We start from the raw sequence: 115,343 nt of genomic DNA on the forward strand, positions 1-115,343 counted from the left end.
GTTGAACTGGTCTGGTCGGAGAACTTTCCCTCGCGCGAGGACGCGTTCGGGGTGGAGCGGCAGATCAAGGGCTGGTCGCGAGCGAAAAAACAGGCGCTGATTGCTGGAGATTGGGAACTGATCTCGCGGCTTTCGAGGGGGTTGCGCAATTCTGCTGATGATGGCGCGGGGCCTTCGACAAGCTCAGGCTGAGCGGAGGTGGGGTGACTTTGGGACTGCGGAAGACAAAACTTGCTGGTCAGCAAACGCCCCCCTTGCGGACGTCAGATCAGCAAGGACTTAGCGAGCGTCGTTTATAGTGCCGCAGAGTGCTGTCTTGGTAGGCTGCCACCAGTAAAGTAGGTCCGCTGTCGGTCAGTAGAACTCGATAGAATTGCGTGTCTCCTGACTTGATCTCAAACTCGCCTTTTTCGACTGAGGCGACCATAGGTATCTCAAAAACCATACCGACTTTGTGCTGTGTGTATCGAAGTGGGAGGACTGCGGGGCTTTCCCCGATCCGAACACCGTTCGACTGGACACTCAGGGAAGGTGCGTCAGGAGCAACATAGCAGCCCATGACAGGAGAAGGGTCGACTGCCTCCGGTTCGTTGAAGTCGGTGCATCCGGCTACCATCATTAGAAGCGGCAGAGCGGTGACGAGCTTAATCATACGCTGCACAGGGTAGCAGTTGGCGCACAACGGTCAACGGCAGTTTCCCGCCCAGTAGCAGCCAATACCACCAGCTGCACTGGGAGCCTAAGCCGGACGCTTACAGCCCTTCGCAAGCGCCCAACCGGCCTCAGCCCTCGCGAGCAGCGGGATTCCCGCTTTCGCGGGAATGACGATGAGTGGTGTGGCGGTGTGCTGACCAGCCTCAGCGGCGGGCGGCGATTTGGGTGCCGGCGGGCTTGGTGGTCACGGCGCGGGCGATGATGCATTCGCCGCCGGCCGAGCGGACCTGGGCGCACATCGCGCGGGCGCTCTTTTCGTCGGCAAAGCCGTTCGCGGTCAGGCGGTGCAGCGTGCGCGCGCCAACGGTGGTGGGCACGGCGACCTTGGAGAAAGCCGCGAGATCCTTGTGCTTGGCGCTGTAACCGGCCCAGGCGCGGTTGGCATTGGCCGCGCTCGAGAACACGCCGAGTTGCACCGCGAACGCGCCATTGCTGACCGGCGAGAAGCTCGCCTTCTGGAAGGTGGCGGGCGCAGGTGCGGCCTTGGCGGGCGCGGCCTTGGGAGCCGGAGCCCTGGGCGCGGCGGCAGCGGTGCGCACCGGCTCCTGCTCGACGATCATCTGCCGCTTGGCCGTCTGGTCGGCACGCAGCTTGCGCACCGCCTTGCGGCGATAGCTGGCGGGCAGCGGCTGGACGATCTCGCGCGCGGTCATCAGCGGAGCCACGATCGCGCCCGAAGCGGCCGGAGCCACGGCAGGCGCAGCTTCGGCATGGACCGGCGCGGGTGCAGATGCAGGTGCATCCTGAAGTTCGGAAGCCGGAACGGGCACGGATTCGACACCGGCCAGTTCCATCGGCGTATCTTCGACCGGCGGCAGTTCGATCGGTCCGGCAGCCGAGGCCAGAGCCTGCTGCCCGATCTGCGTCGCGGTTTCGCCCATCGAGGGCGTGGCCGACAGCGCCAGCATCACCGGCTGGCCGGGATCACCCGCGACGGGCGTCACGCCCAGCACCGAAGCAACGCGCTGCACATGGGCCTCGGGATGCGCGATGCGCGCCCATTCGGCAATGCGGCCTTCCGCGACCTTGGGGTCGAGATCCTGCCCCGCCATGATCTGCGCCTCGCGCCAGCGACCATCGAGCGCATAGGCAAAAGCGAGATTCTGCCGTACCTTGGCGGTGTTATCTCCAGACCGTATCAGCTGTGCGAGCACATCGACACCCGCCTTGCTGTCACCGGCGAGCGCGACGGCCAGACCGTAATCGCTGGCGGGAATGGTTTCGCGATATTGTTCGAGCAGCGCCTGCGCCGCATTGGGGCGTCCTTCGGCGACGTGCATCAACGCCAGGCTGATGATCGTTCGCGCGCTGGCATCGCCCAGCGCCAGCGCATCGTCGAGCGACTGGCGAGCAGAGGCAAAGCGGCCATTGGCGAGATAGGCCTGAGCCAGCGTCTTGCGCAGTTCGGCATTGCGCGGGTCGAGCGCGACCGCGGCTTCGGCCTTTTCCAGCGCCTTGTCGGCATTGCCCGAGGCAAGCGCCTTGCTGGCCGAGGACGAAAGGCTCTGCGGACGGCCGCCATCGCCATGCGCCGAGCAGCTGACCAGCACGCTGCCGACCAGGATGGTCGACGCCGCCAGCTTGAGCGCCAGCGCCCGGTTGATCTTGGTTCCGCTTGCCATAGCCTAAGTTCCCTCTTCGTCGGCCCCGACTTGCCTGCCTGCGCGTCAACGCGCAGCCGGTCGCGTCACACGACCTGCCAGTTCCTCTATTTCGGTCATTTTGGTTAACAATTCGTCAAGTGCGGCCGTTACAAGCTGCTGCGCGGACTGTCCGCTGACCGCGCTGGCCAGCCGCAACCGCAGGTGCCGCTCGCTGTCGAGCCGCAGCGTGAAGGCCGCGCGGCGCGCCGAGGACTGGACCGCAGCGGCGACCACTTCCTCCATCACCGCCTGCTTGCGCTTGCGCTGACGGACGGCGAGAACGGGGGCGGCTACAGGTTCGGCGACCGGTTCGGACACTGGGACTGGCTCGGGCGCGACCGGTTCGTGCGCGACCGGCTCGGGCTCCGTGACCGCTTCCGGCGCGGGTTCCGCGACTACAGCCGGTTCGGCAAGCCGCTCGGCGATCTCTGCCTGCTGCCGCACCACATCGGGCACGACAGGGACCGGTGGCAGCGCGCTTTCGGCCGCCGGCTGGGACGGCGCCGTGTCGGGGATCGCGCCTGCCAGCAGATTGCCATATTGCGGCGCGCGTTCCTCATGCGCCGGATCGACATCATAGCCCATGTCGTTCCAGCCCAGGTCTTCCTGCAGGCCATAGGGACTGGCAGGCATCGCTGCGCCGCCCATCGTGCCCAGGCCATCCATGCCCTGGCGCCGCATCGCGGGCCGGGCCGCCCCCTTGCGCGCAAGCAGACCGGAAGAAAGCGACGCCATTGGTTTGGGTTCCGCCATAAAGCTCATCCTTGCCCCCGCCGCTGCATCACGAACCCGCCACGCGGCGGCCGAAGCCACCCATCGGGCGGATGGCCCCCGGCGCGATGGGCGCGTTGGGCACGGCAAAGACGGTGCGGCGGAAGTTCTTTTCCAGCCGGTCGGAAATATAGGTCCACAAGGCGCGCACCTCTCCGGCAGACTTGCCATTGGGGTCGACCTCCATCACCGTGCGGCCATCGATCATCGAGGCGGCAAAGTCGGTGCGGTGGTGCAGCGTCGTCGGCGCGACTGTCCCATGCTGGGACAGGGCCACGGCCGCTTCTGAGGTGATCCGCGCCTTGGGCGTGGCGGCATTGACCACGAAGATCAGCGGCTTGCCCGCGCGCTCGCACAGGTCGACCGTCGCGCCGACCGCGCGCAGATCGTGCGGGCTGGGCCTGGTGGGCACCACGATCAGTTCGGCGACCGAGATCACCGACTGGATCGCCATGGTGATGGCGGGCGGCGTATCGATCACCGCGAGCTTGAAGCCCTGCTGGCGCAGGATCGCAAGATCGGCAGGCAGCCGCGCGACGGTGGTCTGGGCAAAGGCGGGATATTCGGGCTCGCGCTCGTTCCACCAGTCGGCGAGCGAGCCTTGCGGATCGATATCGATCAGCACCACCGGGCCATCGCCCGCCAGCTGCGCCTGGACGGCGAGATGACCCGAAAGGGTCGTCTTGCCCGATCCACCTTTTTGAGATGCCAAAGCGAGTACGCGCACTCCAAACCCCCTGTCCGGTCCATTCGGTTAAGGAGAAAATGCTGGTTGGCGGCTAATTTTGAGTTAACGCGGCAGGGACCATGGCTGTCCCAATGCCGGAGAATCGGGCTTTGCAGGCCCGATCAAGGCCCCTTGATGCAGGCGGCAACGCTTTGCTAACCTGTCGTTAGCTATAGCGATTTACGCACGCAAAGGTCGGCACGTCCGGCCTGCCGCGTCGATGCCGATGGTCAGGATCGGCACACGGTTTTACCATTTGCGTTGGAGCAAGACCCGCATGGCACGTTCGACAAAATTTTCTCGCCATTTTCATATGTTGGGCGCTGCAGCGCTGGCATTGGGCATGGCCAGCCCGGCTCTGGCCGATGTCAAGGCCGGGGTCGATGCCTGGGAGCGCGGCGATTTTGCCAAGGCCGTGGCCGAATGGCGCGATCCCGCTGCCAAGGGCGATGCCGATGCGCAGTTCAACCTTGGCCAGGCCTACAAGCTGGGTCGCGGCGTTCCGATGGATCTGAAACAGGCCGAAGCCTGGTACAAGAAGGCCGCCGATCGCGGCCATGTCCAGGCGGCGGACAATTACGGCCTGGTGCTGTTCCAGGACAATCGCCGCGACGAGGCGATCCCCTATATCCGTGCCTCCGCCGCCCGCGGCGAACCGCGCGCGCAATATGTGCTGGGTACCGCGATGTTCAACGGCGACATTGCCGAGAAGGACTGGGTGCGGGCCTATGCGCTGATGACCCGCGCCTCGGCCCAGGGCCTGCCCCAGGCCTCGCGCAGCCTGGCGACGATGGACAAGTATATCCCGCTCGCCGAACGGACCCAGGGGACGCAGCTCGCTGCCCAGCTCGAGCGCGAAGCCGTGGCCGAGCGTCAGAAGCTGGCCGGTGCCGCTGCCGGGATGACCCTGGCCGATACCGCGACGGGGGCGACCGCCACGCCGGGGCCTGCCGCTCCGGTCAAGCCGGTGGTCACCGCTGCTGCCAGGCCCGCGCCTGCGATTTCCCGTCCCGCCTCGGGCTCTGCCATCCAGACCACCGATCTGCCGCCGTCGAGCGCCAATGGAACGGTGATCCCCACCCTGCCCTCCGGTCCCAACAGCGTTGCAGCGAGCGCGGGCGTCGATTTCGCCACCATGGGTTCGCCCTCGGCCTCGGTCCCGGCGCCCAAGCCGGCGCCCGCCGCGCCCAAGCCCGTGACGCCGGCTCCGAAGCCTTCGACCCCGGTCGCTCCGCCTTTGGCAGCTGCTGCCAGCACCGCCCCCGCCACCGCCGTCACAGGCGACTGGCGCGTGCAGCTGGGTGCGTTCAGCGAGGAAGCGCGCGCACGCAGCCTGTGGAGCGAAATGGAGAAAAGAAACGCTGCGCTGTCAGGCCTGCAGCCCTATCTGGTCAAGGCTGGGGCGATCACCAAGCTGCAGGCAGGGCCGTTCGCGACCCAGGCCGACGCAAAAAAGGCGTGCGACAGCGTGACGCGCAGCGGCCAGGCCTGCTTCCCGGTCAGGAAATAAGGGCCGATCAGGAAATAAGGGCCGATCAGGAAATAAGGGCCGATCGGGAAACAAGGGCCCATCGGGAAATATAGGGGCATGTGGACGGGCGAGCCGCGGCTCGCCCGCTAGTCGCTGGCCATGGTCACTGGCGGTCGGCCGTCGCCCTGCGTGATCACCACGATCAGGTCGCCGGCGCGCAGGCTGGCACTTTCGTCGTCCCAGAAGCCATAGGGCTTGCCATCGCGATAGATGCGCACCCCGACACCATCCTTGATGTCCTTCAGCGGCACGCCGATTTCCTCGGTCCGCACCGGCCGCTCGATCAGCACCACCCGCCCGCTCGACGAGGCGAGATCGGCCAGATAGCTGCTGATATGCGGCCCGCTGCACGATCCGGCGAGCAGCAGCCCGGCAAAGCTGACCGGGTTGATGACGGTATTGGCTCCCGCCTGACGCGCGAGCAGTTCGTTGTCGCTGGCACGGATGACGACGCTGATCGGGACATCGGGCGCAAGGTGGCGGATGGTCAGCACGATCAGGATCGAGGTATCGTCGCGCCCCGCAGAAACGATTGCCGAGCACGCCCGGTCGATATGCACGTCCTTCAACGTCTCGTCACGCGTCGCATCGGCGTTCAGCACGTTGCAGCCCATGGCCTCGGCGCGGGCGAGCGATTCTTCCGACTGGTCGATCACCACGATGCACGAGGGATCGGTCCCGCGCGCCACGAGCTCGCGCACGGCCTCCGATCCGCTGGTGCCGAAGCCCAGCACGACGATATGCCCTGTCAGGCGCTGCTGGATCCTGCTCATCTGCCATTTTTCCCATGTGCGCTTGATGACGAAACTATAGGCGGTGCCGACAAAGATGAAGATCACCGCGACCCGGACCGGCGTGACCAGCACCGATTCGATCAGCCGTGACCGGTCGGACACCGGCGCGATATCGCCGAAACCGGTGGTGGTGACAGAGATCATCGTGAAATAGACGACATCCAGAAAGCTGATATGATTGTCGACATTGTCCTTGAGCCCGGCCCGGTCGAGCCAGTGGACCAGGATGACGAAGCCGATCAGGACAAAGGCAAGGCCCAGCCGCAAGGTGACATCGGCCCAGACCGGCAGCCGCGCCGCACGCTTGAGCAGCGCCCGCGGCTTGATTTCGGAATCCGCCATTCGGCCCGCCTCAGCCACGCGGCAGATATTGCAGCGGATCGACCGGCTTGCGGTCCTTGCGCAGTTCGAAATGCAGCTTGGGGGTCTCGGCAAAGCCGCTCTGGCCCGCCGCGCCCAGCACTTGCCCGGCCTTGACCGCCTGACCCCGCGTCACGTCGATCCGCTCGGCATGGCCATAGGCGCTGACCCAGCCGCCACCATGGCTGACCAGGATCAGCCCGCCATAAATGGCAACTTCGCTGCCGGCATAACTAACGACGCCATCAGCCGCCGCGCGGAACGGCTGGCCGCGCGTCGCGCCGATATCGATGCCGTTGCTGATCTGTCCCTTGCCGACCGGCCCGAACCGGGTGAGCAGCGATCCGCTCATGGGCCAGACGAACTTGCCGGAAAAGCCCTTGGGCACATCGACGGGAACGCTCGCCGCCACCGGCGCGCGCGCTGGCCTGGCGGCGGGGACGGAAGAGCCTTCGGCAATGGCCGGCTGGCTGCCCGTGACGACATCGTCGATATTGACCACCAGCGCGCCTATGCGGCTGGTCGGCGTGCCGGGCCTTGCGGCGGGCGCGGACGGCGCGGCGGTCGATGCTGCGGCAATCTGTGCCCCGACAGGCAGCTTCAGCTTCTGCCCGATGCGCAGGATATAGGGTTCCTCAAGGCCATTGAGCGTCACGATGTCGCTCCACGCGACGCGATAGGCATGCGCGATGGCAATGCCGGTCTCGCCCTGTGCCACGGTGTGATAGCGGCCGCCGGGAATGGTCAGCCGCTGGCCCGGTTGCAGCACATAAGGCGCAGCAAGCCCGTTGGCAGCGGCAATCGCCTCCGATCCTGCGCCGGTCCGGTTGCCGATGCCGCGCAGTGTATCGCCGGGCTGCACGATATAGGTCGTGCCGATCACGTCCGAAGCATTGGCGGCGACCGTGCGGCTCTCCCAGACGGGTGCATCGCTACCCGCCACGGGCGCGGCCACCGGTGCCGTCGCGGGCTGCCCCGCCTCGGTAATTTCCGGCTCCAGCCCCTGTGGCGTCACGCCCCCGGGAATGCAGCCTGCAACGCACAGGGTTGCCGCAATGGCCAGCCCCGCATCGATCCGTTTGTGTCCCCACACCATGGCACGACCTCTAGCATGGATTGCGGCTTTTGCCACACTCGGGCGCAGGATTTACAAGCCGGCCGTGCGTCAGTCTGCCGCGAAGGTGGCCGTCAGCGCGGCGATCGACTGATGATGCGTCAGGTCGAGGTGCAACGGCGTCACCGCGATATGGCCATCAGCGACCGCCTCCAGATCGGTGCTGTGCGCCGGGCTTTGCTCTGCCGCCCCAAGGCCGAACCAGTGATAGTCGAAGCCGCGCGGGTCGGTGTTGGTGACGATCTTGAGGCGCCCGTAATCGCGAAAGCCCTGGTTCACCACCTTGACGCCGCGGACCTGATCGGCGGCGATGGCCGGAAAGTTCACGTTGACCAGCGTCCGCGGCGGCATGGGCTGGCGGATGATCTTGCGGATGACCTGCTCGCCCCAGCGTGCTGCAGCATCGAACGAAACGTCGAGCCCCGCGCCCTCCTTGGCATAAACCTGGCTCAGCGCGATCGACGGTATGCCCGCCAGCGCGCCCTCCATCGCCGCCGATACCGTGCCGGAGTAGGTTACGTCCTCGCCCAGATTCGCCCCGCGATTGACGCCCGACAGGATCAGGTCGGGCGGCGTGTCCTTCATCAGCTTGGCCACCGCCATCATCACCGCATCGGTCGGCGTTCCTGTCACCGAATAATGCTGCGGCCCGTGCTGCTGCATCCGCAGCGGGCGGGTGATGGTGAGCGAATGGCCTGCGCCCGACTGCTCTTCGGATGGCGCGACGATCCAAACATCGTCGGACAGCGCACGGGCGATGTCCAGCAGAACAGCCAGGCCCGGCGCATGAACGCCATCGTCGTTGGTGAGCAGGATGCGCATGAGTATCTCCCGGAAGCTGAAAGTGACGAACCCCTAGCCCCTGGCCGGGCGCAGGGCCACCGCCCGATTCACACCGTTGCAACATATGCAAAAAATCGTGACCGGCGTTTCCGTTGCGACTCGACGTGTCCGCAGCAACGCGATAATGTTGATGGTGCAGCGCAAAAAAGAGGCATTCCCGGCCGGGCAACCAGCCGGGTTTCACGTCTAAAAAGCCGGGAAATTGCCGAAGAACAAGCGCCCAATCGCAGAGGGAGAATACCCAAGATGGATTCGCTGGTTTCAACCGAATGGCTCGCCAATGAAATGGGCGCCTCGGATCTCCGCATCGTCGATGCGACCAAGTTTCTGCCCGATCATGGCCGCAACGCGCTCGCCGAATATGAAGCCGGTCACATCCCCGGCGCGGTATTCATGGACCTCGAAGAGCTGGTCGACAGCAACGCTTCGGTCGAAAACACCCTTCCGCCAGCGGAAAAGTTCGCCAGCCGCATGCAGTCGCTCGGCCTGGGCGATGGCAGCCGCATCGTGCTTTACGATGACAGCCCGCTCAAGTCCTCCGCGCGCGCCTGGTTCATGCTGACCATGTTCGGTGCGCATGCCGTCGCCATTCTCGATGGCGGCATCGCCAAGTGGAAGGCCGAAGGCCGCCCGCTCAAGACCGGCAAGGAAACGCTGCGTCACCGCCATTTCACCGTGTGGGAAGACCGCAAGAACGTCCGCACCAAGGCAGACATGCTCGCGAACCTGCACAGCAAGGCCGAACAGGTGGTGGATGCGCGTCCCAATGCACGCTTCACCGGCGCAGAGGCCGATCCGCGCCCCGGCATCGCCTCGGGCCATATTCCCGGCTCGGTCAACCTGCCGCACAGCGCGCTGTTCAATGCCGACGGCACCTGGAAGACCGGCGACGACCTCACGGCCGCGTTCGAAGGCGCAGGGATCGACATTGCACAGCCGATGGTCACGACCTGCGGGTCGGGCATGACCGCCAGCGTCGTCGCCTTTGGCGCGCACCTGCTCGGCAAGACCGACGTGTCGCTTTATGACGGCAGCTGGGCCGAATGGGGCGCCGATGCCGACGCGCCCAAGGTAATGGGCTGATTATTCCCCCTCTCCCCTTCAGGGGAGAGGGCAACGAGACTTGGTGAGCGGCACGCGAACCTAGTCGCAGTGGGAGAGGGGCAGGCGTCGGCATCCAGCCGCAGCCCCTCTCCAACTTTGCCTAGCATGCTGCGCATGCAAGGCTGCGTATCCTCTCCCCTGAAGGGGCGAGGACAGGACAACAAGATGCCCAAGCCCCCTTCCTCGCCCCAATCGCCTGCCACCCGCCTCGTCACCGGTGGCCGCCGCGCAGAGTGGACCGGGACGGCAGAGCAGCCGGGCGCGGTGGTCAATCCGCCGGTCTGGCGCGCCAGCACGCACCTGTACCCGGATACAGCCGCTCTCAAGTCCGGCCCGCAAACCAATGAGGACGGACGCTTTTTCTACGGCCGCAGGGGCGCGCCGACGCAATGGGCGCTGGCCGAGGCGCTGACGGCGCTCGAGCCGGGCGCGCATGGCACGATGCTCTACCCCTCGGGCGTTGCGGCGATCACCGGCGCGCTGCTCAGCGTGCTGTCGCCGGGCGATGTGCTGCTGATGACCGACAGCGCCTATGATCCCTCGCGCAGCTTTGCCGACGGGTTGCTCAAGCGCTTCGGTATCGAGACATGTTATTATGATCCCTTGATAGGCGACGGAATTTCTTCGCTTATCTGCGATCGCACGCGCGCCATCCTGATGGAGAGCCCCGGCAGTCTGACCTTCGAGGTGCAGGATGTTTCCGCGATCTGCGCTGCCGCGCGCGCCGTCAGTCCGGACATCGCACTGCTGATCGACAATACCTGGGCGACCGGGCTGTTCCTGCCGGCGATCGAGCTGGGTGCGGACATGAGCATCATGGCCTGCACCAAGTACATAGTCGGCCATTCGGACGTGATGCTGGGTTCGGTCACTGCGACCGACCGCTGGTATCCACGCCTGCGCCAGACCGCCCAAGGCCTCGGCCATGTCGTCTCGCCCGACGATGCCTGGCTGGCGCTGCGCGGCCTGCGCACGCTCGATGTCCGGCTGCGCCAGCACCAGGCCTCGGCGCTCAGGATCGCGCGCTGGCTGAGCGAACAGCCCCAGGTCGCCCGCGTGCTGCATCCGGCCCTGCCCTCCTGCCCCGGCCACGACATCTGGCAGCGCGACTTCAAGGGGTCGAGCGGGCTGTTCTCGTTCGTGCTGAGGGGCGGTACCGATGCGGCGCGCGCAGCACTGATCGATACGCTGGAGCTGTTCGGCATCGGCTATAGCTGGGGCGGGTTCGAGAGCCTGGCCATCCCGGTCGATCCCGCGCGCTGCCGCAGCGCGACGCCCTGGCCGCCCGCCGGTGACGACAATGCGCTTGCCGTCCGCCTGCATATAGGTCTCGAAGACCCCGACGATCTGATCGCCGACCTTGCCAAGGGGCTGGACGCGTTTACCATGGCGGCATGACCGGAGGAATTTCCGCACTGTTCATGCGCTGGGGCTGGATCGAGCGCCCGGATGACCTGCAATATGTCGAAGGCATTGTCGCCGCGCTGATCGCCACCGGTGCGCTGATGGTCGGCTGGGGGCTGAGCCGCCTTATCTATCTGCGCCTCGCCGCGATCTGGGAAAAGCGCGCGGGCTATGAAAGTCCGCTCGCCCGCCGCCGTATCCGCGACATGGTGCGCCGCTTCACCACCGCGATGCTGATCGGCATGGCGCTGAACCTCTACCCCTGGAGCCTGATCGCCTCGGTGGTGTTCGGGCTGACGCTGGCCATCTCGCTGGCGCTGTTCGTCAACGATCTGGTGCGCGGCGTGCGCATGCCCGACTGGCTGGGCACGTTCCTCGGCCTCGCCACGCTCATCTCGATCCTGGCGAGCATGTTCGGCGGGCTCGATCCGATCACCACCGCGATGGACCGGGTGGGCTTCGATCTCGGCCAGAAGCGCTTCTCGCTGCTCTGGGTCGTCACCATCGCGATCACCATCCTGGTGCTCTATACCGCCGCGCGCGTTGTCAACCGCATTGCCGGGCATATCATCGGCAGCAGCGACGGGCTGGACCCCACGCAGAAGCTGCTGGGGCAGAAGATCGCGGGCGTGGTGGTCATCGTGCTCGCCTTCTTCATCGGCATCGACACGCTGGGCATCGATCTTACCGCCCTGAGCTTCTTCTCGGGCGCTTTCGGCCTTGCCATCGGCTTCGGCTTGCAGAAGACGATCGGCAATCTGTTTGCCGGCATCATTCTGCTGCTCGACCGGTCGATCAAGCCCGGCGATGTCATCGCGGTGGGCGACAGTTTCGGCTGGGTGAACAAGATCGGCGTGCGCGCCGTCTCGGTCATCACCCGCGACGGCAAGGAGCATCTGATCCCGAACGAGGACCTCATGACCACGGCGGTCGAGAACTGGTCCTATTCCGACCGCAACGTGCGCATGCGCATCCCGATCGGGGTAAGTTACAACAGCGACATGCAACTCGTCGAAAAACTGCTCCACCAGGCGGTCGATGACGCGCCACGCGTGCTCAGCCAACCGGCGCCACGGGTGTGGATGACCGAGTTTGCCGACAACAGCGTCAACTGGGAAATCCGCGCGTGGATCGCCGACCCCGAAGGCGGCATGGGCAATATCCGCGGCGATGTGCTGATGCGGGTGTGGAACCTGTTCAAGGAACACGGGATCGAGATCCCCTTCCCGCAGCGCGACCTGTACATCAAGGAAATGCCGGGGATGGGCAGGGCCGCGCCTGAAGAAGCGGCACCTCTGGACTCCCCCCGCTCAGCCTGAGCGTCTCGAAGGCCCCTCGCGAGGGAAAGGAATAGCCGCACTATCAAATCCTCCCACAGCTTGCTGGGGGAGGGGGACCACCCGCGCAGCGGGTGGTGGAGGGGCAGCGGGTGCGTGCGCTGGATCTCGGTAGGTGCCATCCCGCTTCCCCTCCACCACCGACCTGCGGTCGGCGGTCCCCCTCCCCGAGACAAGCTCGGGGAGGATTTTGGTTGCTGGGCCTTCGACAAGCTCAGGCTGAGCGGAGGTGGGGCGCTATCCGGAAGCTCAGGGCTGCTCGGTCACCGTCGGCGTGGAGGCCACGGCTTCGGCGGAAAGCACCGGCTTGGCCGCCGCCTTGTCGATGGCGGCGAGCAGACGGCCCGCCTCGGTGCAGCCGCTGTTGCAGATCGCCTCGATACGCACCAGGTTGCGCCGCGCCTTCTCGACCGCACCGCGCTGGATCATCGCCTCACCCTGGCCTGCCAGCGCCGCGACATCATTGGGATCGATCCGCAGCGCCTCACGATAATAGCGGATCGCCTTGCCCGGCAGATTCTGCGCACTCGCTACCTGCGCCAGCGCGATATAGGCGGCACGGTTGCCCGGATCGACCGCGAGTGCAGCCTCGTAAAGCCCGTTGGCCTCATCCAGCTTGCCTGCAGCCTGCACCCTGGCGCCTTCGTCGACCAGCAATTGCGAGGCCGGGTTCACGGAATAGCGTACCGGCTGACCGATTCCGGTGCTCGAAACAGTGGCAAGAACAAGTGACAAGGCAATGGCGGCAGGCGCAAAACGCATGAAAATCTCCCAGGCTGGCCGCAAGGCTATCATGATCGGCAGGCTCTTGTGAAGAAGAAGCCATCGGTGCTGTCATGCTGCGGCGTGAGCAGACGACCGGCAATCCCCTTATCGGATGCGTCGCAAAGCCTTCCATCGGCTCCGATCGGGCGGCCAATCTGCATATCAAGGGGAACGATAGTCCAGCCCTTGCCAGCGCACAAGCCGCGCGCGGCCTGGCGTGGCCCCTCGTCAGGCAGCAGCGAGCAGACCGCATAGACCAGGGCGCCGCCGGGGCGCACCAGCCGCATGGCGATCTCGATCAGCCGCGCCTGTTCTGCCGCAACGCGTGCCAGCCTTTCAGGCGTCAGGCGCCAGCGCGTTTCGGGATTGCGCCGCCAAGTGCCCGAACCGCTGCACGGCGCATCGACGAGCACCAGATCGGCCTGAACCTCGAACGGGGCGAGCCGCTCCCATTCGCGCCTGGGATCGAGCAGCAACGGCTCGATCCGGTCCGGCCCGGCGCGCCGTCTGCGCGGCTCCATCGCCTGCAACCGGTCGCGGCTGGTGTCGGAGGCGATGATGCGCGCTGCGGGCAGCATCGCGGAAAGTGCCAGCGTCTTGCCGCCCGCACCGGCACACAGATCGATCACCAGCCCAGGAGTCTCCTCACCCAGGCACGCCTGGACGATCGCCTGGCTGCCCCAGTCCTGCACGTCGATCGCGCCCGCCTGCCAGGGCGCGCTGGCCTCGACCGGGGTGTTGCCGGGCAGACGCGCCGCGCGCGGCAGCGCCTCGCTGAACGCGATGTCGGGCCAGATCGCGCGCAACGCATCCGGATCGGTGCGCGAAGGATCGTATCGCAGATCGAGCGGCGCGCGGTCGAGCAGCGCGGCCTTCTCGCCATCGTCGAACAGCGGTGGCAGCAACGCCTCGATCCAGCCGGGGATCAGGCCCCCTGTGGCCACCGGCTCGTCATCGCGCAGCGGTGCAGGCCCGTAGCTCGACCCGTCGAACAGCGCGGCCAATTCCGCATCCTCGCGCGCCAGCCCCGCCAGCGCTGCGCGTCCGTTCTGCGGCAGCTCGCCGAAACGCCGCACCGCGCGCCAGGCGAGATCACGCACCGCGCGCCGGTCGCCCGATCCCATATAGCGCCGCTCGCGAAAGAAATTGCGCGCCAGCGTGTCCGCGCTTGCCCCCTGCCCGCGCGCGGCGTTCAGGATTGCATCGACCAGATCGATCGCCGCCTGGACGCGCGCTGCGGGCGTCACTGCGCGCGCTCGCCGGCGGCGGCAGCATCCGTCTGCGCAAACAGCCGATCATATTCCTCGCTGCCCGGCATGGCGAAGCACTGATGGCCGGTCGGTGCGCCGCGCGGGCCCTGACGTTGCGCCAGGGCGGCCCGTTCGCAATCCTGCGCGCTGGCAAAGAGCTGCCGCACCCGCTCGATCTCCACCCTGCCCGGCTGATCGGGCACGGGCCAGACCAGCACCAGCAAATAGGGGATCAGCTCGATCATCGCCCGTCAGCGCGTCGGATAATTCGGGGCCTCGCGGGTGATCGACACATCGTGGACATGGCTTTCGCGCAGGCCCGCATTGGTGATGCGCACGAATTCGGCATTGCGGCGCAGCGCCTCGATGGTCGGCGATCCGGTATAGCCCATCGCTGCCTTGATGCCGCCGACCAGCTGATGGACGACATCGCGCGCCGGGCCCTTGTAGGGCACCTGGCCCTCGATGCCCTCGGGGACGAGCTTCAACTGATCCTTGATGTCCTGCTGGAAATAGCGGTCGGCGCTGCCGCGCGCCATCGCGCCGACGCTGCCCATGCCGCGATAGCTCTTGTACGCGCGGCCCTGATACAGGAAGGTCTCGCCCGGCGCTTCCTCCGTGCCTGCCAGCATCGATCCGATCATGATGGTGGAGGCGCCGGCGGCGAGCGCCTTGGCAGCATCGCCCGAGGTGCGGAGGCCACCATCGGCAACGATCGGAATGCCCGACTTGTCCGCCTCTTCCGCCGATTCCATGATCGCGGTGAGCTGCGGCACGCCGACGCCCGCGACGACGCGGGTGGTGCAGATCGACCCCGGGCCGATGCCGACCTTGACGCCGTCCGCACCCGCATCGATCAGCGCGCGCGTCGCCCCTGCGGTCGCGACATTGCCCGCGATCACCTGGACATGGTTGCTGTACTTCTTGATCGCCTCGACCGCGACCGCGACCATCTTGCTGTGCCCGTGCGCGGTATCGACCACGATCAGGTCGCATTCGGCATCGATCAGCGCCTTGCTGCGCTCGAGGCCCGCCTCGCCCACGGTGGAGGCCGCAGCGACGCGCAGACGGCCCGCCGCATCCTTGGTCGCATCGGGGTTCATCACCGCCTTTTCGATGTCCTTGACGGTGATCAGGCCGATGCAGCGATAGTCCTTGTCGACCACCAGCAGCTTCTCGATCCGGCGCTGGTGCAACAGACGGCGCGCCTCGTCCTGGCCGACATCGGCGGGCACGGTGGCGAGATTTTCAGACGTCATCAGCTCGCGTACCGGTTGGGCCGGGTTCTCGGCAAAGCGCACATCGCGGTTGGTGAGTATGCCCGCGAGCTTGCCCGAGGGCTCGACCACCGGAATGCCCGAGATCGAATGCAGCCGCATCAGCGCCTGGGCTTCGGCGAGCGGGGCATCGGGGGTGATGGTGATCGGATTGACCACCATGCCGCTTTCGAAGCGCTTGACCTGGCGCACCGCCGCGATCTGCTCCTCGATGCTCAGGTTGCGGTGCAGCACACCGATGCCGCCCAGCTGCGCCATGACGATCGCCATGCTCGCTTCGGTCACCGTATCCATCGCCGACGACAGCACGGGAATGTTGAGGCGGATGCTGTTTGTCAGCCGCGTGGTCGTATCCGCCTGGCTGGGCACGATTTCCGACGCTGCCGGGCGCAGCAGAACGTCATCGAAGGTCAGGCCAAGGGGGATATCCATGCGGGTGCCACTTTCTTTAGCGAATCTGGTTTCGGTGGCGGCCCATGTAACCAAGCCGCGCGTCAATCGCCAGTGGGTGCGGGCGTATATTTCGCGGTATCGGCAAAATAGCGCGCGAGCTCCACGTGCAGATTGGCATCGTCGGTGGCCCCACCCAGCGGCACCTTGTCGGTCAGCTCGTCATCGGGCTGGTGATAGACGGTGGTCAGGAACGCCTGGAGCAGCGCCATGTCGCTGAACGAGCCGCCCGCCATGATCGACTTGACGCCCTTGGCCCCCAGCGCCCAGCCATCCTGGCGGCGGATGAAGGCATTGGCTTCCTTGTCGGTGTCGACCTTGCGTCCCATGCCCGTGGCGATCTTGTCGACAATCTCGTCGAGCCCGTTCTCGCCGCGCCCGACCAGCGCCACCGGTGCCCCAGCAGGCGCGATGGCGACGGTATCGACATTGAGCGCGACGACAATGTCCTTCAGCGGCACCACCGGATTGTCGGCGAAATAGTACGCGCCCAGCAGCCCCCGCTCCTCGGCGGTCGTGCCCATGAAATAGACGTCGCGGTCCATCTGCGCGCCGCGGGCCAGCCGCTCGGCGACGGTCAGCAGCACCGCCATGCCGCTCGCATTATCGACCGCGCCGTTGCAGATCCGGTCCTCAGCTTCCTCGCTGCGGCAGATGCCGAAATGATCCCAATGGCCCAGCAGCAGCACCGCGCCCGATCCGGGCTTGGCTCCGGGGATCTTGCCGATGACATTGTGGCTCTCGAACGCGCGCACCTGCGTGCTGGTGGCGAGATCGAGCATCACCGGGAGGGTGACCGGCGCGAAATCAAGGTTGGCGGCCCTCAACTGCGCATCAAGCACCGAGAGCCGGGCTGTGCGCAACAGCGTGTCTGCCACATCTCCGCGCACCAGGCCCCCAATAGGGGCACCTATATCGTCGCTGGCCAGCCGCATCGATCCAGTCGCAATCTGGGAACGCATCCCTCCCCATGGTGCGCCGGGTGGTGGCACTACGAGGACCGCAACAGCGCCTGCCCCGGCCAGCAACTTTTGACGCTCGCGCGACGTGGGCAGCTTGACCCCGCCCTCAATGACCGGTTCATCCGCAAGCATCAGCACGATCCGGCCCTTCACATCGGCATACACTTTGCCTTGCAAATTGACGCCAAAGCCGACGAACAGCGGCTCGCCGGTAACCCTGTCGGTCGGGTTGCGCCCGGAAAGTGCCACGCCATCCTCGGCGAGCTTCAGCGGCTTGCCGCGCACGCTCGCGCTGACCGCCTGCGCATAGGGCTTGCGCTCGACCAGCGGCACCGGCTGGAACCAGGGATGCGCGGCATCATTGGTGCCCGAGACCAGGCCATAGCTGGCCCAGGTCTTCGCCAGATAATCGAGCGTCTTGGTCTCACCCGCCGAGCCGGGACCGCGGCCTTCGAATGCGTCGCTGGCCAGCGTTGCGATATGCGCGCGAACCTCGCTCTCGCTGATCGGTGCGGGCTTGTCCTGAGCCTGGGCAGCGATGGGAAGGATCGAGGCCGCAAGGGCAAGGGCGGTAAGGGCGGGGTGCCGGAAGGTCTTTGTCATCCGCGGGTCATGGCGCAAAGCGCGCGGCTCGTGCAATAAGCCGACCCATCGCCGCTGCATAATCCGGATAGCTGTTGCAAAAATGCCCCGCACCCGCCTGTCGATCTGCCAGCGCAAGCAGCGCTTCGTCAGCGAGGACGAAGCGGTGCGCGCGGCGCTGGCGGCGACGATCGATCTCAGGCCGTATCGATGCGATCGGTGCGGCCAGTATCACCTGACCAGCCGCCTAAAGGGCAGGCGTCGCCTGCCTCTGGCCTAGAGATTCGGAGGCAGGCGCCGCCTGCCCCTAACGTGAGCGCGGGGGCCAGCATGTCGCCAGCCCCCTGCCCCGATCACTCGCCGACGATCTTCAACCCGGTGAAGTGCGCGAGGAACGCGTAGATGTCCGACGATTCCTCGATGATCTTGTCGGTCGGCTTGCCCGATCCATGGCCTGCGCGCGTCTCGATGCGGATCAGGTGCGGCTTGTCGCCGGCTTCGGTTGCCTGCAGCTTCGCGGTGTACTTGAAGCTATGCCCCGGCACCACGCGGTCGTCTGTATCCGCCGTCGAGACGATCACCGCCGGATAATCGGCCTTGCGGATCGTGTGATAGGGCGAATATTTGATGAGCGTCCGGAAGTCGGCTTCCTTGCTCGGATAGCCATAATCGTCGACCCAGTAGCGTCCGGCGGTGAACCGGTCGAAGCGCAGCATGTCCATCACGCCGACCGCGGCATTGGCCGCCGCGAACAGATCGGGCCGCTGGTTGACCACCGCGCCGACCAGCAGACCACCGTTCGATCCGCCCTGGATGGCGAGCTGATCCTTGCCGGTCACGCCTTCGCGGATCAGGAACTCGCCCGCCGCGATGAAATCGTCGAACACGTTCTGCTTGTTGGCGAGCCGTCCGGCATCGTGCCACGCCTTGCCATATTCGCCACCGCCGCGAATGTTCGCCTGCACGAACACGCCGCCCTGTTCGAGCCAGGCGAGCCGCGTCGGGGAAAAGCCCGGGGTGAGCGAGATATTGAAGCCGCCATAGCCATAGAGCAGCGTCGGCGCGGGTCCGGTGACGCTCTTCTTGCGGACGATGAACATCGGCACCCTGGTGCCGTCCTTGCTGGCATAGAAACGCTGCTCGACGACATAATCTTCGGGGTTGAACGCAAGCTTCGGCTCGGCCCAGGGCGTCACTGCGCCATTGGTCAGATCATAGCGATAGATGGTCGTCGGACGGTTGAAGCTCGAATAGGAGAAGAAGGTCTCCTTCGACTCCAGATCGCCCTGGAAGCCGCCGACCGAACCGATGCCCGGCAGCGGCAGATCGCCCGCCGGTTTGCCCGAAAGGTCGAACAGCTTCACGACATCATGGGCGTCCTTGAGATAATTGACCAGCAGCTTGCCGCCGATCACCGATGCGCCGTCGATCACCGCGTCGCTCTCTGGCACCACGGTCTGGATGCTGCTTTCGTCGCCCGTGACCGGCATCGCCACCAGCTTGAGCCTCGGCGCGTCCTTGTTGGTGACGAAATAGATCTTGTCGCCCGCCATGCCCGCCATCTGCCAGTCGTTCTTCAGCTCGGGCACGATCACGCGGCGCTTGGCCGGGTTGGCGACATCGATCATCGTCAGCCGATAGCGCTCATCGGTGCCCGAGGACGAGGTGACGAGCAGGAAGCTGCCATCGTCGGACACTTCGGCGACATGGTTGAGCTGCGGCTCGTCCGGCGTCGCATGGATCAGCGGATCGGCGCTCTGCGGCGTGCCGAGCGCGTGATAGCGGATTTCCTGATTGGTGTTGAGCGACTGGAACTCGCCCGCCTTGTCGGGCTCGGGGAAGCGCGAATAATAGAAGCCCTTGCCCGCCTTGTCCCATTCAAGGCCTGAGAATTTCACCCATTTGATCTCGTCATCGAGCACCTTGCCGGTCGCAACATCGAGCACCTTGACCGTGCGCCAGTCGCTGCCGCCGTCCTGGATCGAATAGATGAGCTTGGTGCCATCGTCGCTCGGCACCCAGGCGTCGAGCGCGGTCGCGCCATCCTTGGCCCAGGCATTGGGATCGATCAGCACGCGTTCGGCGGCGTCCTTGCTGTCCTTGACATACAGCACCGACTGGTTCTGCAGCCCCGAATTGCGCGTGAAGAAATAGCGGCCGCCCTTTTCGCGCGGCACGCCGGTACGCGCGAAATCATAGAGCGCACGCATCCGCTTGGCGAGTTCAGCGCGGCCCGGCAGCGTTTCGAGATACGCATCGGTGACCTTGTTCTGCGCCTCGACCCAGGCGGCGACCTTGGGATCGACGCGGACATCGTTCTCCAGCCAGCGATAGGGGTCTTCCACCTTGACGCCGAACTGTTCCTCGACCGTGTCGACCTTTTCGGTCACCGGATAGGCGATCGGCGCATCCTTGGCAGAGGCGGGTACGGCAAGGGTCATGGCAACGGTTCCCAGCAAGGCAGCAAAAATGGCGCGATGGCGCATGGGGCGATCCTCTTAGATTGTTGATTGGACAAACGAAAACAGGCCGCGAACTTAGCATTCGCGGCCTGTCTGGCAATCCGGGATGCGGATATTCGCACCTATTTGTCTCGTCACCCCCGCGAAGGCGGGGGCCCCGCTTTTCTCCATGAGTTGGGAGCGGAAGCGGGATTCCCGCTTTCGCGGGAATGACGGCGGAGTGTAAATCTCCGCCTGGCGCTATTATGCGCCTTCGTATTCTTCCTCGGTCAGCACCGGGCCCGAATCCTGGCCCTTGGCGCTGGTGTCGCGGTCGACCAGCTCGATGATCGCCATCGGCGCGGCGTCAGAGGCGCGGAAACCGGCCTTGAGCACGCGGGTATAGCCACCGGCGCGGTCGGCATAGCGCGGCGCCAGCGTGTCGAACAGCTTGACCAGCTGCGCATCGTCCATCAGGCGAGCCATCGCCAGACGACGGTTGGAAAGACCGCCGCGCTTGGCCAGCGTGATCAGCTTTTCGACATAGGGACGCAGTTCGCGTGCCTTGGGCAAGGTGGTCTTGATCTGCTCGTGCTTGATCAGCGAGGCTGCCATGTTGCGCAGCATCGCGATACGGTGCGAGCTGGTCCGCTGCAGCTTGCGCTTGCCTACTCCGTGACGCATTTTTCTGTACTCCGTTCGTAAGGGGGCCGTTTGAGGTACCCCGGTCCTGGCAGTGATAACGGCCACCGCCTTGAGCCGTCTAAATCCTCCCCGAGCTTGTCTCGGGGAGGGGGATCGCTGACCGCAGGTCAGGGGTGGAGGGGAAGCGGGATGACGCTACCAACAGGCTGCATCTCGAACTCGCTGCCCCTCCACCATCCTGCGGATGGTCCCCCTCCCCCAGCAAGCTGGGGGAGGATTGATCTTTTTAACCCAGCAGTTCCTGTTCCAGCTTCTTGGCCATTTCCTCGATATTCTCGGGCGGCCAGCCGGGGATGTCCATGCCGAGGCGCAGACCCATGCTGGAGAGCACTTCCTTGATTTCGTTCAGCGACTTGCGACCGAAATTCGGGGTGCGCAGCATCTCGGCTTCGGTCTTCTGGACCAGATCGCCGATATAGATGATGTTGTCGTTCTTGAGGCAGTTGGCCGAACGCACCGACAGTTCCAGCTCGTCCACCTTCTTGAGGAGGTAGCGGTTGATCTGGTTGGCATCGCCTTCTTCAGGAGCAGCCTGGCTGACCGAACCGGTGGTCGCGGTGGCGATGCTGTCTTCGAAGTGCACGAACAGCGCCAGCTGGTCCTGCAGGATGCGCGCGGCATAGGCGACGGCATCTTCCGGCGTCACGGTGCCATCGGTCTCGATGGTCAGCGACAGGCGGTCATAGTCCAGTTCCTGGCCGACGCGGGTGTTTTCCACCTTGTACGACACCTGACGGATCGGCGAGAACAGCGAGTCGACCGGGATCAGGCCGATCGGCGCATCGACCGGACGGTTGGCGACGGCGGGGACATAGCCCTTGCCGGTGTCGCAGGTCAGTTCGATGTTCAGCGTCGCGCCGTCATCGAGATGGCAGATCACGAGATCCTTGTTCATCACTTCGATATCGCCCGAAACGGCGATGTCGCCAGCCTTTACCTGGGCCGGGCCGGTGGCAGACAGCTGGAGGCGCTTGGGGCCTTCGCCTTCCATCTTCAGCGCGATCTGCTTCACGTTGAGGACGATGTCGGTCACGTCCTCGCGCACGCCGGCGAGCGACGAGAATTCATGCAGCGCGTTCTCGATCTTGATCGAGGTGATCGCGGCGCCCTGAAGCGACGAGAGAAGAACGCGGCGCAGCGCGTTGCCCAGCGTCAGGCCGAAGCCGCGCTCGAGAGGTTCTGCAACAAAGGTTGCCTTGCGCTTGGGATCGCCGCCGCTCTTGACTTCAAGACCGTTCGGCTTCTTCAGTTCCTGCCAGTTCTTGATGTTGACAGTCATGGACTTCCCCTGAGTGTTGGGCGGGGGCGACGCTCATATGTCGCGCTTGGGAGCCCCGGCCTGAAATTGTTTGGGTGGCGCGTCCGCCACCCCGAACGACAGCCTGGGTGTCAGACGCGACGCCGCTTGGACGGACGAACCCCGTTGTGCGGGATCGGCGTCACATCGCGGATCGAGGTGATGGTGAAGCCCACCGCCTGCAGCGCACGAAGCGCCGATTCACGGCCCGAACCGGGGCCCTTGACTTCGACTTCGAGCGTGCGGACGCCGTGCTCGGCTGCCTTGCGGCCCGCGTCTTCCGCACAGACCTGTGCAGCATACGGGGTCGACTTGCGGCTGCCCTTGAAGCCCATCATGCCGGCCGAGGACCAGCTGATGGCATTGCCCTGGGCGTCGGTGATGGTGATCATGGTGTTGTTGAAGCTGGCGTTGACATGAGCAATGCCGGCCGAAATGTTCTTGCGCTCGCGCTTTTTGAGCCTCTGCGGTTCGCGTGCCATATATAATATCCTGGAATAAGGGGATTGCGGGGTAAGAAAACAAGGGCGGGACGCAAGTGCGCCCCGGCGGCCTTATTTCTTCTTGCCGGCGATCGGCTTGGCCTTACCCTTGCGGGTGCGCGCATTGGTGTGCGTGCGCTGGCCACGAACCGGCAGGCCCTTGCGATGACGCAGGCCGCGATAGCAGGCGAGGTCCATCAGACGCTTGATGTTCATCGCGGTCTGGCGACGCAGGTCGCCTTCCACGGTGTGATCGGCGTCGATCGTTTCGCGGATCTGCAGCACCTCGGCGTCGCTCAGGTCCTGAACGCGGCGGGTGTGGTCGATGCCCAGCTTGTCGGCGATTTCCAGTGCCTTGGCGGGGCCAATTCCATGGATATAGGTCAGCGCAATGATAACGCGCTTGTTGGTGGGGATGTTCACCCCGGCGATACGTGCCACTACTTAAGTCTCCTGCTCCACAGGGCGCGGCACCTGCCGCCAGCCCCATCTCAACGCTTCAAAACCACAAAGCGCAAAAATCGCAGACCTCGCATTTGGAACGATGCAAAGCCTGTTTTTAAGCCGCTCAATGAAAATGAATGCCGCGCATAGGCGGAGTCGCCCATGCTGTCAAGCGCGGGTCAGGACAAAAGCAGGGACAAGCGCGACAAAGTGTTTGCGCCCGCTGTCACACCCGCGTCATACTCGCTGGCGAGCCTGTGTGCAAGCCGGACGCAGGGTGCGGGCGACCAGGGGGCCGTGATGACCGACGAGACGAAAGCCGCCGATACGGCCGCCGAACCCTTCACCCTGGCGGGGGTGACCATCGCACCCGGCAGCTCTGCCACCATCGCCATTCCGGTCAGCAATACCGCGACCGGCCTGCCCGCCAGCCTGTATGTCCGCGTGCTGCACGGCATCAGGCCCGGCCCGCGCATCTTCGTTTCCGCCGCAATCCATGGCGACGAGATCATCGGCACCGCGGTGATCCAGCGGCTGCTTGGCAAGCTGGGCGCAGAGACGATGGCGGGCACGGTGCTGTTCCTGCCCGTGGTCAACATCTTCGGTTTCCAGGCGCACAGCCGCTATCTGCCCGACCGGCGCGATCTCAACCGCTCCTTCCCCGGCAGCGCCAGGGGCTCGCTCGCCGCACAGCTCGCCAGCAAGTTCCTGAAAGAGGTGATCTGCCATTGCTCGCTCGGCATCGACATCCACTCCGCCGCCGTCCACCGCTACAACCTGCCGCAGATCCGCATCGCCCCCGATAACGAGCGCCTGCGCGATCTCGCCATGCTGTTCGGCGCACATGCGGTGATCGAGAGCCCGCTTCGTCCCGGTTCTTTACGCGACATCGCGCGCGGCGAAGGCGTCGACATGCTGCTGATGGAGGCGGGCGAGGCGCTGCGCTTCGACGAGCTGTCGGTGCGCTGCGGCGTCAACGGCGTGCTCAACGTGATGGCGCATCTGGGCATGATCCAGCCGCACCCGGAGGCGACACAAGTCACCCTCCCCGCCCGCTGCCGCCGCGCCATCTGGGTCCGCGCCCCGCGCGGCGGCCTGTGCCTGCTGCAGCGCACATCAGGCGACGCGGTGAAGAAGGGCGAGGTCATCGGCCGCGTCACCGGCATATTCGGCGACGACGCCGAAGAATTCCGCGCCCCCATCGACGGCATCATCATCGGCCACGCGGTGCTGCCCGTGGTCAACCAGGGCGACGCGCTGGTGCATATCGCGGAGGTGATGCGGTTCGGCGATGTCGAGCAGCGGGTGGATCAGATTACCGAGGCGCTGCTCAACGACCGGCTGCTGGATGAGGATGAGTTGATTTGAGGGGATCCGAGGTTCAGGCGACGCGGATCTGTTCGACGAAATGGCTGCTTTCGACAGCGAGTTGCTGGGCGCCATCAAAGACGCGCTTGGCGATCACCAGCATCGCTCCTGCCCGTTCCGCCGCACTCTGAGCAATGCCATTGATCGCATCGGCATCCACTCCGGCCGCCCGGCTCGCGTCGTGGGTTTGGGCGGCATTAAAGGCGATCAATTGCGTCGCCGACCTTTGCAGCGTCACTGCCCCCTGGATTTCGGCCGAGTTCGCGGCGATCCGCGCAATTGCGGTTTCGACCTGAGCATGGCCGCCCGACACTTCATCAACTGCATGCCCGATGTCGTCAACATAGGCGCGGATGCGATTGGCTGCGGTGGCCGTCTGGTGCGACAGCAGCTTGATTTCACCGGCGACCACGGCAAAGCCGCGTCCAGCATCACCTGCCCGCGCCGCTTCTATCGTCGCGTTAAGCGCAAGCAGATTCACCTGACGCGAAATCTCCCCGATCAGGTCGATGACTGATTCGATAGATTCGGCCGATACGCGCAGATCGGCCGTACGTGCGCTGCCAGCCGATACGAGAGCAACGGCTTCCTGTGCGGCATTGCGTGCTTCCTCCGTTCGGGCCGCGATCGAATCGAGCGCGCCCGCCAGTTCGCGGCCTCTGCCTGCAATCTCCTCCATATGCGCGCTTGTCTGCACGGCAGCCGTGGCAACCGCAGCAGCACGGGTGCCGACTTGCGTCGATCGCTCCGCCACCTCGGCAGCATCGCTTTCCAGCATCTTCGACAGCTTGTCCATCATCCGGCCCAAACTGGCGACTTCTCCTTCGAAGCGTTGAGCTGCATTCTCGATCTGATCGGCGCGTCCGACCCTGAGGCGCGCCCGGTAAGCCTCCCATTCGCCAGCGAGTAGCGCCAATCGGCGATTGGTCAGCACTGCGAACAACTGATTATCCCGGAGGATCATCATGCCTTCGGTGCCTCGTCCTATACGATACTGCTCCAACGTCTCGCCAATCGACTGTGCGATATCGGCAGTCGGGCAATTGCGGATATGCGAGGTCAAGTCACCGCCATATGCCGGATTGCGCAGCAGTGCATGACCATAAGGGTTCAGCAGCAGGCGACGCATGTCGCGTTCGAAAATGGCACCGCACGGGCGCCCCAAGGCGTCGAGCACCGGCAACAGGCGCAGGTCCTGATTGGCCTGGAATCGGTCGATCACGCTGATCAGCGTGTCGGTCCGCAAGACATGAGGCGCATTGCGATCGGAGGCGGAAAGCCAGTCGATGATCCTGTCCGATCGCACATCCGCCTCGGGCGCTGCAGTGGGGCTCGGGAGGGCGGGACGCGGCTGGGTCATACCGCTTCAATTTACCGGAATTGTAGTAAACAACCTTTTAATAAAATATTACAGTTTCAAGACATCTACCAGATCACACAGACCTTCATATCGGACATTGCGTGGCCGAGTAAAATGAAATCTGGAAAGCAAAGAGAAAAGATAAATATTATACCGCTACCTAGTGACAAAATCTTGACGTCAATACGATCTTTAAGAAAATACCTTGAATATAATTTCGAAGCAGAGGCATCCTTTATTATCTTGATAGGCTATGGCGCCGTCCTCTTCATTGACTTTTACACTGAATTTCGCCTCATGCCGAAGATCGAAACGCATCTGGTGCATTGCCGAACCAGGGTCCGGCAACTGCAACTAATCTTCCCGCTCAGATCAGGGTCTTTCAACGAGGTTTTCGGCTTTCGGCCTTTCCAGGTGGCCGTGCATGGCCGGGTTGGAAGTGCCAGGATCGCATCGCTCGCGAGCGAGAAATGCTGCGCCTCCACGCATGGGCAAAGGCTTTCCGGATGCATGCGTGCCGCATTGGCTAATTTGATTGATAGCTCTCTCCTATTAGGTTATAATCTAGCCCGCCGCCGCACCAAATCTGCCCGGTGCGGAGCTACGGCACAGGCCTTCGCAGTCGTCGAGGGTGGCGGGTCGGGTATCAGGTGGCTTTCGCGAGGCGATCTGGATGAGGCCGAACCGAAGCGGCAGACGGTCAGCGTGCGGGGCTTGACGCTTCCTCCCCCGCCAATGCCGCCGAAAGCACAAGATGGAAGCATCGGCCCGTGGCGGAGCGGCCTGAAATCTCCGCTAATCCTCGCCGCCGTCCGCAAGGACGCCCGGCCCGCCGCCTTGCTCTCGCTTTCGAGCTGCGCCGGCTTTTGTCCGCAAATCCAACAGGGTGTAACGGCTGGCGGCGGCGCGGGCCCTTCGACAGGCTCAGGCTGAGCGGGCTTGGGTGCCTGGGGCTGGACCGGTGCGTGGGGCAGCGGCTCAGGCTGAGCGGATGTGGTGCTAGGGGCTGGACCGGTGCGTGGGGCAGCGGCTCGGGCTGAGCGGGCTTGGTGAGCCTTGCCGAGCAATCGGTATCGTGCGCGGGACCAAGAAAATCCTCCCCGAGCTTGTCCCGGGAAGGGGAACCGCTGGCCGAAGGTCAGCGGTGGAGGCGAAGCGGGGTCTTGGGACAGTGCGACGTCGTGCCATCTCGCTGACCCTCCACCACCCGCTATGCGGGCGGTCCCCCTCCCCCAGCGAGCAGGGGGAGGATTTTGGAATGCCGCACCGACGCCTGTGTTGCCGCATTGTTATGGGCGAGCGGTAACGAGGCCCGAATTACCGCTCGATCACGTCCATCGGATCGTCATCGCCCTCGTCGGCCAGCTCGCCGAGTTCGCTTTCCTCGTCGTCATCGTTGCGCTCGCCGGCAAAGGCGTCGGTGTCGATCCGGCCGGAGCTGACCATCTGCTCCATGCGGTCGACCAGATCGGGCTCGTCGAGCGGCATCACGCTGACGCCGCTCGCCACCTTCTCGCTGTTCTCGCTGGGATCGTCGGCACGGTGGAGCGCGTCCTCGGCGACGTCGTTCGCCTTGGGGTCGCCGCGCTGCGATTCGTTGATCGTGCCGAAGCCGTTGTCGTCGGGAATGTTGGCCATGAGATGCTCCTTGGGCATGGGTCTGCACAACACTACCCGCGCGGGAACGGAGCGTTCCGGTGCGCACCCTCGTTCAAATCCTCCCCGAGCTCGTCTCGGGGAGGGGGACCGCTGACCGCAGGTCAGAGGTGGAGGGGAAACGGGAGGGCGCTATCGCTCAGCCGGAGCACGCACCCGCTGCCCCTCCACCACCCGCTACGCGGGCGGTCCCCCTCCCCCAGCAAGCTGTGGGAGGATTTCTAAGCGCTCATCCGATCAGCGGCACATGCGGGGCGCAGTCCCTTCGGATCAGGCCGGCGAGGCGCGGGTCTTCGAGCAGTTCGATCTCGCGCCCCGTGGCCGTGAACCCCTGCGCGATATAGAAGCCGAGCGCCCTGGGATCGTCGAGCGTGCAGGTATGCACCCAGACGCGCTCCACCCCGGCGCGCCACGCCAGCGACAGCGCCTGGCCCATCAGCCAGCTGCCGAAGCCCTGCCCGGTCAGCTGCGGGATCAGCCCGAAAAACGCGATTTCGCAATTGGCGGCCTCGCGAAAATCGAGCTCGAGCATTCCGACCTCGATACCGTTCGGATCGAGCACCGCGAAGATCTCGACGGCCGGATCGGTCACGATCGCAGCCAGCGCATCATCGGCCATGGCGAGCCGCGAGAACCACAGCCAGGGCTCTCCGACGCGGCGATAGAGTGTGCGGTATTTGCCGGTATCGGGCGATTTCCAGCGCTTCAGGCGCAGCGGCACGGGCCTGACGGCGCGCGGCCCCGGCCGGGCGCGCATCTCCAGATGCGTGACGATCGTGGCAATCTCGCCGGGGGCGACCGGCAAAAAGCGCGAGCTCATGGCCGGTTCAGCGGAAGACGCAGTTCACGCCCGACCAGAGGTTGGTCACCCTGGCCTTGCCGCCGGTGCCATCCAATATGCCCGAAAGCCCGGCGGCGTTGAACTCGGTGCCGAGCGTCGTCTGCTCGATCTTCGCATCATAGGCATCGAGCAGCTCGGCCCGGGTGGAACCGATGCCGACGCCGCTGATCGTGGTGAGCCTGAGCGCCGTCTTGCCGTCCTTCGCTTGTGGAAGCGGCGCCCCGGTTTCATCGAGCGCCCAGCCGGCGAACAGCCCGTCGAGCGCATATAATGTCAGCCCGTCGTTCCAGCGCAGATAGGCGAGCGGCCCTGCCCCGCATTCCTCGGCCCGGCCGGCCTCGGCGCGACCTTTCAGCTTTTCGGCCACCAGCTTCAACTGATCGAGCGGCACGCCGAAGCTGAGCGGCCGGGTTGCGCCGCTATCGGGATCGATCAGCCGCAGCCCCTCGCCGTCGAGGCTGAGCACCGGGGGATGCTGCGAGGCACCCGGCTGGGCCGCAACGCCGCCTTGTGCACCCGACAGGTCGATCGCGGGATGGCCCGGCGGCAGGTCCAGGCCGGCGTGCGGATCGCCCTCGGCCCTTGCCTGTTTCTCCGCCGGCTGCTGGCATGCGGCAAGCAGGACGAGCGCCACCAGAACGGGCGCGGAGCGGAGCGGTGCAAGGGCTGTCATGGCCCCCAAGATGATGGCATCAGCGCCGCAGCGCAAGGCAGCTCTTGCGGCTTTTTGGAGCGGCCGGGTCAGCTGCCCGAGAGCATCAGCGCAGGCTTGTCGTCGCTGCTCGCGATCTGCGGGGCGATGATCTTGCTCTTGTGGCGGAACTGGCCGTCGACATGGCCGCCCTGCTCGATGGTGATGGTCTCGTAGCTGACATCGCCAGTCACCTGCGCGCTTGCAGTGATGACCAGATCGCGGGCATCGACCGAACCGTTGACCGTGCCGGCCAGCCGTGCGCTTTCGGCAACGATCGCGCCATGGATGCTGCTCGCTTCGCCCTGGACCAGCGAGGCGCAGGAAATGTCGCCATCCACCCGGCCGTCGACGTGCAGGTCGACCTTGGCCGAGATATTGCCGGTGATCACCACGTCTGCGCCGATGACCGAGAAGGTGGAATTGCCGACCATGCTGGATCCTGACCTGTTGGAGCGGGGGTTAGCGGCCGGCGTCGTCGGTGCGCTGTTCGGCGACGGCTTGGATCTTGAGAACATCTCGGTTGGCCTCCAGGAACTGGCGGGGGTTCATCGCACGGTCGTTATGGCGCACCTCGAAATGCAGGTGCGTGCCGGTCGAACGCCCGGTGCTGCCCATGCCGCCCAGCCGTCCGCCCTTGTCGACCTTCTGGCCGACCCGCACGCCGATCGAAGAAAGATGGGCATAGCGGGTGACGAGGCCGTTGCCGTGCGCCACTTCGACGCAATTGCCATAGCCCGATTTCACGCCGGCATAAACCACCTTGCCCTGCGCGGCGGCGAGGATCGGCGAGCCATGCGCGCCCTTGAAATCGATGCCGCTGTGCAGCGCGGCCGCGCCGGTGAACGGGTCGCGGCGATAGCCGAAGCCGCTGGTGATCGCCGGGGCCAGCGCGGGCGTACCCGAAGGAATGGCGACCAGACCGCGCTCCAGCGCGTCCATGCGCGCGAGCGTCTGGCCCAGAGCGGTGAAGCGCGGATCGAGCCGGGCATTGCGCGAACCCTTGAACGGAATGAACGGACCACCCTGAGCGCTGGCGCTGGCTCTTGCCACCATGTCCGGGTTCAGACCGAACTTGCGGATCGCCTGCTCGGCATTTTTCGCGCGAATGGCCGCGGCGCGGGTCAGCGTCTCGACGAACGCGATCTGGCGGGCTTCCATTTTCGCAAGGCCGGCGGCCTCGGGCACCATCGCGCTGATCTTGCGCGCGGTCTGCGCAGCTTCGTCGCTGCTGCCCTTTTCGGCGGGGCCGACCACGGTGCCGGCATCTTCGCTCGCAGCCTGTTCGCCGATATAGCTGGTGACGATATCTTCGAGGAACGCCTGGCGCTTTTCCAGATCCTGAGCGACATCCTCGACCGAGGAGCGATAGGCCGCGACACGGCCGGCCGAGCTTTCGATTTCCGCCTGCTTGCGGACGAGGGCCAGCCGCTCCATGCTGATCGAATACTGGCTGACCAGCATGGCCAGCGTCACGATCAGCCACAGCAGCAGCGCAGCGGCGACGGCCCCGGCCACCGTCATCTGCAGGCGTGCGGAAACCTTCACAAACTTGATCTGACCCTGCGATCGCATGAAAAATTCGCGATCAGGGAACCATAGCGCAAGCGCGTCCGTAACGCGCTTGTGCATTGTTGAAATGCCCATGCGACCCGTTCGACCCTAAAATTTAACCCCGCAGCGCCGCTAGCAAAGGGTCTGGCGGATAGCGAATCGACTCGCTCGGCTTTGCCATGAGTGGGACGAGTCGTGCGATGAATTGCAACTTCACGTAATTTTTTCGGGATTTTCCTGTCACTCATTCTGCCAGAAACGGCGACGCAAACGGTTGCGAGTCGTTTTTTTCCTATATTTGCGACGAACCGAGTCGCGGCTTGGAACCTTTTGGCTCGGCTGATACACGCCCGGACATGATCGAAGCCGTGTCAAAGCCCGCCCAATCCTCAGCCCTGGATGTCATCGACCGCTGCTGCATTGCGGCGCGCCATGCCGCACAACGGCTGCGTGGCCTGCCGGATGCGGCCAAGGCGCGTGCGCTGCGCCAGGCAGCCGTGGCCATCCGCGAGGATGCAGCGGTGATCCTCGCTGCCAATGCCCGCGACATGGCGGCGGGCGAGGCGCGCGGCCTGACGGCGGCGCTGCTCGACCGGCTCAGGCTCGACACGGCCCGGCTGCAGGCCATTGCCGACAGCGTCGATGCGGTCGCGGCGCTGCCCGATCCGGTCGGCGAGGAGATCGACCGGCGCATCGCGCCCGCTGGCATGACCTTGCGCCGCGTCCGGGTGCCGATCGGCGTGATCGGAATCATCTACGAGAGCCGGCCCAACGTGACCGTCGATGCGGCGGCCTTGTGCGTCCGCTCGGGCAATGCCGCGATCCTGCGCGGCGGCAGTGAGGCAGTGCACAGCAACCGCGCGCTGCACGCCGCTCTGGTACGGGGCTTGGGCGCTGCGGGCCTGCCCGAAGAAGTCGTGCAGCTTGTGCCCATCCAGGACCGCGAGGCTGTCGGCGCGATGCTGGCGGCGGCGGGCGGCATCGATCTCATCATCCCGCGCGGTGGCAAGTCGCTGGTCGCGCGTGTCCAGGCCGATGCGCGTGTGCCCGTGCTCGCCCATCTGGACGGGATATGTCACAGCTTCGTCCATGCCAGCGCCGACCCGATGATGGCGGAGAAGATCGTGCTCAACGCCAAGCTGCGTCGGACGGGCATTTGCGGGGCGATGGAAACACTGCTGATCGATCGCGACTATCCGCATTCTGCGCCCCTGCTCGCCACGCTCGCCGATGCGGGCTGCGAATTGCGCGGCGACGACATGGTGATGGAGCTTGAGCCGCGCGCGGTTTCGGCGCTGGACGAGGACTGGGATACCGAATATCTCGACGCGATCCTTTCCGTTGCGTTTGTCGAAGGGCTTGACGGCGCGCTGGAGCATATCGCCCGGCACAGCTCGGGCCATACCGATGCCATCATCACGAGCGACAAGGCAGCTGCCGCGCGCTTCCAGGCTGAAGTGGACAGCGCGATCGTGATGGTCAATGCCTCGAGCCAGTTTGCAGATGGCGGCGAATTCGGGCTGGGCGCCGAGATCGGCATCGCCACCGGGCGCCTGCATGCGCGCGGCCCCGTCGCGCTCGAGGGGCTGACCACCTATAAATGGCTGGTCGATGGCGAGGGCCATATCCGCGCCTGAGCTTCGATTGCGGCGCGCACGTATACAATGTATACACACAGGCATGAGCAAGTCGCAGATCATCACCGCCCGCATCGATCCCGAGGTCATGGAACTGGTCGATCGCGTAGCCAGGGCGCAGGGCCGCAGCCGAAGCTGGCTCGCCGCGCGCGCGATCGAGAAGATGGTGCGCGCCGAAGTGGCGATGATGGACTTCATCCAGCAGGGCGAGGACGATATTGCCGCCGGCCGCTTCCTGACGCAGGAACAGATGGAAGAGTGGGTCGAGAACCGCGTCCGCAACCGTCAGGCGATGCGGCAAGCGGCTGAATGAAACAACTCATATGGTCGCCGACCGCTCAGGCCGACCTGGCCGCCGTCGACGACTTCCTTTATGACGAAGACCCCGACTTTGCCGATCGCGTTGCTCTGTCTTCGGTACGTTCGGCCCGCCTTCTGCTGGACTGGCCGTTTGCCGGATCACCATGGGGCGACGGCGGTCAGCACAAATGGCGCGTGAAGCAAACGCCTTATATCCTGATCTACCGCCCGGTCGATGACGCCATTGTGATCCTGCACGTCCTTCACGAGCGCCAGAACTGGGGCATCGAACCATGAACGGCCGCCCCGTCCGCACCGGCCTTATGGGCGGCAGCTTCAACCCGGCGCATCGCGGGCACCGGGCGATCAGCCTGTTTGCGATGGAGGCGCTGGGGCTCGACGAAATCTGGTGGCTGGTCAGCCCGGGCAATCCGCTCAAGGCTGCGGCCGACATGGCACCGCTCAGGGCACGGCTCGCATCGGCGCGCAAGATGGCCCGGCGCAGCCGGATCAAGCCGACGGGAATCGAGGCCGAACTCGGCACACGCTACACCGTCGAGACGCTCGAAAAGGTCAGGGCACGCTATCCGAAACGCGACTTCGTCTGGATCATGGGCGCGGACAATCTGGCGGGATTCCACCGCTGGAAGGACTGGCGCGGCATCGCCCGCCAAATGCCGATTGCAGTTGTCGCGCGTCCGGGATATGATGGCGCCGCCATTTCGGGCCCCGCAATGGCCTGGTTCGGGCATCGTGTCCGTCCCCGCAGCCAGGCAAGAGACTGGACACGATGGAGTTTGCCAGCGCTTGTGCTGATGCGCTTTCGTCCTGATCCGCGATCCGCCACGGCCCTGCGCCGCAAGGATCCCGAATGGTTTCTGGATTACGCCGACACAATCGTGCGCGATGCAGTGACCCGGCAGGTCTTTGCGTGACGCTACGGCCAGCCCCTCCGCCCGTCCACCAGGACATGCCCTTCAACCCGCCCAATCTCACTGCGCGCAGCCGCCAATCCAGCGCTGCCCTGCCCGTTTCAAAAATGCCTTTGTGCAAGGAGCTCCATTGACCAATCTTTCGCAAGCCCAACAATCGGTCGCCAGCCCGCCCCCGTCGGCCAGCGACCTGCAACTGGCCGAAGCCGGCAAGCTGCACGCTCTCGTGATGCAGTCGCTCGACGACGATCAGGCGCAGGAGGTTGTCTCGATCCCGCTCGCCGGAAAGAGCAACATTGCCGATTTCATGGTCATCGCCTCGGGCCGTTCGACCCGCCAGGTTGCCTCGATGGCGCAGAAGCTGGCCGAGCGGATCAAGGAAGCCGGCGGCAGCGCACGGATCGAAGGCCTGACCAACGCCGACTGGGTGCTGATCGATGCCGGCGACGTCATCGTTCATCTGTTCCGGCCCGAGGTGCGCAGCTTCTACAACCTGGAACGCATGTGGGCATTCGGCGACGCACCCGAGGCCCCGAACGCCTGATTTCGCGAACGGGCCTGGGGGAGCCGGGGCAGCATGCGCCTGCACATCATCGCGCGCGGCAAGATTGGCCGGTCGCCAGAAGCCGAGCTGGTGCAGCGCTATGCCAAGCGCATCCAGTGGCCGCTCAGCATCACCGAACTGCCCGATCGCGGCGGCACGCTGCCGCCCGCGCCGCAGGGCAGCCGCACGGTGATGCTCGATGAGCTTGGCAGGCAACTCACCTCGATAGAAATCGCCGAGAAGCTCGGCCGCTGGCGCGACGATGGCGTGCGCGAGACACGCTTCCTGATCGGCGCGGCGGACGGTTTCGACGATGCCGAGCGCGCCAATGCCGATCTGCTGATCGCCTTCGGCAAGGCGACCTGGCCGCACATGATGGCGCGCGCCATGCTGGCCGAGCAGCTCTATCGTGCCACCAGCATCCTGGCCGGCCACCCCTATCACCGCGAGGGATGACGGCGGTGGCGCAGCGGCCGATCCTGCTCGCGCTGGCCGCCTGTGCAGCCACTCTGGCCGCCTTGCCCGGCAGCGCCGCTGCGCCCCCGCGCCCGGTCAACATTCTGGAGCAGGAGCGCACGGCCCTCGCGCGCGCCCTCGCCGATGCGAAGGCCGCCGCCCGGCGCAGCGCCACGCTGGAGCAGCAGGCAGACACGGCCGTGGCAGCAGCCGACAAGGCCAGGGCCGACGCCCGGCTGGTGGCATCGAAGGTCCAGCAGGCCGAGGCCGAGATTGCTGCGGCCGAAGCACGCGTGACCATCATCGCGACGTTGCAGCGGGCACAAAGGGCGCGTCTGACCGCCCGCCAGCAGCCGCTCGCAAGGCTGACCGCAGCCTTGCAATCCATGGCGCGCAGACCCACGGTTCTGGCGCTGGTCCAGCCCGGGTCGGTCGACGATCTTGTGCGGGTGCGCGCGGTGCTCGCCACCACCCTGCCTCGGGTCGAAGCGGAGACGGCCGCGCTGCGCAGGGACATCGCCCGCTCGCGCGACCTTGCAAGACAGGCTACCCGCGCTGCAGCCCTTCAGAAGGTAAGCCGCCGGCAGCTTGCCTATCGCCGCGCCGAGCTCGCCCGGCTCGAGGCCCGGTCCCGCGCCCGATCGCGCGCGCTGGCCAGCACGTCGCGGCTGGAGGAAGAGCGCGCGCTGGGGCTCAGCGAGCGTGCGCGCGATCTCGACAGCCTCGTCGGAAATCTCGAACAGAGCGCAACGCTGCGCCAGCGGCTTGCGGCCCTCGAGGGACCGATGCTGCGCCCACCGCGGCCGCAGGCCTCCCAAGTGGTCGAAAATGCGCCGCCGCCGACCATCGGCGCTCGCCCGGCCTACCGGCTGCCGACTCCGGGCGCGATCGTCACCGGCTTTGGCGAGCTGTCCGCAACGGGCGTACGTTCACGCGGCCTCACGCTCGCAACCCGCCCGGCTGCGCAGTTGATCGCCCCTGCAGACGGCCGCATCGCCTTTTCCGGGCCCTATCGCGGCTTTGGCCAGATCATCATCATCGAGCATGTCGGCGGCTGGACCAGCCTGATCACCGGGCTTGCGCGCGCCAATGTCAAGGTCGGCGAACGCGTTGCCCAGGGCGACCCCATCGGCCGCGCTGCTGAAAATCGCCCGCGGATCACCGTGGAACTGCGCCGCAACGGACGCCCGATCGATGTCGCCGCGCTCATCAGCTGACGACCGGCGTTCATCGCGCAGAAAGGATCCGTGGCTAGCCTTGCCAACGCTCGTCGAAACGCATGGCCTGCCGGTGGCAAAGCATCTGGCAATTGGGCGCGCGCGAGACTAGATTGGTGCAGCCGCGCAAGGGGTAAGCGCGTTGCCTTTGCCTGGGGAATGCCGTTGCCACATCATGGGCAGCGTCACGGTGCGACCCGGGCCTTGTTTCCAACCGGTACAGAACAAGGTTGCCATTTGATGATGAAGTCCCGCCTCGCCCGAGCCTCTGCCATTGCCCTTGCGGTGGCGCTGGTGCCCGTCACCACATCGGCCATTTCGCAGGTCGAATCCGACACCCAGGCAGAGATCGCGAAATTCGTGGACATTTTCGAACGGGTGAAGGCCGACTATGTCGAGCCGGTCGACGACGACAAGCTGGTCCGCGGTGCCATCGACGGCATGCTGGCGGCGCTCGATCCGCACTCCAGCTATCTCGACGCGCGCGATTTCGCCAATCTGCGCACCCAGACCGAAGGCATGTATGGCGGCCTGGGCCTCTCGGTGACGATGCAGGACGGCGCGGTCAAGGTGATTGCCCCGACGCGCGAAACCCCTGCCGACAAGGCCGGCATCAAGGCCGGCGACTATATCACGCATCTTGACGGCAAGCTCATCTATGGTGGCACGCTCGACGATGCGGTCGATCAGATGCGCGGCGAACCGGGCACGTCGATCAAGCTCACCATCGTGCGCGAGGGCCGCGACAAGCCGTTCGACGTCACCATCACCCGTGCGATCATCGACTTGAAGCCCGTCACCTGGGAGGTGAAGGACGATATCGGCATCATCACCATCGCCAGCTTCACCTCGAGCGTCGGCGAGGACGTCAACGAGGCGATCCGGGGCATCGAGGCCAAGCTGGGCCGCAAGCCGACGGGCTATGTGCTCGACATGCGCTCCAATCCCGGCGGTCTGCTCGACGAGGCGGTCGCCGTCTCTGATGTCTTCCTGCAAAAGGGCGAAATCGTCTCGCAGCGCGGCCGGCACAAGGGCGATATCGAGCGCTATTACGCGCGTCCCGGCGACAGCACCGGCGGCCTGCCGCTGATCGTGCTGGTCGATTCCGGCTCGGCCTCGGCCTCCGAAATCGTGGCAGGTGCTCTGCAGGATCATCGCCGCGCGTTGATCATGGGTGAGCGCAGCTTCGGCAAGGGATCGGTGCAGACGCTGCTGCCGCTGTCGCGTACCTCGGCGCTGAAGCTGACGACCGCGCGCTATTTCACCCCTTCGGGCAAATCGGTGCAGGAAGGCGGGATCGAACCCGATATCGCCGTGCCGCAGATTTCCGACCCCGATTACAAGACCCGGATGAAGCTGCGCGAATCCGACCTGCGCGGCCATCTGATCAACGAGATCGGCCTGGACGACAAGGATCTGGAGGTCGACAAGCTCGAGGATCCGCGCTTCACGATGACCACCGAGCAGCTCAAGGAAAAAGGCATCGAGGACTTCCAGCTTTATTATGCGCTCGCAACGCTGCAGCGCACGACGCTGGCCAGCGCCCGATTGTCGGCAACCCGTCCCATCGCGGCGCGTTCTGCTGTCGTGGGCCGTCCGGCAGCACGTCGGAACTGACCTCGATCCATTTCCTGTTGCCGGGGGTAAAGAGCTGATATGACTTCGCGCGCGCCGCGTATCGCCGCATGGCTGGCGTTCCTTCTGCCTGCTTCGCTTCTGGGTGGAGCGCTGATCAGCCAATATGTCTTCGGGCTCTATCCGTGCGAGATGTGCTACTGGCAAAGGTGGCCGCACTGGGCTGCGCTGGCCCTGGGCGGCATAGCCGTGCTGTCGGTGCGCCGGGTGCAGGGCCTGGGCGTCGCGATGGCGGCGCTCGCTGCTGTCGCCATCGCCATCAGCGGGCTGATCGGCGGATTTCATGCCGGGGTCGAATATGGCTGGTGGGAAGGGCTGACCCGCTGCGCCACGGCGGCTCCTGTCGGCGGCACGACGGACGATGTGCTGAACTCGATCATGTCCAACCCGCTGGTCCGCTGCGACACCGCGCCCTGGTCGCTGTTCGGCATCTCTCTGGCGGGCTATAATTTCCTCTTGTCGCTGGCCGGTGCGGGCGCCATCTATGTGTTGCTGCGACGCAGGAAAACCGGGACAATTGCCGCATGACGACCCAGGAAGACGAACCCATCCAGCCCGTTCGCCGGGAGCTTGACCTGTCGGAGATGATCCGGGTCAACCAGGCGGGCGAATATGGCGCCACCCGCATCTATGCCGGGCAACGCGCGGTCATGGGCGATCATGTTCCCGAGGCGCGCGCAATTGCCGGCATGGCGGAGCAGGAAGAGGTGCACCGCGCGTTCTTCGACAGGCTGATGGCCGAACGGGGCGTCCGCCCGACCGCGCTGCAGCCGTTCTGGAATGTCGCAGGCTTCGGTCTGGGCGCCGTCACCGCGCTGATTGGTCCCAAGGCGGCCATGGCCTGCACGGTCGCGGTGGAAACCGAAATCGACCGGCATTATGCCGAGCAGCTCGAGGAACTGGGCGACAGCGATCCCGAGCTCAGCGCAGCGATCGCGAAGTTTCGGGACGAGGAACTGGAGCACAAGGACCGGGCGCTGGCCGAGGGTGCGGAACAGGCGTTCGGCTATCCGGTGATGAGCGCAGTCATTCGCATGGGCTGCCGCGCGGCGATTGCCCTGTCAAAGCGGATCTGACGCGGGCACTAAGCTCGCGTTCATCCGGTCTGGTATAGCGACCGGAACAGACGATTTACACGGAGGACGACATGATGAAGACCGGCACCCTGGCAGCGATGCTGCTGATCGGAACGGCCTTCGCCGCCCCCGCTGTTGCGCAGGAAAATGCAGGCGACAAGGTCGTCCAGAAGATCGTCTATGGCGATGATGCGTGCGAACCCTCGAGCAATCCGAACGAGATCGTCGTCTGCATGCGCATGGACGAGCAGGAGCGGTACCGCATCCCCGAAAAGCTGCGCACTGACCCCAATTCGATCGCCAATACCAGCTGGACCGAGCGCGTGCGGTCGATGGAAACCGTCGGCAATTTCGGCACCGATAGCTGCTCTCCGGTCGGCGCAGGCGGCTTTACCGGTTGTACCCAGACCCTGGTCCAGGCTGCGCGCGCCGAGAAGAAGCAGGGAGAGGAAGCCATTGCCGGTCGCCTGATCGAGGAAGAGCGTCAGCGCCGCCTGGCGAATATCGATGCAGATGCCGCAGCGGTCGAGGCGCGGCAGCTGGAGATCGAGGCGCAGCTTGACGCCCGCAAGGCAGAGCGCGAAGCCGCTGCAGCCGCGATGCGCGCACAGGCCAATGGCGAGGAAGTCCCGCCGCGTCCCGAGCCGGAAGCCCCCTCGCCCGAATAAGTCAGGCTGGCCCTGGCCAACCGACTTGCGCCACTAATACACCTTCTCCATATAGGGCTCACGGTTGCACTCTTGCGTGCGCGTGAAGGGAGCGGGTTCATGTCATTTCCGGTGGCGGACGGGTTGGATGCTGCAGCCATGCCTGAGGACCGCCATGCCGGAGAACTGCGGCCGCTCGATCGGCGCTACAGGCACGTCATCCGCATCGAGACAGGGCTTGTTCTGCTGCCCGTCCTGATCGCGGCATCGGGCATCGAACTGGCGCTGGTCACCAAGGAGATCCTGTCCGAGCACGGACCGCTGATCGCGCTGGCGCTCGCACTTTCCGCGTTCATCCTGGTCTTTCTGCCCCAGCGCCGATGGCGCCGCTGGGGCTATAGCGATGCGGACGAGCAGCTGAGGGTGGCGCGTGGCTGGATGTTCCGTACCGACACGATCGTGCCATTCAAGCGCATCCAGCACATTGATGTCGGCGAAGGGCCGATCGAGCGGCTTTTCGGTCTGGCCAGCCTGACCGTCCATACGGCCGGAACGCACAATTCCGTCGTCACGCTGCCCGGCCTGGCGCGCGCCGATGCCGAGGCGATGCGCGATGCGATGCGGCTGCACATCCGCCGAGAGGCCGAATGAGCGACACGCTGGACGCCCCAGCCCAGCTGGCATTGCCAGCCGAACAGACGGCAACCGAACGCCGGCTGCATCCGCTCACCCTGCTGCTCAATCTCTCGCGTCAGGTGCCCCAGATGATCATCGGCCTGGTCGCCTTGCGGCTGAGCGGGCCGGAAGAACTGCGTCCCTGGGTCGCGCTGATGGCGCTGCTTGCGATTCTGGGGATGTTCGGGTTCGAATTCTATCGCTGGTGGCGCTTTTCCTATCGGCTGGAGCCCGACGAGCTTCGCATCGCCAGCGGGGTGTTCAGCCGCAATGTCCGCTCCATCCCTTATGAGCGGATCCAGGACGTCAATCTGGAACAGGGGGTTTTCGCGCGCGTGCTTGGCTTGGCCAAGGTGCGGTTGGAGACCGGCAGCAGCGGCAGCGGCGACGAGGGCGCCCTCGATTCAGTCGACCTTGCCGAGGCCGAGCGTCTTCGCGATGTCATCCGCCTGCGCAAGGCGCAGAATACAGCCGAGCCGGATCAACCCGGAGCAGGCCCCGCCGAAGTCGCCGCTGACCGGATCGATGCGCCGCTGCTGTTCGCCATGGACCCCAGGCGCATCCTCATCGCCGGGGTCTTCAACTTCTCGCTGGTGTTCTTCGCGCTGGTCGGTGCGCTGCTGAACAATATCGATTTCCTGATTCCGGGCGATTTTTGGGACCCGCGTCGGCTGCTCGATTTTCTGGGACTGGACGATCTGTTTGCCGCGCTCGACATGGCCGCGCGCATTGCATCGGTGATCGCCGCATTGTTCGGCGTGCTGGTCATCGGGCTGATCGGCGGCATCATCCGCACTTTCCTGCGGGAATATGGCTTCCGGCTGGAGCGCACCGAAACCGGCTTCCGCAGGCGGCGGGGCCTGCTGACGCTGACCGATGTCGTCATGCCGCTGCATCGCATCCAGGCCGCCGTCATCGCCACCGGGCCTATCCGCCGTCGCTTCGGCTGGTACGAGCTCAAGGTGCAGAGCCTCGCGAGCGACAGCGACAAGGAGAGCGACCACAGCATAGCCCCCTTCGCCACCGAGGCAGAGCTGCGCCACGTTCTGGCCGAGACCAGGATCGGCTGGAACACCGATTATCCGGCCATGCGCCGTGTCGATCCGGCCATGTGGTGGGTGCCGCTGGTCTTTGCCCTGCCGGTTCCGATCATTGGCCTCGGCATCGCGGCGACGCTGGCCAGTCCGTGGATTGCGCTGGCCTATGCAGCCCTGCCCCTCGTCCCGCTCGCCAGCTGGCTCCACTGGCGCGCGCACCGCTATGCGCTGGTGGACGATCAGCTCTATGTCCGCCACGGATTCTGGAACCAGACGCTGATACTGCTGCCGGTGCGCCGGGTGCAGAGTGTCGATATCCGCCAGAGCTTCGTCAGCCGCTATATCGGGCTGGCAGAGATAGCGATCGGTGTTGCCGGGCGATCGGGCGCGGTGACGATCCAGGCGATCCCGCTTGGCGAAGCAACGAAGCTGCGGTCGATGCTGCTCGGCAACCAGCCCGGTGCGTGGTCATGAACCTGGAGCATTTTCAAGTTGACCGTTGACGGTCATCGGCTCGGAAAATGCGGCATCAGAAAACAAGAGCGTTTTTGCCCAATGTGAAAACGCTTGAGGGGCTGATCGCTCGATTGCGCCACTCTCCCGGGAGGACCGGCGACCGGACGCAAATAGGTCCATCTGCGTCCGGCCACCAGCCTCGCCCCGCCACGGTCAGCAACCGATGGCAGAGCGCCCGGCCTCACCAGGGGCGAGTGGTCCGTGTCAGATTGGGAAAGAGCCACGAATTGGCGGAAAGAAAGCCCTCGATGGTCGGCAGCGGGTAGCTCGAGACATGGAAGTAATCGCTGAAATACTCCCGGAACCCGTCCATCTCGAAGAAGTGCGTGCCCACGAACGTGACGTTGTGATATTCGATCCCATTGGGACCAGTCCACGAAAAGCTTGAACCGTCGGGCATCGCAAAGCCCTGGTAATTGCCTCCGCTGACCTGCTCGATTTCCTGCACAAGTAGCTCTCTCATACCGTCTCTCCGACTTTGGATGGGGCACCATTGCCCCATCGCTCTTCCGCGATGCCGTCCTGGATCAGCACGATCCTGTCGGCCGGCGTCGCGAATTCCCTATGCGTGATGATGATCTTGGTCGCCTGCACATGGCTCAGCGCTTCGCCGATCCGCGCGTGGTTGAGCGGATCGAGCGATGCGGTTACCTCGTCGGCAAAGACGATGCGCGGTGCCTGATAGAGCGCGCGGGCGATGAGGACGCGCTGGCGCTGTCCGCCGGAGAGGCTCGATCCCATGTCGCCGACCAGGCTTTCAAAACCCATGGGCATGGCGATGATCTCCTCGAAGATCGCCGCCTGCATGGCCACGGCCTCGACACGCTCCATGTCGATCTCGGGATCGAACAGTGCGATGTTTTCGGCGATCGACCCGGCATAGAGCAGGTCGTCCTGCATCACCGCCCCGATCTGCCTTCGATAGGCAGCCTTGCCATAGCTGCCGAGCGGAACGTCATCGACCAGCACCTGGCCATCGCTGGGATCGAGCAGCCCCAGCATGATCTTCATCAGCGTGGTCTTTCCGCCACCGCTGGGCCCGACGATCATCACCGTCTCGCCCGGCTCGATGACCAGCGAGATACCGCGGAGAATTTCGGGCTCGTGTTCGCCATAGCGAAAGCGAATGTCACGCAGTTCCAGCCTGCCGCTCAGCGGCGGGCGGTCGATGCCCAGCCCCGGAGGCTCGGCTTCGGGCTCGGTCAGCGCAATATCGGCAATGCGGGCAAGATGAACGTCGTTCAACCGCCAGTCGATGCCCGCCTGGACCAGCTTGGTGGAGGCCGTGAGAAACTGCTGCTTGTACGCCTGGAACGCGAAGATCATGCCGATGGTGATCTGCGCATCGATCGCCATCGAGACCGCGATATAGACGAAGAGCACATTCTCGATGCCCAGGATCGCGGTCTGGGCCGCCTCGAAGCCCGCGCTCACCCGGCCCTCGCGGATCTGCGCATTGACGGCCTCGGCCTTGCGGTTCTGCCAGATGCGCTGGCGATTGGCCTCCTGACCGAAGGTCTTGATGCCCAGCACCCCGCGCACGCTTTCGATCAGGGTCGATTGCTCGGCAGCATTGGCGCTGATCACGTTGACGTTGATCGCCTTGAGCGCATGAAGGAACGCGAGACGCAGGCCGAGATAGAAGGCCAGGGCGACCAGCGCGAGTGCAGCCAGCGCCGGGCTGTACAGTAGCATCAGGCACAGGGTCAGGATCGCCATCACCCCATCGAGCAGCGCCGCCATCAGCCCCTTGGTCAGCATCGCGACCAGCGGCTGGGTCGAGCCGAAACGGCTGATGACGTCGCCGACATGCCGCCGCTCGAACCACGACAAAGGCAGGCGCATCATGTGGCGGAACAGGTTGACCACCACCTGATAACCAAGCTCTGTTCCCAGACCCAGCAGCACCAGCGCGCGCAGCCAGCCGGTGGCCATCTGGATCAGCACCAGCATGCCGAAGCCGAAGGCCAGTACCAGCATGAGATCGACATCGAACGCCGGCAGCACCGTATCGATCGCGGTCTGCATGTAGAACGGCATGGCCAGCGCGGCGACCTGCATCAGCAGCGATAACAGGGCCACCTGAAGCAGCGCGCGGCGCAGCCCGATGGCGTTCGACCAGAGCTGGCCGAGCCGAAGACGCTGCTCTTCCCTGCGCGGACGAAAGCGCTCGGACGGGCTCAGTTCCAGCACCACTCCGGTGAAATGCGCCGACATCTCGGCGGCGGAAATTGTCCGCTCGCCATGCGCCGGATCGTGGACGCGATAGCGCAAACGGCCCCGGACGCGCGAAACACCCGCAAGCACGACAAAATGCGACAGGTCCCAGTGCAGCACGGCGGGCAGCGACAGGTTCTGGAAATCCGACGGCTCGGCGCGCAACGCGCGCGTGTTGAACCCCAGATCATGCGCGATCTTCATCAGTGACTTGAGCATCGCGCCTTTGAGCGAAATGGTAAACCGGCGGCGCAGGGTGGCCAGATCGACGGCATAGCCGTGATGCCCGGCCACCATGGCAATGCATGCCAGGCCGCATTCGGCAGCCTCTGCCTGATGCAGCATCGGCGTCCGCCGCAATCCTTGCGGATTGATAAGCGCGAGGCTGGTCAACTGCGGCTCTCGACGGCCCGCAGCGGCGCCAGCAGCCAGTCGATGAACGAGCGCCGCTCCAGCACCACATTGGCGTTCAGCGTCATGCCCGGCTGCAACGGCGCGTCCAGCCCATGCGCGCGCACAGCCTGTCGATCGGGACGAACCTTGATGCGATAGACCGACTCTTCGAGCTTGATTGCAGCATCGATCTCGCTCGGCGCGATGATCGACCGGCCCAACGTCGTGATCCGCCCGCCAAAGCTGCCGAAGCGCTGATAGGGAAAGGCATCGTACAGCAGCCGGACCGACTGGCCGGGTGTCAGGAAGCCGATCGACCGCGACGGAGCAAAGAGATGCACCTCCATCGCCGAATCCAGCGGAACGATGGTCATCAGCGGAACCCGCGCGTCGGCAAGGCGGCCCGTTGCCGTCTGCACGGTGGTCACGCGGCCCGGGACTGGCGCGGATATCGTGTAGCCTTGCTCGGCAGATTGCTGCGAACGTCCCTGCGCCAGCTGCTCGATCGCCGAGCGCAGCTCGGCAGCGTTGCTGGCACTCTCGATCGGCAATCGCGCCAGTTCCGCTTCTGCCGCCGCAATACTGGCGGATGCGGATTCCGCCTGCTGCATCAACGAGCGACTGCCTTGTTCGGCCTGCAGCCAAAGCTGCTTGCGCCGCTCGAACTCGGTCCGGGTGACAAAGCCGTCAGCGACCACCTGCTTGAGCTGCTCGAAGCTCTCGCGAGTGGATTGCGCGAGTGCCTCCTGCAATTCGGCCTGCGCCAGAATGTTCTCGCGCTGTCGGCGCGCGCCGGAAATCACCGCCAGCAAACGGGTCCGTTCGGTGCCCACGCGCTGCCCTTCAAGCGCCAGCCGCTGCTGGGTCAGCCTGGCCTGCGCGTCGATCGCCGCCAGGCTCGCGGTGGCGGTGGTCGCCCCGTTTTCGTTCTGCAATTCGGTCCGGACGGTCAGCAGCGGTGCACCGGCAGCGACGACATCGCCTTCACGGACCAGAAGCCGGATCACCGTGCCGGGCCGCGGCGCAACGATCTTGGCGACAGGTTTCATCGCCGAGACTATGCCGACGACCCGCTCTGTCCGCGCATAGCTTGCGGTCGTCGCCCAGAACACCGCCATGCCGGCCACCAGCGCGATGCCGCCGGTCATGATCCAGGATGACAGCGTGGAACGGATGACGACATGGCCATGCAGCCGCGCCGCGCGTGCGTCGATCACTTCCTTGCGAAACAGAGCCGCGACCATCCGTCACCTGTGCCGATCAGCGCGGCAGGGCCGCTGTTATTCTCGGCTTTTGAGTAACTTGCAGGTGGTCCTGAAAGAAATTAAAGTTGATTAATCCCGCTGTTCATCAAAGGCATTCATTGCGCGGGCCACGCTTCTGGCATTTCAGGGCATTTCAGGCCGGCCATGATAGTCTCGATTGTTAACATCGCGGCAGGACCGGCTTCATTCTGGCTGGAATTGTCGCGGACTCCACGATTCGATGGTCGGAATTTTTCAGCGAGATTCAGGCCTAGGCCCATTGGCGGAGCAGATTGTGATACACTCCGGTCAGCCGCACGAGCGCCGGATGCCCCTCCCCCAGTTCGCCGGCAAGCTGCTGGATCGACTGATCCAGATCGAACAGCGAGGACCGTGCGCCATCGGCTCGGACCATCGACTGGACCCAGAGGAAGCTGGCCAGCCTGCGCCCCCGCGTGACCGGCTCGACACGGTGCAGCGAGCTGGACGGATACAGCACGCCATGCCCTGCAGGTAGTTTGACCCGCTGCGCCCCAAAGGCGGTCTCGATCGTCAGTTCCCCGCCATCATAGGCTGCCGGATCTTCCAGAAAGACCGTCATCGAAAGATCGGCACGAACGCTGCCGCCCCCCTGCGGCAGCACCCGCACCGCATTGTCGACATGCAGCCCATAAGTCTGCCCGCCAGCATAGCTGTTGAACATCGGCGGGTAGATTCGGGCCGGCAGCGCGGCCGAGATGAAGGCGGGATTGCGGGCGAGCGCCGCCAGCACGATCTGCCCCGCCTGGCGCGCCTCGGCACTGTCTTCGGGAAGTTGCTCATTCTGCTTGACCAGCCGTGCCTGGTGGCCGCTGGTGGCATTGCCATCGATCCATTGCGCCTGCTCGATCAGCGCGCGAAGTCTTGAGACCTCTTCCTGGGTCAGCAGATCGGGCAAGGGCAGCAGCATGCGCGCGCTCTAGACGTTGCTGAGCACGAACGGAATTTCCACCGTTCCGCGCACCTTGACGGGGCTGCCATCGCGCAGCGTCGGGGCCCAGCGCCAGCGGCGCACGGCATCGAGTGCGGCTTGATCGAGCCGGGCAAAGCCGCTGCTGTGCGCGACCGAGATGGTCTCAACCTTGCCATCCAGTCCCAGCACCAGTGTCAGTTCCACCGTGCCCTGCTCCTTCCTGCGGCGGCTTTCGACCGGATAGCGCGGCGGGCTGCCCGAGATCATGCGTGTGCCGAGCGCATCCGACGTTACCGTGGTCGGCGGCGATGGCGGCGCTGGCGGTGCCGAAGCAACAAGGGCTGGCGGAGCAGCGATGGCCGCGACAGGAACCTGCGGCGCCGAAGTCGCCATGGTCGTCACGATCGGCGGGGGCACGATCGAGGGAATGGTGACCGGAGCAGGCTGGACACTGGTCTGCAGCGTCCGACTCTCGGGCGGCGCGGGTGTGGACGGACTGGGGGGCGGCGGCGGTGGTGCAAGATTGATCGCCACCAGGCTGTCCCGGCGCGTCTTCACCGCCTGATAGCCCAGGCTCATCAAGGCAGAGCCGAGCAGCACATGCACCGCCAGGACGATGAGAACCGCAGGAAGCCGAGACTGTCGTCCCTCGCCATAGCGTCCCGCAGGTTCATGCACCGGACCGGACTGCGGTGCCGGATGCCCCGATGGAGATTCGGGCCAGCCGGTGGACAGCGGGCATGCCCCTGTCGTCATGGTTGGCGCGAAACTTTGAGCTTCCAGCATCGAACGGCCCCATTGATGGCTAGACTGCAAATTTTGAAACTGACTCGCAATATACAAGAAGCTGCAGATATGCCAGCCTTAAGCTATCGTTTGCGCTGCGACCGACGGGTCGGGCTGCGCGCTTCGCAATGAGCGCGCAGCCCGGCACACGGGCATCAGAACCGGTAGCTCAGGCTGAACACGGCCTGGCGGGCCAGTCCCGGCTGAGCCCAGCTGCCACCCAGCTGGTTGCGCACCGTGGTCACGTATTTCTCGTTGGTGAAATTCTGGACGTTGACCTGTGCCAAAAGGCGATCGGTGATGGGGTAGGATGCCATCAACCGGTGGATGGTGTAGCTCGGGACGAAATAGGGCGTGTAGGTGTTGCTCGCCCGTTCGGCCGCTGTCGGGAAGTTCAGCAGGAACTTGCCCTGATGGTTGACGCCGTATCCCAGCTCCAGGCCGAAATCGAAGCGGTAGCTGGTGAACAGACTGCCCGAATGGCGCGGCGTGTTCTGCAACTGCGATCCTGCGGTCGGATCGGGGAAAGCCGCACTGTTGTTGCAGCCGGTCGATCCCGGATTGGCGATGCAGAAGTCGGACAGACCCTGCAGCACCTGGGAATCGAGATACATGTAGTTGGCGGAAATCGTCCAGTTGTCGGTGATGTTGCCCGACGCTCCGAATGAGACGCCCTGTACCCGCTGGCGCCCGTCGAGCCGCTGTTCGGGGAAGATCGGATCGTTCGAATTGACGCGGATGCTGTTGCGATCATTGCGGAACAGCGAGAGGCTGACCAGCAACCGCTGGTCGAACAGATCCGCCTTTGCTCCGATCTCGTAGTTCTTCGTCGTCTCGGGGGCGAGGTTGCAATTGTTGACCGTACAGGCGCCGTCGACTGCCGCCTGAGACGGGTTCTTGGAATTGCCGGTCGCGACATAGAGGCTGGTATTGGCGCTCGGCTTGAAGACCAGGCCGACGCGGTAGCTGAACAGATTGTCCTCGTTGTCGAACGGTCCGGTCGCTGCGCTGATCTGTCCCAGCGTCGCTCCGCTCGAGACATAGGTGATGGAACTGTTGGAACCACGCGCATTTTCATAGCGCACGCCGCCATTCAGCTCGAACATCTCGCTGAACTTGATCGTGTCGAACAGATAGCCCGCAATCACGCGGCGATCGCCGCGATTGCGCGCGGTCAGGATGTAGTTGACGGGGCCGGTATAGATGTTGCTGCCATAGGTGAAGCCCGCCGGGCCTTGCACCACCTCGCCCGGATTGGCGATGTTGACCAATGCAAAGGCCGGTGTGCTGCCATCGGGATTGCGCGGCAGGACGCCGTTGGTCTGGCGATAATCCTCCTGCAGATAGGAAGCCCCGATGACCAGCGAATGCTCGATCCCGCCGGTGCTGAAATCGGCGCTGAGATCGAGCTGATTGTACAGGGTATCGTTGATGATGTGGCGCTGGACGCCGCGCCCTCCTGTCGGCAGGTAGAAGCCGGCAGGAACGGTGGCCGGGCAGGCATTCTCGACCGATGGGACCGCGAACGTGCCGGGCTGGCGACCGGTCGAAGCCAGACAGAAGGTGCCGGTCGGCTGGCTGGTCACGGTATCCTGATTGATCCGTTCGTAGCGCGTCAGGTTGCGCACTGACACGCCATCCGAAATCTGGTGGCTGAAGATCGCCTGCAGCGCATCGGTCTTCGCATTCTGACGATCAAGATTGGCGAAGCCGTAATAGCCCGAGCGGTCAAAATCATCGAGGAAACCGCCGAGATTGGCGTAATATCGCAGGCCGTACTGGGGCATGGCCTTGTCGTCCAGGTGCTCGAATTGTAGCGTAAGGTTCGTCGGGCTGTCGATGCCGATGGTGATCGCGGGCGCAACGCCCCAGCGCTCGTAGAATTCGACATCGCGGCCGGGAACGTCATTCTCGTGATAGACGGCGTTGAGGCGCACTGCGATGAGGTCCGACAGGCGCTGGTTCATGTCCACCGTGGCGCGATAGTAATTGTCGGTGCCTATTCCGGCATTGAGGACGGTCTGGTTGGTGGCCAGCGGCTTCTTGGTGACGAGATTGATGTTGCCGGCGACCGATCCGCCGCCACTGAACACGCTGTTGGCGCCGCTGGTGACTTCAACCTGTTCGATATTGTAGGTTTCGTTGCGGTTCTGGAAAGCTGAGCTGCGCACGCCATCGATGGTGACATCGTTCTTCGCATCCTGTCCCTGCAGGATGATGCGATCGCCATAGCCGAAGCCGCCCTCGCCCGCACCAAAGGTTACACCCGGGACGTTCTGCAGCACCTCGCGCAGCGTCAGCAGATTCTGCTGCTGGATGCTCTTGGAAGAAATGACCGTGATCGTCTGCGGCGTGTCAAGCAGGGGCGCCGTATATTTGGGCGACGCTGCCTTTTCGACCTTAACCTCGCTCTCCTCGATCGCGCTGTCGGTGACCGTCACCCCGCCTAGTCGCTGGCTGGATTCGGGCTCCTGTGCCCAGGCCGGGCTGGAAAAGGCGATGGCGCCGACGCAGCTCAATGCGAGCAGGGGTGGTGTTGTTTTCGCAGCAGTCACTTGTGTCTCCCCCGAGAGAATGGAATGGGTGGACTGGGCCGCTATTGCGACTCGTTCTCAGAGTCAATCAGAATGTATCAATCTTTGTAGATTTGTATCAATTGATTATCATTCGCAACAAAACGTTTGACAGTGGCTGCGAGCTTGCGCAGATGCGCAGCTTCAACGTGTCATTCAGACCATCCAGGCGGCGGGAAACCACAGTGTCGTTGCAGCAATCCAATCCATCGGCGAACGGCGCTTCGGTCAGCGGCGCTGCGGCTGGGGACGCGGAAAAAGCCGACACGAACCGCAACGAACAGGCGTCCCCGGCAAACTTGGCCCGGGCAGCCGCATCACCCCGGCGGCTCATACCAAAGCGGAAGAAGCGATCGGCCAAGCAGTTCTGGGTAAAGCAGCTGCACAGCTGGCACTGGATCAGCGCGGCGATCTCGCTGGCGGGCATGTTCGTGTTCGCCATCACCGGCATCACGCTCAACCACGCGTCGACCATTGCTGCGGAACCCCGCATTGTCACGACCTCGGCGGATCTGCCGCAATCCATGGTCGAATTGCTTCGCCGCTCGCCACGATCGGGCAATGCGCCGCTGCCCGAAGCGCTCCGCTCGCAAGTAGAGCAGGCCGTGGGCATCGACGCCGGAAGCACGCCCGCCGAATGGAGCGAGGCTGAGGTCTATGTCGCCATCCCAGGCCCCGGCAGCGATGCCTGGGTGAGCATCGATCGCGCCAGCGGGGCTATGGAGGCCGAACGCACCGACCGGGGCTGGGTGTCGTTCTTCAACGACCTGCACAAGGGCCGCAATACGGGCACCGCGTGGTTCTGGCTGATCGATGTGCTGGCGGTGGCCTGCGTCATCTTCACCTTTACCGGCTTGCTGCTGCTGCAACTGCATGCCCGGCACCGTCCTTCGACATGGCCGCTGGTGGGCCTGGGCACCGCCGGTCCGCTGATCATCATCCTGTTCTTCATGCACATGTGACCAAGTTCGAAGGAGGCCTATCGATATGAAAACCAGCATTGCCATCGCGGTCAGCATGGTCGCGGCCCCGGCCACCGCCGGAACGGTCACGGTGACCATACCGCGCATCAATGTCGCCGAGTATCACGTGCCCTATGTTGCGGTGTGGATCGAACCCAAGGCGGGAGGTCCGGCACGGACGCTGGCCGTCTGGTACGATGTCGACAAGCGCGGCAACGAGCCGGGCACCAAGTGGCTGGCGGACCTGCGCACGTGGTGGCGCAAGGGCGGTCGCAGCCTGAACCTGCCAGCCGATGGCGTCAGCGGCGCCACGCGCGCACCCGGCGCCCATCGCATAGCCATTCCCGCCAATGTGAAGCCGGGAGAATATACCCTGTTCGTCGAGGCTGCACGCGAGGAAGGCGGCCGCGAGCTGGTGTCTGTCCCGCTCAGCATTCCCGCTCGCGCGGGCAAGGCGTCCGGCAAGACCGAACTGGGTGCCGTCACTGTCACTGCCCGTTGATCGTCTAGCAGAAAGGCCAATCCATGATCCGCAAATCGCTGTTGTTCACCGCCGCTGCCTGCGGCCTTGCCATGCCCGCCTTTGCGCATAACGCGTGGCTCCTCCCCTCGACCACCGTCCTGTCGGACACCCAGCAGAGCGTGACGGTCGACGCCGGTGCCTCGACCGCGCCGTTCGAGGCCAATCATGCTCCGGTGAATGTCGAGGGCATCAAGGTCTGGGCACCCGATGGCAGCATGGGTACCGCCGAGAACGCGGCGCGCAGCCGCTATCGCTCCACGTTCGACGTGAAGATCGACAAGCCGGGCACATGGCGCATCGGCATGGAGAACAACGGCGTCTCGGGCAGCTTCAAGGTTGATGGCCAACCCTGGATGGTCGGTCGCCGCCGCGGCCCACCGCCGGGTGCACCGGGCGCTGGCGGTTCCGGAGCAGGTGGTCCGGGCGCAGGTGGTCCGGGCGCGAGCGGTGCGGCTGCAGGCAATCCGGGAGGACGGCCGCGCATCGACCCCAGTCGTGTCGTCGCCAGCGTCGAAGAAATCCCGGCCAATGCGACCGATCTCGACCTCACCGAAACCATGAGCCGCAACGAGTTCTTCGTGACCGCCGGAGAGCCCAGCGACACCCTGTTCAAGCCGACCGGCAAGGGCCTCGAGTTCGTCCCGGTCACGATGCCTACCGATCTCGTGTCGAACGAACCGGCACAGTTCCGCTTCCTCGTCGATGGCCAGCCCGCCAAGGGGCTGGAGGTCGAAGTCATTCCGGGCGGACGCCGATATCGCGAGAGCGACGGTACACAGAAGCTCACCACCGACGACCAGGGCGTGTTGACCGTGAACTGGCCGATGGCGGGCATGTATTGGCTCAATGCCAGTCTGACCGACACGAAGCCCGGCAACCCCAAGGCTGCCAGGCGCCGTATGGGCTATACCGCAACGCTGGAAGTGCTGGCTCCATGAACCAGGGGATACCGGCACCGCGCATTGCGGTGCCGGACGCCATCGACCCGGCAGCCTTCCGCAGCTTCGACCCGCGCGCGCGGGTCGTCGATCTGACAGGCGAGACGATGGGCACGACATGGCGGGTCCGCGCGGCATTGCCCCAGTCCATCGGGGTCGATCAGACCGCATGGCGTGGGATCATCCAGTCCCGGCTTGACAGCATCGTGCAGGACATGAGCCATTGGGACGCATCGTCCAGCCTTTCGCGATTCAACAACGCGAATGCCGGCAGCGTTATGGCGCTCTCCCCCGATATGGCGGCCGTCATCTCTGCAGGGCTGGCCATTGCCGATGCCTGTGATGGCGCTTTTGACCCGGCCCTCGGTCGGGTCACCGACATCTGGGGCCTGGGACCCAATGCGGCTGGCAATCCCCCTGCCAGCACTGCCATCTGTTGCGCGATGGCTGCGGGAAACTGGCGCCGCCTTCTGTTTGACCCGCAGCGCAGGACCCTGCGCCAACCCGGTGGGCTGTGGCTCGATCTTTCGGGGATTGCCAAGGGCTTTGCCGTCGATGCCCTTGCCGACCTGCTGGCTGAGCGGGGCGTGCAGCATTGCCTGGTCGAGATCGGCGGCGAATGCACCGGGCGCGGATTGCGCCCTGACGGCGATCCCTGGTGGGTCGATGTCGAGGACCCGCCCGGAACGTCCCTGCCCTGCTTGCGCATTGCGCTGCACCAGCTCGCCATAGCGACCTCGGGCGATTATCTGCGCGGCGCCCATAGCATCGACCCGCGCACCGGACGGCCTGCGATCCACGCGACCACCGCAATCACCGTGCTTCACACCCGCTGCATGCAGGCCGATGCCTGGGCAACGGCGCTGAGCGTCTTGGAACCGGATCCTGCTCGGGCGATGGCACTGCAGCAGGGGCTCGCGGTGCGCATGGTGCTGCGCGATGGCCAGGAATGGCTCAGCCCTTCGCTGGCTGCGATGCTGGAGGGCGAAGATGCTGCCGCCGCTTGACCATATTCCGCGCGAGATCGCCTCGCTTGGCGATTATGAAGCGGCCGCCCGGCAACGGATCGACCCAGCGGCATGGGCCTATCTCAACGCCGGCGCAGGCGACGAATGGACGATGCACGAGAATGTCTCCGCCTTCTCCCGGCTGCCGCTGCGCACCCGCGTTCTCAGGAGCATGCAGGGCGCCAGCACCGCAACCAGCTTGTTCGGCTGCACCCTCGACTCGCCGATCCTGATCGCACCGACCGCCTATCACCGCCTTGCCCATCCCGACGGCGAACAGGCAACGGTTCTGGCCGCAGGCGCCACCGGCACGGCCATGGTGGTCAGCACCCAGGCCAGCCTGCCGCTCGAAGACCTGGCTGCTGCGGCCGCCGGACCCTTGTGGTTCCAGATCTATATCCAGCCCGATCGGGACTTTACCTCGGCATTGGCCGAACGGGCCGAGGCAGCGGGCTATCGTGCCCTGGTCGTCACCGTCGATGCACCGGTCAATGGCCTGCGCAATGCCGAGGCGCGCGCCGGATTTGCGCTGCCGCCGGATATCCGTCCGGTCAATCTGAACGGGATGCGGATGCCGGACCAGGATGCGGCAATCAGGGCACTGCTGTTCGGTACGCCCGTGCTCGATCATGCCGCAATCTGGGACGATCTCGGCCAGTTGAGGGCGCGCACCCGGCTGCCGATCATTGTCAAGGGCATCGCCTGTCCCGAAGACGCGACCCTCGCGCTGCAATGCGGTGTGGACGGCATCATCGTCTCGAACCATGGCGGGCGCGTTCTCGACGGAATGCCTGCCAGTATCGACCTGCTGCCCGCCGTCGTCGAAGCCGTGAACGGATGGGTGCCGGTGCTGATGGATGGCGGCATTCGACGGGGCAATGACGTGGTGCGGGCGCTGGCGCTCGGAGCGCAGGCCGTGCTGATCGGCAGGCCCATCCTGCATGCACTCGCCACGGCAGGTGCGCTGGGCGTTGCCCATGCGATCCGTGTGCTCCGCGCGGAGCTGGAATTGGCCATGGCGCTGACGGGATGTCGAACGCTTGAAGATATTGGGCGCCATTGCCTGCACGGATCATCATTGGCCCAGATTTGGCCTTTCGATCGCACGGACGATCTCTGCTTGGACCCCGAGCGTTAGATTAAAACGGCCGATGCCCCTGAAATATAATATAATGTCTGGACACGCCGCGCGCGTTGCCGATAGGCATTTGCCAAGGGCGCGAGCGTGCTGCGCGCCGTTGATCGGATATCCGGGGCCATGCAGGGGCGAGATTTGTGAGTCTGCCGGAACCATCCGGCCAAAGACTGGATGGCTGGAAGGCCATTGCGGGCTATTTCCGCCGCGATCGCACGACCGTGATGCGCTGGGCGCGAGAACGCGACCTTCCGGTTCACCGGCTTCCCGGCGGCAAGCAGGGTTCGGTCTTTGCTTACGAGCGCGAACTTGCGGCCTGGGCAGGACAGGCCGAGCAGCGCGACCTTGGCGAAGCGCCTGACGGACCGAACGAACCGGGGCCGCCCCCGAACGCGGTGTCCGCGCCGATGGAGCATACCGTCACGCCGTCCACGACCTCAGCCCGGCGCGGCAAGCAACTGCTCGTCGGCGCGGCAGCGGGCATCGCGATCGCTGCTGTGATCGCCCTCGCTCCCACCTTCACCGACATGCTGGCGCCGAAGAGTTCTCCCGTCGAACGCGCCGCCGCGCTGCCGGACAATCGCGTGGTCTCCGACGATTATGTCGCCGCGCGCGATTCATGGGCACGACGTACCCCTGGCGATCTGCGCCGCGCCATTACGCTTTACGAAAAGGTTATTGCGGCCGACCGGGATTTCGCCCCCGCTTATGCCGGCCTTGCCGAGGCCTGGCTGATCTACCGCGAATATGGCGCCGCCACCGAAAGCCGGGCCTACAGCGCCGCCAAATCGGCCGTAGAGCAGGCGCTGGCGCTGGACGATCAGCTTGCGGCAGCACACCGCGCCAACGGCTTCATCCAATATTGGTGGAGCTATGACGCCCAGCGATCGGTCGATTCCTTCCGACGGGCTCTAGAACTCGATCCGCGCGACGGACTGACCCATTTCTGGTATGCCAATGTGCTGTCCGATCTGGGTCAGGATGCTGCTGCCCAGCGCGAATATGATATGGCGCAACTGCTGATGCCCGGCACCCCGGCTATCGCCGTCGAACGCGCCTGTGCCCATTGGCAGGCAGGACGTGACCGCCGCGCCCTGATGGAACTGGAGCGGCTGAAATCGCAATATCCGTCCGACGCGACGATCCGCAACTGCCTGGCCTGGGCGCATATCTCGCGTAGCGATATCAAGGCCTATGCCCGCGAGTATCGAGCGCTGGCAAACCTGCGCAAAGTACCCGAAATGCAGCGGCTTTCGGTAGAGCTGGATGCAGCCATCGCTCGGGACCCTGCCACGGCGCATCATGTGCTGGTAGCCGATGCCCGGCGCGAATTTGCAGAGGGCGAACGCAAGACGCGGATGACCCCAGCCTTTCATGCGTCCAGCATGGGGGACCGCGCAACGCTGGTCATGCTCCTCAAACAGGCCTCGACATTGGGGGAGCGCTGGTACTCGGCAACGCTCAACCGGCGCATTGCGCAAAAGTGGCGTGGAGATGCAGAAGTCCAGCGGCTGCTGCGTCAGGTGGTGATCGCCACGCCCAAAGTCGACCTGTCCTGATATCACCGTGTGCGCGCGGCTCCGCCATTTTCCGGCGTTTGCAACAATTTGCCACAGCACATTTGGTCAGGCTAGCGCTTAGGCTTCGCGGGGTCTGACCGACGGTATCCGGGGTTTTCGTCGACCCAAAACGGCTGCTGGCCAACCTTCGTTCCCGGGTATCGGCGGTCAGACCACCGGCTGCGAGTCCTCCTTGCAGGAGCGAATGATGGCGCGAAAATGGCCGCTTCTGGCGCTTCTTTTGATGGGCTCGATCCTGACGCTCGCCTGGCCGCGCGGGTCGGCACGGGCAGAGCCGCTCGCCTTTTCCTCGCCGAGGCACACAGCTGGTACCGGACGGATCCGGCATGTGCAGGCCGATCTGGCCAGAACCGTCGAGAGCTGGCAGGGCACCGATTGCCATTCACCGGGCAAGGCCCGGGCCGCACTCAGGCCCGCGCTGGCCAACTGGCTCGGCTATCGAATGATCGATCGTCCGGGCCGACAGCTCGTACGCTGGGGCTATCATTCGGGCGATATCTGGCATGAGGTGAGGATTGTAGCCCGCAAGCGCCAGTGCCGGGCCGGTTTCCGGCGCCTGATCGTCTTTGCCGAATTTCGCTGAACCTTGCACCGTGTGACGGCCAGCATTGTTCACCACACGAGGACGGGCACCGCGCACCATCAGCGGGGACCGACGAACCGCCGAAGTCCAATACCGACCTGTTCGGCAACGACCTGCGCAAAATCCTCTATGTCATCCCGGGACGCACCGAGCATGGCGAGTGCTTCCTGAAGGAATCGGTGCCTGAGCCGTCGGATAGCGAGTGCTGCGTGTCAGGGATCAAGCGCAGCTCGAGCCGAACCGGCTATTTCGTGCCGCCAGTCACCCCCGCAGACAGGGCCCGCAGAGGGACTGCGGCCAGCAGGCAATAAGTCGCATCCGCCTGCGTGGCTCAGCTGCGGAATTGGCGCCCGGTCAAGCTTCTGCCAGCAGCGCTTCGCTCATCTGCCAGAGCCGCTCGGCGCTGTCCGGGTCTACCGCATGCGGCTCGACATCGCGATAGCGGACCGGCTTTTCGCCCGACAGCGCGGCGACATTGCAGTCTTCGCAATAGACACCGCCCTTGCCTTCGAGCAGCGGACTGGTCGCCGCCCAGAGCGTCGTCGTGCAGCCCTGGGTCGGCGTCTTGAACATCGCGCGCGCGCCGTCGGATATCTCGCCCTGTTCGTTGAGCCAGCCGAGGACGATCATTTCCTCGGTCGGAAGATGGCGCTGCAAGGGCGTGAAGATGCCGCCGGGATGCACGGCAAACGCCATGCCGCCACTGTCCTGCAACCGGGCATTCATTCCCAGCGCGAACAGGCTGTTGGCGGTCTTGGACTGGCCGTAAGCCTTCCACTTGTCATAGCTGCCGTCGGTCCAGTTCGGATCGTCCCAGCGGATGTCCGACAGCTTGTGCCCGGTGGACGACAGCGCCACGACGCGTGCATTCTCCGTCCGCTGGATCAGCGGCAGCAGCGTGGTCGCCAGCGCGAAATGGCCCATATGGTTGGTGCCGAACTGCAGCTCCCAGCCGGGCCCTACCCGCATTTCCGGACAGGCCATGACACCCGCATTGTTGATCAGCAGATCGAGCGCCGTGTTGTCCGACGCGAACCCGAGCGCGAACCGCTTGACCGAAGCGATATCAGCGAGGTCCATCAGCGCGATGCGGATATCGCCGGGCATTCCTGCCAGCGCCGCATTGGCCTTTTCGGTATCGCGCGCTGGCACGGTAACCGATGCGCCCGCCGCAGCCAGCGCACGCACCGTTTCCAGTCCAATCCCCGAATAGCCGCCGGTGACGATGACCACCTTGCCCTTGAGTTCGATGCCCGCCAGCACCTCATGCGGTTCGCTGTGGCGGCCGAACGGGGAATCGACAGGCTTCTGGTGGTCGGCAATCATCGGCAGCTCTCCTTGGCGCGCGGGGCGCTTCAGGCGAGCGCCTCTTCGAGCGGACAATAGGCATAACCCAAGTCGTCCGCCACTGCCTTGTAGGTAACCCGTCCGTTCCAGACATTGAGACCGGCAGCAAGGTGCGGATCGCTGCGCAGCGCGTCCTTCCAGCCCTTGTCCGCCATGCGCAGCATATGCGGCAGCGTGACGTTGTTCAGCGCATAGGTGCTGGTGCGCGCAACCGCACCAGGCATGTTGGCGACGCAATAATGCACGATGCCATCGACGATATAGGTCGGGTCGGCATGGGTCGTGGCATGGCTGGTCTCGAAGCATCCACCCTGGTCGATTGCCACGTCGACGAGCACCGCGCCGGGCTTCATGGTGCCCAGCATCTCGCGCGTCACCAGCTTGGGGGCGGCGGCGCCGGGGATCAGGACCGCGCCGATGACCAGATCGGCATTGGCAACGCTGTCGGCGACATTCGATACGTTGGCAAAGCGCGTCTTGGCGCGTGCCTCGAAATAATAGCCCAGCTTCTCGAGCACCTCGGGATTGCGGTCAAGAATGGTCACGTCCGCGCCCAGTCCTGCGGCCATCTGTGCGGCGTTGAAGCCGACCACGCCGCCTCCGATCACGCAGACATTGCCGGGCAGCACACCCGGCACGCCGCCCAGCAGGATGCCGCGACCGCCATGCGCCTTTTCGAGCGCGGTCGCGCCCGCCTGGATCGCCATACGCCCTGCGACCTGGCTCATGGGTTTCAGCAGCGGCAGTCCGCCACTCGCATCCGTGACGGTCTCATAGGCAATGCAGGTCGCCTTGGAATCGACCAGATCCTTTGTCTGCTCCGGATCGGGCGCGAGGTGAAGATAGGTGAACAGGATCTGCCCTTCGCGCAGCATCGCGCGCTCGATCGACTGCGGCTCCTTGACCTTCACCACCATCTCGCATTCGGCGAAGATCTCGGCGGCGGTCTCGATCAGCTTCGCGCCGGCGCGCTGATAGTCGCTGTCCTTGGCCCCGATGCCCAGGCCAGCGCCCGACTGCACCCAGACCTCATGCCCATGCTGCACCAGTTCGCGGGCGCTTTCGGGCGTCATGCCGACGCGATATTCGTGGTTCTTGATTTCCTTGACGGTGCCAACGCGCATGACAGTCTTCTCCTGCTGGTTCTTATGCCCCAGGTTTACTGTGCCCTCCTGCCCCGCGCGAGCAATTTTGTTATATTATTACTTTATTGCGTAATTTTCCGAATTGGAACTGGAATGTTGCAAATGTCCGCCCCGCCAACGGGTATATTGAAAAACGCGTCCTTCCGGTTCGCCCGTGCCCGCGCATAGGCGACAAACGACTCGCTGGTGCTCTCCAGATATTCGAGCTTCGGCCGTTCCGCTTCTGCCAGTTCGGTCGCGAGCCGGACCGAGCGGATGACCGTCCGTTCCTCGGGCGTCTCGTAAAAGCCCAGCGCGCCTGTCCCCCGCGGCAGGCTGGAGAGATGCTCGATGCCCTCGACCACGCGCCCCACCAGCGCGATGTTGCGATCCAGATGCCGCGGCGCATGGCCGATCACGGTGTAAAGCTCGGCCCCCGATCCGGTATCGGGCGAAAGATTGCGGCCGACACCGACCATGCCATAGCAATGCACCGGCCAGACACTCTCGCCATTGCCTGCAAGCGGCCAGCCACGGAAAAAGTCGAGCGTGCTGGCATAGGCATCAGGCCCAGCCCAAGGATTGGGCTCCGACGCCCGATCCGCGACCGCCTCGCCAAAAGCGTCCAGTCCGACCACATAGCCGCTCTCCGGCACTTTAGCGATATTCGCAGGCAGCGGCTTGGCCCTGACCTCGTCCTCGGCATCGGGATCGCCCCATTGCACGACATAATTGTCCTGCACCCGCACGATCGCGGTGTCGTCCCACCAATGCGCGGTCGCCAGCTTGCGGATATTGTCCACCCAGCCGGTGCTGAACGGCGCGGGCATCAGCTGGATCACCACCCGGCGCGGCTTGCCCTTCACATCGGGGGCAAGCTCCATCACCAGCAGATCTTCGGCCGGAATGCGTGCCCAGTCTTTCTTCGGCGCAGCGGCGATGATCTCTCCGGGGCCTGGATTGGCGGGTGGCGGATCACTGGCGGCCACAAGGCTGAGCGGCATAAGAGCAGCAACGGTGCGCAACATGGCGAAGCGGAATCGGGCAGATGTCATGGATAGGACGCTAACACGCTGTCATGGCCAGCGGAACCGCTGTCAGCGACCACTGATCCGCGGCATTGCCGGGCGCGGGAGCATGCCCGCAGCCGCCCGCACCGATAGCCCCGCATCACAGCGCAAACCATGCTTGCACGATCCGGCACTTGGCTATAGGGGGTCGCCTTCCAGGACATGCGGAGCGGTGGCCGAGTGGTCGAAGGCGCTCGCCTGGAAAGTGAGTATACGTCAAAAGCGTATCGAGGGTTCGAATCCCTCCCGCTCCGCCACTACCCTTTCCTTTCCAATCCCCAAGCGACCCATTGGTTCTGGGGCATTCTGTGCGGGAATATTGCAGCCAAGCGCACCAACCCAGTCTGGCGATGACGATCGCTGGAGCGCGCCGCCCGTTAAGAGGCATCGCACCATCGTTTTGCACGTCCAGTTGCACGCTTGACAAGCCAACGAAAACTGACATGGTAGCGCTATCAGTCAATAAAAGGCTTATCTATGGAGGGGAATCTGCAGGAACTTCGTTCGGCGCTGCCTGACGATTGGAAGACGGGCGTCTTCCTGGGACGCATGCTCGGCGATGCCGGACCAAGCCCCATCCTGATCGTGCGGGGTGAATTGTACGACATGGCACAGGTGGCACCCACCTGCGCTGCCCTGGTCGAACGCGGCGATTTCACGGGAGCCGGCGGTCGTCCTCTCGGTCCTTACGACCCTGGCACCGGAACCCAGCTGCTCAGTCCCGTTGACCTGCAGTGCATCAAGGCCTGCGGCGTCACCTTTGCGGTCTCGGCGATCGAGCGCGTGATCGAGGAACGCGCGCGCGGTGACTGGAGCGCGGCATCGGCCATTCGCGAGCGGCTTGAAACGCGCGTCGGCGGTTCGATCCGTTCGGTCGTTCCCGGCTCGCCCGAAGCTGCATCCCTGAAGGAAGCACTGATCGAGGATGGGCTGTGGTCGCAATATCTGGAAGTGGCGATCGGGCCGGATGCCGAGGTGTTCACCAAGGCTCCGGTGCTGGCATCGGTGGGCGCAGATGCCGAGATCGGCATCCGCTCCGATTCCACCTGGAACAACCCTGAGCCGGAAATCGCGCTGCTGGTGAACAGCGCCGGCGCGGCGATCGGCGCGATGCTGGGCAATGATGTGAACCTTCGCGACTTCGAGGGACGCTCCGCCCTGCTGCTCGGCAAGGCGAAGGACAACAATGCGTCCTGCGCGCTCGGCCCGTTCGTCCGCCTGTTCGATGACAGCTTTTCGATCGATGACGTGCGGCAAGCGGATTTGCGCCTGACGATCACCGGCACCGACGGCTATATGCTCAAGGGCGAGAGCAACATGCGCGAAATCAGCCGGGATCCGCTCGACCTTGTCCGCCAGACATTGAGCGAGCACCAGTATCCGGACGGCTTTGCCCTGTTTCTCGGCACGCTGTTTGCGCCAGTGCAGGATCGCGACGAGCCGGGCCGCGGCTTTACCCACAAGGTAGGCGACGTGGTAGCGATCGAGAACAGCAAGCTTGGCCGACTGGTCAACCGCGTGGTCACATCGAGGGATGCCGAGCCATGGCGACTGGGCATTGGTGCGCTGATGGCCAATCTGGCAGCTCGCGGCCTTCTGCGGGGGCCGGCATGACACTCCAGGCGAGCATCATCGCGCCCTCCCGTGCCGCCATCTACCCCAGCCTTGCCGGCAAGCGGGTGCTGGTGACCGGAGGCGCCAGCGGAATCGGCGCGGCGCTGGTCGAGCGCTTTGCCGAGCAGGGTGCCAGGATTGCCTTTCTGGATGTCGACGACGTTGCAGGCGAAGCCCTTGCCGCGCGGCTGCCGGACGCATCCTATCGCCATTGCGACCTGCGCGAGATCGATCTGCTCCGGTCGTGCCTGACCGACGTTCAGGACCAGCTCGGCGGGATCGACATCCTGCTCAACAATGCCGCCAATGACGACCGTCACGGCATCATGGACGTCACCCCCGACTATTGGGAGGAGCGGATGGCGACCAATTTGCGGCACCTGTTCTTTGCGGCCCAGACTGTCGTTCCTGCCATGCGCTCGGCTGGGGGCGGCGCGATCATCAATTTCGGATCGATCAGCTGGCATCTCGGCCTCCCCGAGCTCGTTCTGTATCAGACCGCCAAGGCTGCGATCGAAGGCATGACGCGCGGCATGGCCCGCGAACTGGGCCGCGACAATATCCGCGTGACGACGATCGTACCCGGCAATGTCCAGACCCCCCGCCAGCAGAAATGGTACTCGCCTGAGGCCGAGGCGGAGATCGTCGCCGCGCAATGCCTGAGCGAGCGTATCCAGCCGGTCGATGTGGCAGCGCTGGCGCTGTTCCTGGCCTCGGATGACGGGCGAATGTGTACCGGACACGAGTATTTTGTCGATGCGGGCTGGCGCTGAGATGGCAGTGACCTCTGTCCTGCCTGTTGCTGCCATTCTGGGCGAAGGGCCTGTATGGAGCGATGGCAGGCTCTGGTTCGTCGACATCAAGGCAGCGCGCGTGCATTGCTACTCCCCGGACGATGGCAGCAGCCAGCGCTGGGACGCGCCCGATCAGATCGGCTGGGTTCTGCCTTCCGTGCGCGGAGACATGATCGCCGGGATCAGGACGGGGCTGCACCGCTTCGATCCTGTGACCGGCCATTTCTTGCTGCTGCATGACCCCGAGCCGGACTTGCCCGGAAATCGGCTCAACGATGCCGCGACAGACCAGGCCGGCAGGCTCTGGTTCGGCAGCATGGATGACGGCGAGACCCAGATGACCGGCAGGCTGTATCGCTGTGACGCGGGCGCATGCCGCGACACCGGTCTGCCGCCCGTCGTCATCACCAATGGCCCGGCCATCACTGGCGATGGCCAGGTGCTCTATCACACCGACACGCTGGGCAAGACCATCTGGCGCGTGCCGATCGGAGCGGATGGCGCGCTTGGGCAGCCCGTTCGGCATATCGTCATCGAGGACGGAGCCGGCTATCCCGATGGATCGGTGATCGATGCCGAAGGCTGTCTGTGGGTCGCGCTGTTCGGCGGCTGGGGTGTGCGGCGCTACGATCCTGCGGGCAAGCTGATCCGGACCGTCCGCTTCCCCGTCGCCAATGTCACCAAGATCGCATTCGGCGGCGACGATCTCGTGACCGCCTATGCCACGACTGCCCGCAAGGGGCTTGACCGCAATGCGCTTGCGGCCCAGCCACTGGCAGGCAATCTGTTTGCATTCGATCCGGGCGTGGCGGGTCTGCCGGTGATGCCGGCGGGAATATAAGAACAAGAGAATATCGAGGAGCAGGGAAGAATGGCGACGGTAGCGCAACCACGCGACGGGCAGGTCAATATCGGATTCATCATCGCGATCGTTGCCGTGGCCACGATCGGCGGATTCATGTTCGGTTATGATTCAGGGGTCATCAACGGCACCCAGAAGGGTCTGGAGAGCGCATTCGATCTGGGCAAGTTCGGCATCGGGGTGAATGTCGGGGCCATCCTGGTGGGATCGGCTATCGGCGCGTTCGGCGCCGGACGGATGGCAGACCGCATCGGCCGACGCGGCGTGATGCTGCTATCGGCGCTGCTGTTCCTGGCAAGCGCGCTGCTCGCCGGCGCCGCATCATCGTCGATCATCTTCATCATTGCCCGCATCATCGGCGGACTGGGCGTCGGCGCGGCCAGCGTCATCTCACCGGTCTATATCTCCGAGGTGACGCCTGCGAATATCCGCGGGCGCCTGTCGAGTGTGCAGCAGGTGATGATCATCACCGGACTGACCGGAGCCTTTGTCGCCAATTTTGCTCTGGCGCGCTATGCCGGCGGTTCGACAGCGGAATTCTGGATGGGTCATCCTGCCTGGCGCTGGATGTTCTGGCTGCAAGCGATACCCGCCGCGATCTACGGCCTTGCGCTTCTGCTCATCCCGGAAAGTCCCCGCTATCTGGTCGCGCGCGGTCGCGAGGCCGATGCACATGCCGTGCTGGCACGGCTGTTCGGCGCAGCCGAGGCGGATCGCAAGGTCGTCGAGATCCGCAACAGCCTCGCCACCGATCAGCACCGTGCGCGCCTGTCCGATCTGATCGACAAAAGTTCGGGCAAGATGCGTCCCATCGTCTGGACGGGTATCGGGCTCGCCATCTTCCAGCAGTTCGTCGGCATCAACGTGGTCTTCTATTACGGCGCCGCCCTGTGGGAAGCGGTCGGCTTTTCCGAGGATTATGCCTTGCAGACCAACATCCTGTCGGGTGTGCTCTCGATCGGCGCGTGCCTCGCCACCATCCTGCTGGTCGACCGGATCGGGCGCAAGCCGCTGCTGCTCATCGGCTCTGCCGGCATGGCAGTGACGCTGGCGATCGTCGCCTATGCCTTTTCGACCGCGATCACCGGCCCGGACGGCAGCGTGTCGCTTCCCGGCAACAACGGCGTCATCGCGCTGATCTCGGCCAATCTTTACGTGATCTTCTTCAACCTCAGCTGGGGTCCGATCATGTGGGTGATGCTCGGCGAGATGTTCCCCAACCAGATCCGCGGATCTGGTCTTGCGGTGGCAGGATTTGCGCAATGGATCGCCAATGCCGCGATCTCGGTCAGCTTTCCCTCGCTCGCCGCCTCACCGGGGCTCGCTGTCACCTATATCGGCTATGCGCTGTTTGCAGCGCTGTCGTTCTTCTTCGTACGCAAGATGGTCCACGAGACGCGCGGCGTCGAGCTTGAAGACATGCAGGGCTGATGCGTCTTGCGTCAGCGCAGCTTGCGCGCCGTCGGCCGACGGCGCGGGGCTGCGTCGGACTGCCTGCGGATCAGCTCGTACTCGGCCAGCACATGCGGACAATCGGCGCCGTTCGCCTTGCTGCCTCGGATCTGGCGAACCAGCAATTCGACCGCCTGCCGCGACATCTCGAGCACGGGCTGGCGGATTGTGGTCAGTTCGGGCCATATCGTGGTCGCGAGCGCGGTATCGTCAAAACCGCAAACCGTCAGGTCGCCAGGCACGTCCAGCCCCTGACGATGCGCAATGGCGACGGTCGCTGCGGCCATGTCGTCATTGGCCGCGAAGATCGCCGTTGGCGGATCCTCCAGCGAAAGCAGCTGTTCGGCTGCATCAAGGCCGGAGCGATAGGTAAACATCCCCTCGGCCACCAGTTCGTCCGCCAAGGCCAGGCCCGCCTCGCACAGCGCCGCACGATAGCCTTCCAGCCGTTCGGCGCTGGCAGTCTGGTTAGGGTTGCCAGTGATGAAGCCGATCCGCACATGGCCAAGCTGCACAAGATGCCGGGTCATGTCCTCAGCCGCCCGGCGGTCATCGATGCTCACCGACATCGCCCAATCCGGTGCACGGCCAGTGGCGACCGCCACCATGGGGATTCCCCTGTCTTCCAGGGCCTTCAGGATCGGGGTGGAATCGCTGAGCGGCGGCGGCAGCACCACGCCATCGATCCTGCCGCGCAGCAGATGGTCGACGGCTGCTGCGCCTCCGCCATCATCATCGTCGCATTTTTCGACGACCAGATGCACGTTGCTGCGGCTTGCCTGATCGAGGCTGCCGACCAGAAACTCGCTCAGATAGGCAAAGGACGGGTTCGAATGGAGCAGTCCGATGCGGATGTCGTCGCCGCCCGCCAGGGTCCGTGCTGCGGCATTGGGGGCATAATTCAGGACGGCAATGGCCTCTTCCACCTTGCGCCTGGTTTCGGCCCGCACGTTGGTTTCGCCGTTGATGACACGGCTGACCGTCATCGGCGATACACCCGCATGCGCCGCCACGTCGCTGATCGTGGGAACGTTGCGCTGGCGGCGGGGGCCGCGACTTCCTCTCATGCATGGTCCTTCGGAACGAAACTGCCCATCGGCTGGCGGGCCATTCTTCGCGCAATACCCCCGGTGCTCTGGAAAGGCGAGATATGATCGAACTGCTGCTGGCGCTGGCGCTGCAACCGGCCCCCTATGTCAAGAACCCCAAATACTGGCCGACCCCGGTGATGGACGAGGCCCCGCCCCCGCTTCCGCCGCTGAAGCGGGGCGCGGTGCTGGTGCTGTCGAAGACCAACGGCTATCGCGATGACGAGCAGATCGTCGCGGCCACGACCGCGCTGCAAGAGATCGTCCAGGAGAGTGGACGGGACGTCTTTACGACCGAGAACGCGGCGATCATGAACCCGCGCGATCTGGGGCGTTTCAAGGTCGTGGTGCTCAATTCGACCAGCGGCAATATCTTTACCGAGAGCCAGCGCGCAGCCTTTCGCGAATGGGTGGAAAAGGGCGGCGGGGTTGTGTTGCTGCACGGTGCGGGCGGTGATCACCACTATGACTGGTCCTGGTATCGGGATGCGCTTGTGGGGGTGCGATTCATCGGACACACGTCCAAACCCAATCAGTTCCAGCAGGGCGATATCCATGTTGCTGAACCCCGACACAGGGTGATGCGCGGCATACCGGTGAAATGGACGCGGACCGAGGAATGGTATGCCTTTGACCAGATTGCAACCGGGCAGAACACGCGCATTCTGGCGACGCTCGACGAGGCCAGCTATCGCCCCGCTCCGGAACAGCGCATGGGCGCCACCCACCCCATCATCTGGACACGATGCGTTGCCCGGGGCCGATCGATTTTTTCGGCGCTCGGCCATCAGGCACACAGCTATGCCGAACCGCTGCACCGCAGGCTGATCGGCAATGCGATCGACTGGGCGGCGGGCACACGCTGCTGATCCATCAGTGCGGATTGCCCGGAGCATAGGGGAAGCGAAGCTGCTTGTAATGCTCCAGGCCGTGTTCCGGCGCTTTAGACCCCGCTGGCAGTTCCAGCCCATTGACAGACATCCAGTAAGCCAGGCTCGCATCGCGCCACCACCGGGCCTCGCGCTGCTGGATCGCGAGGAAAGTGTCGGTCTTGGTCCAGCGCTCCGCATCGATCCGGGATTTGAGCGTGGCCCATTGCGCGCGCATTGCCGCGACCTCGGCCACACCGCGATCATAGCGGCGCACCATCTCCTCCCAGAGGGTCCTGCCATCGGCCAGCCTGTAGTCCCAGGGCAGATGGTGGAACCACAACAGGTCCTCCAGCGGCGTGGTGCGCGGATCGGCATAGCGTCTGGCGATCGGTGGCGCATATTGCGCCACCGCATTGCTGCCAGTGCGGGTGCGGTCGAAGCCGATGCCGTTCCGGTCGGCGCGGTGATAATAGACCGGGTTCCATTCGGGCCGGGCCAGGTCTGACACCCATGGGCCAGGACCATAATGGTGACCGGTGGCGAACAGATGGGCGAGGCCCAGCGGCCCGGTATAATCGACGACCGCCTCGCGCGAGCGCATCATCATGGCGACCACTGTGCCGATCACCATCGGGTCGCTGCCAAAGGTCTGCACCGCCCATTCGCGCGCCAGGGCCTGTGACGAAAGGCCGGGATCCCAGGCAAGACGGCCGAAGACATACCAGTTGGCCTGGTTGAAGGTGCTGCCCGACCAGTCGCGGTCGCGCCCGATATTGGCGACCCCGGCCATGCCGCTGAGCGTATGGCCATCGGCCTTTCCGGTAATCACCGACGCCACCGTCTCGCCCCGCCGCGCGCCGGTCGGTGCATCGAGCACCTCCTCGAACATGGGCCCCAGATAGGCCAGGTGCGTGGCGAAGCCGAGATATTCCTTGGTGATCTGGAATTCGGCAATCAGCGGGGTTTTCGGCATGGCACCGAACAGCGGGTGAAAGGGTTCGCGTGGCTGGAAATCGATCGCGCCGTTCTTCACCTGCACCAGCACATTGTCGGCAAACTGGCCATCGAGCGGCTCGAATTCGGTATAAGCCTGCTTGGCGCGGTCCTCCGGATCGGTATCGGCATAGACAAAGGCCCGCCACATGACGATGCCGCCATGCGGCTTTACTGCCGATGCAAGCATGTTGGCCCCGTCGGCATGACTGGCGCCATAATCGCGCGGGCCGGGCTGGCCCTCGCTATTGGCCTTGACCAGAAAGCCGCCGAAATCCGGAATCGCGCGGTAGATCTCGTCCGCCTTGGCCTTCCACCAGGCCGCCACGGCCGGGTCGCGCGGATCGGCGGTCTTCAAGCCTCCGATCTCGATCGGCGCAGAAAAGCGCGCCGAGAGATAGACCTTGATCCCATAGGCCCGGAAGACATCCGCCAGCGCTGCTGCCTTGGCGATGTAGGGCGCTGTCAGGCTTTCCGCCTTGGCATTGACGTTGTTAAGCACCGTGCCGTTGATGCCGATCGAGGCATTGGCCCGGGCATAATCGGCATAGCGCGGGTCCTTGAAGTCCGGCAGCGTCCACCAGTCCCAGAGCGATTGCCCGGAATAGCCGCGCTCCACCACGCCATCGAGATTGTCCCAGTGATTGAGGATGCGCAGCCGCGTCTGCGGGGCCGAGGCCAGCGCGATATTCGCCGGATCGCCGCCACTGTCCAGATGCCGCAGCAGCGCAAACGCACCGTAGAGGATGCCCAAATCGGTTGCGCCAGTCACCAGCGTCACGGCGCGTCCGCCGATCGTAGCATGCTGCACGCGGTACCCCTCAGTCCCAAGGGCCTGCCTGTCGATGCGCTGACCTGCCAGCGCTGCATCATCGGCGCGCGCCAGCAGCACCGGGCGCGAACCGGCAGGCAGGCTGCGGCGCAATTCCTCCGCAGCGATGCGCAGGGTGGGAGAATCGCTCGTCCAGTCGACGGGAACAGAGGCGCCCTGTTCGCGGGCGCTGCCCAGCCAGAGGCCATATCCGTCATCGGCCAGCGCGGGTGAAGCCAGGGCCAGCGCTGCGCAGGTCCAGAGCGGCCCCAGGCGTCGAATGAGCATCATTTTCTCTCTCCCTGATCGCCGCACCGATGCGCTGGCGAATTGCAATGGCATTGACAAGCCTTTGTCGTGCCGTGCATGGTAGCGGTATCACAACGGCAACATCAACAAGAATGTTGCACCTTTCGGGACGGGAGAGATGGATGAAGCGGACGACGAGCCAGGGAGCCGGTGCAACCCGTCGCGACCTGTTCCTGTGGGGCGGCTCGGTATCGCTGCTGGCGATGATGCCGGTTGCCGCAAGAGCCGCCACCCCCATCTATCGCGATCCCAAGGCCCCGATCGACCTGCGAGTCGACGATCTGCTCTCGCGCATGACGCTGGACGAGAAGGTCGCGCAGCTGATCACGCTCTCGCGGACCAAGCGCGATGTGATGGACACGGATCTGGCCTTCGATCCGGCCAGGGCATCCGCCGCCTATCCGCACGGCATTGGCCAGATCGCCCGTCCCTCGGACAAGGGCGGCGCAGCTACCGCCAACAACAACCCGGCGGAAGATACCGGACGCTGGCGCGCGCCCGCCAACACCATCGCGTTCATCAACGCCGCGCAGAGCTGGGCGCGATCGACCCGGCTGGGCATTCCCATCCTGTTCCACGAGGAATGCCTGCACGGGTACATGGCGCCTGGCGCGACCAGCTTTCCGCAGGCGATCGCGCTCGCCGGCACGTTCGACCGCGATCTGATGCAGCAGGTCAGCGCCGTTATCGCCTGCGAGATGCGCGCGCATGGCGGGATACTCGCGCTGTCGCCCGTGGTCGATATCGCGCGCGATCCGCGCTGGGGGCGGATCGAGGAGACCTTCGGCGAAGATCCCTATCTTTGCGGGGAAATGGGCATTGCCGCCGTGCTGGGGCTGCAGGGTCGCAGCAAGGTCCTGGCGCCCGGCAAGGTCTTTGCAACGCTCAAGCACATGACCGGGCATGGCCAGCCCGAGAGCGGCGAGAATGTCGCCCCTGCCCCGCTCGCCGAACGCGAGCTGCGCGAGCGCTTCTTCCCACCCTTCCGCAAGATCGTGCAGCAGACCGGCGTTGCGGCGGTGATGCCGTCCTACAACGAGATCGACGGCGTGCCGAGCCATGCCAACCGCTGGCTGCTGGGCGATATCCTGCGTGGCGAATGGGGTTTCGATGGCGTGATCGTCAGCGATTATGCCGCGATCGGCGAGCTGGCGACGCTGCACCATGTTGCGTCCGATATGGCCGCAGCAGCACGGCTGGCGCTGATGGCAGGTGTCGACAGCGACCTGCCCGATGGTGAGGCGTTCCGATCGCTGGCGGATCAGGTGCGCGGCGGCAAGGTTCCGGCATCGCTGGTCGATCTGGCCTGTCGCCGGATGCTCACACTCAAGTTCCGCGCCGGACTGTTCGAAGCCGCACCGGTCGATGCCCGCGCCGCAGCCAGGCTCACCGCCAATGCCGAAGCGCTGGCGCTGGCGCGCCGATCCGCCGAAAAGGCGATTACCCTGCTCACCAATGACGGCACGTTGCCGCTGAGGCCTGGCGCACACAAGCGCGTCGCGGTCATCGGACCCAATGCTGCCATTGCGCGCTTGGGCGGCTATTCCTCGCTGCCGACCGATCCGGTGTCGCTGCTCGAGGGCGTCAGGGCACGCCTCAAGGATCAAGCCGAGGTCCTGTTCGCCCAGGGCGTGTTCATCACCCAGAGCGAGGACCGCTCGGCGAACGAGATCCTGCTGGCCGACCCGGTGAAGAACCGCCAGCTGATCGCCGAGGCGGCCGCACTCGCCAGCACCTGCGACGTCATTCTGCTGGCCATCGGCGATACCGAACAGACCAGCCGCGAAGGCTTTGCCAGAAACCATCTGGGCGACCGCACCAGCCTGGACCTGGTAGGCGAACAGAACGAGCTGTTCCAGGCGATGAAGGCGACCGGCAAACCCGTCGTGGTGGTGGCGATCAATGGTCGCCCGCCCTCCTGGCCGACCGTGGCCGAACAGGCCAATGCACTGCTGGAATGCTGGTACATGGGCCAGCAGGGCGGGCACGCCATGGCGGCGGCGCTGTTCGGCGATGTCAATCCCGGCGGCAAGCTGCCGGTCACCGTAGCCCGGCATGTCGGCCAGCTGCCGGTATTCTATGATGCCAAGCCCTCGGCGCGGCGCGGCTATCTGTTCGACACGACCGACCCGCTTTTTCCCTTCGGCCATGGTCTCAGCTATACGCGGTTCAAGATGAGCGAGCCGCGCCTGTCCGCCGCGCGTATCGGTCCGGGTGCGGGTGTCACCGTTTCGGTCGATATCGCCAATGTCGGCGACCGCGAAGGCGACGAGGTCGTCCAGCTCTACATCCGCGATCAGGTCGCCTCGGTGACCCAACCGCTCAAGGTGCTGAAGGGCTTCCGGCGCGTGACGCTGAAGCCCGGCGAGCGGCGCACCGTCGAGATTGCGCTCGAAGCCGATGCCTTCGCGATCTGGAACGACGAGATGCGCGAGGTCGTCGAACCCGGACTGTTCGACATCATGACCGGACCGGACAGCCGCAACCTCAAAACCGTCACTCTCGAAATCGCCTGAGGATCATCATGCCAAAAATTGCCGATGCCCGTGTCATCATCACCTGCCCGGGCCGAAACTTCGTCACGCTCAAGATCATCTGCGACGATGGCACGACCGGGGTCGGCGATGCGACGCTCAACGGTCGCGAGCTTTCGGTGGCCAGCTATCTGACCGACCATGTCATCCCCTGCCTCATCGGCCGCGACGCGCACCGGATCGAGGATATCTGGCAATATCTCTACAAGGGCGCCTATTGGCGGCGGGGCCCCGTCACCATGAGCGCGATTGCCGCGGTGGACACCGCCTTGTGGGACATCAAGGGCAAGATCGCCGGGCTGCCGGTCTATCAGCTGCTCGGCGGTGCGAGCCGCGAAAACGTGATGGTCTATGGCCATGCCAATGGCACGACGATCGAAGATACGATCGCGGTCGCGCTCGATTACCAGCGCCAGGGCTACAAGGCGATCCGCCTGCAATGCGGCGTGCCGGGCATGGCATCGACCTATGGCGTCAGCAAGGACCGCTATTTCTACGAACCCGCCGATGCCGATCTGCCGACCGAGAATGTCTGGAACACCAGCAAGTATCTGCGGATCGTGCCCGAGCTGTTCAAGGCCGCGCGCGAGGCTCTGGGCTGGGACGTGCATCTGCTGCACGACATCCATCATCGGCTGACCCCGATCGAGGCAGGGCGGCTGGGCAAGGACCTGGAGCCCTATCGCCCGTTCTGGATCGAGGACGCCACCCCGGCGGAAAACCAGGAAGCGTTCAGGCTGATCCGGCAGCACACGACCACGCCGCTCGCTGTCGGGGAAATCTTCAATTCGATCCACGACTGCCGCGAACTGATCCAGAACCAGCTGATCGACTATATCCGCACCACCGTGGTGCATGCCGGCGGAATCACCCATTTGCGGCGGATCGCCTCGCTGGCCGATCTCTACCAGATCCGCACCGGCTGCCATGGCGCGACCGATCTGTCCCCCGTTTGCATGGCGGCGGCGCTGCATTTCGACCTTTCGGTGCCCAATTTCGGCGTGCAGGAATACATGCGCCATACCGACGAGACCGATGCGGTCTTCCCGCATGCCTGTACGTTTGAGGATGGCGCGATGCATCCGGGCGATGGCCCCGGCCTCGGGGTCGATATCGATGAGGAGCTTGCCGCCGGCTATGAATACAAGCGTGCCTTCCTGCCGGTGAACCGGCTGGAAGACGGCACGATGTACAACTGGTAACCGGTCCCTTGGCCACCGCCCCGCAAAGCGCTGCCCCCAGGCCGCATGGACGCATCCGCTGGGTCATCTGCGCGCTGCTGTTTGCGGCCGTGGTCCTGTCCTATGTCGACCGCCTGGTGCTGGGCGTGCTCAAGCCGCAGCTCGAAACGCTCTATGGCTGGACCAATTCCGGCTATGGCGACATCAGCGGCTATTTTCAGGTCTGCTATGGCATCGGATTTCTTGCCTTTGGCTGGCTGATCGACCGGATCGGGCCGCGCGCGGGCTATCTGCTCGCCATGGGCACCTGGACGCTGGGCCATTTCGCGCAGGTGCTGGTCACATCGACCACCGGTTTCGTGATCGCACGCATCCCGCTGGCGCTGGGCGAGGCGGGCACCTTCCCGTCCGCACTCGCCGCCGCCTCGCAATGGTTCCCCAAGAAGGAGCGCGCGCTGGCGATCGGCATCTTCAACGCCGGCGCCAATGTCGGCGCGATCGTGACCCCGCTGCTCGTATCCTTCATCGTCGTCGGGCTGGCGTTCGACTGGCGATGGGCGTTCATCGTCACCGGCCTGTTCAACCTGGTCTGGCTGTTCGCCTGGTGGCGCTTCTACCGCAACCCCGCCCAGCACCCGAAGGTCACGGCGGAAGAGCGCGCCTGGATCGAGGCGGAACCGGCAGACGATGTCGGGCGCACCGGGTTTCTCAACGTGCTGCGCCATCGCGAGGCCTGGGCCTATATGGCGGGCCGCTTCCTGATCGATCCGGTCTGGTGGACCTTCCTGTTCTGGCTGCCCGATTTCTTCAACAAGCAATATGGCTATGATCTCAAGAATTTCGGCCCGCCACTGGTCGCCATCTACATTCTTGCCGATGTCGGGGCCATTCTGGGCGGATGGTACAGCTCGCACCTGCTCAAAAAGGGCATGGCAACCGGACGTGCGCGCAAGCAGGCGATGTTCGTCTGCGCGCTGTTCGCGGTGCCGGTGATGTTCGCGATCGAGGCGGACAATATCTGGATTGCCGTGCTCTGCATCGGCCTGGCCTGCGCGGCGCATCAGGGCTTTTCGACCAATCTGTTCGCGCTGCCGGGCGACCAGTTTCCGCGCTTTGCCCAGGGCACCCTGATCGGCCTGGGCGGCTTTGCCGGGGCCTGTGGCGGCTTCATTGCGTCCAAGTCGCTGGGCCTGCTGCTCGACCGGATCGGCAGCTATGAGCCGTTCTTCATCGCGTGCGGAATGGCCTATCTCGTGGCTTTGGGCGTCTTTCATCTGCTCAACCCGCATTATGCCGCAGTGAAGGTCGCCAGTCGCCCGGCATGATCTTGTATTGCGAACCGGCGAGCTGGCTTGCCTTGTACCGGGCAAGGCAGGCCATGGCAGGACCGCACAGAAAGGAAGATGAATGATGCTGCGATCGACCGTGTCCCTTCTCGCGCTGGTCCTCGCCGCACCCGCGCTGGGCGCCCTGCCCGAAGGGCCAGGCCCCGCAGGTGCCAAGACAGCGGCCGAGGCGGAACAATGCCCCTGGCAGGCCGCCTGGGCCTCGTCGCAGATGCTGCCCGATGCGGCCAATGCCTTGCCGGACGGCGCGCTCGAGGATGCTACCTTGCGGCAGATCATTCGCCCCAGCATTGCGGGCACGCATGTCAGGGTCCGGCTGTCCAATGCCTTCGGAACAACGCCGCTGCAAATCGGCAACGCGACGTTGGCGCGCTCGGCGAACAATGCCAGCGCCGATATCGATGCCGCCACGATGGAGCCGCTGCGCTTCGGCGGCTTTGCCGGGACGGTGATTCCTCCGGGTGGCGAATGGCTGAGCGACCCGATCCGCTGGCAGGGCAGCGCGTTCGAGGATCTGGCAATCAGCGTGCATGTGCTGCAGCACCCCGAGCGCCAGACATCGCATCCCGGATCGCGCGCGACCTCCTATGTCGCGCGCGGCGATGCGACAAAAGCGTCAGGCCTTGCTGGCGCGATGGCGGTGGATCACTGGTATCTGCTGTCCGGCCTCGAAGTGCGCAGTTGTGCGGCGAGCCAGGGCATTGCGGTGCTGGGCGATTCGATCACCGACGGCCGCGGATCGACCACCAACGGCAACGACCGCTGGACCGATTTTCTGGCCCGGCGTCTTAAGGGCCGCGCGGCCGTGCTGAACCAGGGCATTGGCGGCAACCGGGTGCTGCTCGACGGGCTGGGACCGAACGCGGTAGCGCGTCTGGATCGCGACGTTCTGGCACAGCCCGGCGTTCGTCATCTGATCGTGCTGGAAGGGATCAACGATATCGGCAATCTCGCGCGTGGCCGGACGGCCAGCGCCGAGGAGCATGCAGCCCTGGTGGCGCAGGTGACCGCAGCCTATGGCCAGATCATCGAGCGCGCGCATGCACGCGACATAAAGGTTCACGGCGCGACCCTGCTGCCGTTCATGGGCAATGACTTCTACAATTCCGGCGCGGCGAGCGAAGCCGATCGCCAAGCGATCAACCACTGGATCCGCACATCCGGCGCGTTTGACAGCGTCATCGACCTCGATGCCGTGATGCGCGATCCCGCACGGCCGGACTATCTCAATCCCGCCTATGACATCGGCGATGGGCTGCATCCCAATCCCGCTGGCTTCCGGGCTATGGCAGAGGCGGTCTCGCTCTCGCTGTTCGAATAGAGCCTTCCCCCTGTCCGGTGCGCTCAACGCCCGCTAGGGTGGCCGTTCGCGCGCGCCTTGCCTGCCTCTGCCGAATGTGGCGCCGGGCGCTCCCCCAAAGCGCGATCGGTGCCTGACATTGCGACAAAAAAAGGACCGGTCGATCGCTCGACCGGTCCCAACTGGGGAGAAAACCCCTGCCCGTCGGCGCGATCAGAACCGACCGCGCAAACCGACAAGGATGGTGCGACCCGGATTGTATTCGTTGAACGTGGCATTGGGGAACTGGAAGAAGCTGCTCTGGGCTTCCTTGGTGATGTTGATGGCATTGATCACGACCGTCGGCAGATAGTCGTTCCCGAACACCTGGGCGAGATCGATATTGGCCGAGAAGTCCAGCTGGCTGTAGCTGCGTCCGAAGATCGCCGCCTGCGGAATGCCGTTCTGGTTGGGGTTCGAGTTCTGCGAGCCTTCATTATACACATAGGTCAGGCGTGCCGAGATTCCGTTCTTGTCGTAATACCCGGTGGCCGTGTAGGTCGTCGGCGCAACACCGATCGCCACTGCCGGCGCCCCCGTGCCCTCGCCCTTCTGATCGATCAGGGTGAGATTGCCCTGGAAGCCGAAGCCGCTGACGCCGATATATTTGGTGATGAAGTCGAGCGGCTGGGTAATCTGGAATTCCAGACCGTTGACCTTCAGCTTTCCATCGGCATTGACCTGCTGCTGCACCACGACACCGACATCGCGCAGCGCCTGGCCCGGCTGCGCGCGGGCTGCCAGCGCCTCGCGCTGCGCCTGGGTCAGCGAGTCCACGTTGATGCCGAACTGTTCGAAGAACGAGAAGGGCACGTTGGTGAGGCCGTTGACCGTGAAGCCGGTGATCGACTTGCGGAAGGCCGCAACAGCGATCACGCCCTCTCCGCCGGTATAGAGTTCGAAGCCCAGATCGATATTGTCCGAGATGAACGGATCGAGCGCATTGTTGCCGACCGTCCCGATGTCCGCCGAGGGCTGCACGAAGCTTGCGCCGGGCAGCAGGGCATTGGGATCCGGACGGGTCATGGTTCGCGACAGCGAGGCGCGAACAACAGCCGTCTGCCCGATATCGAATGCCGCGCTGAGCGAGGGCAGGAAGTTGGAATAGCGGGTGTTCGAGGTCGGGAACACGATGGTGTTGGGGAAACGTCCGCCATCGGCCACCGGCGGAGCACCGGCAGGGTTGTTGCGCGGATCGGGGATGCTGACGCGGCCGCCGACGATCTGTTCGGTCCGGACGTAGCGCACCCCGCCGTTGAGACGCAGGGTGTTGTCGCCCAGTTCGAAGATGCCATTGCCTTCGACAAACGCACCCGTCACCTTCTCGCGGATCAGGCCGCCATTGGCGCCGCTGCTGCCCGATCCGGTTTCGGTCGCGCCAGCCAGCAAGGCATCGTAGTTGGTGTCACGACGGACCCGATCCCAATCGACAGTGATGTAACCGTTGTTGCCGGGCCGCAGATAGCTCGGCACCGCAGCGGTGGGGATGAGCGAGCCGGCATAGGTGATCGGCGGAGCGCCGGCTGTGAAATTGGTGCCATAGCCGGGGAAGGTCGGAAAGCCGGCGGGCGTGGCCGTGCCCGGCTGGTTGAGTCCGGTGCAAGGCGTGGTTGCGCTGTTCGGTGCGAGCAGCGTGACGCTGGGGCCGTTGCCGCAAATGGCGTTCTGCCACAGCGCCGTGTTGTCGAACGGCGTGATGCGACGCCGGGTATCGTCAAAAGCACCGCCAACCCGGACACTGAAGCGGGTTTCGTCGCCGAACAGCAGGCTGCCGCGAATGCCCTTCGTTTCGGTTTCGCGCTCTTCACCGTTCAGGTTGACGCGGCCGCCGCCATCCCAGCCGAAATTTGCGGGATTGTTGAGATCGGCGCTCGAGCGAATCAGCGGGACACCGCCATCATTCTCGTACGTGACCGTGAGGCCGCTATTGGGCGGAGTGATGACCAGGAAGGTCGGGCTTTCGCGGCGGAAGTTGCTGCGGGTATAGTTCGCCTGCAGGTCGCCCTTGATCCAGTCGTTGAGCTTGAACTCGATGCCGGGGTTGATGCCCCAATAGTCCTGGGTATCCTTGTACGGGCGATATTCGAGGAAGAACTGCGAATTGGCATAGGTGCCGCTGGTGACCGTGCAGCCAGCGGAGCAATCGGTCTTGTCATAGGTGGTATTGATCGGGATGACCGCGCCATTGCGACCGACCCAGTTCATCGCAGTGCGCGTGAATTCGGTATCGCGCTGGGCATACATGCCATCGACATAGAAGTTGAAATTGTCGCTGGGCCGCCATTCGAGCGAGACCAGTCCGTTATAGCGCTCGCGGAAACCGTTTTCGCTGCGCGGACGGCCGAGGCGCGGAATGATGCCATTGTCGATCTGGTCGATCGTCGCGCCGGGATTGTTGCGCAGCAGGAACGCCTCGTCGATGACCGCACCAGGTGTCAGGCCGTTGCCGGCGCGCGAGGGCACGGTGGCTGGAATGGTGAAATTGCCGCCACCCGTGGCATTGCGCGTTCCCGACGTGCGCTGGGCCGCCGTCAGATTGGGGTTGGTGAAGCCGATGGTCTCATAGCCCTCGACATTGAATTCGTTGCGGACCGCAGCGCCGCCGACCAGGATGCCGAAATCGCCGAACGTGGCGCTGGCCACCAGATGGCCGCGATAGCCCCATTTGTCCGCGCCGCTCATCTTGGACCCTTGCAGTCCATAGCTGACATAGGGCTTGGGATTGTCGAACGGGCGCGCCGCGCGCAGGTTGATGGTACCTGCCGCACCGCCTTCAAGCAGGCTGGCCGTGGGGGACTTGCTCACCGTCAGCTGAGTGAACAGCTCGGTCGGAATAAGGTCGAGATCGACCTCGCGATTGGTGCTCTGCGCATCGAAACGCACCGAAGCGATGGCTACCGGCGCGCCGTTCAGCAGAACGCGCGTGAAGTTGGTGCCGAGGCCGCGAATGGCGACAGAGGAACCTTCGCCGGTCACTTCGCGGGCGATCGTGATACCGGGGATGCGGTTCAGCGATTCGGCGATGTTGGTGTCGGGGAACTTGCCGATATCCTCGGCGAAGATCGAATCGGTGAAGCCGACCGAATTGCGCTTGGCCAGGGTCTGGCTTTCCAGCGATGCGCGAAAGCCGGTGACGACGATCTCGTTCGACGCTTCCTCACCATCGGCAATCTCGATCTCGCTGCTCGGCGCGCTTGTCGCCGGTTCGTTTTCCGGAACCGGAACGCCTTGCGCCAGCGCCATGCCGGGCATGGCCAGCGCAGACACGGCCACCGCGTTCAAAAGACCAAGACGCACTGATTGGATGCGAGCAACCATATTATCCTCCCCTTGTTCGGCCTTGGCTTCGTGCCATGGTCCACGCTATGGTAGCGCTATCACCGCTATCGATAATACTCGGAGTTATTCCTGTCAATAGGCTGTCGCATTATCGGACGGTCGGCTTCCCCAGATCGCGTAGAAGAGGATGAACAGTTCGCACGCCGCCGTCAGCAAAAATGACACCTGCAGGCCATGCAGGTCGGCAACCCAGCCCTGGACCACGACCAGTGCCCCACCCGCAATCGCCATGATCAGCAGGCCCGATCCTTCTTCGGTCAATGGCCCCAGGCCTCTGATGCCCAGTGTGAAGATTGTCGGGAACATGATGGAATGGAACAGCCCCACCAGGATCAGTGCCCACATCGCGGCCGGTCCGGAAAGGAACACGGTCGCCAGCATCAGCACGAACGCAACGACCGAGAACACTGCCAGGACCGACTCGGCGGCATAGCGCTGCATCAGGGCAGAGCCTGAGAACCTGCCGACCATCATCCCCGCCCAGAGCAGGGTCAGGTAGCGGCCGGCCTCGGCCTGGGTAAGGTCTGCAATATCGGGCTGGCTGACAAAATTCACGAAAAGATTGGCCACCCCGATCTCCGCGATCAGATAGATGAAGATGGCAGGGATGCCCCAGACCAGATTGCGATGCCTCCACAGCGACAGCGACTTGCGCGCCTCGCGCGAGGCTCGGGCGGTCGATGAACCCAGCGCTGGCAAGGGAAATCGGCCAACGACCGCCGCCGGCGCGAACAGTGCGAGCGCCACCAGCCCATAAGGCAGGATCACCGACTGGGCGTCCGCGAGGCGTTCCGCCTCGCTCAGGATCGTACCCGCTTCTGCGGTCCCTCCTCGCGAACGCCCCAGGATCAGATACGCCCCGAAAAGCGGTGCCAGCATGGTCCCGGCAGAGTTCATCGCCTGAACGAGATTCAGGCGAGAGGGCGCCGATTCCGCCGGGCCGATGACCGCGACATAAGGATTGGCAGCCACTTGCAGCAAGGTGATGCCGCTGGCGATGATGAACAGCATGACCAGCGTGACGCCATAGGACGGCAGGCTCGCCGCCAGCATCATACCGAGCGCACCGATAGCCATCACCAGCAGACCCGTTACCATCGCGCGCTGATAGCCGATCCGCGCGATCAGCCGGGCCGAGGGGATCGAGGCGAGGAAATAGGCGATGAACCAGACCGATTCGATCATCGTCGTCTGCGTATAGCTGAGATCGAACACATTGCGCAGATGAGGCAGCAGCGTGTTGTTGATCACGGTGATGAAGCCCCAGATGAAGAACAGGCTGGCCAGCAGGACCAAGGCGGGCGTGAATCCCGCTCGTCCCGCGCCTTCACCAGCCGACCCGCTATCGGCTGTTCCGTGCATGTCCATGGTAACGCTCTCCCCGGTGCCCTGGTCTTGTCTAAATTTATTTGTCTGAGTATATAACCACTCCGGGAGCGTCAATCCAAGCCGCTCCGGGGGAGGATACAGGCGTGGCAACGACGATGCTGAGGCGATCTGGGCTGAAGCGATTCGGGCTGAGGCGATTTGGCCTGATGTGCCTGGCTTCACTTGCCTGCAGTCCGGCCATCGCGGCGACCGCCGAGCGCGAGGCGGCAGGAACGCTTGATGATGGCACGGCCATCGAGGCGGTGACGCTGACCGGAGCCAATCGCGTATCGGCGCGGATCATCAGCTTCGGCGCGACGCTGCAATCGCTGACCACACCGGACCGCGCGGGCAATCTTGCCGATGTGCTGCTGGGATTTGACGATGCCGCAGATTATGCGCGCCTGCCCAGTTATTTCGGCGTGACGGTCGGCCGTTATGCCAACCGGATCGAGGGTGGGCGTTTTTCGCTCGACGGAAAAAGCTATCAGGTCGCGCAGAACGACAAGGGCAATGCGCTGCACGGCGGGGCGATCGGTTTCGACAAGCGCCAGTGGCGGATCGTGCGCATCACCCAGGGTCGGCAGGCTTCGGTCACGCTGGCACTGACAAGCGCCGATGGCGATCAGGGCTTTCCCGGCAAGGTCGAGGCGCAGGTTACCTACACGCTGGATGATGCGGGATCGATGACGATTCGCTTCGATGCGGCCACCGATCGTCCGACCGTCATCAATATGACCAATCACGCGATCTTCAACCTGGCGGGCGAAGGTGCGCCGGGCGGGGCGCTCGGGCACCGGCTCACCATTCCCGCCGGATCGATAACCCCGGTTGATACGACGCTGATCCCCACCGGGGCGCTACGCCCCGTGGCCGGGACGGTGTTCGATTTCCGCACCGCGCGGACGCTGGATCATGGGATCCGCGACGGGCGTGATCCGCAGATCGTCCGCGCGCGCGGCTACGACCATAATTTTGCCCTCGACAAGGGACTGACCCCGACGCCGCAACTGGCAGCCAGGCTCGAGGACCCGCAATCGGGCCGGGTCCTCGAGGTGCTGTCGACCGAGCCCGGCGTGCAACTGTACACCGGCAATTTCCTCGACGGATCGGCAATCGGCAAGCGCGGCCATGTGTATCGCATGGGCGACGGCATCGCGCTCGAGCCTCAGAAATTTCCCGACGCCCCCAACAAGCCGCAGTTCGCCTCGGCAAGGGTCGATCCCGACCGCCCCTATTCGCATGTCATGATCTATCGCCTGTCGATCGCGCCCTGACTTCGCGTTGACCGCCCCTTTTTCACCGGAGCCGATTATACCCATGTCCGACACCAATTCCGCCAAGCTGCGCAGCCGCGCCTGGTTCGACAATCCCGACAATATCGACATGACCGCGCTCTACCTCGAGCGGTATCTCAATTTCGGCCTCAGCCTTGAAGAGTTGCAATCGGGCAAGCCGATCATAGGCATCGCGCAGACCGGCAGCGATCTCAGCCCGTGCAACCGGCACCATCTGGTGCTAGCCGAGCGGGTGCGCGAAGGCGTGCGCGAAGCCGGAGGGATCGTGATCGAGTTTCCGGTTCATCCGATCCAGGAGACCGGCAAGCGACCGACAGCCGCGCTGGACCGGAACCTCGCCTATATCGGCCTGGTCGAGATACTTTATGGCTACCCGCTCGACGGCGTGGTCCTGACCATCGGCTGCGACAAGACGACACCCGCCGCGCTGATGGCAGCGGCGACGGTCAACATCCCTGCCATTGCTCTTTCGGTGGGGCCGATGCTCAACGGCTGGCACAAGGGCGAACGCACCGGGTCGGGCACGATCGTGTGGAAGGCGCGCCAGATGCTGGCAGCGGGCGAGATCGACGATGCCGAGTTCATACGCCTGGTCGCATCCTCGGCCCCCTCGACCGGTTATTGCAACACCATGGGCACCGCGACCACGATGAACTCGCTGTGCGAGGCGCTGGGCATGTCGCTGCCCGGTTCTGCGGCGATTCCCGCGCCCTATCGCGATCGGCAGGAGGTCGCCTGGCGGACGGGCAAGCGCATCGTCGAGATGGTCGCGGAGGATCTGAAACCCTCGGACATCCTGACGCGACAAGCCTTCAGCAATGCCATCCGAGTCAACAGTGCCATTGGCGGATCGACCAATGCCCCCATTCACTTGAGCGCGATCGCGCGCCATATCGGCGTCGACCTGCCAATCAAGGACTGGGAACGCGAGGGCCACGCCATCCCCTTGCTCGTCAACCTGCAACCGGCTGGCGAATATCTGGGCGAGGACTTCTATCGCGCCGGCGGCGTGCCCGCTGTGGTCAGCCAGTTGATCGAACAGGGTCTGATCCACGAGGATGCGATCACCGCCAACGGCAGGACCATCGGGCAGAACTGTCGCGGCATCGCGATCGAGGACGAAAAGGTCATCCGCCCCTTCGCGCAGCCCCTGGTGCAGGACGCCGGCTTCCTGGTGCTGTCGGGTAATCTGTTCGACGCGGCGATCATGAAAACCAGCGTCATCTCTCCGGAATTTCGCACGCGCTACCTGTCCAACCCGGATGATCCCGATGCGTTCGAGGGGCCAGCCGTGGTGTTCGACGGGCCGGAGGATTATCACGCGCGGATCGACGATCCGGCAACGGGCATCACCCCCGAAACGCTGCTGTTCATGCGCGGCGCCGGGCCGATCGGTTATCCCGGAGCGGCCGAAGTGGTCAACATGCGCCCGCCATCCTATCTGATCACCGAGGGCGTGCACGCCCTGCCGTGTATCGGCGACGGGCGGCAGTCGGGCACTTCGGGCTCGCCATCCATTCTGAACGCCAGCCCGGAAGCCGCAGCCATGGGGGGCCTGGCCTTGATCAGGACCGGCGACCGTGTGCGCATCGACCTGCGCAAGGCCACCGCCAACGTGCTGGTGAGCGACGAGGAACTAGCCGCCCGCCGCGCCGAACTGGAAGCGTCTGGTGGCTATCCCTATCCCGCATCCCAGACGCCATGGCAGGAGATGCAGCGATCGGTGGTCGGCCAGATGAGCACCGGTGCCATTCTGGAGGGAGCGGAGAAATATCAGCGGATCGCCCAGACCATGGGCCTGCCGCGCGACAACCATTGACGCAGCAGCCGGACTGCCCCGTCACATCCGGGGGGGCAGGTCCATGTCTGCCAGCGCGAGGTGCAGCAATTGCGTCATGGCCTGACGCGCGGCCGCGGCGTCCCCGGCGAGAATGCCCTCATACACGAGAACGTGGTCAGGCAGCGGGTCGCGCGGCAGTGCGCGGTTGCGCTGCTTGTACTTGGTGGTCCAACTGACCGCTGCCCCGACCGAACTGGCCAGCACGGCGAGCGCCTCATTGCCTGCCGCCGCCAGGATGGCGCGATGAAATCGCTGGTCGGCCGCCCGTCCCTCGCTGTCTGCAAGGCCGAGGCGTTCCATGTCGTCGAGCGCCGAGCGCATGTCATCCAGATGAACCTGGTTGCGGCGTCGGGCAGCAAATTCGGCCGCGGCAGGCTCAATCACGCTGCGCAGTTCGAACAGGTCCTGTATGAATTCGGGATTGGGTTCGCCTTCGAAGGTCCAGGCAAGCACATCGGGATCGAGCAGATTCCAGCGATGGCGGGCGGTAACGCGGGTTCCCGCCTTTGGCCTGCTTTCGACCAGCCCCTTGGCCGCCAGGATGCGGATCGCTTCGCGATAGGCGGTGCGCGATATGCCCAGCGCCTCGCTGGCCTCGATCTCGCCGCCAAACACGTCACCCGGCTTGCGCAGGCCGCAAACGATCTCGACCCCTATGTCATGGGCAATAGCCCCATGGATACGAGGAGAAGCGCTGCGCGCGTCATCCATGGCCCCCTGCCTTCCCTTCAATCGTGAAAAGCCTCCGTAAACGAACGGCGCCCGATAAGGAAGGCATCGGCCACAAGTCGAAGCGGGCTTGCGTCCACATCGCTGCGCCGCTCTGCGATCAGCGCTGCGAAATGATCGTACATTGCCGGATATTCTGACTCACCGGGCAATGCCTGCGCGGCACCCTCCACGAACAGGCTGTTTCCGCCATCAGCCAGCAACAGGGCCCCGGCGTCGGTATGGATGGTGATGTTCCAGCTCTGCCTGCCTGTCTGCCGCCAATCGAACTCGGCCTCGACAGGGGTTCCGTTGGCCACGCGCATCTGCAGCCTTGCTGCGATCGGCGCCTGGCGGTTTGCCGGGAACTGAAGCTCTGCATCTTCCAGCCGGATCGTACCGGGCAGCAGCCGGGTGAGGATGGAAAGCGCATTGATGCCGGGATCGAACACGCCAAGACCGCCGGGCTGCCAGATCCAGTCCTGCCCCGGATGCCACTGGCGGACATCTTCCTTCCACTCGATGGTGATGCCTTCAATCCGCCTGCCGGCCAGCCAGCTGCGCGCTGGTTCGACGCCGGCAGCGAAACGCGAATGCCAGCTGGCAAACAGCGTGACCCCTGCCCGCCCGGCGGCCTCGACCAGGTCCTCGACCTCGGACAGGGTCGCGCCGGGAGGTTTTTCGAGAAAGACATGGCGACCTGCTGCCATCGCGGCACGCGCGGCGGCATGGCGGACCTGCGGGGGCTGGCAGAGCACCACCGCCTCGACAGCCTGCTCTCTGGCCAGCAGCGCGTCCAGATCAGGATAGGCGGGAACGCCATCTGCCCTCGCATTGCGGCTGGCAACAGCGCACAGAGTGAAGTCTGCGCTGCGGGCAATCGCCGGAAGATGCTGATCCCGGGCAATCTTGCCCAGACCGACAAGACCCAGGCTGATCACAGCGAGGCAATCCTGACTGGCGCGTTAGCGCCGAGCACCAGAGAGTTGCGCACCGGCAGGCTGAACGGCGCTGCCGCAATCTCGAACACGTCCCCTGGCCGGGTCTGGAAACCGTCCGAAAACGACAGCGTCGCAGTGCCGAAGAAATGGACATGGACGTCACCGGGACGGCGGAATGCGCGATATTTGAAGTGATGATGCTCCAAATTGGCGATGCTGTGCGACATGTTGGCCTCGCCCGATACGAAGGGTTTTTGCCATGCAGCCGTGCCGTCGCGAAAGATGGTGCTGGTGCCGCGAATGTCAGCCGGCAAGTCCCCGAGCAGCAGTTCCGGCCCCAGCGCGGCTGCGCGCAGCTTGGAATGGGCCAGCCACAGATAGTTGCCGCGTTCGGTAACATGGTCGGAAAACTCGTTGCCCAACGCATATCCGATCCGCGTGGGTGTCCCATCGGGCGCGATCAGATATATGCCAGCAATCTCGGGCTCCTCGCCGCCGTCCAGCGCGAAGGCCGGCATGTCCAGTGGTTCGCCGGGGGCGACGAGGATCGAGCCGTCTCCCTTGTAGAACCATTCGGGCTGCACGCCGACAGCATCGCCAGCGGGCTTGCCGCCTTCCACCCCCATCAGGAACATCTTCATGGAATCGGTCGGATCGGGATTGTCCCTGGCAGCACGGTGCATGGCATCACGCCCCTCGGCCGACCCCAGATGCGTGAGGCCCGTGCCGCTGACCAGCAGATGCGCATCATCAGGATGGTCGATCGGGCATAGCAGACGGACGGAAGCGAGATCGATCGGTGCGCCCAGTCGCTCGTCGGCATATTGCGCCAGGGTGGAACCTGCAGCGAGCGCGGCCTGCGCCAGCTCAAGCGTGGATGTCACCCCCTCGATCCGCATCGCGACGCCATCGCGGATACCCGCAACACCGCGCCCATCGTCGCTGAATTGCACCAGGCTGGCGATCATCGCGGCGATCTTTCGCGAACGCCATCGATCCTGCGCGCCACCGCAAACGGATTATCGTCTGCAAGTGCGTGGGGCAGCAGATCGGCAGGCAAGTTCTGGAACGCCACGGGGCGCAGGAAACGGAACATGGCCAGCGTGCCGACAGAGGTCGTCCGGCCATCGCTGGTCGCCGGGAACGGGCCGCCATGGACCATGGCATGCGCGACCTCGACCCCGGTAGGCCAGCCATTGGCAAGGACGCGTCCGACCCGATCGGCCAGCACCGGCAACAGCGCGTGAGCATAGGGAATATCGGCATCATCCAGCTGCAGCGTCGCGGTCAATTGCCCTTCCAGGCTGGCGATGACGTTCGCAACCTCGTCAAGGTCGCGGCACCGCACGATCATTGAAGACGATCCGAACACTTCATGGGCAAGCGCGATATCGGAAAGGAACTGCTGCGCGCTGGTCTGGAACAAGGCGGCCACCGCTTGGTTGGCGCCAGTCTCGCCCTGGCCGCGCGCAATCGTCTCGACCGCCGTGTGTCCTGCCAGTGCCGACACGCCCTTGGTGAAATTGTCATGAATGGACGGCGAAAGCATGGTCTGCGCCGTGCTGCCCTGCATCACATCCGCTGCCGCTGCGATGAAGGCGTCCAGATCAGGACCATCGACCGCGATCACCAGGCCGGGATTGGTGCAGAACTGCCCTGCCCCCATGGTCAGCGACTGGACAAAGGCTTCCGCCAGCGCCTTGCCCCGCGAGGCAAGCGCACCCGGCATCAGGATGACGGGGTTGATGCTCGACATCTCGGCATAAACCGGGATCGGCTCCTTGCGCGCTGCGGCGATGCGCATCAGCGCCAGCCCTCCGCCGCGCGATCCGGTAAAACCAACCGCCCTGATGCGCGGATCGGCGACCAGCGCTTCGCCCAGTGCATGGGTTTCGCCGGGCAGATAGGAGAACACCCCCTCGTGCAGACCACAGGCAGCGACAGCGCGCTGAATGGCGCGAGCGACCAGTTCGCCCGTACCCGGATGCGAGGGGTGCCCCTTGACCACGACCGGGCATCCTGCCGCCAGCGCCGAGGCGGTATCGCCACCTGCGACCGAGAAAGCGAGCGGGAAGTTGGATGCGCCAAACACCGCGACGGGACCAACCGGCACGTTCATCCGCCGCAGATCGGGTCTGGGCAGTGGCGTCCGGTCGGGCATGGCCGGGTCGATCGTGGCGTCGATCCAGTCGCCCTGCCGAACGAACGCCGCAAACAGACGCAGCTGACCGATGGTCCGGCCCCGCTCACCCTCCAGCCGCGGCCGGGGCAGCCCGCTTTCCTGCATGGCCCGGATGATCAGGTCGTCGCCGATCGCCTCGATCTCGCTGGCAATCGTTTCAAGAAACCTCGCGCGGTCTTCGGGATCGCTCGCCCCGAAGGCGGGCGCAGCCGCCGCCGCCAGCGCACAGGTCTCCGCAACATCATCGGCGGAAGCAGAGGAGAAATCGGGGGCCAAAGCCTGTCCGCTCGCCGGATCCTGGCTCCGGAAACGGGCTGCCGCCTGGCGTGCCTCGCTGCCGAAAAGCATCGCACCGTCAATCATCACCCTATCTCCGTATCAGCAAAATAACTCAGACATAATAGGCCATCCCGCGCCTGCTCTCAAGCGCGGGCCGCCCGTGAAAGCTGCAATCAATCGATCAGATGAAGCGATTGATCAGATTCTCGATCCGCTCCTGACGGCCGGAACGCGGCCTGGGATCGAGATTCTCGCTCACCGCCAGATCGGCAATGCCTGCCAGATCGAGCGCGGCGATCTTCTGACCGAAATCGCCGTCCCAACCTGCATAGCGCTCGGCACGGATGCCATCGATCCGGCCATCCTCGATCAGCGCAGCCGCGTTGAGCAGCCCGCGCGCCACGGTGTCGATGCCGCCGATATGGCCGTAGAACAGGTCGACCGGGTCCATCGACTGGCGGCGCACCTTGGCATCGAAATTGAAGCCGCCGGTGGTAAAGCCGCCTGCGCGCAGGATCTCGACCATCGCCAGGGTCAGTTCCTCGACCGAATTGGGGAACTGGTCGGTATCCCAGCCATTCTGGTGGTCGCCGCGATTGGCATCGATCGACCCGAAAATGCCGAGCGCGCCTGCCATTGCAATCTCGTGCTCGAACGTATGGCCCGCCAGGGTAGCGTGGTTGGCCTCGATATTCACCCTAACCTCATTCTCCAGCCCGTAGCGCTTGAGAAAGCCGTACACCGTGGCGGTATCGAAATCATATTGGTGCTTGGTCGGCTCGTGCGGCTTGGGCTCGATCAGAATGGTGCCGTCAAAGCCGATCTTGTGCTTGTGCTCGACCACCAGGTTGAGGAAGCGTCCCAAATTGTCGAGCTCGCGCTTCAGATCGGTGTTGAGCAGCGTCTCATAGCCCTCGCGCCCGCCCCAGAGCACGTAGTTGGCGCCGCCCAGCCGGTGTGTCGCTTCAAGCGCGTCGCGCACCTGCATCGCGCCGAAGGCGAAGACCTCCGGATCGGGATTGGTCGCACCGCCTGCGGCAAAACGCGGATTGCCGAACAGATTGGCGGTGCCCCAGAGCAGCTTGCGGCCCGAACCGGCCTGGAGCCGCTCCAGATCGTCGACCGCCTCGGCAAAATTGCGGCGATGCTCGGCCACGCCCTGCGCGTCGGCCATCACATCGACATCGTGGAAGCAGTAGAAGGGAATGTCGAGCCGGGTGAAGAAGTCGAATGCGGCTGCGCGCTTGGCGGCGGCCGCTGCGCTGTCATTGGCAGTGCGGTGCCAGGGCCGGTCGAACGTGCCGGCGCCGAACACGTCCGAGCCAGGCCAGCAGAAGGTGTGCCAGAAACAGGCAGCAAAGCGCAGATGGTCTTCCATCCGCTTGCCCAGGACCAACCGGTCCTTGTCGTAGAAGCGATAGGCCAGTTCGTTCTCGGTCTCGGGACCTTCGAAACGGATGGTCGGAATGTCGGCGAAATAGTCGGTCATCAGGCAGTCCAGTCAGTTGAGCAGTTGATCAAGGGGTGCGCGGGGTGATGCGCGGATAGGCATCGCGAAACACGGCATGCTTGGGCGCAAGCCGGTCGGCGATTGCGGGATCGGGGTGGAGGCTGTGGGCGACGGGAGGCGCTGCGCACACGTCTTCGGGCGAGCCGCCATCGACGGCGAGCTGCGCGAGCCGCGCCGCGCCCAGCGCCGGGCCGACCTCGCCGCCCTTGAGATAGACCAGTTCGACCCCCAGTACCGCAGCCAGCGTCTCGCCCCAATAGCGCGAGCGCGCGCCGCCGCCGATGACCGAAAGCCGCTCGACAATGGTGCCGGCATCGCGCAGCGCGTCGAGCCCGTCGGCGAGCGCAAAGGCAACACCTTCGAGCACCGCCTGCGCGAGCCGTTCGGGGCTGGTGTCATGGTCGAGCCCCAGAAAGCCGCCGCGCACCTCTGCATCGTTGTGCGGCGTGCGCTCGCCCGACAGATAGGGCAGGAAGATTTCGGGACCGCTGGCAGGACCGGTGCTTTCGGCGCGAGCGAACAGTTCGGCAGCACCGGCAGCCCCCGTCAGCCGCGCCACCCAGTCGATGCAGGACGCCGCCGAAAGATGGACCGACATCTGGTGCCACAGGCCCGGCAGGCAATGGCAGAAGGCATGCACCGCGCGCGCCGGATTGGGCCGGAACGCATCGGTGGCAACGAATATCACGCCCGATGTGCCGAGCGACAGCAAGGCATCACCGTTGCGCACCACGCCGACGCCCGCCGCACCAGCGGCATTGTCGCTGCCGCCACCGGCGACCGGGACGCCCCCGATGCCCCACGCCTCGGCCACATCGGCGCGCAGCATGCCGGAGAGCTCTGTCCCCTCGACCAGCCGAGGCATGTGCGACACATCCAGTCCGGTCGCCGCAAGCAGTGCGGGGCTCCACTCGCGCCGCGCAACATCGAGCCACAAGGTGCCCGCCGCATCGGACATGTCCGATGACTTTTCTCCGGTCATCTTCAGCCGGATGTAATCCTTGGGCAGCAGGACGGTGCGGGTGTCGGCAAATATCTCGGGCTCATGCGCAGCGATCCAGCGCAGCTTGGGTGCAGTGAAGCCGGGCATCGCGATATTGCCGGAGATTGCGCGCAGATCGGGCTCTTGCACTTCCAGCTCGGCGCATTCTGCATAGGATCTCCCGTCATTCCACAGGATCGCGGGGCGCAACGGCTGGTCGTCCCCGCCCAGCAGCGTCGCCCCGTGCATCTGCCCGGCCAAACCGATCCCGCGCACCGCCCGGCGCACCGCCGGATCAATCGCGCGGACCGCCGCCGTCGTCGCCTGCCACCAGGCTTCGGGGTCCTGTTCCGACCAGAGCGGCCGCGGTCGCTGCACGCTGAGCGCAGCCGTGCCCTGCGCCACCACCGCGCCATGTTCGTCCAGCACCACCGCCTTGACGCCCGAGGTGCCGATATCGATACCCAGGAACATGGCGGCTATTTCAGCATCGGGTTGATGGTCTTGATCGTGCCATCAGGGTTGTAGAACAGCTCGGTCACCTTGACATTGCGCAGCCGGGTGGTGCCCGAAAGCTGGGTATCGTGATAGAAAAGCCACCAGCGGCCATCCCATTCGACGATCGAATGGTGCGAGGTCCAGCCCTCGGTCGGCTCCAGGATGCGGCCCTGATAGGTGAACGGGCCATAAGGCGACGTGCCGGTGGCATAGACCAGGTAATGCGTGTCCCCGGTCGAGTAGCTGAGATAGTATCTGCCCTTGTACTTGTGCATCCAGGCCGCCTCGAAGAAGCGGCGGTCGGCATCGCCGCCCAGCAGCGGCTTGCCCGCCTTGTCGAGGATCGCGACGTCGCGCGGCTTTTCGGCAAATTCCATCATGTCATCGGCCATCGCCGCGACCTTGGGGCTCAGCGCCGGCTTGCCGGGCGCCTCCAGATCGGTCTTCGACCCCTGGGGGTCATAGGTGCCGGTCACGTTGCGCTGAAGCTGACCGCCCCAGATGCCGCCGAAATACATGTACGACTTGCCGTCATCATCGGTGAAGACCGAAGGATCGATCGAGAAGCTGCCCTTTATCGGTTGAGGCGCAGCCTTGAACGGACCCACAGGCGACCTGGAGGTCGCGACCCCGATGCGGAAGGCGCCCTGCTTGTCCTTGGCCGGGAAATAGAGGAAATAGGTGCCATTCTTTCGCGCGGCATCGGGCGCCCACATCTGCTTGTCGGCCCAGGGCACGTCCTTCACGTCGAGCGCGACCGGGTGGGTCGTTACCTTGCCGCCGATGCTGTCCATGCTGAGCACGCGATAGTCACGCATCTCGAAATGTGCGCCCAGATCGTCTTCCGGCGTCGGACCATCTATGTCGTGGCTGGGATAGACATAGATCTTGCCATCCCAGACATGCGCCGAGGGATCGGCCGTGTAGATTTCGGTCACCAGCGGCTGCGAGAGATAGCGCGAGGGATCTACCTTGGCCCGGTCGGTGCTGGCCGCGGTGTCGCTGGCGGCTTCGGGCGTGGCGCTATCGGCAGCAGTCTGCGGGCCGCACGCGGTTGTTACGGCCAGGCCCGCGAACGCAGCCCCCAGTGCCAGTGCACTCCATCGATTCATCGCAACTGCTCCTCTGCCCAAGATGCGCCCGGATCAGTCATCGCCGCCCGGAGTCTGCGTTAGCGCTACCATTTCTGGTGCAGGATGCAAGCCCATGTCCGCGCGATCATGGCTTTTGCACGGTAATGACCGCGCTTGCCGGGGTAAGCCCGTCAGCTTCTGCGCGCACCGTCACCCTGCCGAATTGGCCGGGAAGACCGCGCACGATCACCAGCGCCAGCCCGTTGAACGCGTTGCGCTGGTGCGACGGAAACGCGGTCATGTCGGTGGGGTCGCCATTGTCGGTGGCGACGATCTCGCCCGGCCCCTCGATGCTGAAGCGCACCGAATTCTTGGCCGTGCGCACCATTGCGTCCTGCGCATCCACGATGCTCAACGTCACAAACGACAGGTCCTTGCCGTCGCCGGCAATTGCCGCCCGATCAGGCTTGAGCGCTAGCGCTGCCGCAGCGCCGGTGGTGGCGACGCTGGCGGCGGCCCAGGGCTTGCCCTGCTTCCAGGTTTCGACGCGGACCTCACCTGGCGCATAGGTGACGTAGTCCCAGCGGAAACGATATTCATACTCGCGTTTCTTGATCCGGCCCTGCGACACGCCGTTGATGAAAAGCTCGGCCTCGTCGGCAGAGCTGAAGACATGTACCGGAGTCACCTGCCCCTCGCGCCTCGGCCAGGTCCAGTGCGGCAGGATATGCGCAAATTTCAGGTCGGGCCGCCAGCGGGCCTGATACAGCCAGAAGCGATCCTTGGGAAAACCGGCCAGGTCGATGATCCCCGAATACGAACTGCGCGAGGTGTAATAAGGCGTAGGCTCGCCGAGATAATCGAAACCGGTCCACACGAATTCGCCGGCAACATAGGGATGCTGGTCGTCGCTGGCGAACACCCGGTCCGGCGATGAACCAAAGTCTGCCGCGTGCATCTCATAGGCGCTCACCTGATGCGTCACCGGATCGCCGCCAGACCAGGGGCGCACCGGGCCGCTGATCGCGCCGGCCACCGGGAACAGATATTCGCCCCGGCTCGACAGCGCCGAGGCGCTTTCGCTGCTGAGGATCACCTTGTCCGGAAACGCGGCATGAAAGGCCGGATACTGGCCGATGATCCCGCGAATGCCCGCCCCCTGATAGTTGAGGCTGATCACGTCGACCTCGCGCGGCATGGGCATGCTGGCCTTGGCGAAATTCATGGCGAGCGTGGTCAGGCGGCTGGGGTCTTCGTCCTTGGCGATGGCGACCAGTTCGCGGGTCAGGCTCGCGCCCGCTTCTCCGCTATACTGCTCGCCGACCTCGTTGCCGATACTCCACAGAATGACCGATGGATGGTTGCGATCGCGCCGGATCATCGATCGCAGATCCGCCTCGCGCCATTCGGGGAAGACAAGGTGAAAGTCGAGCGGGGTCTTTTTCAGCTCCCAGCTGTCGAACACTTCGTCCATCACCAGAAAGCCCATCTCGTCGGTCAGGTCGAGCAGACCGGGCGCGGGCGGATTGTGGCTCATGCGGATGGCGTTGACGCCCATGTCGCGCAGGATCTCGAGTTGCCGCTGCGCCGCGCGGCGGTTGAACGCCGCGCCCAGCGCGCCAAGATCGTGATGGTTGTTGACACCCTGGATACGCAGCTTCTCGCCATTGACGACCAGACCCCGAGCGGGATCGAACCGGACATCGCGGATGCCGAACCGGGTCTCGTAGACATCGCTGATGCGCCCGCCGCGCCGGATGGTCGAGACCGCGAGATAGAGATTTGGCTTCTGGGTGGGTGGCGGCCCCCAGAGGCGAGGCTCGCGGACGACCGCCTCACCCCTCAAGGCAACGCTTTCTCCTGCGGGCACATCACCAGGGGAATGGTCGATGCGCGCAACGGCGCGGCCGAAGCGCTTGCCGCTGGCATCGAGCGGATAGATTTCGGTAACCGCTGTGATCCGTGCAGCTTCGCTACCGGCATTGGCAATCGTCAGCGATACATCGACGGTCGCAGATGCCACCGAAACGTCGCGCGTCGTTACCGCGCTGCCCCATTGCGCAACATGCACGGGCTGGGCCTTGGTCAGCCAGATATCGCGATACAATCCGCCGCCGGGATACCAGCGCGCGGAAGCCGGGGGATTGTCGAGCCGGATCGCCAGCACGTTGCGGCCGCCTTGAATAACGTGCTCGGTCAGGTCGAGCCGCCAGCTGTTGTAACCATAGGGCCAGCCGCCGATGATCTGGCCATTCAGCCAGACCGTGGCATAGGACATGGCACCATCGACATCGAGGAAGATCGATTTGCCCGCATCGCTGGCAGGTATATCGATCGCGCGGCGGTACCAGCCGATGCCCCAGCTCTTCAATCGCCCCATGCCGCCATAAGGGCCTTCGGTGATGAAGGGGCCTGCGATCGCCCAATCGTGCGGCAGATCGACGCGCGCCCAGCCGCTGTCATCGAACCCGGCCTGGACATAAGCAACATCGCCGCCGGGATTACCCTCGGGCGCGACGTGGCGTCTGGCGGGATCCTTGATGAAGGGATTGGCGGTCGGCAATATCCATGGTTTCAGTACCCGTGTTCCATCGCTGGCGATCCGCGCCGCCTCTTCCGGTCGCGCATCCGCCGCCTTGCCGTCGCCCGCATCGTCATAGGCCGGGCGGACGTCGTAGCGCAGATCGGTGACCTCGCCTTCCGGATCGCCCGAGGTGAAACGCCAGCCGCTGTTGATCGATTCGCGCTCGCGAACCGCTGCCTGGCCGAGCGCAGGCACGGCAAGCATCACCAGCAGAACCAGCAAGGCTGCCAGTCCCTGCCGGGCCGCACGGTTGCCGCACGCAGCCCTGCCGTAAGTGATTGCCTTCACTGCCAAACTCCCCTGCCGATCCTGAACCGGGCGGCCCCGCCATGGCGGGCGCATCCTGTCCGTCTTTCCTCCATCGTAGCAAGCGCATCGCTGCGATCAACTATTTGTCTGAGTTTTTATTTTGTGTATGTCTGACCGTGATGCGCCCTCGAGCGGCGCACGGATGGAGGATGAAATGACGGCAGCCACCGCTCTTCGCAGCCTGACGGCATCGATGATGTTCGCAGCGTTCTGGACGGCGCCCGTGCAGGCGATGTCGGCTCGCTTCGAGGAATTCCGCTACCAGGGCCGATCGCAGGAGCAGGGTGCGCTGGCCCCGGGCGAATATCGCAACCCCGTGCTGTCGGGCTATTATCCCGATCCGTCGATCACACGGGTGGGCGACGATTATTATCTCGTCACCTCCAGCTTCACCCATTTTCCCGGGTTGCCGGTGTTCCATTCGCGCGATCTGGTGACCTGGAAGCAGATCGGAAACGCGATCGATCGTCCGGATCAGCTCGATTTTACAGGGCTTCCGGTGTCGCAGGGTGTGTTCGCGCCGGACATCTCGTACCACGACGGCCTTTTCTACATCGTCAACACCTGCGTGCGGTGCAAAGACAATTTCTTCATCACCGCCAGCGACCCTGCAGGCCCCTGGTCCGACCCCGTCTGGCTGCCCTTCGAGGGCATCGATCCATCGATCTACTGGGAAGACGACAAGGCCTATATCGTCAACAACCGCGATCCCGACGAGCCCAAGCGCTATGACGGCCACCGTGCGATCTGGATCCAGGAGTTCGACTGGCGCAGCGGCAAGATGGTCGGCGAGAGCACCCAGCTGGTCAACGGCGGCATCGACATCAGAACCAAGCCGATCTGGATCGAGGGGCCGCACATCATCAAGAAGGACGGTTTCTATTATCTGATCGCGGCCGAAGGCGGCACCGGAGACAAGCACAGCGAGGTCGTGCTGCGCTCGGAAAAGCTGCGCGGGCCCTATGTGCCATTCGAGGGCAATCCGATCCTGAGCCAGCGCACGCTCGATCCCAAACGCCCAAATCCGGTGACATCGGCGGGGCATGCCAAGTTCGTCCAGACGCCCGATGGCAACTGGTGGGCGACCTTCCTGGCTACCCGGCCCTATGGCGACGATCTGTACAATATCGGCCGTGAAACGTTTCTGCTGCCGGTGACCTGGCGCGATGGCTGGCCGCAGATCCTGCCCGATGGCGAACGCATCCCGTTTATCGGTAAGCGCCCCGCCCTGCCCGCCGACCGTCCGGGCAATCCGCCGCTGTCGGGCGATTTCGGTTATGTTGACTCTTTCGACGGTCCGTCGCTCGCGCCGCAATGGATTGGCGTGCGCACGCCAAAGGCTCCGTTCCACCGGCTGGAGCAAGGTGCGCTGGTCATGAAAAGTGCCGCTGCCATGGGCGATCAGCAGGGCGTCCCGGCCTTCTGGGGCCGGCGCCAGCAGCATCATGTTGCAACGGTGTCGACGACCATGCGCTTTACGCCGGCCAGGGATGGTGAACGCGCCGGGCTGGCGGCAATGCAGAGCGACCAGTCTTTCCTGTTCTTCGGGCTGACCCGGATCGGCGGCAGGACGATGATTGCGCTGACCACCCGCAGCCGCGCCGATACCGACACTCTGGTAGCGTCCGCTCCCGTGACCACGCAAGGTCCGGTAACGCTGACGATCCGCGCCGATGGCGGGACGATGGCGTTCGATTATGCTGTCGGAGGCAAGACGCGGACGCTGAAGGCGGGCCTCGACGCACGCTTTTTGAGCACCCGGCAGGCCGGCGGCTTCACCGGCACGGTGATCGGCCCTTATGTCGGGAACCCATGATGCGCGCGCGCGGATTTCGTGCCGGGACGGCGCTGGTCGCGATCTGCCTCGCCATGCCGGCAATGGCGCAGCCTCTGCTTGACCCGGTCTTCGGCGACAATGCAGTGCTGCAGCGCGACCAGCCCATCCATGTGCGCGGACGCACCACTCCCGGCGAGCGCGTCCGCGGGCGTCTCGGCGACACGGCAAGCAGTGCCATGGCCGATCGCGACGGGCGGTTCGAACTCGTCTTTCCGGCAATGGCAGCAGGCGGACCGCACCGGCTGACGGTCACCGGGGCGAGCGGCACGGTGCAAGCCGCTGGCGTGCTGATCGGCGATGTCTTCCTGTGTTCGGGTCAGTCCAACATGGAGATGGCGGTATCGCGCGCGCAGGATGCCGACAATCAGATCGCGGCATCGGGCGATCCGTTGCTGAGACTGTTCACCATCGGGCGCCAGACCGCGCTGCAACCGCTCCGCGATCTGGACAAGGTTTCCGGGTGGCAGGCCGCCTCCCCGGCATCGGTCGCCGGATTTTCTGCAGCCTGTTTCTACATGGCGCAGGACTTGCGCCGCAGCGCTCGGGTTCCGATCGGCGCGATCCAGAGCAGCTGGGGCGGCAGCAGGATCAGCGCGTGGATGGGCGACGAGGCCCTGAACGCCAGCGGCATGGGTGCCGATGCTGGTTTGCGCAGACTTTACGCGCGCAATCCCGAAGCAGCATCCGCGCAGGCTGGCCGGATCTGGGAGGCATGGTGGCGCGCGGCCACCGGCGATGCGCCGGGTCGGGAGCCCTGGCAGCCTGATGCCGGGCTGGCATGGCAGCCGGTGCCGCAGATTGCCTATTGGGAAGACTGGGACAATCCGCAGCTTGCACAGTTCAACGGTACCGTCTGGTTCCGCAAGATCGTCAACCTCACCCGGGCTCAGGCGCAGCAGGCATCGACGCTCTCGATCGGACCGGTTGATGATGCGGACCAGACCTGGGTCAATGGCCAGCCCGTGGGAAGCGGCGGCAATCCAGGCAAGCCGCGAAACTACAGCCTGCCCGCAGGGACATTGCGGGAAGGGCGCAATGTCATCATCGTCAATGCCAATGACAGCTATGGCAAGGGCGGGATGCCGGGGCCAGGGTCGATCATGCAGATCGGTTTTGCAGACGGATCGGTTGCACCGATGGGCACCGGCTGGGACTATACGGTCGAAACGCGCAGGCTGACACGGCCGCCGCGCGCACCCTGGGAAGACACCGCGGGCGCCGGTACGATCCACAATGCCATGATCGCGCCTCTGGGCCGCATCGGCCTCAGGGGCGTAGCCTGGTATCAGGGTGAATCCGATGTCGGCCTGCCGGGCTATGCGGATCGTCTTGCGGCGATGATGGCAGGTTGGCGGCAGCAATTTGGCCATGCTCGACTGCCATTCGCCATCGTTCAGCTCGCAGGCTTCGGCGCGCCTTCGACGAGCCCCGGGGAAAGCGGCTGGGCGGCGCTTCGCGAAGAGCAGCGACGGGCGGTTCTGGCGGATGGCGGGCGGTCTGCGCTTGCGCTTGCCATCGATCTGGGTGATCCGGTCGACATCCACCCAGGCCAGAAGCGCGAGGTCGGGCGTCGCCTTTCCAGAGCCATGCAGACCATCGCCTATGGCGCAGCCCATCCGGCTTCCGGCCCCGTTATCGACCATGCTGCGCGCACTGCCGACGGCCATATGCTGCTGACCTTTGCAGGGGTTACAGGATCCCTCGAAGCCCGCAACAGCGCGGTGGCGATCGGCTTCGAACTGTGCGGCACGCAAGGCGGATCATGTCGCTATGCCATCGGCCAGGTGTCGGGTCGCACCGTCCGTCTGCCAGAGGACGGCCAGGCTGTTGCCCGCATTCGATATGCCTGGTCCGACAGCCCCGTGGTCAACCTGTTCGACGCTGCGGGCCTGCCTACCGCACCGTTCGAGATCAGGGTTCCGCAATAGTGGACTGTTGGCGGTCCTGATGATACCGGCATTTGCGCCAGCCCTGGCCGGACCGGGGCGATTGGCGGAAACCGATGGATGCAAAGCGGGCCTGTCGCAGTCGCATCAGTCCTGTTGATTTGGGACCTCGTGCGATCATGGCGACCTTTCCTCGGGAGCCAGCAGAAACGACCAGATCAGCGCGCCCAGCGCCGCGCCTGCCAGCGGCGCGACCCAGAAAAGCCAGAGCTGCGCAATCGCTGCTGTTTCCGCGAACAGCGCCGCGCCAGTGGAGCGAGCCGGGTTGACCGAAGTGTTGGTCACCGGGATCGAGACGAGATGAATCAGGGCAAGCGCCAAGCCAATGGCAATGGGGGCAAAGCCGGCAGGTGCCGTTCGGGCGGTGGAGCCCAGGATCACGATCAGGAATCCGGCGGTCAGCACGATCTCGATCAGCATTGCCGCCTGCAGGCCGTAGCCGCCCGGCGACAACGCTCCAAAGCCGTTCGAGGCGAACCCTCCCGTTTCGAAGCCCGGCTTGCCCGAGGCGATGGCGAACAGGGTGGCTGCAGCCACGATCGCCCCTGCCACTTGCGCCAGCCAATAGCCGGGAAGCTGCTTCCATGCGAAGCGGTTGGCGATCGCGAGCCCCAGCGAGACGGCAGGGTTGAAATGCCCTCCCGATATGCCGCCGACCGCATAGGCCATTGTGAGCACGGTGAGACCGAAAGCGAGCGACACACCTGCAAAACCGATGCCCAATTCCGGAAAGGCTGCAGCCAGCACCGCCGATCCGCATCCGCCGAAGACCAGCCAGAAGGTCCCGAAAAACTCGGCTGCCAATAACTTCATGCTTCCCCCCATGAACAAGGGGCCGCGGCTGTCCCGATTGCGCGCGGCCCCGACAGTCAGACTACCCCTTGCAAATCAGCCCTTTGACGGCGGATCGAGAATCAGATGCTTGGCGTCACGCGCGTTGCGCTCGACCTCGGCATGCTCGCAGAATGCCTTCTCGTCGCTCGCGGCTATCGCCAGTTGCGCGCCAAACGCCATTCCGAAGCCCATCATCACCTGCTTTTCGCGCAGGTGCAGGGCGTCGGAATCGATATCGAGCATCTTGCCCTTGTCGTCATAGTAGATGACGTTCATCTCATCTTCGAACCGCGCCTTGTTGACGGCAAAGCCGGCACAGGTGATCGCCACGGCCTGCTGGTGCGCCATCGCCTTCACGACATTGCGCTGGCCTTCGTCGAGCCCGGCCTTGGTCATCGCGGCATTGAAGGCCTTCGTCACGGTCAGGTCCATATGCACCTGATCGGCAGGCTCCCTGGTCGCGGCCTCTGCCTTGGGCGTCGGCCCTGCCGAACAGCCTGCAAGCAGGCCAAGACCGGCAATGGCGACAAGGGTGGTGGTAAGGATGGGCAGCTTCATCGCTCAATACCCCCGGTTATAGGGATCATAGCCGAATTCGCGGCTGGTCCATTCGGCCGAATAATAGCCCTTGCGATAGCATTGCCGCTGGCCGCGATAGCAGACCACGTTCTTGGCAGCCTGATAGCTGTTGCCCCAGCCGCCGCGATAATAGTCGCGATCATAATAGCTGCGGTTATCCTCGCGGTTGCGGCGACCGCTCGATGCGGCAGCAGCGATGCCGACGATGGCAAGGCCGATCGCGGCCCCGGTCGCCCTGTCCCTGTCCCGATGCCGGTGATGGTCTCTGGCCAGGGCCGGCGCAGGTGCGGCAAGGCCAGCGGTCAGAGCTGCAACGAATAGCCAGCGTGTCATCGACATGCGTGTCTCCCCCTCCTGAAGTGCAACAAAGGATCAAACATGCCGGGCCGGTGCGGTTTCGCTCTTCTGCCCGGGCGAAATGCGGCCCGTTGCCGTGCGCCCCGTCAGTCGCGGCAGGTGCGCGGCGATACGCTCTCGATCGAGACGACATAGCCGTTCTGCGAGTTGAGGATCAGGCACTGGCGCGATTGCGAGCGCCAATAGGTCATGTACCGGCCAGTATCGGTCTTCTTGTTGTCGAGTTGCAGGAAGCCCCGGCTGGCCAGCTGACCGGTGGCATAGTTGCGCTCGCGGCCCTGAAGATCGTTGAAATCGGCGTAACCGCTGTAGCCGCCACCGTAATTATATCCGTTGCGATAGCTGGTCTGGCTTGCTCGTTCGCGCACGCCCGAATCATAGCCGCTCGAATAGGCGTCAGACCGATCGTAATTGTGATAGGGCTGATTGTAGAGACCGTCGCGATGGCCACGCTCGAAATCGGCTGTGCCACGCTCGTCATAATCGCGGTCGCCGCGGTGATGCGACTTGCTGGCCAGCGCCGCGATGCCGAGCAGCGCGACCGCGCCTATCGCCACCGCCGCGGCCTTGTCGCCATTGCCGCCCTTCTGGTTGCAATCGGCATTGGTCGTCTTGTCGAGCGACTGGAAGCTGCCGTTATAGGTGACGGCCTTCACGCATTCCTTGGTGTTGCCGTTCCACCAGTAATTGATCTTGCTGTCGTCCTCGACATGCCCCGAGATTCGATGAAATCCGCGGTATTCGAGCTGATCCTCGCCCCCTGCTGCGCGCGCGCCGACCAGATCGCGCACCGATCCCGGTGGCTGTGCCGCTGCCCCGAGCGGCGCCATCACCATAGCGACCATCACCATTGATGCGCCCGCGTTCCTGAAATGCGCCTTCATCCCCGTCCTCCCGAATCCGAACATTCTTTTCGATTGTTCAGCAAGTTTGACACATTTCCCACGGGAGACCATTTGACATTTGTTGCCATCTACTGTGCAATTCGTGCCAAACGCCAGGCTATTGGATCCATGGATCAGCCGGTTGCGCCAATGGTGATGGTAAAGCTGACCGTTTCGTTTCGGCGCGCTGCGTTGCGCATGAGAAACAGGTCGATCTTGTAGTCACCCGACGAAGCGATGGTTTCGGCAAAGTCGGTGCCCGATATCGAACCGATGAACATTGCCTGCATGGCACCCGGGGCCGTGACGTTGAAATTGGCTGACGCGTTATTGGCGACGAGCTTGACGGTCATCTTCTGCCCGGCGCGGAGATTGACCAGGAACGTGCGCGACTGATCGCCTTTCAGCACGCCCTTGATTGCCTTGGACGAAGCGCCCTTGGCGAACTGGATCCGTTCGGGCCTGGGCATCGGCGCCTGGGCAAGGCTGACCATTGGCAGCGCGACAGCGCCCGCAACAAGAAGCGATGCAGCGAGCTGGAAGCGTAATTTCATGGATGTGCTCCTGTGTTGATAATCGGTGGGTCGAGGCTGTCGTCCTGCCCTCGGTCGCATGGCTGTCCTTCGCGCATCCTCCATTTGCCCTCCGTTCGCGACGATCGCCGTTCAATCGCCCTTGAGAAAGGCATCCGGCACTTCATACCGTTCAGGCCCGATCGTCACGATCATGGTGTCGCCGTCACGCCGGCCCAAGACCGGATATCTGGATGATCCGTCCGCCTCGTTGGTATTGGCGGCCACGATTTTTCCGGCCTGATCGAAGATCAGTATCCGGCTGTTCACACCGTCCGGCCAGTCGATGAAGATCAGGGTCTGCCCGTCTTGCCGGTTTCGCTTGACCCCGGCATCGCAGATCGTGGCCTCCATGCCGCGATAGCCGGCACAGCGCAGCTGCGCTGTTGCATTGTAATCGGTCCCGGCAACCCTGGCGTCCCCCTGTCCATCGCCATCGCCCGGCATGGCAGCACCGCCGCCGGGAACCGAAACAAGGGTCACGCCATCAATCTCCTTGAGGATCGCTCCGCCGAGCTTTTCTGCTTCGGCTCGGCTGGGGCATCCGACCAGCGATGCGCTATCGTCGAGAAAGTCGATCGTCGTTGCCGATTCCCCGATGCGCCGGCATGGATCGCCCGTGGCCGGAAAACCATCGCCGACCACCGGAAGGCTGGCGGGCCAGACGAGCTCGATCGCGCTCTTGGCCTCGGTCGCGGGCCCGGATGGTGCCGGTGCCCCAGGCACGCAAGCCGCCAGAACCATGGCGCTTGCCGTCACGCCAAATGACGATCCGATTGCACCCATCTTCTGCATGCCGTTGATCCCTCAAATTCCAGCGCAGCTATGCTTGGTTGCGATCCGGTGATTCTGGATAGCGCGAGTATAGTGATGCATCCCGTAGGGGACGGCCATGGTCAAAGCGCGCCAGCACATGGACAAATGACGCCAAGTATCTGACGCATCACGAAGAAATTGGACCATGTCATTTTGTTTTTACTGAAGGCGCATTTGCGATAGCATGAACGGGTTGGGCCGGGACGCGCGACACGGGGGCACCACGCCATGTCGGTGGAGTTTGACAGAAGGCAACTGGAGCGTTCTGCTCCAGCGCAGCCGGGATCCTCTGGCGCTGGTCGGGAGGATGCAGCGGTAGCAATCAGCATGCTCGGGGCGAGAGCCCGACTGCAGGTTCCGACTGCTACCACACTCCATTTCGGGCAATGGCTGGGCTGGCCTGACTGGCTGCGCAACGGCACGTCGCTGGTGGGCGAAGGCCCCTTGCCGCAGACACTCAGCTTCGCTGACGATCTGATCATCATCGGCAACATCATCGACAATTGCGATCCTCTTGCGCTTGTTGCGAAGATGCTCTCGGCGCCACGCCCCGTCATGGGAACAGCCGGAACGCTGTCACTGCTCCACGCGCCGAATCTCGGCCTCGCGCTGCGCACCGTGGTCAAGGGCATCGCAATGCAGAACCCGTTCGTGCTGATGACGCTCGAGGAAAGCGAATATCGCATCGGCATCAGCCTCTCTCCGCCCTGGCCGATGGGTCCATTGTTCGAGTTTACCGCCCTGACGGCGCTGGCTCTGGTCTATCGCTCTGTGGAGGCGCTCTCGTTCGCCGACCCTGCCGAGATGTTGCTCGAAACCCGCTTGTGCGACGACCCTGCAACGCAGCCCGTGCTCGCCGGCTTTGCCTGTCGGAAGGTCCGATCGGAGGGGCCGGAAAGGCTGAGCTTTCCCAGCCAATGGCAGTCGATCACCAACCCCGATCATGATCCATGGCTCTGGGCGCTGGCGCAAAGCAAGATCGAAGCGCTGCAGAATCTTGCAAGAGAACCCGACGAGGTGACGCGGGTCCGCGATGCCATTGCCAGAATGCTCGCCAGCGACAATCGGGCACCGCGGCTCAAGCAGATTTCCAATGCGCTGGAATTGTCCAGCCGGACCCTGGTGCGCCTGCTCGCCCGGCATGGCACCAGCTTCCATGCACTGGTCGAGCAGGAACGCAAGGCCAAGGCGCGGCTGCTGATCGCTGATAGCGCCATCTCGCTGGCCGAAGCCGCGAGGGTGCTGGGCTTTACCGACATGTCGAGCTTCGGTCGGTCCTTCCGGCAATGGTTCGGCGATACACCGGGCAACGTCCGCAAGGCCTGGCAGACCGGGGTAGCCATGACCGAATGAAGCGATGACAGTCCGCCGTTGATATCGTTCCGCGTGAAACCGGGCAGACCATTGCGTGGCTCAGCGCTGGTCCACCTCGACCCCGGCGCTGGACGAACCCTGATGCACTCGCTTATATTTTCCCCCTGCCCTGCTCGGGGGGTGGAGACGCCCCGACATCCTTCCGTGCTCCATTCTGCTTCGCCCGATCCGATCAATCCTTGATGAAGGAAAATCACGGCAATGAAGGTTGTTATTCTGGCTGGCGGCCTTGGATCCCGTCTCTCCGAAGAAACCACGGTGCGCCCGAAACCTCTCGTGGAGATTGGTGGAAATCCCATCATCTGGCACATCATGAACATTTACGCCCATCACGGCATGACCGACTTCATCGTCTGTGCCGGTTACAAGGGCTATATGCTGAAGGAATATTTCGCTAATTTCGTACTGCATAACAGCGACTTCACGGCAGATTTTTCAAGCAACACCCTGCAATATCACGACAGGGGTGCACCAGGCTGGCGCGTCACCGTGATCGATACGGGCCAGAGTTCGATGACGGGCGGTCGGTTGCGCCATATCCGCGACCATCTGGATCCAGGTGAAAGCTTCTGCATGACCTATGGCGACGGCGTGGGCGATATCGATCTGACCGCCGAACTGGCCTTTCACCGCAGCCATGGCCTGATGGCGACGATGTGCGCCGTCCAGCCGCCTGCCCGTTTTGGCGCGATCATTACCGATGGTATCCGCGTCACCGCATTTTCGGAGAAGATGCCGGGCGAAGGGCCGCGCATCAACGGTGGCTTCTTCATCCTGGAACCTCCGGTCATCGACCTGATCGAGGGGGACGATACCATCTGGGAGGCAGGGCCGCTCGAGCAGCTCGCAAGCATGGGCCAGCTGGCGGCTTACGAACATAACGGCTTCTGGCAGCCGATGGATACGCTGCGCGAACGGCATCAGCTTGAGGAGCTCTGGCGCTCCGGCGCTGCACCGTGGAAGGTATGGGCATAGCGGATCCATCCTGGCCCACACCCAACTTCACGAAGCGTTAACCATAATTTTAAGGTCGCCAAATAGGTTTTGCGCATGACACCGCCTTCATGCCGATTTTGCGACACTCCATTGGAGCATATGGTCGTCGACCTCGGCGTTACGCCGCTGGCGAATGATTATCTCTCGGCCGAGCGCCTGCGCGAACCGGAGGCCACATACCCGTTGCGGGCCCTGGTTTGCACCCGATGCTGGCTGGTGCAGACCGATGCGTTCATCGCCGCAGAAGACATCTTCAGCCATTACGCCTATTTCTCTTCCTACAGCGCAAGCTGGGTTGAACATGCCAGGCAGTTCACGGTCATGGCACGCGAGCGCTTCGGCCTGACGGAAGCATCCCGGGTTGTGGAGATCGCCAGCAACGACGGCTATCTGCTGCGCCATTTCATCGATGCGGGCATCCCTGTGCTGGGCATCGAGCCGGCAGCCAATGTCGCCGATGTCGCGCGTGCGGCTGGTGTGCCGACGGAAAGCCGGTTCTTTGGTGCCGAAACGGCATCGGACCTGGTGGCTCGCGGGCTTTCGGCCGATCTGCTGATCGGCAACAATGTGTTTGCCCATGTCCCGGACATCAACAATTTCGTCGCAGGCCTGGCCACTGCCCTGAAAGCCGATGGCGTCGTCAGCCTGGAGTTTCCGCATCTGCTGCAGCTCATGCAGAACCGGCAGTTCGACACCATCTATCACGAGCATTTCTTCTATTTCTCTCTGCTTGCGGTCGAGACCGTTTTCGCAAGGCACGGCCTGAAGCTGTTCGACGTCGAAGAGCTTGCCACCCATGGGGGCAGCCTGCGGATCCTTGGGTGCCGGGCGGACAGCAATGCCCATCGCGTCGGCCCCGGCCTCGCCAAGGTGCGCGCCGACGAGGCTGCCGCCGAGCTGCACCGGGTGGAGACCTATGCTGCGTTTCAGGCCAGTATCGAACCGATCCGGCGCGATCTGAACGCGTTCCTGCATCGGGCCAGGGCCGAGGGCAAACACGTTGCCGCCTATGGCGCCGCCGCCAAGGGCAACACGCTGCTCAATTTCTGCGGAGTGACCGCCGACCTGATCGACTATGTGGTCGACAGCAACCCGCACAAGCAGAACCATTTTCTGCCAGGCAGCAGATTGCCGATCCACGCCCCGCAGAAAATGGCCGAAACCCGTCCGGACTATGTTCTGATACTGCCATGGAACATCAAGGACGAGATCATGGCAACGCATGACATCCAGGCATGGGGCGGACGGTTCGTCGTACCCGTGCCCGCCCTGGCGATCCTGCCGTGAAGCTGATCCCCACGGCGGTGAGCGGCGCGATGGGCGTGGAGGTCGATGCCCATGCGGACGAACGCGGGCTCTTCGCTCGAACATTCTGCGCCGAAGCGTTCGGTGCCCACGGGCTTGCCACCCAGTTTGTCCAGTGCAACACGTCCCATAACCGGCTGCGGGGGACGCTGCGCGGCATGCACTATCAGGCAGCGCCGAAGGAAGAAGCCAAGCTGGTGCGCGCCACCCGGGGCCGTGCCTTCGATGTCGCAATCGATCTGCGTCCGGCATCGATCAGCTATCTCCAATGGGCTGCGGTCGAACTCGATTCCGAACGGCGCAACGCCTTCTACATTCCGCCGGGCTGTGCGCATGGCTTTCTGACCCTGACCGACGAATGCGAGCTCTTCTACATGATGTCGGAGAGCCATGCGCCCGATCTGGCGCGCGGTGTTCGATGGGACGATCCCGCATTCGCCATCGACTGGCCTTTTCCGCCCCTCGTCATGAGCGAACGGGACGCGATGTACGAAGATTACAAGGGCGCATCCTCATGACCGACATCAAGCTCAGCTTCTGCATCCCGACGTACAATCGATCGGAATTTCTGGCTAAGGCGCTGACCTATTTCGCCGAGGAATATGACATTCCCTGCAGCTACGAGATCGTCATCTCCGATAATGCGTCAACGGACGACACTGCAGACGTGGTGGAGCGCTTCAAGGCTTCGGGCCTGCCCATCCGCTATTACCGCCGGTCGGAAAATGGCGGCTATGAACCCAATCTCGCCAGCGTCTTCCGCCGGGCGCGCGGCGAATACAGCATCTATCTGGCCGATGACGACATGCTGATCATCCCCGGACTGATCAAGGCCATCGGCTATCTCGATGCCAATCCGGACGTTTGCGCCGCTTATGCGCCCTGGTACATGCACAACGAGGTCGAAAGGACGGACACCGGCACCTTCTACTCGGTCGAGAGCGACACGAAGTTTGATCCGGGTCAGTTCCACGATGTCTTCGTCTTCCTGATGACCCATCATGTCTTCCCTGAAGTCTCCATCGTCCGCACATCGGCGCTTCGGGTCGCATGGGCCCCGCGCTATTTCGCCTATTGGGCGTTCGCACACCTGGCGCACTATCTGGATCTCGGCGCCGTCGCCTTTCTCAAGACGCCCTTCTATCGGGCAGTCACCGTATCCAGAATCGTCCGCGATCGGCCGCAGGCGGGCAACGAGGAGGTGATGACAGCCTGGGACCGCTATCGCGGCGGGCTGGAATATTTCCTGCATATCGGCATGAAGCGCGGCGATATCGGCGATGACCCCGACGATCTGCTCAACTACGATCAGGTGGTGAAGGAATTCACGCTGCGCCGCATGGCCGTGGCGCTGCGCTTCTGGGTCGGGAAACAGGATTATGTCCGGGCTTACGAGCTCTATGCCCGCGTGGTGCAGGGCGGTCTGCACGATCACCCCGATGTGCTGAGCGTGAAGGACCTGATACCCTTGTGTGCGGCGATGCAGACCTTGTCCTGGATGGTCAATGCCACGGCCCAGATCGACCGTCTGATCCTGCACGGGCCGATGGATTTCGAAGGCATGGTGAGCTTCCTTCGCGAAACCGGATTGAAGCCGGACGTTGCGGTCTGCCGCGATCAGGACGATCTGTCGGCAGAGGCCATCGACAGGGCAGCGGTTTTCATCGCGGACAACGCCGAGCGATCCGCCTTTCTGTCGCGTGGCTTCTCACCCAATCTGATCTTCAGCAATGACGATCTCATGCGGTTTATCCTGCCCTGAGCGCCTCGACGCACCGGGCAGACAGTCCTCCTCCAGCGCTGTGACGAATGGATCATCGATGAAAATCCTGATCACCGGAAACATGGGCTATGTCGGTGCAGAGCTGGTCCGTTATCTTCGCTCCTCCATGCCGGACGCACGGATCCACGGCTTTGACAGCGGCCTGTTCGCCCATGCCCTGACGGGAACCACCCGCCTGCCGGAAACGCTGCTGGACCGGCAGTATTTCGGCGATGTTCGGGATATGGATCCCGGCATTCTCCAGGGCGTGGACGCGGTGGTGCATCTTGCTGCCGTATCGAACGATCCCATGGGACACAGTTTCGAGCAGGCGACCCATGACATCAACCAGATGGCCACGCTGCGGCTTGCCGAACAAAGCGCGGCGGCGGGCGTCGGCAGCTTTGTCTTCGCGTCGAGCTGCAGCATCTACGGCTATGCCGAAACCGGCGCGCGGTCGGAAACGGATGCGACCAATCCGCTCACCGCTTATGCTCGGTCAAAGATCGGTGCAGAGCAGGGTCTCGCCGCGCTGGCCAGCGATGCCATGTCGGTTACCTGCCTGCGGTTCGCAACGGCGTGCGGCATGTCGGACCGGCTGCGCCTGGACCTGGTGCTCAATGATTTCGTCGCCAGCGCGGTCTCCACCGGCCAGATCATGGTGCTCAGCGACGGTTCGCCCTGGCGGCCGCTGATCGATGTCCGGGATATGGCCCGCGCCGTCCACTGGGCGATGAAGCGCACGCCCGCCGACCCCTCCCCCTTTCTCGTGGTCAATGCAGGAAGGCAGGAGAACAACTATCAGGTGCGTGATCTGGCCCATGCCGTGGCACGCCATCTGCCCGGCACCTGTGTGACCATCAACACCGATGCCCCGCCGGACAAGCGCTCCTACAAGGTCGATTTCTCGTTGTTCGAGCGGCTTGCACCGCATTTCATCCCGCAAATGTCACTGGACCAGTCGATCACCGGCCTGATCGCCGGGGTGAAAAGGACGCCGCAGATCGATGCGGGCTTCCGCCTGTCGCCCTTTCTGCGCCTGAGGATGCTGGAACAGCATCTGGCCGCCAGGGCCCTCGACGCAGACCTCAGATGGCTTGCGCCGTGACCAGGGTCCTGCTGACCGGCGCAACGGGCTTTGTCGGACGCCAGCTGCTTGCCCGGCTGGAGGAGCGAGGCCTTTTTGTGCGCGCGGTCGTGCGCGATGGCACGGAAGATCGGCTGCCCGCCTCTGGCACCGTGCGCGACGTGATTTCCACGGGTTCACTGTTCCACGAAAGCGCAGAGTGGTGGACGCAGGCCAGCCAGGGCGTCGACCTTGTCATCCATGCGGCTTGGTATGCCGAGCCCGGAAAATATCTTGTCGCGCCCGAGAATATCGATTGCCTGACCGGCACGATCACCATGGCGAAGGGGTGCCTCCGGTCCGGCGTCAAGCGGTTCGTGGGTCTGGGCACCTGCTTTGAATATGACCTTTCGCAAGGGTTGCTGTCGGTCGATACCCCGCTGCGCCCGACGGCGCCCTATGGCGATGCCAAGGCCGCAACCTATCTGGCGCTTTCGCACTGGCTGCCGCAGGCGGGGATGGAATTCCTGTGGTGTCGCCTCTTCTACCTCTACGGCGAGGGCGAGGACGAGCGACGCTTCGTTCCCTATCTGCACGCGCAGCTGCAGGCAGGCAAGACAGCCGATCTGACCAGCGGCCAGCAGGTCCGCGACTATCTGGACGTGCGCGATGCGGCTGCGATGATCGTCGATCGGGCGCTCGGTCCGGCACAGGGTGCGATCAACATCTGCTCGGGCATTCCCACCACCGTCCGTGCCATGGCAGAATCGATTGCCGACGAATATGGTCGCAGGGACCTGCTGAACTTCGGGGCGCGGGCCGACAATCTCGTCGATCCGCCTTGCGTCGTGGGCCGCCCCTGATGACGGAGTTTCGCCTCATGCCCGATCGTGCGGAATACAGGCTGCTGTACGAACAGACGCAGTTCCCGATATTCCAGAACCGGATGTATGCCAGTGCGGCACAGGCGCGCAGGTGCCAGCGGGGCGACATCCGTCTGGTCGAGGACCAGCGCACCGGCCTTGTCCATAACGCCGCCTTTCGCCCCGACCTCATGGAGTATGACGAGCATTATCAGAACGAGCAGGCGGTCAGCGCCCAGTTCCGCGCCCATCTCGATGCGGTTGCGCGCATCGTCGAGCGCAACATGGGCCTCGACGGACTGGTCGAGATCGGCTGCGGCAAGGGCTGGTTCCTGGACATGCTCGCACAGCGCGGGGCACGGATTACCGGCTTCGATCCTGCCTATGAAGGCGATAGCCCCCGGGTCCAACGCGCCTATTTTCAGCCGGGTGTCGGTATGGAAGGGCGCGGCCTGATACTGCGCCACGTGCTGGAACATGTCGTCAATCCGGTCGACTTCCTGTTCACCCTGCGGGAGGCAAACAATGGCGGCGGCCTTATCTATATCGAAGTCCCCTGCCTTGACTGGATCTGCGAGCGTCACGCCTGGTTCGACATATTCTACGAGCATGTGAACTATTTCCGCCTCGGCGACTTCCGCCGGATGTTCGGCGAGCTGATCGATTGCGGTCATCTCTTCGGCGGGCAGTATCTCTACGTGGTGGCTGACCTTGCCAGGCTGCAGAACCCGGTGCTCGATGAGGCAGAGCGGGTGGTGCTGCCTGCGGGGATGGGCGACATTCTTGTCAACGCGAACGGGCTGGAAAATGCGCCTGGCGTCGTCTGGGGCGGCGCATCCAAGGGCGTGATCTTTGCCATGATGCGCGAACGGGCGGGAAATCCCGTGCAGGCCGTGATCGACATCAACCCCGCCAAGCAGGGCAGATATCTGGCCGCTACCGGTCTGAAGGTGCAGGCGCCGCAAGAGGTGCTGCCCGGTCTGGAAGACGGCACGGTCATCTTCGTGATGAATTCGAACTATCTGGAAGAGATCAGGGCGAGCGCCGGTCCGCGCTTTCGCTATTGCGTGGTGGACCAGCGATGAGCGGCGCCACCCCGATCAAAATCCGCAATCTGGAAGCGAGCCGTCTTGCTTCTTACGTCCAGGAACAGATCCGCCGTCTGATCCCGTTCTGCGACGAAAGCGATTTCGCGCTGATAGACCGGCATCTGCCCGAAGCTCTGGCCAGGCTGGACCATTGCATCGCGGCCGTCCGTATCTGGACGCCGGGCGCGTTCGATGTGCTCCAGTCCGCGCAATATTGCACGTTCCTCTATTATCTCGCCAACACGATCTGGCGGCGCGAACGGGCAGAAAATCTGTGCACCAAGCTGTTCCTGCTCAACAAGCAGCTCAATGCCATCGAAATCTTCTATGACATTGCGCTGCCGGACATCTTCCTGATCGGTCATTCGGTCGGCATCGTGCTGGCCAAGGCCGATTACGGCAACCATCTCGTGCTTTTCCAGAACTCGACCGTGGGTCGGCATGGGGACGACAGGCCGGTCATCGAGGATGGCGTCATCCTGTATCCCAACACCGCCGTGATCGGCAGATCGCTGATCCGGCAAGGGTCCATCGTCTCGCAGGGCGTGCGGGTCATCGACCGCGAGACGGAGGCGCGAAAGATTGCCTTTCAGGGCACGGGAAATTCGCTGATCTTCAAGGAAGACCGCAACAACACGCTGGCCCTGTATTTCAGGGACGTATGATCCGGACGCTGCCCTTCTCGTGACGATGCGGGGCAGCCATGCGGGTCGAAACGCAAGCAAGTGAAACCTGGAGCGGTTTCCGCACGAACCTGCGGCATGGCCGATGAACTGCAAGTCAGAATGAAAACACGGATTGTCCCGCGCGATCCGGACCGCCATCACGCCCTGGGCCATGCCGGACCAGCACCATGCCGCTGATCCTCGTCCTGCTGAGTGCCTTCTGCGTCGGTATGGCCATCAGCGGCAGCAGCACCTGTGCGGTCACCGCCTCGCGCGAGATCGTGCTGCACCGGCGCGGTACGATGCTGCTGGGCTTTCTGTTAGCGATGGGCGTCGCTGGCGCGATCACGCTGCCGCTGCACTGGCTGTTCGGCCCTGTCGCGCAGCTGTCGGCCGAAGTGCCGATATCGGGCGCCCTGCTGCTAGGCGCGATTCTGATTGGCCTCGGCGCGGTCATCAATGACGCATGCCTGCTTGGAACGCTCGCGCGGATCGGCCAGGGCGAGGTCCGCTTTCTGGCGCTGCCACTCGGTCTGGCGCTGGGCTTCGCCATCGCCGATCGGCAAGCGCTGCTGGCAGCGGGACAGGCTCAAGGCAATGCACACGCGATGCTGATGTGGCCGGGAGTCCTGATCGTGCTGGGCTTCGCGGCAATGGCGACCTGGGCCTGGCGGCAGCGGGGCCGATCGCCCGACATGACCGGGTGGCGCAGGCCAGGGCCGCGTGCGATGATGCTGGCAATGGGCCTTTGCGGAGCGCTGCTGTTCACGCTCGAGCCGAACTGGTCCTATTCGGATGCGGTGCACGCCGTGGTGCGGCGCGGCGCGATGGACATGCAGGGCGATAGCCGCGCCTTTGCCCCTGCCGTTGCACTGCTTTGCGGCAGCCTTGTTTCCGGAATCCTTTCGCGTTCGTTCGTGCTGCAGGCTCCGCAACCGGCTGGAATCGCGCGATCGCTGGCTGGTGGCGCGATCATGGCCTTTGGCGGGGCGCTCATCCCTGGCGGCAATGACACATTGCTTCTGGCCGCGATTCCGTCGGGGACCCTGAGCGGCGTTTTCGCCTATCTCGTCATGTCGGCAACCGTGCTTGGCGTGCTGCACCTGATTGCCCATCGCGGCCGTCGATCGAAGCTGGAGCTGGCCGTCTGAACCATGCGGCGGTGCGCGTACCGATCAGCACGGCAAACCGCCAGCACTAGTGCTTTGCTAACCCTTTTTGGCTATCTGCCCTCCAATGTGCGGCATTGTTGGACTGATCTCTGCAGACGGGCCGGAGCGGCTTGCCAGCCGTGTTGCGGCGATGAACGCAGCGATCGTCCATCGTGGGCCTGACGATGCCGGGGTGCATCTTGCACCGGGTGTCGGCCTGGCGATGCGGCGCCTGTCGATCATCGATCTGAGCACCGGTCACCAGCCGATGACCACAGCGGATGGGGTCGCGCTGGTCTTCAATGGCGAAATCTACAATTACCGGTCGTTGCGCGCCGAGCTCGAAACGCGAGGCTATGCCTTCCGGACGCAGTCGGACACCGAGGTCATCCTCAATCTCTATCACGCAGAGGGCATGGCAGCCTTTGCTCGGCTGCACGGCATGTTCGCGATTGCCATCCACGACCAGCGCCGTGACGAGCTAATTCTCGTGCGCGATCAGATCGGCATCAAGCCGCTGTACATTGCCCGGCATGAAGGCGAACTGCTGTTTGCCAGCGAGATCAAGGCGATCCTCGCCACCCTGCCCTGCCGCCCCGCGATCGATCCGCAGGGGCTGTGGGATTATCTGTCGCTTCGCTTCATGGCGCCCGATCGCACGATCTGGGCGGGCATCGGCAAGCTTGGCCCTGGCCAGATCCTGCGGCGGAAGCTCTGCAGCGGCGATCAATCCATCGAAACCTTCTGGCAAGCCGATCTGACGCCCGGGCCATTCGACATCGGACGCGACTATGCCCGCGAATTTGCCGATCAGTTCGTGGCGGCGGTCGACAGCCATATCGTCGCGGCCGACGTCCCCGTCGGAGCCTTTCTGTCCGGCGGCCTCGATTCCGGAGCGATCGTGGCAGCGGCCAGCGAGCTTGGCCATCGCGCCTTCCACACTTTCTCGATCAGCGGTGACGGTGCGGGCGGCGACGACGAACTGCCGCTGGCGCGCGCCGTGGCCCGGCGCTTCGGCACTACCCATCACGAAATCCGGATGGCGCGTTCCGACTATTTCGATACGCTCGACGATGTGGTCCGCGCCTTTGACGAGCCTTATGGTGATGCGACCGGCGCGGCGCTCTATCTGCTCTCGCAAAGGGCGAGCGACCACGTCAAGGTGGCGCTGTCGGGCGAAGGATCGGACGAGCTTCTGCTGGGCTATACCCGCGCGGCGGACCTTGCGACGCTGGCCAAGGTCGAACGGCGCTATGGCCCCATGCCACGCCCCCTGCTGAAGCTGGCCGCACGGTTCGTCTCTCCAGATCGCGCCTCGATCTTCCGCGCCATGGCAGAAGGCGGACCCGGTGCCTATCGCCGCGGCATGGCCGCGCATATCGGCTGGACGATCAGCGATGCGGAAAAGGCGGCATTCTGGCGCGGGCCTGACATGGTCCCGAGCTTCGACCTGGTGCAGGGCTGGTACGGCCTGCCGGACACAGCCCATCCGCTGGCGCAGAGCCAGCAGGCCGATTTCGGCACCTGGCTGGTCGAGGACCTGCTGATGAAGGCCGACAAGATGGCGATGGCGGCATCGCTGGAAACGCGCGTGCCCTTCCTTCACCTGCCACTGGTCGAATGGTGCCAGAATACGCCGATGGAAGCACGGATCGGTCCGCCGGGACAGTTTCGCACCAAGGCGGTGCTGCGCGATTATGTCGCCACGCGGCTGCCCGATGCGGTGCTGAACGCACCCAAGCGGGGCTTTCCGCTGCCGATCTTCCCGTGGTTTGCCGAGAGGCTGCGCGATGCGGGCGGCTATGTTCCGATCAGCCGGGAATTCCACAACTGGATATCGCTTGAAGGACTGAAGCCGATCGTCGCCCGCGCCTGCAGGAACGAGCGGCGCGCACTGGAGCAGCTCTGGGGGATCGCGATGTTCGACCGCTGGTGCGCGGTCTATGCCGATTGAGCAAGGCGCTGTTCTAGCAACCCGACGATCATGGGGTGCATGGTGAAATACTGACGGCCATCCTCGCGGCTTTGGGCTTGGGCCGAGGGTTGATGATCGCTCGCCACCATCTCGGCCACCAGATCAGCAAGCGCAGCAATCTGGGCCTTGTCCACAGCCGCGCGCAGGGCGGCGACGGACCCGATACCCTGGAAATCAACCGGCGCGACACGGATGATCCGCCCGGTATCGATACCCGGATCGATCCAGTGCACTGTTGCGCCCAGCGGACCATTTTCCCACGCCGCCCATTCGGCGACATTCATGCCGCGATAGCGCGGCAGCACCCCCATATGCGCGTTGAGCACGCTCAGGCGGGGAATCGCGAGCAGCGGCGCCCGCAATATTCCGGCACCGGCATGGACCATCAGATCGATCGCCTCCCCCTTGAGGCGATCGAGCGACGCGGCCGAATTCAGGTCGGGTAGATCGAGCAACGGAATATCATGCTGCGCAGCGTAGCTCGGCGCATCAGGCGGGCGCTCGGCTTGTGCTTCATCGCGCGATGCGGCCGCGCGTGGCCTGATCAGCCTTGCAAGCAGCTTGTCGGCCAGGGCCTGCGGACCGCGTTCAAGGATCAACTGGCGCAGCCGGGCTGCGGCGGGCGGCTGGGGCTGCGCCTCGCATATGATCAGATCAGGCCGAATGCCGCGCTCCGCCAGGGCAGAAGCGATGACGGCGCATCTGGTGGCGCGCCGATGCGTCAGCAACGCAATCTTCACGACGATGGAGCGCCCGCCTGCAGGATCGCGCGCTTCGCGATCAGCCCGTCGATGAAATATTTTGCTGCCCAGTTGGGCAACGCCTTGGGAATGTAGCTGCCCCAGACCGGATCCGATCCGCCGATGCCGCCGGCAAGGCCCGGATTCGGATTGTCGCGCAGCTGCGCATGCTTGACCAGATCGAGCGCCTTGAACCCTGCATTGGCAAAGCGCCAGTCATCATCATGCCGGGTCAGGGCAAACCAGATCAGCGCCATCTGGGCATTGCCGGTCAGGCATTGCGGATGTTCGAATTCCCGCCAGCGCCAGTCGAGCATACCGGGGAGCCGCCGTGACAGTTCCAGCCGGCGCATGATCCCTTCGGCGGCCTGTCGCGCTGCGGCGATGCCGTCCTCTCGTTTCAGGACGAGGCTGCTCGTCAGCACTCCGGCGACCGTATAGGCAATGGTGTGCGTATAGGCGGTCCGGTCGCGATGCTGCTCCTTGGTAAAGCCTGCCAGATCGAACCAGCCGGTTGTCTGGTCCTGCTTTGCCAGCACCCAGTCCAGATGCCGCTCCGCGCTGGCCAGCGCCGCGCCATCGCCAAAGGCATCGCCATATTCGGCCAGCCAGCAGCTCAGATGCGCCGCATAGGTGGCAGCGACATCGAGATAGAAATGGCGGCGAAAGGCACCGTCGCCGTCCTGGACCGAGATCAGCCATGCCGCGCATCGGGCAGCCGCATCCGCCGCCCTCGGATCGCCGGTGGCCTGGACCCAATGGGTGAGACCATGCAATATCTGCGCGCTGTTGAAGGGCGAAGGCCGCGTCCGGTTCTCCAGCACTTCGCCGCCCGGAAACGCGCCATCGGGCAG

103 protein-coding genes and 1 tRNA gene (2 of these 104 only partly in view) are annotated in these 115,343 nt (G+C 64.3%); 52 read left to right on the plus strand and 52 right to left on the minus strand.

What is annotated here, in order from left to right:
- Positions 1-192, plus strand: partial view of a GIY-YIG nuclease family protein gene (locus C7451_RS06255; protein WP_110298109.1) — the 3' portion only. It extends 132 nt beyond the left edge of the window; the window shows 192 of its 324 coding nt (coding positions 133-324); the start codon falls outside the window, past its left edge; the stop codon is at positions 190-192.
- Positions 193-857: 665 nt separating this feature from the next.
- Here the strand turns inward: C7451_RS06255 and C7451_RS06260 are convergent.
- From C7451_RS06260 to C7451_RS06270, 3 genes are read right to left on the minus strand one after another with little or no spacing between them, the layout of a single operon-like run.
- Entirely contained in the window at positions 858-2,336 is a 1,479-nt protein-coding gene (locus tag C7451_RS06260) for an SPOR domain-containing protein (protein WP_110298110.1), read from the minus strand.
- Between the two features lie 45 nt (positions 2,337-2,381).
- The gene (locus tag C7451_RS06265; RefSeq protein WP_110298111.1) at positions 2,382-3,110 is read right to left on the minus strand and encodes a hypothetical protein; all 729 of its coding nucleotides are present in this window, start codon (positions 3,108-3,110) and stop codon (positions 2,382-2,384) included.
- A gap of 28 nt (positions 3,111-3,138) precedes the next feature.
- Positions 3,139-3,855, minus strand: coding sequence for a ParA family protein (locus C7451_RS06270; RefSeq protein ID WP_110298112.1), 717 nt, complete (start codon positions 3,853-3,855; stop codon positions 3,139-3,141).
- 343 nt (positions 3,856-4,198) lie between these two features.
- Between C7451_RS06270 and C7451_RS06275 the strand changes: the two genes are divergently transcribed.
- A complete protein-coding gene (locus tag C7451_RS06275) occupies positions 4,199-5,365 on the plus strand; it encodes an SPOR domain-containing protein (protein WP_244181664.1) in 1,167 nt (388 codons plus the stop codon).
- A gap of 107 nt (positions 5,366-5,472) precedes the next feature.
- Here the strand turns inward: C7451_RS06275 and C7451_RS06280 are convergent, their stop codons facing one another.
- The 3 genes from C7451_RS06280 to surE form a co-directional block, all read right to left on the minus strand.
- A complete protein-coding gene (locus C7451_RS06280; RefSeq protein ID WP_110298113.1) occupies positions 5,473-6,522 on the minus strand; it encodes a potassium channel family protein in 1,050 nt (349 codons plus the stop codon).
- Positions 6,523-6,532: 10 nt separating this feature from the next.
- Positions 6,533-7,636, minus strand: a complete 1,104-nt coding sequence (locus tag C7451_RS06285) for a peptidoglycan DD-metalloendopeptidase family protein (RefSeq protein ID WP_110298114.1) — start codon at positions 7,634-7,636, stop codon at positions 6,533-6,535.
- A 69-nt stretch (positions 7,637-7,705) separates the two neighbouring features.
- Positions 7,706-8,476: a 5'/3'-nucleotidase SurE gene (gene surE / locus C7451_RS06290; protein WP_110298115.1), complete on the minus strand. Its 771-nt coding sequence runs from the start codon at positions 8,474-8,476 to the stop codon at positions 7,706-7,708.
- Positions 8,477-8,743: 267 nt separating this feature from the next.
- Here surE and sseA point away from each other — a divergent pair, with 267 nt between their 5' ends.
- The 3 genes from sseA to C7451_RS06305 all read left to right on the plus strand — a co-directional run bounded on the left by sseA (position 8,744) and on the right by C7451_RS06305 (position 12,324).
- A complete protein-coding gene (gene sseA / locus C7451_RS06295) occupies positions 8,744-9,580 on the plus strand; it encodes a 3-mercaptopyruvate sulfurtransferase (protein ID WP_110298116.1) in 837 nt (278 codons plus the stop codon).
- A gap of 186 nt (positions 9,581-9,766) precedes the next feature.
- The gene (gene metC / locus C7451_RS06300) at positions 9,767-10,999 is read left to right on the plus strand and encodes a cystathionine beta-lyase (RefSeq protein WP_110298263.1); all 1,233 of its coding nucleotides are present in this window, start codon (positions 9,767-9,769) and stop codon (positions 10,997-10,999) included.
- Entirely contained in the window at positions 10,996-12,324 is a 1,329-nt protein-coding gene (locus tag C7451_RS06305) for a mechanosensitive ion channel family protein (protein ID WP_110298117.1), read from the plus strand. The genes metC and C7451_RS06305 overlap by 4 nt, the downstream gene beginning before the upstream one ends.
- A 267-nt stretch (positions 12,325-12,591) precedes the next feature.
- On the opposite strand, the gene C7451_RS06310 is transcribed toward C7451_RS06305, so the two are convergent.
- The 5 genes from C7451_RS06310 to C7451_RS06330 all read right to left on the minus strand — a co-directional run bounded on the left by C7451_RS06310 (position 12,592) and on the right by C7451_RS06330 (position 17,649).
- Positions 12,592-13,104 carry a tetratricopeptide repeat protein gene (locus C7451_RS06310; protein WP_110298118.1) on the minus strand — a complete coding sequence of 171 codons (513 nt, stop codon included), beginning with the start codon at positions 13,102-13,104 and terminating at the stop codon, positions 12,592-12,594.
- 29 nt (positions 13,105-13,133) lie between these two features.
- The gene (locus C7451_RS06315; protein ID WP_110298119.1) at positions 13,134-14,354 is read right to left on the minus strand and encodes an RsmB/NOP family class I SAM-dependent RNA methyltransferase; all 1,221 of its coding nucleotides are present in this window, start codon (positions 14,352-14,354) and stop codon (positions 13,134-13,136) included.
- Positions 14,351-14,602: a hypothetical protein gene (locus tag C7451_RS06320; RefSeq protein WP_110298120.1), complete on the minus strand. Its 252-nt coding sequence runs from the start codon at positions 14,600-14,602 to the stop codon at positions 14,351-14,353. Before C7451_RS06320 ends, C7451_RS06315 begins: the two co-directional genes overlap by 4 nt.
- A 6-nt stretch (positions 14,603-14,608) precedes the next feature.
- Positions 14,609-16,066, minus strand: coding sequence for an IMP dehydrogenase (guaB, locus tag C7451_RS06325; protein ID WP_110298121.1), 1,458 nt, complete (start codon positions 16,064-16,066; stop codon positions 14,609-14,611).
- Positions 16,067-16,128: 62 nt separating this feature from the next.
- Positions 16,129-17,649: a M28 family peptidase gene (locus C7451_RS06330; protein ID WP_110298122.1), complete on the minus strand. Its 1,521-nt coding sequence runs from the start codon at positions 17,647-17,649 to the stop codon at positions 16,129-16,131.
- A gap of 82 nt (positions 17,650-17,731) precedes the next feature.
- Here C7451_RS06330 and C7451_RS19925 point away from each other — a divergent pair, with 82 nt between their 5' ends.
- Positions 17,732-17,908, plus strand: coding sequence for a hypothetical protein (locus C7451_RS19925; RefSeq protein WP_167398445.1), 177 nt, complete (start codon positions 17,732-17,734; stop codon positions 17,906-17,908).
- A 73-nt stretch (positions 17,909-17,981) separates the two neighbouring features.
- Here the strand turns inward: C7451_RS19925 and C7451_RS06335 are convergent, their stop codons facing one another.
- From C7451_RS06335 to rpsM, 5 genes are all read right to left on the minus strand, one after another.
- A complete protein-coding gene (locus C7451_RS06335) occupies positions 17,982-20,114 on the minus strand; it encodes a prolyl oligopeptidase family serine peptidase (protein ID WP_110298123.1) in 2,133 nt (710 codons plus the stop codon).
- Between the two features lie 219 nt (positions 20,115-20,333).
- Positions 20,334-20,753 carry a 50S ribosomal protein L17 gene (gene rplQ, locus C7451_RS06340; RefSeq protein ID WP_110298124.1) on the minus strand — a complete coding sequence of 140 codons (420 nt, stop codon included), beginning with the start codon at positions 20,751-20,753 and terminating at the stop codon, positions 20,334-20,336.
- Between the two features lie 247 nt (positions 20,754-21,000).
- Positions 21,001-22,053 (minus strand): DNA-directed RNA polymerase subunit alpha, encoded by a 1,053-nt coding sequence (locus C7451_RS06345; RefSeq protein ID WP_023836213.1) that lies wholly within the window; start codon positions 22,051-22,053, stop codon positions 21,001-21,003.
- Positions 22,054-22,163: 110 nt separating this feature from the next.
- Complete coding sequence (gene rpsK, locus C7451_RS06350) at positions 22,164-22,553, minus strand: 30S ribosomal protein S11 (protein WP_023836212.1); 390 nt, start codon at positions 22,551-22,553, stop codon at positions 22,164-22,166.
- Between the two features lie 72 nt (positions 22,554-22,625).
- Entirely contained in the window at positions 22,626-22,994 is a 369-nt protein-coding gene (rpsM, locus tag C7451_RS06355) for a 30S ribosomal protein S13 (RefSeq protein ID WP_023836211.1), read from the minus strand.
- A 303-nt stretch (positions 22,995-23,297) separates the two neighbouring features.
- Between rpsM and C7451_RS06360 the strand changes: the two genes are divergently transcribed.
- Positions 23,298-24,365 carry a succinylglutamate desuccinylase/aspartoacylase family protein gene (locus C7451_RS06360; RefSeq protein WP_110298264.1) on the plus strand — a complete coding sequence of 356 codons (1,068 nt, stop codon included), beginning with the start codon at positions 23,298-23,300 and terminating at the stop codon, positions 24,363-24,365.
- 13 nt (positions 24,366-24,378) lie between these two features.
- On the opposite strand, the gene C7451_RS06365 is transcribed toward C7451_RS06360, so the two are convergent.
- From C7451_RS06365 to C7451_RS06395, 6 genes are all read right to left on the minus strand, one after another.
- Positions 24,379-25,725, minus strand: a complete 1,347-nt coding sequence (locus C7451_RS06365; protein ID WP_110298125.1) for a methyl-accepting chemotaxis protein — start codon at positions 25,723-25,725, stop codon at positions 24,379-24,381.
- 1,317 nt (positions 25,726-27,042) lie between these two features.
- Complete coding sequence (locus C7451_RS06375; protein WP_110298265.1) at positions 27,043-27,363, minus strand: hypothetical protein; 321 nt, start codon at positions 27,361-27,363, stop codon at positions 27,043-27,045.
- A 247-nt stretch (positions 27,364-27,610) separates the two neighbouring features.
- The gene (locus C7451_RS06380) at positions 27,611-28,201 is read right to left on the minus strand and encodes a GNAT family N-acetyltransferase (protein WP_110298127.1); all 591 of its coding nucleotides are present in this window, start codon (positions 28,199-28,201) and stop codon (positions 27,611-27,613) included.
- A gap of 7 nt (positions 28,202-28,208) precedes the next feature.
- On the minus strand, positions 28,209-28,895 hold the full coding sequence (locus C7451_RS06385) for a hypothetical protein (RefSeq protein ID WP_110298128.1): 687 nt from the start codon (positions 28,893-28,895) through the stop codon (positions 28,209-28,211).
- 68 nt (positions 28,896-28,963) lie between these two features.
- A complete protein-coding gene (locus C7451_RS06390) occupies positions 28,964-29,347 on the minus strand; it encodes a bactofilin family protein (RefSeq protein ID WP_110298129.1) in 384 nt (127 codons plus the stop codon).
- 28 nt (positions 29,348-29,375) lie between these two features.
- Positions 29,376-30,560 carry a M23 family metallopeptidase gene (locus C7451_RS06395; RefSeq protein WP_244181667.1) on the minus strand — a complete coding sequence of 395 codons (1,185 nt, stop codon included), beginning with the start codon at positions 30,558-30,560 and terminating at the stop codon, positions 29,376-29,378.
- A 263-nt stretch (positions 30,561-30,823) separates the two neighbouring features.
- Between C7451_RS06395 and C7451_RS06400 the strand changes: the two genes are divergently transcribed.
- The 13 genes from C7451_RS06400 to C7451_RS06460 all read left to right on the plus strand — a co-directional run bounded on the left by C7451_RS06400 (position 30,824) and on the right by C7451_RS06460 (position 41,097).
- Positions 30,824-32,104 (plus strand): glutamate-5-semialdehyde dehydrogenase, encoded by a 1,281-nt coding sequence (locus C7451_RS06400; RefSeq protein WP_110298131.1) that lies wholly within the window; start codon positions 30,824-30,826, stop codon positions 32,102-32,104.
- Between the two features lie 43 nt (positions 32,105-32,147).
- Complete coding sequence (locus tag C7451_RS06405; protein ID WP_167398446.1) at positions 32,148-32,417, plus strand: CopG family ribbon-helix-helix protein; 270 nt, start codon at positions 32,148-32,150, stop codon at positions 32,415-32,417.
- Positions 32,414-32,701: a type II toxin-antitoxin system RelE/ParE family toxin gene (locus tag C7451_RS06410; protein ID WP_110298133.1), complete on the plus strand. Its 288-nt coding sequence runs from the start codon at positions 32,414-32,416 to the stop codon at positions 32,699-32,701. Before C7451_RS06405 ends, C7451_RS06410 begins: the two co-directional genes overlap by 4 nt.
- Positions 32,698-33,339 carry a nicotinate-nucleotide adenylyltransferase gene (locus tag C7451_RS06415; protein ID WP_110298134.1) on the plus strand — a complete coding sequence of 214 codons (642 nt, stop codon included), beginning with the start codon at positions 32,698-32,700 and terminating at the stop codon, positions 33,337-33,339. Before C7451_RS06410 ends, C7451_RS06415 begins: the two co-directional genes overlap by 4 nt.
- Before the next feature lie 226 nt (positions 33,340-33,565).
- Entirely contained in the window at positions 33,566-33,880 is a 315-nt protein-coding gene (gene rsfS, locus C7451_RS06420; RefSeq protein ID WP_208598112.1) for a ribosome silencing factor, read from the plus strand.
- A gap of 33 nt (positions 33,881-33,913) precedes the next feature.
- Positions 33,914-34,336 (plus strand): 23S rRNA (pseudouridine(1915)-N(3))-methyltransferase RlmH, encoded by a 423-nt coding sequence (locus tag C7451_RS06425; protein WP_110298135.1) that lies wholly within the window; start codon positions 33,914-33,916, stop codon positions 34,334-34,336.
- Positions 34,333-35,553: a murein hydrolase activator EnvC family protein gene (locus C7451_RS06430; protein ID WP_110298136.1), complete on the plus strand. Its 1,221-nt coding sequence runs from the start codon at positions 34,333-34,335 to the stop codon at positions 35,551-35,553. Before C7451_RS06425 ends, C7451_RS06430 begins: the two co-directional genes overlap by 4 nt.
- Positions 35,554-35,796: 243 nt before the next feature.
- Positions 35,797-37,170, plus strand: a complete 1,374-nt coding sequence (locus tag C7451_RS06435; protein WP_425266466.1) for a S41 family peptidase — start codon at positions 35,797-35,799, stop codon at positions 37,168-37,170.
- A gap of 39 nt (positions 37,171-37,209) precedes the next feature.
- A complete protein-coding gene (locus C7451_RS06440) occupies positions 37,210-37,716 on the plus strand; it encodes a disulfide bond formation protein B (protein ID WP_110298138.1) in 507 nt (168 codons plus the stop codon).
- Entirely contained in the window at positions 37,713-38,264 is a 552-nt protein-coding gene (locus tag C7451_RS06445) for a demethoxyubiquinone hydroxylase family protein (RefSeq protein WP_167398447.1), read from the plus strand. The genes C7451_RS06440 and C7451_RS06445 overlap by 4 nt, the downstream gene beginning before the upstream one ends.
- Positions 38,265-38,335: 71 nt before the next feature.
- Positions 38,336-38,932 carry a hypothetical protein gene (locus C7451_RS06450; RefSeq protein ID WP_110298139.1) on the plus strand — a complete coding sequence of 199 codons (597 nt, stop codon included), beginning with the start codon at positions 38,336-38,338 and terminating at the stop codon, positions 38,930-38,932.
- A gap of 99 nt (positions 38,933-39,031) precedes the next feature.
- Complete coding sequence (locus C7451_RS06455) at positions 39,032-39,562, plus strand: PH domain-containing protein (protein WP_244181671.1); 531 nt, start codon at positions 39,032-39,034, stop codon at positions 39,560-39,562.
- On the plus strand, positions 39,559-41,097 hold the full coding sequence (locus C7451_RS06460; protein ID WP_110298140.1) for a PH domain-containing protein: 1,539 nt from the start codon (positions 39,559-39,561) through the stop codon (positions 41,095-41,097). The genes C7451_RS06455 and C7451_RS06460 overlap by 4 nt, the downstream gene beginning before the upstream one ends.
- Positions 41,098-41,320: 223 nt before the next feature.
- On the opposite strand, the gene C7451_RS06465 is transcribed toward C7451_RS06460, so the two are convergent.
- The 7 genes from C7451_RS06465 to C7451_RS20210 form a co-directional block, all read right to left on the minus strand.
- Complete coding sequence (locus tag C7451_RS06465) at positions 41,321-41,602, minus strand: hypothetical protein (protein WP_146215295.1); 282 nt, start codon at positions 41,600-41,602, stop codon at positions 41,321-41,323.
- Complete coding sequence (locus tag C7451_RS06470) at positions 41,599-43,749, minus strand: peptidase domain-containing ABC transporter (protein WP_146215296.1); 2,151 nt, start codon at positions 43,747-43,749, stop codon at positions 41,599-41,601. The genes C7451_RS06465 and C7451_RS06470 overlap by 4 nt, the downstream gene beginning before the upstream one ends.
- Positions 43,746-44,993, minus strand: a complete 1,248-nt coding sequence (locus tag C7451_RS06475) for an HlyD family secretion protein (RefSeq protein ID WP_110298143.1) — start codon at positions 44,991-44,993, stop codon at positions 43,746-43,748. The genes C7451_RS06470 and C7451_RS06475 overlap by 4 nt, the downstream gene beginning before the upstream one ends.
- Positions 44,994-45,264: 271 nt before the next feature.
- On the minus strand, positions 45,265-45,942 hold the full coding sequence (locus tag C7451_RS06480; RefSeq protein WP_110298144.1) for a Fe2+-dependent dioxygenase: 678 nt from the start codon (positions 45,940-45,942) through the stop codon (positions 45,265-45,267).
- A gap of 9 nt (positions 45,943-45,951) precedes the next feature.
- Positions 45,952-46,731, minus strand: a complete 780-nt coding sequence (locus tag C7451_RS06485; RefSeq protein WP_110298145.1) for an energy transducer TonB — start codon at positions 46,729-46,731, stop codon at positions 45,952-45,954.
- A 155-nt stretch (positions 46,732-46,886) separates the two neighbouring features.
- Positions 46,887-49,286, minus strand: coding sequence for a TonB-dependent receptor (locus C7451_RS06490; RefSeq protein WP_110298146.1), 2,400 nt, complete (start codon positions 49,284-49,286; stop codon positions 46,887-46,889).
- Positions 49,287-49,383: 97 nt separating this feature from the next.
- Positions 49,384-49,746: a hypothetical protein gene (locus tag C7451_RS20210; RefSeq protein WP_244181709.1), complete on the minus strand. Its 363-nt coding sequence runs from the start codon at positions 49,744-49,746 to the stop codon at positions 49,384-49,386.
- On the opposite strand from C7451_RS20210, the gene C7451_RS06495 reads away from it, so the two are divergent.
- From C7451_RS06495 to C7451_RS06525, 7 genes are all read left to right on the plus strand, one after another.
- A complete protein-coding gene (locus C7451_RS06495; protein WP_244181702.1) occupies positions 49,637-50,266 on the plus strand; it encodes a PepSY-associated TM helix domain-containing protein in 630 nt (209 codons plus the stop codon). The two genes, C7451_RS20210 and C7451_RS06495, sit on opposite strands and share 110 nt — an antisense overlap.
- A 25-nt stretch (positions 50,267-50,291) precedes the next feature.
- Positions 50,292-50,768 carry a DUF2271 domain-containing protein gene (locus C7451_RS06500; RefSeq protein WP_110298147.1) on the plus strand — a complete coding sequence of 159 codons (477 nt, stop codon included), beginning with the start codon at positions 50,292-50,294 and terminating at the stop codon, positions 50,766-50,768.
- A gap of 23 nt (positions 50,769-50,791) precedes the next feature.
- Positions 50,792-51,727, plus strand: coding sequence for a DUF4198 domain-containing protein (locus tag C7451_RS06505; protein WP_110298148.1), 936 nt, complete (start codon positions 50,792-50,794; stop codon positions 51,725-51,727).
- On the plus strand, positions 51,724-52,734 hold the full coding sequence (locus tag C7451_RS06510; protein ID WP_244181673.1) for an FAD:protein FMN transferase: 1,011 nt from the start codon (positions 51,724-51,726) through the stop codon (positions 52,732-52,734). Before C7451_RS06505 ends, C7451_RS06510 begins: the two co-directional genes overlap by 4 nt.
- Positions 52,718-53,872, plus strand: coding sequence for an alpha-hydroxy acid oxidase (locus C7451_RS06515; protein ID WP_110298149.1), 1,155 nt, complete (start codon positions 52,718-52,720; stop codon positions 53,870-53,872). Before C7451_RS06510 ends, C7451_RS06515 begins: the two co-directional genes overlap by 17 nt.
- Before the next feature lie 137 nt (positions 53,873-54,009).
- Entirely contained in the window at positions 54,010-55,428 is a 1,419-nt protein-coding gene (locus C7451_RS06520) for a tetratricopeptide repeat protein (RefSeq protein WP_110298150.1), read from the plus strand.
- 208 nt (positions 55,429-55,636) lie between these two features.
- Complete coding sequence (locus C7451_RS06525; protein ID WP_146215297.1) at positions 55,637-56,032, plus strand: hypothetical protein; 396 nt, start codon at positions 55,637-55,639, stop codon at positions 56,030-56,032.
- Positions 56,033-56,386: 354 nt separating this feature from the next.
- Here C7451_RS06525 and C7451_RS06530 read toward each other — a convergent pair whose 3' ends face one another.
- From C7451_RS06530 to C7451_RS06540, 3 genes are all read right to left on the minus strand, one after another.
- Entirely contained in the window at positions 56,387-57,358 is a 972-nt protein-coding gene (locus tag C7451_RS06530) for an oxidoreductase (RefSeq protein ID WP_110298152.1), read from the minus strand.
- 29 nt (positions 57,359-57,387) lie between these two features.
- On the minus strand, positions 57,388-58,503 hold the full coding sequence (ald, locus tag C7451_RS06535; RefSeq protein WP_110298153.1) for an alanine dehydrogenase: 1,116 nt from the start codon (positions 58,501-58,503) through the stop codon (positions 57,388-57,390).
- Between the two features lie 83 nt (positions 58,504-58,586).
- Positions 58,587-59,558, minus strand: coding sequence for a peptidylprolyl isomerase (locus C7451_RS06540; RefSeq protein ID WP_425266462.1), 972 nt, complete (start codon positions 59,556-59,558; stop codon positions 58,587-58,589).
- Between the two features lie 181 nt (positions 59,559-59,739).
- Between C7451_RS06540 and C7451_RS06545 the strand changes: the two genes are divergently transcribed.
- The 5 genes from C7451_RS06545 to C7451_RS06565 all read left to right on the plus strand — a co-directional run bounded on the left by C7451_RS06545 (position 59,740) and on the right by C7451_RS06565 (position 64,274).
- Positions 59,740-59,830, plus strand: a tRNA-Ser gene (locus C7451_RS06545).
- Between the two features lie 220 nt (positions 59,831-60,050).
- Positions 60,051-61,187 (plus strand): fumarylacetoacetate hydrolase family protein, encoded by a 1,137-nt coding sequence (locus C7451_RS06550; RefSeq protein WP_110298155.1) that lies wholly within the window; start codon positions 60,051-60,053, stop codon positions 61,185-61,187.
- A complete protein-coding gene (gene xylB / locus C7451_RS06555) occupies positions 61,184-61,960 on the plus strand; it encodes a D-xylose 1-dehydrogenase (RefSeq protein ID WP_110298156.1) in 777 nt (258 codons plus the stop codon). Before C7451_RS06550 ends, xylB (C7451_RS06555) begins: the two co-directional genes overlap by 4 nt.
- A gap of 1 nt (position 61,961) precedes the next feature.
- Entirely contained in the window at positions 61,962-62,822 is an 861-nt protein-coding gene (locus tag C7451_RS06560; RefSeq protein ID WP_110298157.1) for an SMP-30/gluconolactonase/LRE family protein, read from the plus strand.
- A 30-nt stretch (positions 62,823-62,852) separates the two neighbouring features.
- Positions 62,853-64,274, plus strand: a complete 1,422-nt coding sequence (locus C7451_RS06565; protein ID WP_110298158.1) for a sugar porter family MFS transporter — start codon at positions 62,853-62,855, stop codon at positions 64,272-64,274.
- 11 nt (positions 64,275-64,285) lie between these two features.
- On the opposite strand, the gene C7451_RS06570 is transcribed toward C7451_RS06565, so the two are convergent.
- Positions 64,286-65,362: a LacI family DNA-binding transcriptional regulator gene (locus tag C7451_RS06570; RefSeq protein ID WP_110298159.1), complete on the minus strand. Its 1,077-nt coding sequence runs from the start codon at positions 65,360-65,362 to the stop codon at positions 64,286-64,288.
- Between the two features lie 83 nt (positions 65,363-65,445).
- Here C7451_RS06570 and C7451_RS06575 point away from each other — a divergent pair, with 83 nt between their 5' ends.
- Positions 65,446-66,252: a ThuA domain-containing protein gene (locus C7451_RS06575; RefSeq protein ID WP_167398448.1), complete on the plus strand. Its 807-nt coding sequence runs from the start codon at positions 65,446-65,448 to the stop codon at positions 66,250-66,252.
- Positions 66,253-66,256: 4 nt separating this feature from the next.
- Here the strand turns inward: C7451_RS06575 and C7451_RS06580 are convergent, their stop codons facing one another.
- Positions 66,257-68,350: an alpha-glucuronidase family glycosyl hydrolase gene (locus C7451_RS06580; protein WP_244181675.1), complete on the minus strand. Its 2,094-nt coding sequence runs from the start codon at positions 68,348-68,350 to the stop codon at positions 66,257-66,259.
- 140 nt (positions 68,351-68,490) lie between these two features.
- Between C7451_RS06580 and C7451_RS06585 the strand changes: the two genes are divergently transcribed.
- The 4 genes from C7451_RS06585 (at position 68,491) to C7451_RS06600 (ending at position 74,750) form a co-directional block, all read left to right on the plus strand.
- A complete protein-coding gene (locus tag C7451_RS06585; RefSeq protein WP_110298161.1) occupies positions 68,491-70,884 on the plus strand; it encodes a glycoside hydrolase family 3 N-terminal domain-containing protein in 2,394 nt (797 codons plus the stop codon).
- A gap of 8 nt (positions 70,885-70,892) precedes the next feature.
- Positions 70,893-72,104 (plus strand): D-mannonate dehydratase ManD, encoded by a 1,212-nt coding sequence (manD, locus tag C7451_RS06590; protein ID WP_110298162.1) that lies wholly within the window; start codon positions 70,893-70,895, stop codon positions 72,102-72,104.
- 8 nt (positions 72,105-72,112) lie between these two features.
- Positions 72,113-73,408 carry an MFS transporter gene (locus tag C7451_RS06595; RefSeq protein WP_110298163.1) on the plus strand — a complete coding sequence of 432 codons (1,296 nt, stop codon included), beginning with the start codon at positions 72,113-72,115 and terminating at the stop codon, positions 73,406-73,408.
- Positions 73,409-73,490: 82 nt separating this feature from the next.
- Entirely contained in the window at positions 73,491-74,750 is a 1,260-nt protein-coding gene (locus tag C7451_RS06600; protein WP_425266463.1) for an SGNH/GDSL hydrolase family protein, read from the plus strand.
- A 192-nt stretch (positions 74,751-74,942) separates the two neighbouring features.
- Here C7451_RS06600 and C7451_RS06605 read toward each other — a convergent pair whose 3' ends face one another.
- Together C7451_RS06605 and C7451_RS06610 are read right to left on the minus strand one after the other, a co-directional pair.
- Positions 74,943-78,086, minus strand: coding sequence for a TonB-dependent receptor (locus tag C7451_RS06605; RefSeq protein WP_110298164.1), 3,144 nt, complete (start codon positions 78,084-78,086; stop codon positions 74,943-74,945).
- 93 nt (positions 78,087-78,179) lie between these two features.
- Complete coding sequence (locus C7451_RS06610; RefSeq protein WP_208625156.1) at positions 78,180-79,469, minus strand: sugar MFS transporter; 1,290 nt, start codon at positions 79,467-79,469, stop codon at positions 78,180-78,182.
- A gap of 173 nt (positions 79,470-79,642) precedes the next feature.
- Between C7451_RS06610 and C7451_RS06615 the strand changes: the two genes are divergently transcribed.
- A complete protein-coding gene (locus C7451_RS06615) occupies positions 79,643-80,752 on the plus strand; it encodes an aldose epimerase family protein (RefSeq protein WP_110298166.1) in 1,110 nt (369 codons plus the stop codon).
- 43 nt (positions 80,753-80,795) lie between these two features.
- Positions 80,796-82,592 carry an IlvD/Edd family dehydratase gene (locus tag C7451_RS06620; protein WP_110298167.1) on the plus strand — a complete coding sequence of 599 codons (1,797 nt, stop codon included), beginning with the start codon at positions 80,796-80,798 and terminating at the stop codon, positions 82,590-82,592.
- Positions 82,593-82,613: 21 nt separating this feature from the next.
- Here the strand turns inward: C7451_RS06620 and C7451_RS06625 are convergent, their stop codons facing one another.
- The 8 genes from C7451_RS06625 to galB form a co-directional block, all read right to left on the minus strand.
- On the minus strand, positions 82,614-83,324 hold the full coding sequence (locus C7451_RS06625) for a FadR/GntR family transcriptional regulator (RefSeq protein ID WP_110298168.1): 711 nt from the start codon (positions 83,322-83,324) through the stop codon (positions 82,614-82,616).
- Positions 83,325-83,341: 17 nt separating this feature from the next.
- Positions 83,342-84,262, minus strand: coding sequence for a Gfo/Idh/MocA family protein (locus C7451_RS06630; protein ID WP_110298169.1), 921 nt, complete (start codon positions 84,260-84,262; stop codon positions 83,342-83,344).
- Complete coding sequence (araD1, locus tag C7451_RS06635; protein WP_110298170.1) at positions 84,259-85,230, minus strand: AraD1 family protein; 972 nt, start codon at positions 85,228-85,230, stop codon at positions 84,259-84,261. The genes C7451_RS06630 and araD1 overlap by 4 nt, the downstream gene beginning before the upstream one ends.
- Positions 85,227-86,807 carry an aldehyde dehydrogenase (NADP(+)) gene (locus C7451_RS06640; protein ID WP_110298171.1) on the minus strand — a complete coding sequence of 527 codons (1,581 nt, stop codon included), beginning with the start codon at positions 86,805-86,807 and terminating at the stop codon, positions 85,227-85,229. The genes araD1 and C7451_RS06640 overlap by 4 nt, the downstream gene beginning before the upstream one ends.
- A gap of 97 nt (positions 86,808-86,904) precedes the next feature.
- Positions 86,905-88,215: a xylose isomerase gene (gene xylA, locus C7451_RS06645; RefSeq protein WP_110298172.1), complete on the minus strand. Its 1,311-nt coding sequence runs from the start codon at positions 88,213-88,215 to the stop codon at positions 86,905-86,907.
- A 25-nt stretch (positions 88,216-88,240) separates the two neighbouring features.
- Positions 88,241-89,689 carry a xylulokinase gene (gene xylB / locus C7451_RS06650; RefSeq protein WP_110298173.1) on the minus strand — a complete coding sequence of 483 codons (1,449 nt, stop codon included), beginning with the start codon at positions 89,687-89,689 and terminating at the stop codon, positions 88,241-88,243.
- Positions 89,690-89,694: 5 nt separating this feature from the next.
- Positions 89,695-90,825, minus strand: coding sequence for a glycoside hydrolase family 43 protein (locus tag C7451_RS06655; RefSeq protein ID WP_110298174.1), 1,131 nt, complete (start codon positions 90,823-90,825; stop codon positions 89,695-89,697).
- A 106-nt stretch (positions 90,826-90,931) separates the two neighbouring features.
- The gene (gene galB, locus C7451_RS06660) at positions 90,932-93,658 is read right to left on the minus strand and encodes a beta-galactosidase GalB (protein ID WP_244181679.1); all 2,727 of its coding nucleotides are present in this window, start codon (positions 93,656-93,658) and stop codon (positions 90,932-90,934) included.
- A 175-nt stretch (positions 93,659-93,833) separates the two neighbouring features.
- Here galB and C7451_RS06665 point away from each other — a divergent pair, with 175 nt between their 5' ends.
- Together C7451_RS06665 and C7451_RS06670 are read left to right on the plus strand one after the other, a co-directional pair.
- Positions 93,834-95,495, plus strand: coding sequence for a glycoside hydrolase family 43 protein (locus C7451_RS06665; RefSeq protein WP_425266464.1), 1,662 nt, complete (start codon positions 93,834-93,836; stop codon positions 95,493-95,495).
- The gene (locus C7451_RS06670; RefSeq protein WP_244181681.1) at positions 95,492-97,444 is read left to right on the plus strand and encodes a sialate O-acetylesterase; all 1,953 of its coding nucleotides are present in this window, start codon (positions 95,492-95,494) and stop codon (positions 97,442-97,444) included. Before C7451_RS06665 ends, C7451_RS06670 begins: the two co-directional genes overlap by 4 nt.
- A gap of 135 nt (positions 97,445-97,579) precedes the next feature.
- On the opposite strand, the gene aqpZ is transcribed toward C7451_RS06670, so the two are convergent.
- From aqpZ to C7451_RS06700, 6 genes are all read right to left on the minus strand, one after another.
- Positions 97,580-98,275 carry an aquaporin Z gene (gene aqpZ, locus C7451_RS06675; protein WP_110298175.1) on the minus strand — a complete coding sequence of 232 codons (696 nt, stop codon included), beginning with the start codon at positions 98,273-98,275 and terminating at the stop codon, positions 97,580-97,582.
- Positions 98,276-98,350: 75 nt separating this feature from the next.
- Positions 98,351-98,854: a hypothetical protein gene (locus C7451_RS06680; protein ID WP_110298176.1), complete on the minus strand. Its 504-nt coding sequence runs from the start codon at positions 98,852-98,854 to the stop codon at positions 98,351-98,353.
- Between the two features lie 3 nt (positions 98,855-98,857).
- On the minus strand, positions 98,858-99,214 hold the full coding sequence (locus tag C7451_RS06685) for a hypothetical protein (RefSeq protein ID WP_110298177.1): 357 nt from the start codon (positions 99,212-99,214) through the stop codon (positions 98,858-98,860).
- A gap of 104 nt (positions 99,215-99,318) precedes the next feature.
- Complete coding sequence (locus C7451_RS06690; protein WP_146215298.1) at positions 99,319-100,116, minus strand: hypothetical protein; 798 nt, start codon at positions 100,114-100,116, stop codon at positions 99,319-99,321.
- Positions 100,117-100,250: 134 nt separating this feature from the next.
- A complete protein-coding gene (locus C7451_RS06695; protein ID WP_110298179.1) occupies positions 100,251-100,670 on the minus strand; it encodes a DNA breaking-rejoining protein in 420 nt (139 codons plus the stop codon).
- 111 nt (positions 100,671-100,781) lie between these two features.
- Entirely contained in the window at positions 100,782-101,483 is a 702-nt protein-coding gene (locus C7451_RS06700) for a hypothetical protein (protein WP_110298180.1), read from the minus strand.
- 348 nt (positions 101,484-101,831) lie between these two features.
- On the opposite strand from C7451_RS06700, the gene C7451_RS06705 reads away from it, so the two are divergent.
- From C7451_RS06705 to asnB, 11 genes are all read left to right on the plus strand, one after another.
- Positions 101,832-102,857 carry a helix-turn-helix transcriptional regulator gene (locus tag C7451_RS06705; protein ID WP_167398449.1) on the plus strand — a complete coding sequence of 342 codons (1,026 nt, stop codon included), beginning with the start codon at positions 101,832-101,834 and terminating at the stop codon, positions 102,855-102,857.
- A gap of 222 nt (positions 102,858-103,079) precedes the next feature.
- On the plus strand, positions 103,080-103,853 hold the full coding sequence (gene rfbF, locus C7451_RS06710; RefSeq protein ID WP_110298182.1) for a glucose-1-phosphate cytidylyltransferase: 774 nt from the start codon (positions 103,080-103,082) through the stop codon (positions 103,851-103,853).
- Between the two features lie 75 nt (positions 103,854-103,928).
- On the plus strand, positions 103,929-105,161 hold the full coding sequence (locus tag C7451_RS06715; protein ID WP_110298183.1) for a class I SAM-dependent methyltransferase: 1,233 nt from the start codon (positions 103,929-103,931) through the stop codon (positions 105,159-105,161).
- Entirely contained in the window at positions 105,158-105,697 is a 540-nt protein-coding gene (rfbC, locus tag C7451_RS06720; protein ID WP_110298184.1) for a dTDP-4-dehydrorhamnose 3,5-epimerase, read from the plus strand. Before C7451_RS06715 ends, rfbC begins: the two co-directional genes overlap by 4 nt.
- Positions 105,694-106,941, plus strand: coding sequence for a glycosyltransferase family 2 protein (locus C7451_RS06725; protein ID WP_110298185.1), 1,248 nt, complete (start codon positions 105,694-105,696; stop codon positions 106,939-106,941). Before rfbC ends, C7451_RS06725 begins: the two co-directional genes overlap by 4 nt.
- A 58-nt stretch (positions 106,942-106,999) precedes the next feature.
- Positions 107,000-108,049 carry an NAD-dependent epimerase/dehydratase family protein gene (locus tag C7451_RS06730; protein WP_110298186.1) on the plus strand — a complete coding sequence of 350 codons (1,050 nt, stop codon included), beginning with the start codon at positions 107,000-107,002 and terminating at the stop codon, positions 108,047-108,049.
- On the plus strand, positions 108,046-108,870 hold the full coding sequence (locus C7451_RS06735) for an NAD-dependent epimerase/dehydratase family protein (protein ID WP_110298187.1): 825 nt from the start codon (positions 108,046-108,048) through the stop codon (positions 108,868-108,870). The genes C7451_RS06730 and C7451_RS06735 overlap by 4 nt, the downstream gene beginning before the upstream one ends.
- A gap of 17 nt (positions 108,871-108,887) precedes the next feature.
- Positions 108,888-109,955 carry a class I SAM-dependent methyltransferase gene (locus C7451_RS06740; protein ID WP_110298276.1) on the plus strand — a complete coding sequence of 356 codons (1,068 nt, stop codon included), beginning with the start codon at positions 108,888-108,890 and terminating at the stop codon, positions 109,953-109,955.
- On the plus strand, positions 109,952-110,623 hold the full coding sequence (locus C7451_RS06745) for an LbetaH domain-containing protein (RefSeq protein ID WP_110298188.1): 672 nt from the start codon (positions 109,952-109,954) through the stop codon (positions 110,621-110,623). The genes C7451_RS06740 and C7451_RS06745 overlap by 4 nt, the downstream gene beginning before the upstream one ends.
- Positions 110,624-110,811: 188 nt before the next feature.
- Entirely contained in the window at positions 110,812-111,774 is a 963-nt protein-coding gene (locus C7451_RS06750) for a YeeE/YedE thiosulfate transporter family protein (RefSeq protein ID WP_110298189.1), read from the plus strand.
- 85 nt (positions 111,775-111,859) lie between these two features.
- Positions 111,860-113,728, plus strand: a complete 1,869-nt coding sequence (asnB, locus tag C7451_RS06755) for an asparagine synthase (glutamine-hydrolyzing) (protein WP_110298190.1) — start codon at positions 111,860-111,862, stop codon at positions 113,726-113,728.
- Here the strand turns inward: asnB and C7451_RS20095 are convergent.
- Positions 113,716-114,489: a formyltransferase family protein gene (locus C7451_RS20095; protein ID WP_110298191.1), complete on the minus strand. Its 774-nt coding sequence runs from the start codon at positions 114,487-114,489 to the stop codon at positions 113,716-113,718. The genes asnB and C7451_RS20095 overlap by 13 nt on opposite strands.
- On the minus strand, positions 114,486-115,343 hold the 3' portion of the coding sequence (locus tag C7451_RS06765; protein ID WP_110298192.1) for a prenyltransferase/squalene oxidase repeat-containing protein. 366 nt of this gene lie beyond the right edge of the window; the window shows 858 of its 1,224 coding nt (coding positions 367-1,224); the start codon falls outside the window, past its right edge — the gene reads right to left on this strand; it ends in the stop codon at positions 114,486-114,488. Before C7451_RS06765 ends, C7451_RS20095 begins: the two co-directional genes overlap by 4 nt.

Source organism: Blastomonas natatoria, assembly GCF_003201955.1.
In the GTDB taxonomy this organism is placed as follows: Bacteria; Pseudomonadota; Alphaproteobacteria; order Sphingomonadales; family Sphingomonadaceae; genus Blastomonas; species Blastomonas natatoria.

Excerpts from the sequence above, each read along its gene's own strand:
- C7451_RS06260 (WP_110298110.1), bottom strand. The coding sequence starts at position 2,336 with ATGGCAAGCGGAACCAAGATCAACCGGGCGCTGGCGCTCAAGCTGGCG.
- C7451_RS06265 (WP_110298111.1), bottom strand. The coding sequence starts at position 3,110 with ATGGCGGAACCCAAACCAATGGCGTCGCTTTCTTCCGGTCTGCTTGCG.
- C7451_RS06275 (WP_244181664.1), top strand. The coding sequence starts at position 4,199 with ATGGCCAGCCCGGCTCTGGCCGATGTCAAGGCCGGGGTCGATGCCTGG.
- C7451_RS06280 (WP_110298113.1), bottom strand. The coding sequence starts at position 6,522 with ATGGCGGATTCCGAAATCAAGCCGCGGGCGCTGCTCAAGCGTGCGGCG.
- C7451_RS06285 (WP_110298114.1), bottom strand. The coding sequence starts at position 7,636 with ATGGTGTGGGGACACAAACGGATCGATGCGGGGCTGGCCATTGCGGCA.
- surE (WP_110298115.1), bottom strand. The coding sequence starts at position 8,476 with ATGCGCATCCTGCTCACCAACGACGATGGCGTTCATGCGCCGGGCCTG.
- sseA (WP_110298116.1), top strand. The coding sequence starts at position 8,744 with ATGGATTCGCTGGTTTCAACCGAATGGCTCGCCAATGAAATGGGCGCC.
- metC (WP_110298263.1), top strand. The coding sequence starts at position 9,767 with ATGCCCAAGCCCCCTTCCTCGCCCCAATCGCCTGCCACCCGCCTCGTC.
- C7451_RS06305 (WP_110298117.1), top strand. The coding sequence starts at position 10,996 with ATGACCGGAGGAATTTCCGCACTGTTCATGCGCTGGGGCTGGATCGAG.
- C7451_RS06310 (WP_110298118.1), bottom strand. The coding sequence starts at position 13,104 with ATGCGTTTTGCGCCTGCCGCCATTGCCTTGTCACTTGTTCTTGCCACT.
- C7451_RS06320 (WP_110298120.1), bottom strand. The coding sequence starts at position 14,602 with ATGATCGAGCTGATCCCCTATTTGCTGGTGCTGGTCTGGCCCGTGCCC.
- guaB (WP_110298121.1), bottom strand. The coding sequence starts at position 16,066 with ATGGATATCCCCCTTGGCCTGACCTTCGATGACGTTCTGCTGCGCCCG.
- C7451_RS06330 (WP_110298122.1), bottom strand. The coding sequence starts at position 17,649 with ATGACAAAGACCTTCCGGCACCCCGCCCTTACCGCCCTTGCCCTTGCG.
- C7451_RS19925 (WP_167398445.1), top strand. The coding sequence starts at position 17,732 with ATGCCCCGCACCCGCCTGTCGATCTGCCAGCGCAAGCAGCGCTTCGTC.
- C7451_RS06335 (WP_110298123.1), bottom strand. The coding sequence starts at position 20,114 with ATGCGCCATCGCGCCATTTTTGCTGCCTTGCTGGGAACCGTTGCCATG.
- rplQ (WP_110298124.1), bottom strand. The coding sequence starts at position 20,753 with ATGCGTCACGGAGTAGGCAAGCGCAAGCTGCAGCGGACCAGCTCGCAC.
- C7451_RS06345 (WP_023836213.1), bottom strand. The coding sequence starts at position 22,053 with ATGACTGTCAACATCAAGAACTGGCAGGAACTGAAGAAGCCGAACGGT.
- rpsK (WP_023836212.1), bottom strand. The coding sequence starts at position 22,553 with ATGGCACGCGAACCGCAGAGGCTCAAAAAGCGCGAGCGCAAGAACATT.
- C7451_RS06360 (WP_110298264.1), top strand. The coding sequence starts at position 23,298 with ATGACCGACGAGACGAAAGCCGCCGATACGGCCGCCGAACCCTTCACC.
- C7451_RS06365 (WP_110298125.1), bottom strand. The coding sequence starts at position 25,725 with ATGACCCAGCCGCGTCCCGCCCTCCCGAGCCCCACTGCAGCGCCCGAG.
- C7451_RS06375 (WP_110298265.1), bottom strand. The coding sequence starts at position 27,363 with ATGGCCAACATTCCCGACGACAACGGCTTCGGCACGATCAACGAATCG.
- C7451_RS06380 (WP_110298127.1), bottom strand. The coding sequence starts at position 28,201 with ATGAGCTCGCGCTTTTTGCCGGTCGCCCCCGGCGAGATTGCCACGATC.
- C7451_RS06385 (WP_110298128.1), bottom strand. The coding sequence starts at position 28,895 with ATGACAGCCCTTGCACCGCTCCGCTCCGCGCCCGTTCTGGTGGCGCTC.
- C7451_RS06390 (WP_110298129.1), bottom strand. The coding sequence starts at position 29,347 with ATGGTCGGCAATTCCACCTTCTCGGTCATCGGCGCAGACGTGGTGATC.
- C7451_RS06395 (WP_244181667.1), bottom strand. The coding sequence starts at position 30,560 with ATGGGCATTTCAACAATGCACAAGCGCGTTACGGACGCGCTTGCGCTA.
- C7451_RS06400 (WP_110298131.1), top strand. The coding sequence starts at position 30,824 with ATGATCGAAGCCGTGTCAAAGCCCGCCCAATCCTCAGCCCTGGATGTC.
- C7451_RS06405 (WP_167398446.1), top strand. The coding sequence starts at position 32,148 with ATGAGCAAGTCGCAGATCATCACCGCCCGCATCGATCCCGAGGTCATG.
- C7451_RS06410 (WP_110298133.1), top strand. The coding sequence starts at position 32,414 with ATGAAACAACTCATATGGTCGCCGACCGCTCAGGCCGACCTGGCCGCC.
- C7451_RS06415 (WP_110298134.1), top strand. The coding sequence starts at position 32,698 with ATGAACGGCCGCCCCGTCCGCACCGGCCTTATGGGCGGCAGCTTCAAC.
- rsfS (WP_208598112.1), top strand. The coding sequence starts at position 33,566 with ATGCAGTCGCTCGACGACGATCAGGCGCAGGAGGTTGTCTCGATCCCG.
- C7451_RS06425 (WP_110298135.1), top strand. The coding sequence starts at position 33,914 with ATGCGCCTGCACATCATCGCGCGCGGCAAGATTGGCCGGTCGCCAGAA.
- C7451_RS06430 (WP_110298136.1), top strand. The coding sequence starts at position 34,333 with ATGACGGCGGTGGCGCAGCGGCCGATCCTGCTCGCGCTGGCCGCCTGT.
- C7451_RS06435 (WP_425266466.1), top strand. The coding sequence starts at position 35,797 with ATGAAGTCCCGCCTCGCCCGAGCCTCTGCCATTGCCCTTGCGGTGGCG.
- C7451_RS06440 (WP_110298138.1), top strand. The coding sequence starts at position 37,210 with ATGACTTCGCGCGCGCCGCGTATCGCCGCATGGCTGGCGTTCCTTCTG.
- C7451_RS06445 (WP_167398447.1), top strand. The coding sequence starts at position 37,713 with ATGACGACCCAGGAAGACGAACCCATCCAGCCCGTTCGCCGGGAGCTT.
- C7451_RS06450 (WP_110298139.1), top strand. The coding sequence starts at position 38,336 with ATGATGAAGACCGGCACCCTGGCAGCGATGCTGCTGATCGGAACGGCC.
- C7451_RS06455 (WP_244181671.1), top strand. The coding sequence starts at position 39,032 with ATGTCATTTCCGGTGGCGGACGGGTTGGATGCTGCAGCCATGCCTGAG.
- C7451_RS06460 (WP_110298140.1), top strand. The coding sequence starts at position 39,559 with ATGAGCGACACGCTGGACGCCCCAGCCCAGCTGGCATTGCCAGCCGAA.
- C7451_RS06465 (WP_146215295.1), bottom strand. The coding sequence starts at position 41,602 with ATGAGAGAGCTACTTGTGCAGGAAATCGAGCAGGTCAGCGGAGGCAAT.
- C7451_RS06475 (WP_110298143.1), bottom strand. The coding sequence starts at position 44,993 with ATGGTCGCGGCTCTGTTTCGCAAGGAAGTGATCGACGCACGCGCGGCG.
- C7451_RS06480 (WP_110298144.1), bottom strand. The coding sequence starts at position 45,942 with ATGCTGCTGCCCTTGCCCGATCTGCTGACCCAGGAAGAGGTCTCAAGA.
- C7451_RS06485 (WP_110298145.1), bottom strand. The coding sequence starts at position 46,731 with ATGCTGGAAGCTCAAAGTTTCGCGCCAACCATGACGACAGGGGCATGC.
- C7451_RS20210 (WP_244181709.1), bottom strand. The coding sequence starts at position 49,746 with ATGGCGAACACGAACATGCCCGCCAGCGAGATCGCCGCGCTGATCCAG.
- C7451_RS06500 (WP_110298147.1), top strand. The coding sequence starts at position 50,292 with ATGAAAACCAGCATTGCCATCGCGGTCAGCATGGTCGCGGCCCCGGCC.
- C7451_RS06505 (WP_110298148.1), top strand. The coding sequence starts at position 50,792 with ATGATCCGCAAATCGCTGTTGTTCACCGCCGCTGCCTGCGGCCTTGCC.
- C7451_RS06510 (WP_244181673.1), top strand. The coding sequence starts at position 51,724 with ATGAACCAGGGGATACCGGCACCGCGCATTGCGGTGCCGGACGCCATC.
- C7451_RS06515 (WP_110298149.1), top strand. The coding sequence starts at position 52,718 with ATGCTGCCGCCGCTTGACCATATTCCGCGCGAGATCGCCTCGCTTGGC.
- C7451_RS06525 (WP_146215297.1), top strand. The coding sequence starts at position 55,637 with ATGGCGCGAAAATGGCCGCTTCTGGCGCTTCTTTTGATGGGCTCGATC.
- C7451_RS06530 (WP_110298152.1), bottom strand. The coding sequence starts at position 57,358 with ATGATTGCCGACCACCAGAAGCCTGTCGATTCCCCGTTCGGCCGCCAC.
- ald (WP_110298153.1), bottom strand. The coding sequence starts at position 58,503 with ATGCGCGTTGGCACCGTCAAGGAAATCAAGAACCACGAATATCGCGTC.
- C7451_RS06540 (WP_425266462.1), bottom strand. The coding sequence starts at position 59,558 with ATGACATCTGCCCGATTCCGCTTCGCCATGTTGCGCACCGTTGCTGCT.
- C7451_RS06550 (WP_110298155.1), top strand. The coding sequence starts at position 60,051 with ATGGAGGGGAATCTGCAGGAACTTCGTTCGGCGCTGCCTGACGATTGG.
- xylB (WP_110298156.1), top strand. The coding sequence starts at position 61,184 with ATGACACTCCAGGCGAGCATCATCGCGCCCTCCCGTGCCGCCATCTAC.
- C7451_RS06560 (WP_110298157.1), top strand. The coding sequence starts at position 61,962 with ATGGCAGTGACCTCTGTCCTGCCTGTTGCTGCCATTCTGGGCGAAGGG.
- C7451_RS06565 (WP_110298158.1), top strand. The coding sequence starts at position 62,853 with ATGGCGACGGTAGCGCAACCACGCGACGGGCAGGTCAATATCGGATTC.
- C7451_RS06570 (WP_110298159.1), bottom strand. The coding sequence starts at position 65,362 with ATGAGAGGAAGTCGCGGCCCCCGCCGCCAGCGCAACGTTCCCACGATC.
- C7451_RS06575 (WP_167398448.1), top strand. The coding sequence starts at position 65,446 with ATGATCGAACTGCTGCTGGCGCTGGCGCTGCAACCGGCCCCCTATGTC.
- C7451_RS06580 (WP_244181675.1), bottom strand. The coding sequence starts at position 68,350 with ATGATGCTCATTCGACGCCTGGGGCCGCTCTGGACCTGCGCAGCGCTG.
- C7451_RS06585 (WP_110298161.1), top strand. The coding sequence starts at position 68,491 with ATGAAGCGGACGACGAGCCAGGGAGCCGGTGCAACCCGTCGCGACCTG.
- manD (WP_110298162.1), top strand. The coding sequence starts at position 70,893 with ATGCCAAAAATTGCCGATGCCCGTGTCATCATCACCTGCCCGGGCCGA.
- C7451_RS06600 (WP_425266463.1), top strand. The coding sequence starts at position 73,491 with ATGATGCTGCGATCGACCGTGTCCCTTCTCGCGCTGGTCCTCGCCGCA.
- C7451_RS06605 (WP_110298164.1), bottom strand. The coding sequence starts at position 78,086 with ATGGTTGCTCGCATCCAATCAGTGCGTCTTGGTCTTTTGAACGCGGTG.
- C7451_RS06610 (WP_208625156.1), bottom strand. The coding sequence starts at position 79,469 with ATGCACGGAACAGCCGATAGCGGGTCGGCTGGTGAAGGCGCGGGACGA.
- C7451_RS06615 (WP_110298166.1), top strand. The coding sequence starts at position 79,643 with ATGTGCCTGGCTTCACTTGCCTGCAGTCCGGCCATCGCGGCGACCGCC.
- C7451_RS06620 (WP_110298167.1), top strand. The coding sequence starts at position 80,796 with ATGTCCGACACCAATTCCGCCAAGCTGCGCAGCCGCGCCTGGTTCGAC.
- C7451_RS06625 (WP_110298168.1), bottom strand. The coding sequence starts at position 83,324 with ATGGATGACGCGCGCAGCGCTTCTCCTCGTATCCATGGGGCTATTGCC.
- araD1 (WP_110298170.1), bottom strand. The coding sequence starts at position 85,230 with ATGATCGCCAGCCTGGTGCAATTCAGCGACGATGGGCGCGGTGTTGCG.
- C7451_RS06640 (WP_110298171.1), bottom strand. The coding sequence starts at position 86,807 with ATGATTGACGGTGCGATGCTTTTCGGCAGCGAGGCACGCCAGGCGGCA.
- xylB (WP_110298173.1), bottom strand. The coding sequence starts at position 89,689 with ATGTTCCTGGGTATCGATATCGGCACCTCGGGCGTCAAGGCGGTGGTG.
- C7451_RS06655 (WP_110298174.1), bottom strand. The coding sequence starts at position 90,825 with ATGAATCGATGGAGTGCACTGGCACTGGGGGCTGCGTTCGCGGGCCTG.
- C7451_RS06665 (WP_425266464.1), top strand. The coding sequence starts at position 93,834 with ATGACGGCAGCCACCGCTCTTCGCAGCCTGACGGCATCGATGATGTTC.
- C7451_RS06670 (WP_244181681.1), top strand. The coding sequence starts at position 95,492 with ATGATGCGCGCGCGCGGATTTCGTGCCGGGACGGCGCTGGTCGCGATC.
- aqpZ (WP_110298175.1), bottom strand. The coding sequence starts at position 98,275 with ATGAAGTTATTGGCAGCCGAGTTTTTCGGGACCTTCTGGCTGGTCTTC.
- C7451_RS06680 (WP_110298176.1), bottom strand. The coding sequence starts at position 98,854 with ATGAAGCTGCCCATCCTTACCACCACCCTTGTCGCCATTGCCGGTCTT.
- C7451_RS06685 (WP_110298177.1), bottom strand. The coding sequence starts at position 99,214 with ATGTCGATGACACGCTGGCTATTCGTTGCAGCTCTGACCGCTGGCCTT.
- C7451_RS06690 (WP_146215298.1), bottom strand. The coding sequence starts at position 100,116 with ATGAAGGCGCATTTCAGGAACGCGGGCGCATCAATGGTGATGGTCGCT.
- C7451_RS06695 (WP_110298179.1), bottom strand. The coding sequence starts at position 100,670 with ATGAAATTACGCTTCCAGCTCGCTGCATCGCTTCTTGTTGCGGGCGCT.
- C7451_RS06700 (WP_110298180.1), bottom strand. The coding sequence starts at position 101,483 with ATGCAGAAGATGGGTGCAATCGGATCGTCATTTGGCGTGACGGCAAGC.
- C7451_RS06705 (WP_167398449.1), top strand. The coding sequence starts at position 101,832 with ATGCTCGGGGCGAGAGCCCGACTGCAGGTTCCGACTGCTACCACACTC.
- rfbF (WP_110298182.1), top strand. The coding sequence starts at position 103,080 with ATGAAGGTTGTTATTCTGGCTGGCGGCCTTGGATCCCGTCTCTCCGAA.
- C7451_RS06715 (WP_110298183.1), top strand. The coding sequence starts at position 103,929 with ATGACACCGCCTTCATGCCGATTTTGCGACACTCCATTGGAGCATATG.
- C7451_RS06725 (WP_110298185.1), top strand. The coding sequence starts at position 105,694 with ATGACCGACATCAAGCTCAGCTTCTGCATCCCGACGTACAATCGATCG.
- C7451_RS06730 (WP_110298186.1), top strand. The coding sequence starts at position 107,000 with ATGAAAATCCTGATCACCGGAAACATGGGCTATGTCGGTGCAGAGCTG.
- C7451_RS06740 (WP_110298276.1), top strand. The coding sequence starts at position 108,888 with ATGCCCGATCGTGCGGAATACAGGCTGCTGTACGAACAGACGCAGTTC.
- C7451_RS06745 (WP_110298188.1), top strand. The coding sequence starts at position 109,952 with ATGAGCGGCGCCACCCCGATCAAAATCCGCAATCTGGAAGCGAGCCGT.
- C7451_RS06750 (WP_110298189.1), top strand. The coding sequence starts at position 110,812 with ATGCCGCTGATCCTCGTCCTGCTGAGTGCCTTCTGCGTCGGTATGGCC.
- asnB (WP_110298190.1), top strand. The coding sequence starts at position 111,860 with ATGTGCGGCATTGTTGGACTGATCTCTGCAGACGGGCCGGAGCGGCTT.